Source organism: Pseudomonas sp. GM74, assembly GCF_000282455.1.
GTDB lineage: Bacteria > Pseudomonadota > Gammaproteobacteria > Pseudomonadales > Pseudomonadaceae > Aquipseudomonas.
Genome location: NZ_AKJG01000109.1, coordinates 1 through 82,595 on the forward strand (window position 1 = coordinate 1; position 82,595 = coordinate 82,595).

At 60.4% G+C, this 82,595-nt stretch carries 80 protein-coding genes and 1 pseudogene; 34 read left to right on the forward strand and 47 right to left on the reverse strand.

Annotated elements, in window-relative coordinates:
• From PMI34_RS28390 to PMI34_RS06825, 14 genes are all read right to left on the reverse strand, one after another.
• A partial coding sequence (locus PMI34_RS28390) for a YbgF trimerization domain-containing protein (RefSeq protein ID WP_274517716.1) occupies positions 1-429 on the reverse strand: 429 nt, incomplete at its 3' end.
• A gap of 6 nt (positions 430-435) precedes the next feature.
• Positions 436-933, reverse strand: a complete 498-nt coding sequence (gene pal, locus PMI34_RS06880; protein WP_003178634.1) for a peptidoglycan-associated lipoprotein Pal — start codon at positions 931-933, stop codon at positions 436-438.
• Positions 934-985: 52 nt separating this feature from the next.
• Positions 986-2,266 (reverse strand): Tol-Pal system beta propeller repeat protein TolB, encoded by a 1,281-nt coding sequence (tolB, locus tag PMI34_RS06875; protein ID WP_167362903.1) that lies wholly within the window; start codon positions 2,264-2,266, stop codon positions 986-988.
• Positions 2,267-2,283: 17 nt separating this feature from the next.
• Positions 2,284-3,363, reverse strand: a complete 1,080-nt coding sequence (gene tolA, locus PMI34_RS06870; RefSeq protein ID WP_008052446.1) for a cell envelope integrity protein TolA — start codon at positions 3,361-3,363, stop codon at positions 2,284-2,286.
• Positions 3,363-3,815 carry a protein TolR gene (gene tolR, locus PMI34_RS06865; RefSeq protein WP_162130368.1) on the reverse strand — a complete coding sequence of 151 codons (453 nt, stop codon included), beginning with the start codon at positions 3,813-3,815 and terminating at the stop codon, positions 3,363-3,365. The genes tolA and tolR overlap by 1 nt, the downstream gene beginning before the upstream one ends.
• 23 nt (positions 3,816-3,838) lie before the next feature.
• Positions 3,839-4,534: a protein TolQ gene (tolQ, locus tag PMI34_RS06860; protein WP_008052448.1), complete on the reverse strand. Its 696-nt coding sequence runs from the start codon at positions 4,532-4,534 to the stop codon at positions 3,839-3,841.
• Positions 4,524-4,991, reverse strand: a complete 468-nt coding sequence (gene ybgC / locus PMI34_RS06855) for a tol-pal system-associated acyl-CoA thioesterase (protein WP_008052449.1) — start codon at positions 4,989-4,991, stop codon at positions 4,524-4,526. Before ybgC ends, tolQ begins: the two co-directional genes overlap by 11 nt.
• 127 nt (positions 4,992-5,118) lie before the next feature.
• A complete protein-coding gene (gene ruvB, locus PMI34_RS06850) occupies positions 5,119-6,180 on the reverse strand; it encodes a Holliday junction branch migration DNA helicase RuvB (protein WP_008015800.1) in 1,062 nt (353 codons plus the stop codon).
• The gene (ruvA, locus tag PMI34_RS06845; protein WP_008052450.1) at positions 6,181-6,789 is read right to left on the reverse strand and encodes a Holliday junction branch migration protein RuvA; all 609 of its coding nucleotides are present in this window, start codon (positions 6,787-6,789) and stop codon (positions 6,181-6,183) included. It lies immediately after the preceding gene.
• Positions 6,790-6,902: 113 nt separating this feature from the next.
• Positions 6,903-7,427: a crossover junction endodeoxyribonuclease RuvC gene (gene ruvC, locus PMI34_RS06840; protein WP_008015799.1), complete on the reverse strand. Its 525-nt coding sequence runs from the start codon at positions 7,425-7,427 to the stop codon at positions 6,903-6,905.
• 159 nt (positions 7,428-7,586) lie between these two features.
• Positions 7,587-8,333 (reverse strand): YebC/PmpR family DNA-binding transcriptional regulator, encoded by a 747-nt coding sequence (locus tag PMI34_RS06835; RefSeq protein WP_008052451.1) that lies wholly within the window; start codon positions 8,331-8,333, stop codon positions 7,587-7,589.
• A gap of 128 nt (positions 8,334-8,461) precedes the next feature.
• On the reverse strand, positions 8,462-10,237 hold the full coding sequence (aspS, locus tag PMI34_RS06830) for an aspartate--tRNA ligase (RefSeq protein WP_008052453.1): 1,776 nt from the start codon (positions 10,235-10,237) through the stop codon (positions 8,462-8,464).
• A gap of 120 nt (positions 10,238-10,357) precedes the next feature.
• A complete protein-coding gene (locus PMI34_RS0127445; RefSeq protein WP_032829812.1) occupies positions 10,358-10,579 on the reverse strand; it encodes an FmdB family zinc ribbon protein in 222 nt (73 codons plus the stop codon).
• Between the two features lie 136 nt (positions 10,580-10,715).
• Positions 10,716-11,051: a ribbon-helix-helix domain-containing protein gene (locus PMI34_RS06825; RefSeq protein ID WP_008052454.1), complete on the reverse strand. Its 336-nt coding sequence runs from the start codon at positions 11,049-11,051 to the stop codon at positions 10,716-10,718.
• 598 nt (positions 11,052-11,649) lie between these two features.
• Between PMI34_RS06825 and PMI34_RS29550 the strand changes: the two genes are divergently transcribed.
• Positions 11,650-12,252 carry a cold-shock protein gene (locus PMI34_RS29550; protein ID WP_008052457.1) on the forward strand — a complete coding sequence of 201 codons (603 nt, stop codon included), beginning with the start codon at positions 11,650-11,652 and terminating at the stop codon, positions 12,250-12,252.
• A 72-nt stretch (positions 12,253-12,324) separates the two neighbouring features.
• Here PMI34_RS29550 and PMI34_RS06815 read toward each other — a convergent pair whose 3' ends face one another.
• Together PMI34_RS06815 and PMI34_RS0127450 are read right to left on the reverse strand one after the other, a co-directional pair.
• The gene (locus PMI34_RS06815) at positions 12,325-12,531 is read right to left on the reverse strand and encodes a SlyX family protein (RefSeq protein ID WP_008052459.1); all 207 of its coding nucleotides are present in this window, start codon (positions 12,529-12,531) and stop codon (positions 12,325-12,327) included.
• 3 nt (positions 12,532-12,534) lie between these two features.
• Positions 12,535-12,960, reverse strand: coding sequence for an HIT domain-containing protein (locus PMI34_RS0127450; protein ID WP_032829813.1), 426 nt, complete (start codon positions 12,958-12,960; stop codon positions 12,535-12,537).
• A gap of 912 nt (positions 12,961-13,872) precedes the next feature.
• On the opposite strand from PMI34_RS0127450, the gene PMI34_RS06810 reads away from it, so the two are divergent.
• Complete coding sequence (locus PMI34_RS06810) at positions 13,873-15,201, forward strand: OprD family porin (protein ID WP_008052462.1); 1,329 nt, start codon at positions 13,873-13,875, stop codon at positions 15,199-15,201.
• A gap of 140 nt (positions 15,202-15,341) precedes the next feature.
• On the opposite strand, the gene PMI34_RS06805 is transcribed toward PMI34_RS06810, so the two are convergent.
• Together PMI34_RS06805 and PMI34_RS06800 are read right to left on the reverse strand one after the other, a co-directional pair.
• Complete coding sequence (locus tag PMI34_RS06805; RefSeq protein WP_008052464.1) at positions 15,342-16,184, reverse strand: mechanosensitive ion channel family protein; 843 nt, start codon at positions 16,182-16,184, stop codon at positions 15,342-15,344.
• Between the two features lie 136 nt (positions 16,185-16,320).
• Positions 16,321-16,806: a YajQ family cyclic di-GMP-binding protein gene (locus tag PMI34_RS06800; RefSeq protein ID WP_007977344.1), complete on the reverse strand. Its 486-nt coding sequence runs from the start codon at positions 16,804-16,806 to the stop codon at positions 16,321-16,323.
• A 135-nt stretch (positions 16,807-16,941) separates the two neighbouring features.
• Here PMI34_RS06800 and PMI34_RS06795 point away from each other — a divergent pair, with 135 nt between their 5' ends.
• Genes PMI34_RS06795 through PMI34_RS06785 form a run of 3 tightly spaced genes read left to right on the forward strand, consistent with a single transcriptional unit; the run spans position 16,942 to position 20,525 of the window.
• Complete coding sequence (locus PMI34_RS06795; RefSeq protein WP_008052466.1) at positions 16,942-17,859, forward strand: putative 2-dehydropantoate 2-reductase; 918 nt, start codon at positions 16,942-16,944, stop codon at positions 17,857-17,859.
• 45 nt (positions 17,860-17,904) lie between these two features.
• Entirely contained in the window at positions 17,905-19,941 is a 2,037-nt protein-coding gene (locus tag PMI34_RS06790; RefSeq protein ID WP_032829808.1) for a sensor histidine kinase, read from the forward strand.
• A 2-nt stretch (positions 19,942-19,943) separates the two neighbouring features.
• On the forward strand, positions 19,944-20,525 hold the full coding sequence (locus tag PMI34_RS06785; protein WP_008052470.1) for a cob(I)yrinic acid a,c-diamide adenosyltransferase: 582 nt from the start codon (positions 19,944-19,946) through the stop codon (positions 20,523-20,525).
• 135 nt (positions 20,526-20,660) lie between these two features.
• Here PMI34_RS06785 and PMI34_RS06780 read toward each other — a convergent pair whose 3' ends face one another.
• The 4 genes from PMI34_RS06780 to secA all read right to left on the reverse strand — a co-directional run bounded on the left by PMI34_RS06780 (position 20,661) and on the right by secA (position 26,469).
• Positions 20,661-21,605: a Nudix family hydrolase gene (locus PMI34_RS06780; protein ID WP_008052471.1), complete on the reverse strand. Its 945-nt coding sequence runs from the start codon at positions 21,603-21,605 to the stop codon at positions 20,661-20,663.
• Entirely contained in the window at positions 21,602-22,234 is a 633-nt protein-coding gene (locus PMI34_RS06775) for a glutathione S-transferase family protein (protein ID WP_008052473.1), read from the reverse strand. Before PMI34_RS06775 ends, PMI34_RS06780 begins: the two co-directional genes overlap by 4 nt.
• A 161-nt stretch (positions 22,235-22,395) precedes the next feature.
• Positions 22,396-23,613, reverse strand: a complete 1,218-nt coding sequence (gene argJ / locus PMI34_RS06770) for a bifunctional glutamate N-acetyltransferase/amino-acid acetyltransferase ArgJ (protein WP_008052474.1) — start codon at positions 23,611-23,613, stop codon at positions 22,396-22,398.
• Between the two features lie 120 nt (positions 23,614-23,733).
• The gene (gene secA, locus PMI34_RS06765; RefSeq protein WP_032829809.1) at positions 23,734-26,469 is read right to left on the reverse strand and encodes a preprotein translocase subunit SecA; all 2,736 of its coding nucleotides are present in this window, start codon (positions 26,467-26,469) and stop codon (positions 23,734-23,736) included.
• Between the two features lie 307 nt (positions 26,470-26,776).
• Here secA and PMI34_RS06760 point away from each other — a divergent pair, with 307 nt between their 5' ends.
• Entirely contained in the window at positions 26,777-27,232 is a 456-nt protein-coding gene (locus PMI34_RS06760; protein WP_008052476.1) for a DUF721 domain-containing protein, read from the forward strand.
• 54 nt (positions 27,233-27,286) lie between these two features.
• On the opposite strand, the gene PMI34_RS06755 is transcribed toward PMI34_RS06760, so the two are convergent.
• Positions 27,287-28,765, reverse strand: coding sequence for a helicase HerA-like domain-containing protein (locus PMI34_RS06755; RefSeq protein ID WP_032829814.1), 1,479 nt, complete (start codon positions 28,763-28,765; stop codon positions 27,287-27,289).
• 188 nt (positions 28,766-28,953) lie between these two features.
• On the opposite strand from PMI34_RS06755, the pseudogene PMI34_RS29790 reads away from it, so the two are divergent.
• The 5 genes and pseudogenes from PMI34_RS29790 to PMI34_RS06735 form a co-directional block, all read left to right on the forward strand.
• Positions 28,954-29,985 (forward strand): annotated as a pseudogene (locus tag PMI34_RS29790) (HAMP domain-containing protein); the annotation flags it as partial.
• A gap of 93 nt (positions 29,986-30,078) precedes the next feature.
• Positions 30,079-30,843, forward strand: a complete 765-nt coding sequence (locus tag PMI34_RS29795; protein WP_412072454.1) for a methyl-accepting chemotaxis protein — start codon at positions 30,079-30,081, stop codon at positions 30,841-30,843.
• 227 nt (positions 30,844-31,070) lie between these two features.
• Positions 31,071-32,183, forward strand: a complete 1,113-nt coding sequence (locus tag PMI34_RS06745; RefSeq protein ID WP_008052479.1) for a glycosyltransferase family 4 protein — start codon at positions 31,071-31,073, stop codon at positions 32,181-32,183.
• Positions 32,176-32,952, forward strand: coding sequence for a DUF2334 domain-containing protein (locus tag PMI34_RS06740; protein ID WP_008052480.1), 777 nt, complete (start codon positions 32,176-32,178; stop codon positions 32,950-32,952). Before PMI34_RS06745 ends, PMI34_RS06740 begins: the two co-directional genes overlap by 8 nt.
• The gene (locus PMI34_RS06735; RefSeq protein WP_008052481.1) at positions 32,949-33,944 is read left to right on the forward strand and encodes a lysylphosphatidylglycerol synthase transmembrane domain-containing protein; all 996 of its coding nucleotides are present in this window, start codon (positions 32,949-32,951) and stop codon (positions 33,942-33,944) included. The genes PMI34_RS06740 and PMI34_RS06735 overlap by 4 nt, the downstream gene beginning before the upstream one ends.
• Here PMI34_RS06735 and PMI34_RS29005 read toward each other — a convergent pair.
• A complete protein-coding gene (locus tag PMI34_RS29005; protein WP_008052482.1) occupies positions 33,931-34,107 on the reverse strand; it encodes a hypothetical protein in 177 nt (58 codons plus the stop codon). The two genes, PMI34_RS06735 and PMI34_RS29005, sit on opposite strands and share 14 nt — an antisense overlap.
• Positions 34,108-34,193: 86 nt before the next feature.
• Positions 34,194-35,042 carry a formyltetrahydrofolate deformylase gene (gene purU, locus PMI34_RS06730; protein WP_007993692.1) on the reverse strand — a complete coding sequence of 283 codons (849 nt, stop codon included), beginning with the start codon at positions 35,040-35,042 and terminating at the stop codon, positions 34,194-34,196.
• A 336-nt stretch (positions 35,043-35,378) separates the two neighbouring features.
• Here purU and mvaT point away from each other — a divergent pair, with 336 nt between their 5' ends.
• Positions 35,379-35,756, forward strand: coding sequence for a histone-like nucleoid-structuring protein MvaT (mvaT, locus tag PMI34_RS06725; protein WP_007933316.1), 378 nt, complete (start codon positions 35,379-35,381; stop codon positions 35,754-35,756).
• A gap of 99 nt (positions 35,757-35,855) precedes the next feature.
• Here the strand turns inward: mvaT and sbcB are convergent, their stop codons facing one another.
• Positions 35,856-37,286, reverse strand: coding sequence for an exodeoxyribonuclease I (gene sbcB, locus PMI34_RS06720; RefSeq protein WP_008052483.1), 1,431 nt, complete (start codon positions 37,284-37,286; stop codon positions 35,856-35,858).
• 187 nt (positions 37,287-37,473) lie between these two features.
• Between sbcB and PMI34_RS06715 the strand changes: the two genes are divergently transcribed.
• From PMI34_RS06715 to PMI34_RS06690, 6 genes are read left to right on the forward strand one after another with little or no spacing between them, the layout of a single operon-like run.
• Positions 37,474-38,199 (forward strand): RDD family protein, encoded by a 726-nt coding sequence (locus PMI34_RS06715; protein WP_008052484.1) that lies wholly within the window; start codon positions 37,474-37,476, stop codon positions 38,197-38,199.
• Positions 38,196-39,173 (forward strand): stage II sporulation protein M, encoded by a 978-nt coding sequence (locus PMI34_RS06710; RefSeq protein WP_008052485.1) that lies wholly within the window; start codon positions 38,196-38,198, stop codon positions 39,171-39,173. The genes PMI34_RS06715 and PMI34_RS06710 overlap by 4 nt, the downstream gene beginning before the upstream one ends.
• Positions 39,160-40,704: a DUF4129 domain-containing protein gene (locus PMI34_RS06705; protein ID WP_008052486.1), complete on the forward strand. Its 1,545-nt coding sequence runs from the start codon at positions 39,160-39,162 to the stop codon at positions 40,702-40,704. Before PMI34_RS06710 ends, PMI34_RS06705 begins: the two co-directional genes overlap by 14 nt.
• Positions 40,701-41,864, forward strand: coding sequence for a DUF4350 domain-containing protein (locus tag PMI34_RS06700; protein WP_008052489.1), 1,164 nt, complete (start codon positions 40,701-40,703; stop codon positions 41,862-41,864). Before PMI34_RS06705 ends, PMI34_RS06700 begins: the two co-directional genes overlap by 4 nt.
• Entirely contained in the window at positions 41,861-42,862 is a 1,002-nt protein-coding gene (locus PMI34_RS06695; protein ID WP_008052490.1) for an AAA family ATPase, read from the forward strand. The genes PMI34_RS06700 and PMI34_RS06695 overlap by 4 nt, the downstream gene beginning before the upstream one ends.
• The gene (locus PMI34_RS06690) at positions 42,859-44,187 is read left to right on the forward strand and encodes a DUF58 domain-containing protein (protein ID WP_008052491.1); all 1,329 of its coding nucleotides are present in this window, start codon (positions 42,859-42,861) and stop codon (positions 44,185-44,187) included. Before PMI34_RS06695 ends, PMI34_RS06690 begins: the two co-directional genes overlap by 4 nt.
• Positions 44,188-44,224: 37 nt before the next feature.
• Here the strand turns inward: PMI34_RS06690 and PMI34_RS06685 are convergent, their stop codons facing one another.
• Both PMI34_RS06685 and PMI34_RS06680 read right to left on the reverse strand, forming a co-directional pair.
• Complete coding sequence (locus PMI34_RS06685) at positions 44,225-44,584, reverse strand: PilZ domain-containing protein (RefSeq protein WP_008052492.1); 360 nt, start codon at positions 44,582-44,584, stop codon at positions 44,225-44,227.
• 231 nt (positions 44,585-44,815) lie between these two features.
• Positions 44,816-45,199: a tetratricopeptide repeat protein gene (locus PMI34_RS06680; RefSeq protein WP_008052493.1), complete on the reverse strand. Its 384-nt coding sequence runs from the start codon at positions 45,197-45,199 to the stop codon at positions 44,816-44,818.
• 173 nt (positions 45,200-45,372) lie between these two features.
• Between PMI34_RS06680 and pyk the strand changes: the two genes are divergently transcribed.
• On the forward strand, positions 45,373-46,824 hold the full coding sequence (gene pyk / locus PMI34_RS06675) for a pyruvate kinase (protein WP_008052494.1): 1,452 nt from the start codon (positions 45,373-45,375) through the stop codon (positions 46,822-46,824).
• 207 nt (positions 46,825-47,031) lie between these two features.
• Here the strand turns inward: pyk and PMI34_RS06670 are convergent, their stop codons facing one another.
• The 3 genes from PMI34_RS06670 to PMI34_RS06660 all read right to left on the reverse strand — a co-directional run bounded on the left by PMI34_RS06670 (position 47,032) and on the right by PMI34_RS06660 (position 49,962).
• Complete coding sequence (locus PMI34_RS06670; RefSeq protein ID WP_008052495.1) at positions 47,032-47,781, reverse strand: enoyl-CoA hydratase-related protein; 750 nt, start codon at positions 47,779-47,781, stop codon at positions 47,032-47,034.
• Between the two features lie 146 nt (positions 47,782-47,927).
• The gene (locus PMI34_RS06665; RefSeq protein WP_008052496.1) at positions 47,928-48,863 is read right to left on the reverse strand and encodes an iron-sulfur-binding ferredoxin reductase; all 936 of its coding nucleotides are present in this window, start codon (positions 48,861-48,863) and stop codon (positions 47,928-47,930) included.
• Complete coding sequence (locus PMI34_RS06660) at positions 48,856-49,962, reverse strand: GGDEF domain-containing protein (RefSeq protein WP_008052497.1); 1,107 nt, start codon at positions 49,960-49,962, stop codon at positions 48,856-48,858. The genes PMI34_RS06665 and PMI34_RS06660 overlap by 8 nt, the downstream gene beginning before the upstream one ends.
• Positions 49,963-50,313: 351 nt before the next feature.
• Between PMI34_RS06660 and PMI34_RS06655 the strand changes: the two genes are divergently transcribed.
• The 6 genes from PMI34_RS06655 (at position 50,314) to PMI34_RS06630 (ending at position 58,070) form a co-directional block, all read left to right on the forward strand.
• Positions 50,314-51,837, forward strand: a complete 1,524-nt coding sequence (locus PMI34_RS06655) for a fumarate hydratase (protein WP_008052498.1) — start codon at positions 50,314-50,316, stop codon at positions 51,835-51,837.
• A gap of 144 nt (positions 51,838-51,981) precedes the next feature.
• Complete coding sequence (locus tag PMI34_RS06650) at positions 51,982-53,748, forward strand: sensor histidine kinase (RefSeq protein WP_008052499.1); 1,767 nt, start codon at positions 51,982-51,984, stop codon at positions 53,746-53,748.
• Positions 53,742-55,067 (forward strand): sigma-54-dependent transcriptional regulator, encoded by a 1,326-nt coding sequence (locus PMI34_RS06645; protein ID WP_008052500.1) that lies wholly within the window; start codon positions 53,742-53,744, stop codon positions 55,065-55,067. The genes PMI34_RS06650 and PMI34_RS06645 overlap by 7 nt, the downstream gene beginning before the upstream one ends.
• A 309-nt stretch (positions 55,068-55,376) precedes the next feature.
• Positions 55,377-56,696, forward strand: a complete 1,320-nt coding sequence (locus tag PMI34_RS06640) for an MFS transporter (protein ID WP_008052501.1) — start codon at positions 55,377-55,379, stop codon at positions 56,694-56,696.
• A 224-nt stretch (positions 56,697-56,920) separates the two neighbouring features.
• Positions 56,921-57,154 (forward strand): hypothetical protein, encoded by a 234-nt coding sequence (locus tag PMI34_RS06635; protein ID WP_008052502.1) that lies wholly within the window; start codon positions 56,921-56,923, stop codon positions 57,152-57,154.
• Positions 57,155-57,440: 286 nt separating this feature from the next.
• The gene (locus PMI34_RS06630) at positions 57,441-58,070 is read left to right on the forward strand and encodes a flavin reductase family protein (protein ID WP_008052503.1); all 630 of its coding nucleotides are present in this window, start codon (positions 57,441-57,443) and stop codon (positions 58,068-58,070) included.
• Here PMI34_RS06630 and PMI34_RS06625 read toward each other — a convergent pair whose 3' ends face one another.
• Both PMI34_RS06625 and PMI34_RS06620 read right to left on the reverse strand, forming a co-directional pair.
• Positions 58,071-58,301, reverse strand: a complete 231-nt coding sequence (locus tag PMI34_RS06625; protein ID WP_008052504.1) for a hypothetical protein — start codon at positions 58,299-58,301, stop codon at positions 58,071-58,073.
• Between the two features lie 41 nt (positions 58,302-58,342).
• Complete coding sequence (locus PMI34_RS06620) at positions 58,343-58,696, reverse strand: putative quinol monooxygenase (protein ID WP_008052506.1); 354 nt, start codon at positions 58,694-58,696, stop codon at positions 58,343-58,345.
• 339 nt (positions 58,697-59,035) lie between these two features.
• Between PMI34_RS06620 and PMI34_RS06615 the strand changes: the two genes are divergently transcribed.
• A complete protein-coding gene (locus PMI34_RS06615; protein ID WP_008052507.1) occupies positions 59,036-59,965 on the forward strand; it encodes an AraC family transcriptional regulator in 930 nt (309 codons plus the stop codon).
• Between the two features lie 153 nt (positions 59,966-60,118).
• On the opposite strand, the gene PMI34_RS06610 is transcribed toward PMI34_RS06615, so the two are convergent.
• The 6 genes from PMI34_RS06610 to PMI34_RS06585 form a co-directional block, all read right to left on the reverse strand.
• Positions 60,119-61,174 carry an ABC transporter ATP-binding protein gene (locus tag PMI34_RS06610; RefSeq protein ID WP_008052508.1) on the reverse strand — a complete coding sequence of 352 codons (1,056 nt, stop codon included), beginning with the start codon at positions 61,172-61,174 and terminating at the stop codon, positions 60,119-60,121.
• A gap of 18 nt (positions 61,175-61,192) precedes the next feature.
• The gene (locus PMI34_RS06605) at positions 61,193-62,038 is read right to left on the reverse strand and encodes an ABC transporter permease (protein WP_008052509.1); all 846 of its coding nucleotides are present in this window, start codon (positions 62,036-62,038) and stop codon (positions 61,193-61,195) included.
• Positions 62,035-62,943: an ABC transporter permease gene (locus tag PMI34_RS06600; RefSeq protein WP_008052510.1), complete on the reverse strand. Its 909-nt coding sequence runs from the start codon at positions 62,941-62,943 to the stop codon at positions 62,035-62,037. The genes PMI34_RS06605 and PMI34_RS06600 overlap by 4 nt, the downstream gene beginning before the upstream one ends.
• A 194-nt stretch (positions 62,944-63,137) precedes the next feature.
• Positions 63,138-64,241, reverse strand: a complete 1,104-nt coding sequence (locus PMI34_RS06595) for an extracellular solute-binding protein (RefSeq protein ID WP_007978499.1) — start codon at positions 64,239-64,241, stop codon at positions 63,138-63,140.
• Between the two features lie 297 nt (positions 64,242-64,538).
• Positions 64,539-65,987 carry an aldehyde dehydrogenase family protein gene (locus PMI34_RS06590; RefSeq protein ID WP_008052511.1) on the reverse strand — a complete coding sequence of 483 codons (1,449 nt, stop codon included), beginning with the start codon at positions 65,985-65,987 and terminating at the stop codon, positions 64,539-64,541.
• Entirely contained in the window at positions 65,984-67,621 is a 1,638-nt protein-coding gene (locus PMI34_RS06585; RefSeq protein ID WP_008052512.1) for a 5-guanidino-2-oxopentanoate decarboxylase, read from the reverse strand. The genes PMI34_RS06590 and PMI34_RS06585 overlap by 4 nt, the downstream gene beginning before the upstream one ends.
• A 228-nt stretch (positions 67,622-67,849) precedes the next feature.
• Here PMI34_RS06585 and PMI34_RS06580 point away from each other — a divergent pair, with 228 nt between their 5' ends.
• Positions 67,850-68,731 carry a LysR substrate-binding domain-containing protein gene (locus PMI34_RS06580; protein WP_008052514.1) on the forward strand — a complete coding sequence of 294 codons (882 nt, stop codon included), beginning with the start codon at positions 67,850-67,852 and terminating at the stop codon, positions 68,729-68,731.
• A gap of 107 nt (positions 68,732-68,838) precedes the next feature.
• Here PMI34_RS06580 and PMI34_RS06575 read toward each other — a convergent pair whose 3' ends face one another.
• Both PMI34_RS06575 and PMI34_RS06570 read right to left on the reverse strand, forming a co-directional pair.
• On the reverse strand, positions 68,839-69,453 hold the full coding sequence (locus PMI34_RS06575; RefSeq protein WP_008052515.1) for an NAD(P)-dependent oxidoreductase: 615 nt from the start codon (positions 69,451-69,453) through the stop codon (positions 68,839-68,841).
• A 46-nt stretch (positions 69,454-69,499) separates the two neighbouring features.
• Positions 69,500-70,378, reverse strand: a complete 879-nt coding sequence (locus PMI34_RS06570; protein WP_008052516.1) for an MBL fold metallo-hydrolase — start codon at positions 70,376-70,378, stop codon at positions 69,500-69,502.
• 114 nt (positions 70,379-70,492) lie between these two features.
• Here PMI34_RS06570 and PMI34_RS06565 point away from each other — a divergent pair, with 114 nt between their 5' ends.
• A complete protein-coding gene (locus tag PMI34_RS06565; RefSeq protein ID WP_202949458.1) occupies positions 70,493-71,398 on the forward strand; it encodes a LysR family transcriptional regulator in 906 nt (301 codons plus the stop codon).
• Positions 71,399-71,603: 205 nt separating this feature from the next.
• A complete protein-coding gene (locus tag PMI34_RS29010) occupies positions 71,604-71,780 on the forward strand; it encodes a hypothetical protein (RefSeq protein WP_007978514.1) in 177 nt (58 codons plus the stop codon).
• Positions 71,781-71,789: 9 nt separating this feature from the next.
• Here PMI34_RS29010 and PMI34_RS06560 read toward each other — a convergent pair whose 3' ends face one another.
• Entirely contained in the window at positions 71,790-72,686 is an 897-nt protein-coding gene (locus tag PMI34_RS06560; protein ID WP_008052518.1) for a helix-turn-helix domain-containing protein, read from the reverse strand.
• A 190-nt stretch (positions 72,687-72,876) separates the two neighbouring features.
• On the opposite strand from PMI34_RS06560, the gene pobA reads away from it, so the two are divergent.
• Positions 72,877-74,061 (forward strand): 4-hydroxybenzoate 3-monooxygenase, encoded by a 1,185-nt coding sequence (gene pobA, locus PMI34_RS06555; RefSeq protein WP_443216129.1) that lies wholly within the window; start codon positions 72,877-72,879, stop codon positions 74,059-74,061.
• A 78-nt stretch (positions 74,062-74,139) separates the two neighbouring features.
• Positions 74,140-75,657, forward strand: a complete 1,518-nt coding sequence (locus PMI34_RS06550) for an MDR family MFS transporter (protein ID WP_008052520.1) — start codon at positions 74,140-74,142, stop codon at positions 75,655-75,657.
• Positions 75,658-75,780: 123 nt separating this feature from the next.
• On the opposite strand, the gene PMI34_RS06545 is transcribed toward PMI34_RS06550, so the two are convergent.
• The 4 genes from PMI34_RS06545 to PMI34_RS06530 form a co-directional block, all read right to left on the reverse strand.
• Positions 75,781-76,629 carry a cache domain-containing protein gene (locus tag PMI34_RS06545; RefSeq protein ID WP_008052522.1) on the reverse strand — a complete coding sequence of 283 codons (849 nt, stop codon included), beginning with the start codon at positions 76,627-76,629 and terminating at the stop codon, positions 75,781-75,783.
• 95 nt (positions 76,630-76,724) lie between these two features.
• A complete protein-coding gene (locus tag PMI34_RS06540) occupies positions 76,725-77,597 on the reverse strand; it encodes a hypothetical protein (protein WP_008052524.1) in 873 nt (290 codons plus the stop codon).
• Between the two features lie 116 nt (positions 77,598-77,713).
• Positions 77,714-78,706 (reverse strand): NAD-dependent epimerase/dehydratase family protein, encoded by a 993-nt coding sequence (locus tag PMI34_RS06535; RefSeq protein WP_008052525.1) that lies wholly within the window; start codon positions 78,704-78,706, stop codon positions 77,714-77,716.
• 96 nt (positions 78,707-78,802) lie between these two features.
• A complete protein-coding gene (locus tag PMI34_RS06530; RefSeq protein ID WP_008052527.1) occupies positions 78,803-79,702 on the reverse strand; it encodes a LysR family transcriptional regulator ArgP in 900 nt (299 codons plus the stop codon).
• Positions 79,703-79,798: 96 nt separating this feature from the next.
• Here PMI34_RS06530 and PMI34_RS06525 point away from each other — a divergent pair, with 96 nt between their 5' ends.
• The 3 genes from PMI34_RS06525 (at position 79,799) to PMI34_RS06515 (ending at position 81,570) form a co-directional block, all read left to right on the forward strand.
• The gene (locus PMI34_RS06525; protein ID WP_008052529.1) at positions 79,799-80,200 is read left to right on the forward strand and encodes an ACT domain-containing protein; all 402 of its coding nucleotides are present in this window, start codon (positions 79,799-79,801) and stop codon (positions 80,198-80,200) included.
• Positions 80,201-80,206: 6 nt separating this feature from the next.
• On the forward strand, positions 80,207-80,809 hold the full coding sequence (locus PMI34_RS06520; RefSeq protein ID WP_008052531.1) for a LysE/ArgO family amino acid transporter: 603 nt from the start codon (positions 80,207-80,209) through the stop codon (positions 80,807-80,809).
• A gap of 164 nt (positions 80,810-80,973) precedes the next feature.
• The gene (locus tag PMI34_RS06515) at positions 80,974-81,570 is read left to right on the forward strand and encodes a superoxide dismutase (protein ID WP_008052532.1); all 597 of its coding nucleotides are present in this window, start codon (positions 80,974-80,976) and stop codon (positions 81,568-81,570) included.
• A 147-nt stretch (positions 81,571-81,717) separates the two neighbouring features.
• On the opposite strand, the gene PMI34_RS06510 is transcribed toward PMI34_RS06515, so the two are convergent.
• Positions 81,718-81,981, reverse strand: coding sequence for a DUF6124 family protein (locus tag PMI34_RS06510; RefSeq protein ID WP_008052533.1), 264 nt, complete (start codon positions 81,979-81,981; stop codon positions 81,718-81,720).
• Positions 81,982-82,595 lie beyond the last annotated feature (614 nt).

The following is an 82,595-nucleotide window of genomic DNA, read 5'->3' on the forward strand; positions in this document are numbered from 1 at the left end:
GGCGGCTGCGCCAGCTGCCGCACCTGCGGCTGCACCAGCGGCACTCGAATCACCACCGGTGGAAGAATTTTCAGGAGTTGCGGCTGGTGCAACGCCGGTTCCAATGCGCCGATCAAGATCCTGGTATCGCTCCAGGTTTTCCTGCTTCATGCGCGCTACATCATTTTGCAGAACTTCAATCGCACCTTGCTGGCGCTCGATCTGTTGCTGCATTGATTGCAGTTGGTTGAACAGCTCGCCCTGTGCCGAGACAGGGGCCGAAACCCCTCCCCCGGCATAGGCGCCGTTCGTACCGTAACCTGCAGGCGGATAACTGCTCCCGCTATTGTTATAGCCGGAGTCATTATCGACCACAGGAACCGCAGCCCACACCGCAAGCGGCGCGAGGCTGAGAGCCAGGACAGTTACAGCACGACGGCACGTTCGCATGACGAATTACTTACGCAGTTCGACGCGACGGTTTTGAGCCCAGGACTGCTCGTCGTTGCCGGTAGCAACTGGACGCTCTTCGCCGTAGGAAACCAGTTCCAGCTGAGCTGGGGAAACACCTTGCAGTACCAGGTAGCGCTGAACGGCTTTCGCACGACGCTCGCCCAGTGCCATGTTGTACTCACGAGTACCACGTTCGTCGGTGTTGCCTTCCAGAACAACGCGAGCGCCGTTTGCTTTCAGGTCTTTGGCGTGAACGTCCAGAGCGCGCATGGCTTCTGGCTTCAGGTCCGAGCTGTCGTATTCGAAGTAGAAAGTGGTGATAGCGCGCAGTGCAGCTTCTTCGCTCAGGGAGCCGTCAACTGCACCAGTGTTTGCGCCGTAACCAGCGTTTGGATCTACCGCGCCTTCACCGGCATTGTCGCCGCCTTTGGACGAGCAACCTACAGCTACAGCCATGGCCAGTGCCAGCGCAGCAAATTTACCAAACTTCAGCATTTCCATCGTGAAACTCCTAATGAACCCCAGTGTGTTAAGTAAAACGTATAGCGCCGCGTCAGTTCAGGTAAGGGGACCAGGAAGGTTCTCTGACTTCGCCTTGTGCGGTAGGAAGCGGGAGCCTTACGCGTCCATTGATGGACACGAGCATCAAGACTCCCCGGCCCTGCTGGCGGGTGGCGTAGATTACCATGGTGCCGTTGGGCGCGACAGTAGGCGACTCGTCCAGAGTGCTATCAGTGAGGATTTTTACACTACCGCGCTGCAAATCCTGGGCCGCCACCTTGAAATTGGTGAAGCCATCCTGACGGTGAATCATGACAAGCGTCTTTTCATCAGCCGACAGTTTAGGGTTGGCGTTGTAGTTACCGACGAAAGTCACGCGTTCGGCACCGCCACCACCGGCACTGGTCTTGTAGATCTGCGGTTTGCCGCCACGGTCGGACGTGAAGTAGATGGTCGAGCCATCCTTGCCCCAGAACGGTTCGGTGTTGATGCCTGGACCGTTGGTGACGCGGCTGATCTGACGCGAACCCAGGTTCATCACATAGATGTCCGGGTTGCCGTCTTTGGACAGTACGAACGCCAGGCGATTGCCATCCGGCGACCAGGCTGGCGCACCGTTCAGGCCTTCGAAGTTGGTGATCTGCTCACGGCGACCGGTGTCGATGTTCTGCATGAAGATGCGTGGACGCTTCTGCTCGAAGGAGACATAAGCGATACGCTTGCCATCCGGTGCGAAACGCGGCGACAGGATCGGCTCGCGCGACTGCAGCAGGGTCACGGCGCGAGCACCGTCGTAGTCCGAACGTTGCAGGGTGTAGCGAGTGTTGTTCTCGGAGAAACGCTCGGCCGTTACGTACAGCAGGCGAGTCGAGAAGGCACCCTTGATACCCGTGAGTTTTTCGAACGACTGGTCGGAGATGTAGTGCGCCATGTCGCGCAACTGATCGACGCCGCCCGACACGCTGCCGGTCAGCACTTGCTGCTCCGTTGCCACGTTGAACAGTGCGTATTGCACCTGCAGGCGACCGCCCGCCGGCACAATGCTGCCGACCATGACGTACTGGGCACCCAGCGCCTTGAAGTCACGGAAGATGATTTCGCTGGCCTGGCTCGGCTGGCTGATCATGTTCTGCTTTGGAAGCGGCGAGTAGTAACCCGAGTTGCGCAGGTCGTTACCGATGATTTCCGCCATGTCGTCCGGCAGCACGCTACCGCCCTGGAAGCCGAACGGTACGACGGCGATCGGGGTCGCCCGATCGCTGCCGCTGGTAACCAGAATGTTTTTCTCATCTGCCATCGCCATCCCTGCCATGCAGCAGATAACGACCAGCATTCCTCGTAGAAGGTTTCTCACAAGGCTAGATCCTCAGGTGTGAATGTCATCTTGAATGAACGATACGGAGCGAAATCACTCGGCTTCATTCCCTGCATTTCTGTCAAACGTCCAATATTCTTCACCGCTGCAACAGCCGATGCGTCAAACGGACCGTCGCCACTGGACCTGGACACGCTGACCGAAGTCACCGTACCGTCCGGCAACATGCCGATTTGCAACACGACCGTCATGCCTTTGCGTGCCGAAGGTGGACGAGCCCAGCCTTCCGCTGCACGCGCACGAATCAGGTCATCGAAACTGCCGGCGACTTCGTCGCCCTGCTCATCGGCCAAGGCCTGCTGACGCTGCGGCGTGTCGGAAAGCAAATCTGCCAGGGCCTGGGCCTTTTTGTCTTCGGCGGATTTACGCGCCGCATCCTGCGATTTCTTCTTCGCAGCATCGGCGGCAGCTTTCTTCTTCGCTTCCTCGGCGACTTTCTTCTTCGCCTCTTCAGCTTCAGCTTTCTTCTTGGCGTCTTCCGCGGCTTTCTTCTTCGCGTCTTCGACGATCTTTTTCTTGGCTTCTTCAGCGGCCGCTTTCTTGGCCTCTTCTTCCGCGGCTTTCTTGGCTTCTTCTTCGGCTTTCTTCTTGGCTATATCAGCCAATTGTTTCTCTTCTGCCTTCTTGGCTTCCGCGGTTTTCTTCGCTTCGTCGGCTTTCTTGGCTTCATCAGCCTTTTTCGCCTCGTCCGCTTTCTTCGCCTCGTCGGCCTTCTTGGCTTCTTCGGCCTTTTGAGCCGCCTCTTCTTTCTTTTGTTCCGCAGCCTTCACCGCTTCCTGCTCGACCTTTTTCTGTTCCATCTGCTCGACTTCGGTCTGACGCGCAGCCGATTTCTGCGCTTCACCGGCAATCTTCTGATTGGTCTGGGTGGTCGCCCGACTTTTCGATTTCAGCTGGTACAAGGTCGCCTGGACAATCGGCTTGGCCGGCGGCAATTCCGGTGTGAAGGCAAAACTGACGAACAGCATGCCGAACACCAGCACGTGCAAGCCAATCGCCCAGACACTAGGCCAGAAGTAGCTTTCCGAGGCGGACGGCTCTCGCTGTTGCTGCATCAGGGCGCCTCGGTAATCAAGCCAACATTACCGACCCCGGCTTTCTGCAACCCGCCCATCGCGCCCATGACGGAGCCGTAATCGACGGACTTGTCGCCGCGAATGAAGACCTGGGTACGCTTGCCGCCTTCGTTGCCGACGCGAATGATCTTGGTCACCGCGTCAGTCATCTGCGGCAGGGTCATGGCTCGATCCTGCTGTTTTTCGGTGTCGACTTCGCTGCCAAGGTTCCAGTAGTAGGTCTTGTCGGACTTGATCGAAATGGTCAGGACCTGGGTGTTGTTGTCCTGCGGCAAGGCTTCACTGGAAACCTTGGGCAGGTCAACTTTCACGCCCTGATTGAGCATCGGCGCGGTCACCATGAAAATGACCAGCAGTACCAGCATCACGTCGATGTAAGGCACCACGTTCATCTCGGCAACCGGCTTGCGCTTGTTTCGCGCTCGAGCGATTAAAGCCATTGGTAATTACCTGCTTATTCTTCGCTGGTGTGCACTTTGCGGTGCAGGATCGCCTGGAACTCATCGGCGAAGGTGTAGTAACGGCTGATCAGCGTTTCGCTGCGAGCGGCAAAACGGTTGTAAGCGATCACGGCAGGGATCGCGGCGAACAGACCGATGGCCGTGGCGATCAACGCTTCGGCGATACCCGGGGCCACTGTGGCCAGGGTCGCTTGCTGGGCGGTGGCCAGGCCACGGAAGGAGTTCATGATCCCCCAGACGGTACCGAACAGACCGATGTACGGGCTGACGGAACCAACGGTGGCCAGGAAAGGCAGGCTCTGCTCGAGCTTTTCTTCTTCGCGGGAAATGGCGACGCGCATGGCACGGGCCACGCCTTCCATCACCGCTTCCGGATCAACGCCTGACTGCTGGCGCAGACGGGAGAACTCCTTGAAACCGGCACGGAAGATTTGCTCGACGCCCGAATCAGGGTCCGGGTTGCTGCCGGCCTGACGGTACAGCTTGGACAGGTCGATACCCGACCAGAAGCGCTCTTCAAAGCTCTCCAGGGCACGTCGACCGGCGCGCAGCAGATTACTGCGCTGAAAGATCATGATCCACGAGGTCACCGATGCGGCTACCAGGGTCAGCATTACCAGTTGCACCACGATACTGGCATTGCTGACCAGGCTCCACATGGAGGAATGGTCGACGACGTTAGCTTCCACGCTTTATCTCCTGCTTTGAGTGTGTACCCGCGCCGCTCACGTCGGCAAAGGCCGCTCGTAGAGCTTCGGGAATGGCCCGGGGTTTCAAACTTTCAGTGCGCACACAGGCCACCAGAAACTGCCCTTCGCAGAGCAGCACATTATCCGTTGCCCGCCTGACCTGCTGTTTGAAGCGCAGGCTGGCACGGTTCAATTCGATTACCTCGGCGCTTACCAGCAGTTCGTCATCCAGTCGCGCCGGCGCGTGGTAGCGCGCTTCGCTGGAATGCACGACGAACAACAGGTCCTCACCGGCAAGCGTGGATTGGGCAAAGCCCAGATCTCGTAGCCGCTCGGTTCGAGCCCGTTCCATAAACTTGAGGTAATTAACGTAATACACGATGCCCCCCGCATCGGTGTCCTCGTAATAAACGCGACAGCGATGTGCGAAAGGCTCAAGCCCGTTTTGCGCGCGCATACTCTAGTGCTTACTCCTCAGGTTGCCAATCCGGCATGGCAACTGTTTTTCATTGTTCTGCGGCTTTCACGTGAAAGTACGGTCCTGGGACCCTACATTGCCCGAAAAAATCAGCACGCAATGTTAATTAATCGTCAGCGGCATCGAGAAACTCGTCTACCACGGGCATTTCGCCCAATCGTGACGGAATGTTTAAACCGAAATGCAGGTAGGCATGCCGCGTCACCACCCGCCCCCGAGGCGTGCGCATGATGTAACCCTGCTGGATCAGGTAAGGCTCGAGCACGTCTTCGATGGTGTGACGCTCTTCGCTGATGGCGGCGGCCAGACTGTCGACCCCGACCGGCCCGCCGTCGAACTTCTCGATCATGGTCAACAACAGACGCCGGTCCTGGTGATCGAAGCCACGTTCGTCGACATCCAGCAGGTTCAACGCCAGGTCGGCAATCGGCTTGGTGATATGCCCCTTGGCGCGAACTTCGGCAAAGTCGCGCACCCGGCGCAGCAGCCTGTTGGCGATCCGCGGCGTACCACGGGCACGGCGGGCGATTTCGAAGGCGCCTTCCGGGTCCAGCGGCAAACCGAGGATGCTCGCCGAACGACTGACGATCGTCGACAAGTCGGCGTTATTGTAGAACTCAAGACGCTGAACGATGCCGAAACGGTCACGCAACGGGTTGGTGAGCATCCCCGCCCGCGTCGTTGCGCCGACCAGGGTGAACGGCGGCAGATCCAGCTTGATCGAACGTGCGGCCGGGCCTTCGCCGATCATGATATCGAGCTGGAAATCCTCCATGGCCGGGTACAGCACCTCTTCAACGATGGGCGACAGGCGATGGATTTCGTCGATAAACAGCACATCGTGAGGCTCAAGGTTGGTCAACAGCGCGGCCAGGTCGCCTGGGCGCTCCAGCACCGGCCCCGAGGTGCTCTTTATCGACACGCCCATTTCCTGGGCGATGATGTTGGCGAGAGTGGTCTTGCCCAAGCCGGGCGGCCCGAAGATCAGCGTGTGATCCAGGGATTCATTTCGACCGCGAGCGGCCTGAATGAACAACTCCATCTGTTCGCGAACGGTCGGCTGGCCAATGTATTCGGCCAGGCTGACCGGGCGAATGGCGCGGTCCTGGACTTCTTCGCGCTCACGCGGGCTGTGCGTGGCAGCGATCAGACGATCAGCTTCAATCACTTAGATCATTCCCTTCAAGGCGCGGCGGATCATGTCTTCACTGCTCAAATCTTTCTCTTTGATCGCAGACACCGCCTTGCTTGCTTCCTGGGGCTTGTAGCCCAGGGAAATCAAGGCGCTGACGGCGTCAGTCTCGGCAGTGTTCACCGGAGCCGGTCCATCCGGCTGGTTCGGCACCAGGGCGAACATGGCCGGTACGGTTTCCCAGGCCTTGAAGCGATCCTTGAGCTCCACCAGCAAGCGTTCGGCGGTCTTCTTGCCGACGCCCGGGACCTTGGTCAGCGCCGAAGTGTCCTGGGACTGTACGCAGCGAACCAGCTCGTCGACTTCCAGGCTCGACATCAAGGCCAGGGCCAGTTTCGGCCCGACGCCGTTGAGGCGGATCAATTCGCGAAAAAAGTCGCGCTCACGCTTGCCGACAAAACCATAGAGTAACTGTGCGTCTTCGCGCACGACCAAATGGGTATGCAAGGTTAGCGGCTCACCGACCGACGGCAAGCGGTAAAGGGTCGTCATGGGCACTTCAAGTTCATAGCCCAGGCCATTTACATCCAGAATCAGATGGGGAGGCTGCTTCTCAGCCAGGGTGCCGCGCAAACGTCCAATCACGTTACAAATCCTTGAGCGTTGGCCAGCTCTTGGCCAGCGACTGATAGAGCGAGCAATACCGCCGACAACACAGGCGGAACGCACTCACTCCATGAAAATGATTGCTGATGCTATCAGAGACGCAGGCGCCCGCCACGACTGCGTGCAGCTCCCAGCCCATGGGGCAACAGGCTGGAACGGGTGTGAGCGTGGCAAATGGCAATGGCCAGGGCGTCCGAGGCATCGATCTGCGGCTTGCTGGTGAGCTTGAGCATGTGCATGACCATCATTTGCACCTGCTCCTTGTTGGCCGCACCGGTACCGACGACCGCCTGCTTGACCTGGGTTGCGGTGTATTCGGCAATTTCCAGGCTTTCCTCGGCCCCAGCCACGATCGCTGCGCCTCGTGCCTGCCCCAGTTTCAGGGCGGAATCGGCATTACGGGCCATGAACACCTTTTCGATCCCCATGGTCACCGGATGGTACGTCTGAATGATCTCCCGTACCCCGCGATAGACAATCTGCAGTCGCTCATGCAGCTCGCCGGCACCGGTGCGGATACAACCGGAGGCGACGTACTCACAGCCACGGCCGGTATCACGAACCACACCGTAACCGGTGATGCGCGAACCAGGGTCGATACCAAGAATTAAAGTCATAACGCCTGCGGGTTAAGTAAGAGCACGAAAATTCAATACAACGAATAACAAATGTGGGAGCGGGCTTGCTCGCGAAAGCGGTTTCATATTCAGCAACAACGTTGCCTGCAAATCCGCGTTCGCGAGCAAGCCCGCTCCCACATGGGACATTGTTGCCCTTTAGCCGAGCTGTGCAGCCACCGACTCCGGGATGTCCGCATTGGAGTAGACGTTTTGCACATCATCCAGGTCTTCGAGCATGTCGATCAGCTTGAGGACTTTCTCGGCACCTTCCAGATCGAGCTCGGCGCTGGTGGTCGGCAACATGACGATTTCCGCGTCGTCACCCTTGAAGCCCGCCGCTTCCAGTGCGTTACGCACCGAATAGAACCCGGAAAAAGAGGTGAACACGTCGATCGAACCGTCTTCGTTGGTCACCACGTCATCGGCGTCGGCTTCCATGGCGGCTTCCATCAGTGCGTCTTCGTCAACGCCGGCAGCGAAGGAGATCTGCCCCTTGCGTTCGAACAGATAGGCCACAGAACCGTCAGTCCCCAGGTTGCCGCCGCATTTGCTGAACGCATGACGAACAGCGGCTGCGGTGCGATTACGGTTGTCGGTCATGCATTCGACCATCACCGCCACGCCGCCCGGACCGTAACCTTCGTAGGTCAGCTCGACCACGTCGTCGGTGTCGGCAGCGCCGGTACCGCGGGCGACGGCACGATCGATGATGTCGCGGCTCATGTTCGCACCCAAAGCCTTGTCCAGGGCCAGGCGCAGACGCGGATTGGAGCCTGGATCACCCCCACCCTGACGGGCAGCGACGGTCAGCTCACGAATCCACTTGGTGAAGATCTTGCCCCTCTTGGCATCCTGACGTTCTTTGCGGTGCTTGATGTTCGCCCACTTGGAATGACCAGCCATAACTCGCTCCGAATTCTCTTTGAAACATTGCCCGCCGCACTGTATTGCGCCGGCCGGCAAACAAAAATCTTGAACAGCTCTATCTATAAAGAAAGGGCGCATCCACAGATGCGCCCTTCAGGTCAACCTTACTCGGCCTTAGGCGTTTCGCGCAGACGAATGTGCAGTTCGCGCAATGCCTTGGCATCCACCTGGCCCGGTGCCTGAGTCATGACATCCGCCGCGCTCTGGGTTTTCGGGAAGGCGATCACTTCACGGATCGACTGGGCGCCGGTCATCAGCATCACCAGACGGTCCAGACCGAAGGCCAGGCCACCGTGCGGCGGCGCGCCGTATTTCAGGGCGTCGAGCAGGAAGCCGAATTTCTCTTCCTGCTCCGCTTCGTTGATGCCCAACAGGCGGAAGACCGCTTGCTGCATCTCTTTGCGGTGGATACGGATCGAACCGCCACCCAGCTCGGTACCGTTCAACACCATGTCGTAGGCACGGGACAGAGCGCCGGCCGGGTTGGCTTCCAGCTCCGCCGGGGAGCACTTCGGCGCGGTGAACGGGTGGTGCAAGGCGCTGAAGCTGCCGTCGTCGTTCTCTTCGAACATCGGGAAGTCAACGACCCACATCGGAGCCCATTCGCAGGTCAGCAGGCTCAGGTCGTGACCGAGCTTGATGCGCAATGCGCCCAACGCTTCGCTGACGATCTTGGCCTTGTCGGCGCCGAAGAACACGATATCGCCGTCAACTGCACCAACACGATCCAGGATCACGTTGAGGTTGGCTTCAGGGATGTTCTTCACGATCGGCGATTGCAGACCGTCAACGCCATTGGCGCGCTCGTTGACCTTGATGTACGCCAGGCCCTTGGCACCGTAGATGCCGACGAACTTGGTGTAGTCGTCGATCTGCTTGCGCGGCATGCTCGCGCCGCCAGGCACGCGCAGGGCGGCGATACGGCATTTCGGGTCGTTGGCCGGGCCGCTGAATACCTTGAAGTCGACTTCCTTGAGCTGGTCGGCCACGTCAACCAGTTCCAGCGGGTTACGCAGGTCTGGCTTGTCGGAACCGTAGCGGCGCATGGCTTCTTCGAAGGTCATGTGCGGGAACTCGCCGAATTCCAGGCCCAGCACTTCCTTGAACAGGTTGCGGATCATTTGCTCGGTCAGGCCCATGATCGCTTTTTCATCGAGGAAGCTGGTCTCGATGTCGATCTGGGTGAATTCCGGCTGGCGGTCGGCGCGCAGGTCTTCGTCACGGAAGCACTTGGCGATCTGGTAGTAACGATCGAAGCCGGCCACCATCAGCAGTTGTTTGAACAGCTGCGGCGATTGCGGCAAGGCGAAGAACGAACCGGCATGAGTACGGCTCGGCACCAGGTAATCGCGCGCGCCTTCCGGGGTGGCGCGGGTCAGGATCGGCGTCTCGACGTCAAGGAAGCCGTTCTCGTCCAGGAAGCGACGGATGCTGGTGGTCATGCGCGAACGCAGACGCAGCTTCTCGGCCATTTCCGGGCGACGCAAGTCGAGGAAGCGATAGCGCAGGCGGGTTTCTTCGCCGACGTCGGAGAACTCGTTCAACGGGAACGGCGGAGTTTCCGATTCGTTCAGCACTTCCAGCTCGTAGCCCAGGACTTCGATCATGCCCGACGCCATGTTGGCGTTGGTCGCACCGGCCGGACGCAGGCGAACCTTGCCGGTGATCTTCACGACGTACTCGCTGCGCACGCGATCGGCAGCGGCGAAGGTTTCAGCGCGGTCCGGATCGAACACGACCTGGGCCAGACCATCACGATCACGGATATCGAGGAAAATCACCCCACCGTGGTCACGGCGACGGTGGACCCATCCGCAAAGGGTAATTTCCTGGCCGTCCAGGCTTTCGTTCAGTTGGCCGCAATAATGGCTGCGCATCATGGTCGTGGTTTCACTTCTCGTAATTCGAAATTCGGTTGGAGATCCTACAGCAGCCCCGCCTTTAAAAAAGTCGCCGGGTGATGCAAGAGCTCGCGTGTCGTTCAACTCAGGTTCCAGACCTTAGTCAGCTTTGTCGCCGCCGGCCAGGTTCTTCTTGGAACCGGTCTTGAAATCGGTTTCGTACCAACCCGTGCCGCTGAGGCGGAAGCCCGGCATGGACAGCAACTTCTTAAGCTCTGGCGCCTGACAGGCAGGGCAGTCGACCAGCGGTGCATCGCTGATCTTTTGAATGGCTTCCAACTGATGACCACAGGAAGCACATTGATAATCGTACATCGGCATGGAGGTTGTCTCGGCGATCAGATTGCTACCGCACACGCAGGGTTTTGCGGCAAAGAGCGGGATTATATCCATTAAATGCGGCCTGTGCAGCCGTAAGACTGCACAGACCGACACTCTGCTGCTTTCGCCGCCCCGGCTAGGCCGTGGCGATGCAACCCCCCTCCTTGAGGCTGTGCACGACGCAGACAACCCGCACCAATCCACTGAAGTTCCTTACCCCGCCATGGCGCAAGTGAACTTCGCGGTCCACATGGGACAACAGGTTATTGACAGAGCAACCATTGACCCGGGCCATCTGCGCCAAAATATCCCAATAAACCTGCTCAAGCCGCAAACAAGTGGCGAAGCCATTCAATCGCACGGAGCGTGACAAGGGTTGGGCCAGCCCCATATCGAACTCGCGAACAAACGGATCAACCCTTACATCCATGTGCGAACCGTATCGCCGCTCTTCCAGCCTTTCATAAACCATAACGCTGACACTCCTTTGTCATCCTGGTTTCTTTAAGCGCAACTGCTTGTCGCCTTATAAAAACGCAGGTGCAAAGGTATTTTCCAGCCGACTTTATGACCCTCGACGTAGGATAAGCCAACAACTTTTGGCAGACCCTGGAGAACGTCCTACCCCGGACACTTTCCCACGCAGAGAAGCGATGCCCCCTTCAGAAACACCGTACGGAATGGTGTAGGAAAGAAGAGCGCGAACAACACTTCAAGGTGTCATCCGCGCACGAGTGCGTTACTGGTCCAGCAGAGCGCGGAGCATCCACGCCGTTTTTTTCATGCGCCTGCATACGCCGGATCAGCAAGTCGGCCGCAGTCAGGTACCGCAACCCCGTAACTTGGGGGCGACCTGCGGCAATTTGCCCCCCAAAAGAGCCGCCGGACGCCCTGATTTGAGTAGCCTGCGGCTTTGCTGTTAAATAGACGGTGTGTCGCCAATGCCTATTTTTCCGGGCATGGCGCATAGGCTGATACCGGGTACGTGTCCAACGCCTCTTTATTATCTTGAAGCGAACCGTGCGCCATCAGCTCTTCCTTGTGAGCTGCCTTAACGTGAGTTAATCAAAATGTTGAAAATCGTCCATCTGTTGATAGGCGCAGCGGCCTTGCTGCTGTCCTTCATCCCTAGCCTGCAATCCGAGGCCTTACCTTACCTGCAACAACCCGACGCACTGTACCTGGCCTTTTTCGGCCTGCTCAACCTCACACTTGCACCTGTCATCCCTTACTGGAACAAAGGCCCGCGCCACCAACTGCAAAACCTGGTCAGCGCCCTGCTGGTTCTGAGCGTGGTCCTGCAAACCCTGACGCTGATCGCACCAATGCCCGTCATCGCCGGTCAACCCGCCGTACTGTTCAGCCTGGTCGCAGCCCTGATCGCCGTTGCCCTGCACCTGGGCATCAGCTTCTACAAGTCATCACCAGCCGCCGCCTCGCCAAGCTACGACATGAGCAACCGCGATACTGGCACCGTCAAGTGGTTCAACACATCCAAAGGCTTCGGTTTCATCTCCCGCGACTCCGGCGACGATATCTTCGTCCACTTCCGGGCCATTCGCGGTGAAGGCCACCGTGTCCTGGTCGAAGGCCAGCGCGTGGAGTTCTCCGTCATGAATCGTGACAAGGGCCTGCAAGCCGAAGATGTGATCGCCGCACTGCCGCGCCGCTGATTCAAGGCCCCTCCCAAAAAAAACCGCGCACAGCCCAGGCTGTCCGCGGTTTTTTTCATGCCAGCGACGCGCTCAATAGTGCGGCGGCGGCGCCTCTTCTTCGAATGACTCGAACTGCCCGACCATTTCCTCCTGCCGCTTGAGCAGCGCGGCCATTTGCAGTTGCAGACGCTCGACCACCCGCTGCTGCGCCACCAGCACATCGTTCAATGCCTGGATGGTGTCATCCTGAAACGCCAGACGGCTTTCAAGCTCGGTAACGCGTTCTTCCAGGCTCATGGTTCAGCCCTCCAGAAACGTAAAATCATCGGTCAAAATCAAGCGCAAACGTTCGCGAATCGCGGCGATCTGCTCCGAACCGTAGGGTTTTGCCGGATGCTTACCCCAAACCGGCGCTGGCCAGGCGGCATCTTCGCGCTTGCGCACAATCACATGCATGTGCAACTGACTGACGACATTACCCAGCGCCGCCACATTCAACTTGTCCGCATCGAACGCGTCCTTGAGCACTTGTGACAGCGCAGTGGTTTCCTGCCAAAGCTGTTGCTGGTCTGCGACATCCAACTGAAATATCTCGCTGATAGCCTCGCGACGAGGTACCAGGATGAACCATGGATAGTTCGAATCGTTGGACAGCAGCAACCGGCAGAGCGGAAAGTCCCCGATCGGTAACGTGTCTTGTTGAAGTCTTGAATCTAAAGCGAACACTGCGCGTACTCCCGCCGGGCCATCATTTTTCAGCTTAGCGCCCATCCAGACGGAACAGCGCACCAAGCGACCGGACGGCAGCATACCTTCGAACGGCGTACGCTTCACGGCGAACCTTGCATCGAGGCCTGGAGCGCCAGCGAAAAGCTGACAGCCGCCCCCGGATGGGACAATTATCGCAGCCGCGCACCATTACAGAACCGAGTAGCAGGCAAAAAACGCCGAAATGACTGATCAACAAGGAAAAGTTCGCTTCAGGCAAGCGGCCGACAGAGATGTATTCAACACAGGGTTAAAAATTTTTTGCACCAAAACCGCACAGTGGGTCTACGCTGAACGCTTCGACATCCGCCATTTACCCAGTGGTGGGGTGAACCGGTAACATTTCTGGTTGCCAGGCTGTCGATGAGAAGGGCGCAACATGATGCCAGGCAAGGCGTCAAGTCCAAACCAAAAGCGCTTGCCCCCCCCGGTTTTATGAGGTTTTTACAGCACCTGGCAATCAATTAGAAAAAAAGCGTAACAAAACACGAATTTGTGCACGCTTGTTGCATTCATACTCAACATCGCCCGATGTGGCACCCGCTGGAAGCGGGGATCCTCAGGCAAAAAAAACAGTGGCAAGGTAGCCCGATGGAGATTCAAACGTTTCACCAGGACTCTTTTTACCGACGACAAGGCGCAAAAAACAGCATTAAAGTTGTCCGCCGGGTTGCGTCGGAGCTGGAAATTTGCGACATCTACCTTGCTGTTTGCGACAGGGTCGTAAAGAAGGCGAAAGGTTAGATGCGCAAGTATCGCCAACATTGTCGGCGTGATATAAGTTTGCGCCGACACAAAAAGAAAGAGCCGCCCAGATAATAAAACAGGTGGGACGGCAGTACTCTTCTAAAACCAAAGGAGCAAATCACGATGCGCGTGATGAAGTGGAGCATGATCGCACTGGCAGTTGCAGCAGCAGCCAGTACCCAATTGGCTACGGCCGCCCCTTTCGTAAGTGACCAGGCTGAAGCCAAAGGTATTGTTGAAGACAGCACGCTGAACTTGCTGGTTCGCAACTACTACTTCAACCGTGATAACAAAGATGGCGCTCGCGACCAGAAAGACTGGACCCAAGGTATCTGGGGCAATTTCAGCTCCGGCTATACCCAAGGTTTGATCGGTGTTGGCGTTGACGCTTTCGGTTACCTGGCAATCAAACTGGACGGCGGTGATGGCACCGGCGGCACCGGCAACATGAGCCGCGACGCCGATGGCGAAGTCAACGACAGCCAAGGCAAAGCCGGTGGCGCTGTTAAATTCCGCGTATCCAAAACCGAGCTGAAAGTCGGCGACATGCAGCCAAGCACCGCTCCGGTGTTCGCAGTTGGCGGCTCCCGTATCCTTCCTCAAACTGCCAGCGGCATCCAGCTGCAGAGCAGCGAAGTCAAAGACCTTGACCTCGAAGCCGGTCACTTCTACTCGGCGACCAGCCAGGACCGCAACGCTCGTGATGGCGGCCTGTTTGCAACCTACGCTGGCGTAGAAGCCAACTCCATCGACTACTTCGGTGGCAAATACGGCATCACCGACAACCTGTCGGCATCGCTGTACGGCGCCAAGCTGGAAGACATCTGGAACCAGTACTACGCCAACCTGAACTACACCATTCCGCTGGGTGGCGACGAGTCGCTGAACCTGGACGGTAACATCTACAACACCAAAGATACCGGTGACGCCAAAGCGGGCGAGATCAGCAACACCGCTTACTCCCTGGCAGCCGCTTTCTCGTTCATGAAAGCACACACCATCACCCTCGCCTTCCAGAAGGTTAACGGTGACACTCCGTTCGACTACATCGGCGTGGGCAAAAACAACCGCGGCGGCGACTCGATCTTCCTCGCCAACTCCATCCAGTACTCTGACTTCAACGCCCCAGGCGAGAAGTCTGCCCAGGTTCGTTACGACCTGAAAATGGCTGAGTATGGCGTTCCAGGTCTGAGCTTCATGACCCGTTACGTTAAAGGCTGGGACATCGACGGCACCAACACTCCAGCAGGCAGCGCTTACGAAGGCCTGTATGGTGCAGACGGCAAGCACAACGAGACCAACTTCGAAGCCAAGTACGTTGTTCAGACTGGCCCGGCAAAAGACCTGTCCTTCCGTATTCGTCAAGCATGGCACTTCGCTAACGCTGACGAAGGTGAAGGCGACGTGAAAGAGTTCCGTTTCATCGTCGACTACCCGCTGTCGGTTTTGTAATCGCATCCAGTTAGTTTGCGGTAACAAACAAAAGGCCCATCTTCGGATGGGCCTTTTTTGTTGTCTGTGAATATTGTTCAATTATTGAACAATCGCCATACATGCCTGACCGAAAAGTCAGGCATGTATGACAAGGTCTATCACTGCACTGCGGACTCCTGAACCACACGAATAACCCGCTGTGGAAATGGAATATCGATGCCGGCCTCTCGCAGACGATCACGGGACAGTTCGTTGAACATGAACATCACGTCCCAGTAATCGGCAGTCTTTACCCAGACACGAAGCGAAAGCGTGATCGAGCTGTCACCCAGGGTAGAAACAACTGCCTGTGGTTCCGGATCTGCCAATACTCGCGGATCCTTGGCCAACTCCAGCAATACTTCACGGGCTTTCTGCAAGTCCGCTTCGTAATCAACGCCTACATCAAAAACGACTTTGCGGGTCGGCTGACGATTGGTGTTGGTGATGATGCCATTCGACAGATTGCCGTTAGGCACGATGATGGTCTTGTTGTCACCGGTACGCAGTACGGTATGGAAAATCTGGATGCTGTCGACAGTACCGGCGATACCCTGAGCCTCGATCCAGTCACCGATGCGAAACGGGCGAAACAGCAAAATCAGCACGCCACCGGCGAAGTTCGCCAGACTGCCCTGCAAGGCCAGGCCAATGGCCAGGCCTGCCGCACCAATCGCTGCCACAAACGAAGTGGTTTCCACACCGATCATCGAGGCCACGCTGACGACCAGCAGGATCTTGAGGATGATGTTCGCCAGGCTGCTGATAAAACCTTGCAGCGCCAGGTCGGCATTACGCAATGCAATCAGGCCGCCGAGCTTTTTCGTGACCTTGTTGATCAGCCACCAGCCGATGGCCAGGGTGATGACCGCCAGCAGTACACGGCTGCCGTATTCCATGATCATCGGGATCCAGGTTTGGGATACCTTGACCAGATTGTCTACCTCGGCATTTAAGTCCATCTACTCTCTCCTGTTTTCCGGCTACCCGGCACGCGTAAAAAAGCGGCAGAAAGATCGAACCGCGACGGGCTCAATCGTTTCTGCCGGTGCTTGGATCTGCGACGTCGCAAACGCCAAGAGGTTCCCGCTTTCAGACTCAGTCGCGGAAGTTGTTGAACTGCAGCGGCATACCGAATTCCTTGGCGCGCAGCACTGCAATGGCTTCTTGCAGGTCATCACGTTTTTTGCCGGTAATGCGAACCTGCTCGCCCTGAATGGCCGCCTGGACCTTGAGCTTGGCGTCTTTGACATGGGCGACGATTTTCTTCGCCAGCTCCTTGTCGATGCCTTCCTTGAGGACGGCTTCCTGCTTCATCAGCTTGCCCGATGCGAACGCGTCCTTGACTTCAAGGCACTGCACGTCGATTTTGCGCTTGACCAGCGCCAGCTTGAGGATCTCAATCATCGCTTCGAGCTGGAAATCCGCTTCGGCGGTCAGGTTGACGGTCAGGTCTTTTTCCTTGAACTCGAAGCTGCCTTTGCCTTTCAGGTCATAACGACGATCGAGTTCCTTGACGGCGTTCTCGACCGCGTTGGTGACTTCGTGTTTGTCCAGTTCGGATACCACGTCGAACGACGGCATGTAATCTCTCCAAATTTAAAGGCGCACTGATGGAGCACGCCTGGCTTGCGGTTAAAATCCGCGCTGATTATAACGGGTCTTTCCCATCATTCACTGCGAGCTGCCGATGCACGCCTTAAACAGAGCAAAAAGCTGATGTCCACCACCTGGCATGTACTGGGCGCCGGCAGCCTCGGCACTTTATGGGCGACACGTCTGGCACGGGCCGGAGTGCCGGTCAGGCTGATCCTGCGGGACGCCGCGAGACTGCTGGCCTATGAGACAGCCGGTGGAGTGACACTGGTGGAACACGGCGAGGCGCAACTCTATGCCGTGCCCGCCGAGACAGCCGACAATCCCCAACCGATCCACCGCCTGCTGGTGGCGTGCAAAGCCTACGACACCGAAAGTGCGGTGGCCCGATTGGCGCCACGCCTGGCTCCAGGCGCCGAACTGATCCTGCTGCAAAACGGCCTGGGCAGCCAGGACGCGGTGGCCGCACAGGTTCCTCAGGCACGCTGCATTTATGCCTCGAGCACCGAAGGTGCCTTTCGCGATGGCGATTGGCGCGTGGTGTTTGCCGGGCATGGCTTCACCTGGCTGGGGGATGCGAGCCATCCGGTGGCGCCGATCTGGCTCGATGACCTGAGCGCTGCCGGCATCCCTCACGAGTGGAGCACCGAAATCCTGACCAGGCTGTGGCGCAAACTCGCCCTCAACTGTGCGATCAATCCGCTGACGGTGCTGCACGATTGCCGCAACGGAGGTTTGCAGCAACATCACTGTGAAGTCGCCACCCTGTGCGGCGAACTGGTGGAATTGCTTGAGCGCTGTGGTCAGCCGGCAGCAGCCGAAAACCTGCAGCAGGAAGTCGAACGGGTGATTCACGCCACCGCGGCCAACTACTCCTCGATGCATCAGGACGTCACGAGCCAGCGTCGCACGGAAATCAGCTACCTGCTGGGATACGCCTGCAAAGTGGCCGGACGTCATCAACTGAACCTGCCTCACCTCAATCAACTTGAGGCAAGGCTGATCGCCCGCCTGCAAAGCCTTGGATTGCCCAGCGACTGAGCAGCGGCTACGCTGGCCACTTGTTCCTTTTCTGCGATGAATCCGATGCCATTGCGCCAGCGCCTTGAAAACCTGCCCGTCGGCCAGAAACTGCTGGCTGCCCTGCTGGTACTGATGGTCACCGTCCTGCTGGTTGCCAACCTGACCTTTATCAGCGCCGCCTACTACATCTCCCAGGAAAGCATGGCGCCCCAGGCCCTGCAGACCATCGGCCGGCTGGTATCCAACCCGAGCCTTGCCTCCGAAGCCCTGGCGTCCCCCCAAAGCGCCGAGCGCCTGCTGAATGAACTCGACAGCTATTCGCCGTTGCGCGCGGCAGCCCTCTATGACGGTAAGGGTGAGCGATTGGCGCAATTGCAGCGTGGCGACAACCTGGAGCTGCCGAAGCGTTTCCGGCATATCGAAGACTGGCAGGCCACCGAGTTTCGTACCAACCAAATCATTACCCTGCCCCGCACCGGTGCGGCACCAGGGCACCTACTGTTGGTGGCCACGAGCGAACTGCCAGTGGCGTTCTACACCGGGACCCTGACGGCCAGCCTGGGGATTCTGATCTTCAGCGTGCTGCTGTGGCTGATCATTGCCCGCCAGATCAAGCGCCTGATCACCCGGCCGATCCACCAGCTCGAAGAGTTGTCCCGACAGGTAACCCGCGAAGAAAACTACGCACTGCGTGCTTCACGCGGAAACCACGATGAAATCGGCAGCCTCGCCGAGGCGTTCAATACCATGCTCTCACGGATCGAGGCCCGGGAGCAGCAACTCAAGCGGGCCAGGGACGACTCCCAGGCAGCCTACGACCAGGCTCAGGGTCTGGCGGAAGAAACCCGCCATACCAACCGCAAACTGGAGCTCGAAGTCCAGGTGCGCAGCAAGATCGAGAAAAAGCTCACCGGTTTCCAGAACTACCTCAACAGCATCATCGACTCCATGCCGTCGGCGCTGATCGCCCTCGACGAACAGCTCTACGTGACGCAATGGAACCAGGAGGCCAGCGCCCTGTCCGGCACGCGCCTCGATGAAGCTCTGAACCAGCCAATCTTCCTGGCCTTCGAACCGCTCAAGCCGTTCTTGCCGCAACTCAAGGAAACGGTCGAGCAGCATACGGTGGCCAAGATCGAACGTGTCACCTGGCTCAAGGACGACGAACCCCGCCACTACGCCCTGACGTTCTATCCATTGATGGGCGGTGCCGGGCGTGGCGTGGTGATCCGGATCGACGACATCACCCAGCGCCTGTCCCTGGAGGAGATGATGGTGCAGTCCGAGAAAATGCTGTCGGTGGGTGGCCTGGCCGCCGGCATGGCCCACGAGATCAATAACCCACTGGGCGCGATCCTGCACAACGTGCAAAACATTCGCCGACGCCTGTCGCCCGATTTACCGAAGAACCTCGAAGTGGCCGAACAGGCCGGCATCGAACTGGCGACGGTCAACCAGTACCTGCAAATCCGCGAAGTGCCACAGTTGCTCGACGGCATCCAGCAGGCCGGTGCCCGGGCGGCGAAAATCGTCACCCACATGCTCAGTTTCAGCCGTCGCAGCACCCGCCAGATGGCCCCGTGCGACCTGCCCGCCCTGATCGACCAGGCGGTGGAGATCGCCGGGAATGATTTCGACCTGGCGATCGGCTTCGACTTCAAGGGCCAGGCCATCATTCGCCAGTTCGATCCAGCCCTGGGACCGGTCCCCGGCACCGCCAACGAACTGGAGCAAGTGCTGCTCAACCTGTTGAAAAACGCCGCGCAAGCCATCCACCAGCGCGAAGACGACAGCGAGCCTGGGCGGATCGTTCTGCGCACCAGGCTGAATCCGCCATGGGCGGAAATTCAGGTCGAGGACAACGGCATTGGCATGAGCGAAAATGTGCGCAAACGGACCTTCGAGCCGTTTTTCACGACCAAGGAAATCGGCCAGGGCACCGGGCTTGGACTGTCGGTGTCGTACTTCATCATCACCAATAACCACAAGGGGCAGATGGAAGTGCAATCGACCCTGGGCCAAGGCACCTGCTTCACCTTGCGCCTGCCCCTGGCGAGCACGCCGCCTGTCTCGCAAGAACTCAATCTGCTATCGAGGTAACCATGGGCTTTCGTTTGTCGAAGATTTACACCCGCACTGGCGACAAAGGCGAGACCGGGCTGGGCGATGGTCGTCGCGTCCCCAAGGATCACCCGCGGATCGAGGCCATTGGCGAAGTCGATACGCTGAACAGTCAGGTGGGCGTGTTGCTGGCCGGGTTGGCGGCACAAACGGATACTTTTGCCGGCTTGCAGGAAGTGATCGAGGTTTTGGCGCCTTGCCAGCATCGATTGTTTGATCTGGGCGGTGAGCTGGCAATGCCGGTGTATCAGGCGCTGAATGCGGCGGAAATCGAGCGCCTGGAAGCGGCAATCGATGTGTGGAATGAAGAGTTGGGCCCACTGGAAAACTTCATCTTGCCCGGCGGTTCGGCGCTGATTGCCCAGGCCCATGTCTGCCGTAGCCTGGCGCGCAGTGCCGAGCGGCGGTGTCAGCAATTGAATGCGATTGAGCCGTTGGCCGGGGTTGGTCTGGCGTACATCAATCGGTTGTCGGATTTGTTGTTTGTGGTGGCGCGGCTGATTGCCAAGCGTCAGGGCGTGGCGGAGATTCTTTGGCAGCCGGCGGCGAAGCCTGATAAATAATCGGCGACTGTCAGGCCGCCTTCGCGGGCAAGCCCGCTCCCACAGGGATTGTTGGTGTTCACACAATCTGTGTTTCACCTTGAACACTGTGGGAGCGGGCTTGCTCGCGAAAGGGCCAGCAGGAGCGCTACAAAGTCAGGCCTCAGGCCAGAATGCCCGAATCCCCGCCACACCCTGCGCACCCGCCGCCCAGGCTTTCTCGACCTCCGCCGGGCCAACGCCACCAAGCAGGAACACCGGCTTGCTGAAGCCCTCGATCAAGCTCGACGCCTGCTCCCAACCCAATGGCTCGGCGCCCGGGTGAGTCAGGGTGGGTTGCACCGGCGACAGGGTCACGAAATCCACTCCCATCTGTTCGGCCAGTTCCAACTCTTCAGCGTTATGGCATGACGCCGCCAGCCAGCGCGATGCCGGTAGCGGTCGGCCAGCCGCTGCGTATTTGCGCAACTGCGCCGAGGTAATGTGCCAACCGGCGGACGGGAAATCGCCCAGCCATTCGAACGGCCCCTTGATCATCAATTGCGCCTTGCCGGCACACAGGCCTGCCGCATCCACGGCCAGGTCGCGATATTTGGGATCGTAACCGCTCGGTGCGCGCAACTGGATCAGCTTGATGCCACCGGCAATGGCCTTCTGGATGCCACGCAGCAACGCCGGGGTTTCCAGATCTTCCGGGGTAATCAGGTACTGCGACGGCAATCGGGCCGCTGCGACGATCGGCTGATTGGCCGCCGGAAACTCGTAGCCCGACAGGTCGCGGGGCGACACCCAGGCCAGCGGTTGACCTTCGGCGCCGTGAGGTTCGCCGGTAAACGACGAGACTTCCCAGACATCCAGCAACACCTGCTTGTCCGGGTAATCGTGCCGGATCTTGATCAGCGGGCGCGCCGCGCCGACCACAATTCCCAGTTCCTCATGGAGTTCACGGGCCAGTGCGGTTTCGACCGACTCGTCGGCCTCGACCTTACCGCCTGGAAACTCCCACAGGCCGCCCTGGTGCTGTGAATCGGCACGGCGGGCGATCAGGATCTGGCCACTGCCATCGCGGATGACGGCGGCGGCGACATGGACTCGTCTCACCTTTGCAATTCCTCCAGTCCAGCCTTCTGCCAGGCCTTGAAGGCTGGCCATTGGTAGATGCTTTCAACATAGGCTTCGTCGGCCACGGACAGCTTCACCCGATAGGTGCGCAGGCGCACCGCGATGGGTGCAAAGAACGCGTCGGCCAACGTGATGCGGCCAAACAGGTACGGACCGCTCTCGGTGGTTGCGGCACGACACTCGGCCCACAACGCTGACATGCGCTCGATGTCCGCCTGGACATCGGCCGGGACCGGTGACAGCGCTGCGTCATGGCTCAAGTCGAACGGCATGTTGCCGCGCATGGCGAAAAAGCCACTGTGCATCTGCGCGCACGCCGAACGCGCCTGGGCACGGGCGGCAGTGTCTTTGGGCCACAGGTTCGCGTCGGGAAACTGTTCTGCCAGGTATTCGGCAATCGCCAGGGAGTCGGCGATGGTGCCGTGTTCGGTTTTCAGCAGCGGGACCTTGCCGGTGGGCGAATGCTTGAGCAGACGCTCACGGGTGTCCGGCTGGTTCAGCTTGATCAATTCTTCGGTGTAGGAGGCGCCAGCCAGATCGAGGGCCAGGGCCCCGCGCAGGGACCAGGAGGAATGCAGTTTGTCGCCGATGATCAGGTGCAGGCTCATGTTCGGGACCTTTTGGTGGGGGGACAGGCCAAAATCTCTAGCGTCTGGTCATCCGTCATCGCGGGCAGGCCCGCTCCCACAGTGACCGCGTTGAACACAACCCTTGTGTACGCTGCTGAACCTGTGGGAGCGGGCTTGCCCGCGATCGGGTCGACCCGATCTTAGGTACGGTACTCAGCGTTGATCTTCACGTACTCGTGGGACAGGTCGGTGGTCCAGATGGTTTCGCTGCAATCGCCACGACCCAACTCGATACGGATAGTGATTTCTTCCTGCTGCATCACCGCCGCGCCCTGGACTTCGGTGTAGGTCGCCGCGCGCGCGCCATGGCTGGCAATGCACACGTCGCCGAGGAACACGTCAATCTTGCTCACATCCAGGTTTGGCACACCGGCACGGCCTACGGCCGCCAGGATACGGCCCCAGTTCGGGTCCGAAGCAAACAGCGCGGTCTTGATCAGCGGCGAGTGAGCCACGGTGTAACCGACGTCCAGACACTCCTGGTGATTGCCGCCGCCATTGACTTCAACGGTGACGAATTTGGTTGCGCCTTCACCGTCACGAACGATGGCCTGGGCCACGTCCATGCACACTTCGAACACCGCTTGCTTGAGCTTGGCGAACAGCTCGCCTTCGGCGCGGGTGATTTCCGGCAATGCGGCCTGACCGGTGGCGATCAGCATGCAGCAGTCGTTGGTCGATGTATCACCATCGATGGTGATGCGGTTGAACGACTTGTTGGCGCCGTCCAGTATCAGGTTTTGCAGCACGTCGCGCGAGACTTTGGCGTCGGTGGCGATGTAGCCGAGCATGGTCGCCATGTTCGGGCGAATCATGCCGGCGCCTTTGCTGATGCCGGTAACGGTGATGGTCACACCGTCGTGCTGGAACTGACGGCTCGCGCCTTTGGGCAGGGTGTCTGTGGTCATGATGCCGGTGGCGGCAGCTTCCCAGTTGTGGATCGACAGGTCGTCGAGGGCCGCCTGCAGCGCGCCTTCGATTTTTTCGACCGGCAGTGGCTCGCCGATCACACCGGTGGAGTACGGCAGCACCTGTTTGGCATCGACACCGGTCAACTCGGCCAGTTTCGCGCAAGTGCGCTCGGCGGCGACCAGGCCTGGCTCGCCGGTTCCGGCGTTGGCATTGCCGGTGTTGGTCAGCAGGTAACGCACAGGGCCTTGCACGCGTTGCTTGGCCAGGATAACCGGTGCGGCGCAAAAGGCGTTCAGGGTGAACACGCCGGCAACCGTGGAGCCTTCTACACAGCGCATGACCACAACATCCTTGCGCCCCGGGCGCTTGATGCCGGCCGAGGCGATACCGAGTTCAAAACCGGCAACCGGGTGCAACGTTGGCAAAGGACCAAGACCAACAGCCATGAATGCGCTCCTTTATAAATGATGTCTGCACCGTTTCAGCAGAACGGTGGTTCGAATGGTAAAACGCCGCGACGGCAGAAGCCGGTCGCGGCGCGGGTATTTCAGCGATTGAAACGGGTTTTACTGAATCTGCCCGTGGCAATGCTTGAACTTCTTGCCCGAACCGCAGTAGCACAGCTCATTGCGACCCAGCTTCTGCTCGTTGCGAACCGGCGCGGCAGCGAGGGCAACATCAACCTCTTCGCCCAACACTTCCGGCTGCTCCAGACCTGGGGCTTCTTCATGCAGGAACTGCATGCGAGCGGCCAATGCCTCGGCTTCCTGACGCAGGCGCTGCTCTTCTTCGATCGGGTCTTCGCGGCGAACCTGAACGTGGGACAGCACACGGATCGAATCGCGCTTGATCGAATCCAGCAATTCGGAGAACAGGGTGAACGACTCGCGCTTGTATTCCTGCTTCGGGTTCTTCTGGGCATAACCACGCAAGTGGATACCGTGACGCAGGTGGTCCATGGTCGACAGGTGGTCTTTCCACAGGTCGTCCAGTACGCGCAGAACGATTTGCTTCTCGAAGGTGCGCAGCGCTTCGGCGCCCGCCTGGTCTTCTTTCTCGTTGTACGCCGCGATCAGTTCCTGCATCAGTTTCTCGCGCAGGGTTTCTTCGTACAGGTGATCGTCTTCGTCGAGCCATTGCTGGATCGGCAGCGTCACACCGAAATCGCTCTGCAATGCAGCTTCCAGACCTGCCACGTCCCACTGCTCAGGCAGCGATTGCGGAGGAATGTGCGCGCTGACGGTGGCGTCGAGCACGTCCTGACGGAAGTCGGCGATGGTCTCGCCGATGTTGTCGGCGGCCAGCAACGTGTTACGCATGTGATAGATCACTTTACGCTGTTCGTTGTTGACGTCGTCGAACTCGAGCAGTTGCTTGCGAATGTCGAAGTTGCGGCCTTCAACCTTGCGCTGGGCCTTTTCGATGGCGTTGGTCACCATGCGGTGCTCGATCGCTTCGCCAGGCTGCATGCCCAGAGCCTTCATGAAGTTCTTCACCCGGTCAGAGGCGAAGATGCGCATCAGGCTGTCTTCCAGCGACAGGTAGAAACGGCTGGAACCGGCGTCGCCCTGACGACCGGCACGACCACGCAGCTGGTTGTCGATACGGCGCGATTCATGACGCTCGGAGGCAATCACCTGCAAACCGCCCGATTCGAGCACTTGCTGGTGACGCTTCTGCCAGTCGGCCTTGATCTGGGCAATCTGCTCAGGGGTCGGGTTTTCCAGGGAAGCCACTTCCACTTCCCAGTTACCGCCCAACAGGATGTCGGTACCACGACCGGCCATGTTGGTGGCGATGGTCAGTGCGCCCGGGCGACCGGCCTGGGCAATGATCTCGGCTTCCTTTTCGTGGAACTTGGCGTTCAGGACCTTGTGTTCGATACCTTCCTTCACGAGCAGGCTGGACATGTGCTCGGAGGTTTCGATGGTGGCGGTACCGACCAGAACCGGACGGCCCGCGGCCATGCTTTCCTTGATGTCGGCCACGATTGCCGCGTATTTCTCGTCGGCGGTCAGGAACACCAGGTCGTTGTAGTCCTTACGGGCCAGCGGCTTGTTCGGTGGAATCACCATGACCTGCAGGCCATAGATCTGGTGGAACTCGAACGCTTCGGTGTCGGCCGTACCGGTCATGCCGGACAGCTTGTTGTACAGACGGAAGTAGTTCTGGAAGGTGGTCGACGCCAACGTCTGGCTTTCGGCCTGGATGTTCAGGTTTTCCTTGGCTTCGATGGCCTGGTGCAGGCCTTCGGACAAGCGGCGGCCCGGCATGGTACGGCCGGTGTGCTCGTCGACCAGTATGACCTGACCGTCCTGCACGATGTATTCGACGTTGCGATGGAACAGCTTGTGCGCACGCAGGCCGGCGTAGACGTGAGTCAACAGACTCAGGTTGTGCGCCGAGTACAGGCTCTCGCCTTCAGCCAGCAGGCCGATGCGGGTCAGCGTCTCTTCGACGTACTGGTGACCGGCTTCGTTGAGCTCGACCTGACGGGTCTTTTCGTCGACGGTGTAGTGACCGGCCTGGGTCACTTCGCCTTCGACTTCTTCAACGTGCAGCTTGAGCTGCGGGATCAGCTTGTTGACCTCGATGTACAGCTTGGAGCTGTCCTCGGCCTGACCGGAGATGATCAGCGGCGTACGGGCTTCGTCGATGAGGATGGAGTCGACTTCGTCGATCACGGCAAAATTGAGTTCGCGCTGGAATTTTTCTTCCATGCTGAACGCCATGTTGTCACGCAGGTAATCGAAACCGAATTCGTTGTTGGTGCCGTAGGTGATGTCGGCGGCGTAGGCAGCGCGCTTCTCTTCCGGCGGCTGGAACGGCGTGACAACGCCGACCGTCATGCCGAGGAATTCATACAGCGGGCGCATCCAGTTGGCGTCGCGTCGGGCCAGGTAGTCGTTCACCGTCACAACGTGCACACCGTTGCCGGACAGCGCGTTGAGGTAAACGCCCAGTGTTGCCACCAGGGTCTTGCCTTCACCGGTACGCATTTCCGCGATCATGCCTTCATGCAAGGTCATGCCGCCGATCAGCTGGACATCGAAGTGGCGCATGCCCATGACACGCTTGCCGGCTTCGCGGGCGACCGCAAAGGCTTCTGGCAGCAGTTTGTCGAGGGATTCCCCTTTGGCGATGCGGGCCTTGAACTCGCTTGTCTTGGCACGCAATTGATCGTCCGAAAGGGCCACCATTTGCTCTTCGAAGGCATTGACGAGTTGCACCGTCTTGAGCATGCGTTTGACTTCACGCTCGTTCTTGCTTCCAAAAAGTTTCTTTAACAAAGGCGCAAACATATCGGCAGGATCTTCCACACTAAAGGGATGGAGGGCGGCCCCGTGAGTCGCCCGTGCAGCCCTCATGGCCGCATGCGAACGAGCATTCTACCCGGAAACGATGGAGAGGAAAGTGGCGATATTCCACGATGCTGGCACAGCGCTTTGACGGGGCTCACTTAAAATAAGGGCGTTTTGCTCAACTTCAAGCCATTCAAGACAGAAGTTAGTTGTTGATTTAATGGGCAAAGCACCCACAAAAGCAATGGGCGGGTGCATCCGGCGCTTTCTGCTACCATGGCGCCTCTGTTACTTCAGGTGTCTGATCATGGCATTTCGCCCACTTACGGCCAAAGTACCTGCCGTTCTACTACGCGAAGCCAAGCCGCTGAAAGCCATTCTCGGCCACGCTCAACGCCTGGGTCATCTGCAACGTTTGCTCGAAAGCCAATTGCAACCCGCCGCTCGCGAGCATTGCCACGTGGCTTCCTGGCGCGAAGGCAGTTTGTTGCTGATTGTCACCGACGGTCATTGGGCAACCCGCCTGCGCTACCAGCAGAAACGCCTGCAGCGGCAACTGCAAATGTTCGACGAGTTTGCCAATCTGACCCGGATCCTGTTCAAAGTTCAACCGCCGACCGTTCAGCAAGGTGCGGCCGGGCATACGATGGATTTGTCCAACGACGCGGCAGCGACCATTCAGGCCACTGCCGACGGCATCAGCGACCCGAATTTGCGGGCGGCGCTGGAGCGGTTGGCGGCGCACGCCAAATCCAAAACCTGACACTGGACCAATGTGGGAGCGGGCTTGCTCCCACATTGACTGTGTTCGCTCAAGCTAGCGGCGTTTTTTGCTGCCTAGCAACGAGCCCATCAAGCCGCGCACCAACTGTCGGCCAATCTGGTTCGCCGCCTGTTGCATCGCCGATTTCAGCGCCTTCCCTGCCGCGGTACCGAGGAACTCTCCCGCCTGCTCGGTGAAGCTCGGTTCCTGTTTGCCCTGCTCCGCTTCGGGCTCAGGAGCCAGTCCCTTGCGTCCCATCAGCACCTCATAGGCTGATTCGCGATCGATCGGTTGGTCATAACGCCCTTTGAACGGTGAGCCTGCGATCAATATCGTGCGCTCGGTTTCCGTCAAAGGCCCGATCCGCGATTGCGGCGGTGCCACCAGCACCCGCTGGACCATTTCCGGCGTGCCTTTTTCCTGCAGGGTGCCGACCAGCGCCTCACCGATCCCGAGTTCGGTCAACACCGCTAAGGCATCGAACGCAGGATTCGGCCGGAAACCCTCGGCCACCGCGCGCAGGGACTTCTGCTCCTTGGCGGTGAACGCACGCAGACCGTGCTGGATGCGCAAGCCCAACTGCGCCAGCACATCATCAGGCAGGTCACCCGGCGACTGGGTGACGAAATACACGCCCACGCCTTTCGAACGAATCAGCCTCACGACCTGTTCCAGGCGATCACGCAATGCCTGGGGCGTACCGTTGAACAGCAAGTGGGCCTCGTCGAAGAACAGCGCCAGCAACGGTTTGTCGGCATCGCCACGCTCGGGCAACTGTTCGAACAGCTCGGCCAGCAGCCACAGCAGGAACGTCGCGTAGACTTTCGGCGCCTCATGCACCAGGCGGCTGGCATCGAGCAAATGAATGCGACCACGGCCGTCCGCCGTGGGCTGGAGGATGTCTTCGAGTTGCAGCGCCGGCTCGCCGAACAGGGCTTCGGCGCCCTGTTGCTCCAGGGTCGCCAGACGTCGCAGCAATGCCTGGCTGGAGCCTGTGGTCATCAATGCCGCATCGTCGCCCAGCAACCGGGGGTTGTCCCGCAGGTGATTGAGCAACGCCTTCAGGTCCTTGAGATCGAGCAACAACAGGCCTTCGCGGTCCGCCACCTTGAACGCGGCGTACAGCGCCGACTGCTGACTGTCGGTCAGCTCCAGCAGGCTGCCCAGCAGCAGTGGCCCCATTTCACTCAAGGTTGTGCGTAAAGGATGACCGGACTGACCGTGTATGTCCCACAGCGTCACCGGATAAGCCTGAGGCTTATGGTTGAGCCAGGGCATCCCGGCAATCCGCTCGGCGATCTTGCCCTGAGGGTTGCCGGCGGCGCCAAGGCCGCACAGGTCACCCTTGATGTCGGCGGCGAACACCGCCACGCCGGCATCGCTGAAGGCTTCGGCCAATCGTTGCAAAGTGACGGTTTTGCCGGTACCAGTCGCGCCCGCGATCAATCCGTGGCGGTTCGCCAGGCGCATGGCCTGGGCAATCGGCTGCCCTTTGAGATCGGCGCCGATAACGAGTTGCAATGAGTCAGGCATTTGGTCACCCATGATTAATCTTTGGTCCTGCACGGCCGATAGAGATAACGACAAAGCAGTCAGACACGATCTGGTCGGAAATTTCCCTAAGGAGAGTCGGAAAATTCACTTGCTTTCAACCTTGCCCGTCGTGCGTCCCTTTATAAAAGCACGCGCTGGACATTAAGACCTTAGCGGAACCCCAAGCCATGAACAAAAATCTGCGTTTCAGCCATAAAATCCTGCTTGCCGCCGCCCTCATTGTGATTGCCGCCTTCGCCTCATTCACGCTGTACAACGACTATTTGCAGCGCAATGCCATTCGCGAAAACCTGGAAAATTATCTGCAGGAAATGGGCGGAGTTACCGCTAACAATATCCAGACCTGGTTGAACGGGCGCAGCCTGCTGATTGAAAACCTGTCGCAAACTGTCGCGCTCAACCCCGATGCCGACAACGTTTCCAGCCTGCTTGTACAAAAAGCCGTGACCTCGACCTTCATGGGCGCCTACCTCGGCAGCAAGGATGGCTCGTTCATCATTCGCCCGGACAGCAAGATGCCCGATGGCTATGACCCGCGTGCACGCCCTTGGTACAAGAGCGCACAAGGCAGCAGCGGTTCGGCATTGACCGAGCCGTATATTGATCTGGCCTCCGGCCAACTGGTGATTTCCATTGTCGACAGCGTTATCAAGGACGGCCAGAACATCGGCGTGGTCGGTGGCGACCTGAGTTTTCAGGTGATCGCCGACAGCCTTGGCACGCTGGATTTCGACGGCATGGGCTATGCCTTCCTGGTCAGCTCCGACGGCAAGATCCTGGTACATCCCGACAAAGCGCTGGCGATGAAGATGCTCAAGGATGTCTACCCGCAAGACACGCCGGCCATCAGCAGCGCAATGAGCGAAATCCAGGTCGACGGCAAAACCCGCATCGTGACCTTCACCCCGATCAAAGGCTTGTCGTCGGTCAACTGGTACATCGGTGTATCGGTCGACAAAGAAAAAGCCTACTCGATGCTCAGCAAATTCCGCGCCTCGGCTGTCATTGCGACCGTCATTGCCGTGGCCATCATCATCGCCCTGCTCGGCATGCTGATTCGCATCCTGATCCAGCCGTTGCACGTCATGACCCGCGCCATGGCCGACATCGCCGACGGCGAAGGCGACCTGACCAAGCGCCTGACGATCCAGAACCATGACGAATTCGGCACCCTGGGCACCGCGTTCAACCGGTTCGTCGAGCGCATTCACGGCTCGATCCGCGAAGTCTCCTCGGCCACCGGGCAAGTCAACGAAGTGGCCTTGCGCGTAGTGGCCGCCTCCAACTCGTCGATGTTCAACTCCGACCAGCAAGCCTCGCGCACCAGCAGCGTCGCGGCCGCCATCAACCAACTCGGCGCCGCCGCCCAGGAAATTGCCCGTAACGCCGCTCAGGCTTCGAGCCAGGCCAGCGATGCCCGCAGCCTGGCCGAAGACGGCCAGCAAGTGGTGGACCGCAGCATCGTGGCGATGAATCAACTGTCGAGCATGCTCAGCGCATCGAGTTCCAACATCGAATCGCTGAACAGCAAAACGGTGAACATCGGGCAGATTCTCGAAGTGATCACCAGCATTTCCCAACAAACCAACTTGCTGGCACTCAACGCCGCCATTGAAGCCGCCCGCGCCGGTGAAGCCGGTCGTGGATTTGCCGTGGTGGCGGACGAAGTGCGCAACCTGGCACACCGCACGCAGGAATCGGCGCAACAGGTGCAAACCATGATCGAGGAGCTGCAGGTCGGCGCCCGGGAATCGGTCAGCACCATGAGCGACAGTCAGCGCCACAGCCAGGACAGCGTGGAAATCGCCAACCTCGCGGGTGAACGCCTGAACAGCGTGACGTTGCGCATCGGTGAAATCGACGGCATGAACCAGTCGGTGGCTACCGCAACCGAGGAACAGACCGCCGTGGTGGAGTCGATCAACGTCGATATCACCGAGATCAACACACTGAACCAGGAAGGCGTGGAAAACCTGCAATCGACATTGCGCGCCTGCTCGGATCTTGAGCAGCAGGCGGCGCGGTTGAAGCAGTTGGTGGGCAGTTTCAGGATCTGAGGCGCTCTTGCGGGCCCCTTCGCGGGCAAGCCCGCTCCCACAGGTATTTTGGGTGTTCACACAATTTGTGCTCACCTTGACTCCTGTGGGAGCGGGCTTGCCCGCGAAGGCGGCCTGTCAAACGATGCATCTCCCCCGCTGACCCCCCCACCCGCACAACCCCAACCGAACATCTATCCTTCATATAGGTCAACCAAGGGAGTACCGGGACCGGAGGATCGTTCATCGTGCATATCGCTGACATCACCATGTTCTACGCCCCTGCCAGCGGTGGCGTGCGCACTTACCTGGATGCCAAACACCGTCGTTTGGGGATCAAACCGGGCATTCGCCACAGCTTGCTGATTCCCGGGTCTTCTTTTAGCGAGCAGGATGGCATCTTCACGGTTCCCGCCCCTGCCCTGCCCTTCGGCAAGGGCTATCGCTTTCCTCTGCGCCTCGCACCCTGGTGCAATGTCCTGCAAGACTTGCAGCCCGATCTGATCGAAGTCGGCGACCCCTACCTCACCGCCTGGGCGGCACTGGATGCACGGCGCCAACTCGATGTGCCGGTCATCGGTTTTTATCACTCGGACCTGCCGCTGCTGGTCAGCAACCGCATGGGCAACTGGGTGACCAACAACGTCGAGGCCTATGTCAGCAAGCTCTACGGCAACTTCGACCGGGTCCTGGCGCCCAGCCGGGTCATGGCCGACAAGCTCACCGGGATTGGGGTCAGGAATGTCTACGTACAACCGCTCGGTGTCGACCTGCAAACCTTCAATCCCGATGCCAGAGACCCCGGGCTGCGTGCCGAACTGGACCTGGACGAAAACACCCGCCTCTTGATCTTCGCCGGGCGAGGTTCCAAGGAAAAAAACCTGCCGGTGCTGCTCGACTGCATGAAACGCCTGGGCCGACGCTATCACCTGTTGCTGGTTGGCTCGTCGATGCCCACGGCCGTGCCGTCCAACGTGACGGTGATCGACGAGTTCTGCCCGGCGGCGCAGGTGGCCCGCCTGATGGCCAGCGCCGACGCCTTGCTTCACGCCGGCGATCAGGAAACCTTCGGCCTGGTTATTCTGGAGGCCATGGCCAGCGGTATTCCGGTGGTAGCCGTGGCGGCCGGGGCCTTCGAGGAAATCGTCACCGAGGACTGCGGCCGGCTCTGTACGCCGAACAATCCCGCCGCGATGGCCACCGCTGTTCGAGAACTGTTCTGCTCGGGCAGCGTAGCGCTGGGCCGACAAGCGCGATTGCATGTCGAACGACATTACGCCTGGGACACGGTGGTCAACAGCCTGCTGCGCCATTACCACGCCGTGCTCGGCAGCCAATGGCCGCTGACCGCCAATGGTTGAGCCCATGAACAGGCCCGCTTTACTGCTGGTACTGCACGACTTGGCACCGCCCACCTGGGCCGATTACCAGCCATTCGTCAAAGCCGTCGACGCCTTGGGTGACGTGCCGATCACCTGGCTGGTGGTCCCGGATTTCCACAAACACAACAATCTGGACGCCCATCCGCAATTTTGCCGCCAGCTCGGCGCCAGGGTCGCCCGGGGCGACGAACTGGCATTGCATGGCTATTTCCATTGCGACGACGGGCCGATGACAATCAATCCCCGTGACTGGTTCATGCGTCGGGTCTACACCCACGAAGGCGAGTTTTACCGCTTGTCGCAGGAAGTCGCCCTCACCCGCCTGTGTTCGGGCATCGAGATGTTCCACCGCCATGACTGGCCGCTCGCGGGGTTCGTCGCCCCGGCCTGGCTTATGAGCCAAGGCACTCGCCAGGCACTGCGCCAATTGCCGTTGAGTTACACCAGCGACTCGCAACATTTATACCGGCTACCGGATTTCACTGCGATCGAGGCGCCGGGGCTGGTCTGGAGTGCGCGCAGCGCCTGGCGCCGGGGCGTATCGAAGCTCGTCAGCGACCGGCGTGAACAGCGCTGGCAGCACGCTCCGGTGATTCGCCTGGGCCTGCACCCGGTGGACATGCGCCATGAGTTCTCGCGCCGCTACTGGCTACAAACCCTGGAGCGCCTGCTCGACAATGGAAGAGTTCCGATGACCAAGGCCCGCTGGCTGGCGCTGCAAGACGACCGAATGGGCCGTGTCGCATGAGTCGCGCACTGCTGTTGCTCGTTGGCCTGCTCGCGGCAGTGCTGATTCCATTATTGTTGGGCGGCAGCGAAACCTGGTCTCGGCTGACCGCATTTCCGCTACCGTGGTTGCTGATCATGTTCGGCATGATCCTGCTGTGCTGGGGGATGAACACCCTGCGTTTGCGTCTGTTGCTGGGGGATCAATGCGACAAGGTCGGCCGGTTCAGGAGCCTCGGCGTGGTGATGGCCGCCGAATTCGCCTACTGCGCCACGCCCGGCGGCAGTGGCGGGCCTCTGACGATCATGGCTTTGCTGGCGCGTCGCGGCGTGCGTCCGGCCAGGGGCAGTGCGGTGTTTGCCATGGATCAACTTAGCGACTTGCTGTTTTTCCTCTGTGCCCTGAGCGGGATTCTGATTTACGCCCTGTTCCAGCACCTCAGCCAGCGCATGGAATGGATGCTGATGGTCAGCGCCGTTTCGCTGTTCTGCGGCCTGATCAGTTGCGTCCTGGTGGCCCGTTACCACCGTTTATTGATTCGCCTGAGCGGCCGTTGGCTCGCCCGGATCAATGTCAAACCGGCCACGCGAATGCGTTGGGCGCGCAAGCTCCTGCAGTTTCTGGCGGCGTTTACCGACACGCTGAAGTTGCCCGTGCAGACCTTGATCAAGGTATTCGCCCTGACCTGTGTGCATTGGATCCTGCGCTACAGCGTGCTGTACCTGGCGTTACGAGGGCTTGGCGCGGACTTGCAGTGGGCCTGGAGTTTTCTGATCCAGATGCTGGCCCTGAGCGCCGGGCAATTCAGCCTGCTGCCGGGCGGAGCCGGGGCGGCTGAGCTGACGTCCGCCGCGCTGCTGGCGCCCATGGTCGGGAAGTCCACGGCAGCCGCGGCGATTCTGATTTGGCGGGCGGTGACCTATTACTTCTATTTACTGGTCGGAGGGCCGGTGTTTTTGCTGATGCTGGGTCGGCCGCTGCTGATGAAGTTGATGAGCCTCAGGCAGACTTAGGCTTGTCCTGGAGCTCTTGCTGCAACTGCTCCCACAGCTGCTCGGCATCAGGAAACTCCGTACCGGTTTCTGGCCCCATGTCATCGGGGTCATAGCGGCTCAGGCAACCTTCGCCCAGCGTGGCGGGGGCCTTGGAGGTGGCTTTGTCCAGTGGATCGGCCATGGTCATGTCCTCGGTGCAGAAACGGCGAAGGGCCTGAAGCGATTGAACGCCCAGGCCCTTCGAATTTCAACTGTAACGTACGCCTGTCAGAAGACAACGGTCTTGTTGCCGTGCACCAGCACGCGGTCTTCCAAGTGATAACGCAAGCCACGGGCCAGCACCATTTTCTCGACATCGCGGCCGAAACGCACCATGTCTTCGATGCTGTCGCTATGGCTGACGCGCACCACGTCCTGCTCGATGATCGGGCCGGCATCCAGCTCTTCGGTCACATAGTGGCAAGTCGCACCGATCAGCTTCACGCCGCGCAGGGAGGCCTGGTGGTACGGCTTGGCGCCGACGAACGACGGCAGGAAGCTGTGGTGAATGTTGATGACCTTGTGCGCATACTCGCTGCACAGCTCCGGCGGCAAGATCTGCATGTAGCGGGCAAGCACCACCACTTCGGCGTCGTGCTGTTTGACCAGGCGCGAAACCTCGGCGAAGGCCGGCTGCTTGTCCTGCGGATTGACCGGGACGTGGTAGTACGGGATACCGTGCCACTCCACCATGCTGCGCAAGTCATCATGGTTGGAAATCACACAGGAAATTTCGCAGTCCAGTTCATCGCTGTGCCAGCGGTGCAGCAAATCGGCCAGGCAGTGCGACTCGCGGCTGGCCATCAGGACCACGCGTTTCTTTTGCTCGGTGTCGGTGATGCGCCAGTCCATCGAGAACTCTTCGGCGATCGGGGCAAAGGCTTCACGAAACGCTTCGATACCAAATGGCAGGGAGTCGGCACGGATTTCGTGACGCATGAAGAACCAGCCACTGAGATTGTCCGAGTGATGGCTCGCTTCAGTGATCCAGCCGTTGTGTGATGCCAGAAAGTTACTGACTTTGGCAACGATGCCAACACGGTCCGGGCAAGAAATCACCAGACGAAAAGTGCGCATGAGGGGGAAACTCCAGAACTTCGCAAAGGCCGCCATTCTAGCGATTGCGCAGCAAAACTGCAGTATTGTTGACGTTTCGCCCTGCCGGAAGGTCGATGCTGCGGCGCGGACACCAGCAGTGCCTGCTTGCACAGATGCTCTTGCGGTGCCGGTCAATTGTTAATTTATGTATATCCGACAGACCGGGACCACACTAATTACTGCACTACCAATGCGCGCCAAAACCCCGGCAATTAAATTAAATAAACTTGCCTTAAATGTTTACTTGATGAAACACCGTGACTATTATTGCCGCACTGTCACCTGCCATCCAGCGTACAACATAAGGTAGTCACCATGTCCTTGATCAACGAATATCGCGCCACCGAAGAAGCTATCAAAGAGCTGCAAGCCCGTTTGAAGAACCTGTCCCAAGACGACAAACTGCAAACCGAGCTGGAATTCGAAGGCAAACTGCGCACCCTGATGGGTGAATACTCCAAGTCCCTGCGTGACATCATCGCGCTGCTGGATCCAGAATCCAAAACCAAGGCACCACGCGGCGGTGCAGTGAAAACTACCGGCACCAAGCGTGCTCGCAAAGTTAAACAATACAAAAACCCGCACAACGGCGAAGTCATCGAAACCAAAGGTGGCAACCACAAGACTCTGAAAGAGTGGAAAGCCAAGTGGGGCGGTGACGTGGTGGAAGGCTGGGCTACTCTGCTGGGCTAAGCCTCAGAGCTTGTCGCAGATGGATCCGTGACAAAAAATAACGCCAGCAAATGCTGGCGTTTTTTTATGCGCGACGTTTAATCCCAGGCATGTTCGATTTCAAAGACGCAAACGCTGGCGCAGTCCCTGGACATAATCCTGCCACTCACCGAGCACCCCTTGCTGAAACGCAGTAGCACTAACGCTCAATTGGGCTGCGGCGTCCACAAAACTATCAAGGGTATTTGGCGCACCCCATTCAGGGTCTGACAAACGTTTCTGACAGAATATTCGCCAGCGTTCTTGCTCTTCGGAATTCAACGTGTCGGGAAAGTTGCGTGCGCGATATCGAAACAGCAATTCCGGCAAACGTTCGTCATCGAAAGGCCACTGCTCTTGTGCCAATTGCATCGGGTCAACGGTCCTGACTTGTTCACACAATCGCCGATCCCGGTCACCGATAAATCCATCGTATAACTGTTGCTCCGGATCCTGACTCTGGGAAAAATCTTCGCGGGCATAAATCGCCAGGATTTTATCCAGCCAAACTTTGCGGGTGTCATTGAGCTGCGAAACCCTCTGCTGATAGAGCGCCATATCCAGACCCAGACGTTGCTGATCTTCCTGGCGAAGTACCGACAACGGTGCCACCACCGGGCACTTGTTGATGTGAATCAGCTTCAACGGCACCGGCAACTCGCCTTCGGCCAGTTCGTCGCGTCGGGTATACAAGCGCTGGCGCAAACTTTCGGCATCGAGGCCAAGCAGGCCCTGGGGATCGAGGTGCAAGTCGCAGACAATCAGGGCGTTCTTGTTGCGTGGGTGCCAGGCCAGCGGCAACACCACCCCCACATAGTTGCGCGCGGCCGAAAAACGTCCGGAAACATGTACCAAAGGTTGCATCAGGCGTATCTGGTCCATGACCTTCTGTTTGCTGCGCAGTTGAAACAGCCAGTCGTACAACTTCGGTTGTTTTTCCCGTATCAGGCGCGCCAGGGCGATCGTCGCGCGAACGTCCGACAGTGCTTCGTGGGCATTGCCATGATCGATGCCATTGGCGGCGGTCAGGCGTTCGAGCTTGAGCGTGACCCGCCCCTCGTCATCGGTCGGCCAGACCAGGCCGTCGGGGCGCAAGGCATAGGCCGCGCGCACCACATCGATCAGATCCCAGCGGCTATTGCCGCCCTGCCACTCCCGCGCATAGGGGTCGAAAAAGTTTCGGTACAGGCTGTAGCGGGTCATCTCGTCATCGAAACGCAAGGTGTTATACCCCGCGCCACAAGTACCGGGTGCCGCAAGCTGGGCATGCACCCGGGTCATGAAATCGGCTTCGCTCAAGCCTTGCGCCTGCAGTTGCCCGGGGGTGATCCCCGTGATCGTGCAGGCAGCCGGGTGCGGCAGGATGTCATCACTGGGCTGGCAGTAAAGATTGACTGGCTCGTCGATTTCATTGAGATCGAAGTCAGTGCGCAGGCCGGCCATTTGCAACGGACGGTCGCAACGGGGGTTGATGCCAGTGGTTTCGTAGTCGTACCAGAAGATGGAGGTCACGGGCGATTCCTGAACTGAAGATCGGCAAAGTCTAGGCGTTCACCTCCCGCCCCGGCCAGTAGTCTTGTCATTCAAGCACCTTGCGCGACTCACCATGCAATACATAGTTATGTCGTTTCCCCCCGCATAGGCTGCTAGCATCGAATGGATACAGAATTCCGATCCCGGCCACATCACCAGGTTGCCCATGCTCGAGACCACAGCACTGCCAGGGACTGCGCCGCTGTCACCGCCGCTGGATACGCGGTATCAGGTCGAAACGCCGGAGGGCGTCGACCTGCCACTGCGGCCGGCCGGGCTGATGGTTCGTGCGCTGGCATTCTCCATCGATCTTGGTTTGCGCGGCCTGGTCCTGGGCGTGCTGTTCATTGTGCTGGCGATGCTCGGTAAACTGGGAGCCGGGCTCGTCTCGATCCTGCTGTTCGTGGTGAGCTGGTGGTACATGGTGCTGTTCGAGGTGCTGAACCACGGCCGCTCGCCGGGCAAGCAATGGATGGGCTTGCGGGTGGTGCACGACGATGGCACCCCGGTCGGCTGGTCCGCGTCGCTGCTGCGCAACCTGCTGCGCGTTGTCGACCTTCTGCCGTTCGGTTACTTCCTCGGGGCCATCAGTTGCCTGCAACACCCGCACTTCAAGCGCCTCGGCGATATCGCCGCCGGGACCCTGGTGATCTACCGCGAACGACCGCACACCCGCCCCCTGCTCCCCGAAGCCCGGCCCCGCCGCCCGGCCTTTGTCCTGACACTCACCGAGCAACGGGCCATCCTCGGGTTTGCCGAGCGCCAGGGTGAACTCTCCGAAGCGCGGGTCATCGAACTGGCTTCGATTCTCGCCCACCCCTTGAACGTCCAGCCCCCGCAGGCGGTGACCGAGCTTAACGGCATCGCCCGCGGCTTGTTGGGGCCGACATGAAGCAAAGCCTTTTTGAAAGCCGGCACAAGGCCGAGTGGGAGCATTTCTCCCACCTGCTCGAGCAGTTGGAACGGGACGGTAAGGCCACCGACGCCGGCAGTTTCCCGAAGGACTACAGACGCCTCTGCCAACACCTGGCACTGGCAAGGGAACGTGGCTACAGCAGTTTTCTGATCGACTCCTTGCAGCAACAGGTGCTGCGCGGACACCAACAGCTTTACCGTCATCGCAGCCGTTTGGGGGCCAACGTACTGGCATTCATATTGGCCGACTTCCCGCGACTGGTGCGCGAACAGTGGCGTTTTGTCCTCGCCGCCAGCCTGATGTTCTTTGGCAGCCTGGCCGGTTTCGCGCTGCTGGTGTACCTGTACCCGGAGCTGGTCTACAACCTGATCCCCGCCGAGCAGGTCAGCGAGATGCAAAGCATGTACGACCCCGTTGCCGGTCACCTCGGGCGCACGGCGGAACGGGCTGCCAGTGAGGATTGGGCGATGTTCGGCTACTACATCATGCACAACATCGGCATTGCCTTTCAGACCTTCGCCAGCGGTTTGCTGTTCGGCCTGGGCAGCGTGTTTTTCCTGATTTTCAACGGCCTGATGATCGGTGCGGTGGCCGGGCACCTGACCTACGTCGGCTACGGGCAAACCTTCTGGTCATTCGTGATCGCCCATGGCGCTTTCGAACTCAGCGCCATCGCCCTGGCCGGTGCCGCCGGCCTGAAGCTGGGTTGGGCCTTGGTCGCCCCGGGGCGTCTGCCACGGGCCGAGGCCTTGCGATTGGCTGCGCGCAAGAGCGTGCTGTTGATCTGCGGGGTCATGCTGTTTCTGTTGATCGCTGCGTTTATCGAAGCCTATTGGTCATCGATGACCGGCCCTTCGCACCAGACCAAATACCTGGTCGGCGCGGCGCTCTGGCTGCTGGTAGTGGTTTATCTCGTGTTTGCCGGACGTCGCCGCCATGCGCCTGAGTGACGCCACGGTGGTGATTCGCCCACGTTCGACCTGGGAAGCCATGGACCTCGGGGTGCTTCTGAGCCAGCGCCACCGACGCCTGTTGATGACCAGTTGGGCCTTGGTCACCTTGCCGGTTTTCGCGCTGCTCAGCTGGGGGCTCTGGGATTCGCCCTCTCTCGCCGTGTTCATTTTCTGGTGGCTGAAGCCGGCGTTCGAACGCCTGCCCCTTTACATCCTGTCCCAGGCGATGTTCGGTGAAACGCCCACGCTCAAGCAGGCCCTGCACCAATGGGTACGCCTGCTCAAACCGCAATTGCTGGCCAGCCTGACCTGGCGACGCCTGAGTTTGTCCCGCAGCTTCGTGATGCCGGTGGTGCAACTCGAAGGCCTCGACGGGCGGCAACGGCAACAGCGTCTACAGGTGCTGTTGCAGCGAGACGCCGGTGCCGCACGCTGGCTGACGATCATCGGCGCACACCTGGAAGGCGCATTGTGGATCGGCTTGATGGTGTTGTTCTATCTGCTGCTGCCACAACAGGTCGCGCTCGACTGGAGCTGGCAATCGCTGATCTCGGCGACCACCCAGGACTGGCGCTGGCTGGAACACCTGACCAACGCCTTTTATGCACTGGTGCTGGTAGTCTGGGAACCGATCTATGTCGCCTGCGGTTTCAGCCTGTACCTGAACCGGCGCACCGTGCTGGAGGCCTGGGATATCGAACTGGTGTTCCGCCGAATGCGCCAGCGTCTGGTCAGTGCAAGCGCGGTCCTGTTGATGGCCGTGATTGTGCTGATGCCGACCACCCACAACGTTTGGGCCACAGAACCAGCCCTTTCACCCGACAGCCCGCGCCTGCTGGGCCAGCCCCTGACCAGCCAGGCCTCCAGGGACAGCATCAAGGCGATCCTCGAACAGCCGCCCTTCAAGAACCGGGAATCGGTCACGCGCTACCGCTTTGGCGAAGAGCAACCGAGTGCTGAAACCGCGGACGATGGCAAGACACCGCAATGGTTGAAGGCCCTGCTGAAACTGTTCGAGGGGCAAGGCTTCGGGGCATTGGCGACCCTGATTGAAATCGTGCTGTGGGGCATCGTCATGGGTGCCGTCGGCCTGTTGATCTGGCGCTATCGCGACTGGTTGCAGGCCTTCGTCAGCCGCCGACCGATCCCCGACAAGAAAGCCACGGGACCGTTACCGCAACAGGCATTCGGCATGGACCTCAAGCCCGAATCCCTGCCCACCGACATCGCCGCCCACGCCGAAAGCCTTTGGCAGACTCATCCACGCGAAGCGCTTGGTTTACTTTATCGCGCCCTGCTCAGCCGCCTGCTGCACGACTTCAACATCGCGCTCAAGGCCGCCGACACTGAAGGCCAGGTGCTTAGGCGCGTCGAGTTACTGCAGCAACCGGCCTTGCTGGCCTACAGCCAAAACCTGACCGGGCACTGGCAAAACATGGCCTACGGGCATCGTCTGCCGCCCGCTCAGGTGCAGCAGGAACTGTGTAATGGCTGGCGTGTCCTGTTCGGCCCGGAGGCTGTCCGTTGAGTCGGCGCTGGGGCTCGATAGCCGGGGTATTGATCACCGTGTTGCTGGCTGCGCTGTGCGTTTATCTGTACCTCAAGGCAACTCCCTACCAGACCGAAATCGACCACGGTCCCTCCCCCGAAGCCGATGCCAACCCTTATCTGGCGGCCGAGTTGTTCCTGCGCAAGCAAGGCCTTAACGTCGGCCACGCCAACGGCCTCGATATCCTGCCCAGCCTCGACCCGCATCAACACAGTCTGCTGTTGCTCGGGGAACGCGGCAACATGACCCCACGGCAAATCGACCAGGTGATGAACTGGACCCGGGCCGGCGGGCGACTTCTGTTCGTCGCAGAGTCGCTGTGGAATGAAAAACTCGGCCATAGCGATGACCTGCTGCTCGACCGTGTGCAACTGCACCAGTCCCTGAGCAAAGACCTCAAGGCCCCATCGCCGGGTATCGGTGATGATCCGTACCCGCTACTGACCAAGCTCTATCTGGAAGACGAGGACGCCCCGGCCTATGCCGGTTTCAATACCGCATTCCATCTCGAAGACCCGAAAAACCTCGCCCTGGCCTGGGCCAACAGCGCCAGGGCCACCCACATGATGCAACTCAACCACGGGCTGGGCTCGATCATCGTGGTTACCGATGCCGACCTGTGGAAAACCCCGGCCATCGACCGGTACGACAACGCCTGGCTGCTCTGGTACCTGACCGCCGACACCCGCGTGACCCTGATCTTCAACACCGATCACGACAGCCTGCTGACCTTGCTGCTGCGTTATTTCCCCCAGGCGCTGGTTGCGTTGCTTGCCTTGATCGGCCTGGGTTTCTGGCACTTTGGCGTGCGTCAGGGGCCGCTGCTGGAGCCCGCGCCGAAAGCACGCCGGCAATTGCAGGAGTACCTGCGCGCCAGTGCCGACTTCCTGTTGCGCCGCAACGGTCAGGCCGGCCTGCTGCAAGCCTTGCAGCAAGACATCCTGCGGCGCGTGCGGCGTCGCCACCCCGGTTTTGAACAGCTCGGCATTGCCGAACAATGGCTGGTGCTCGCGCGCCTGACCGGCCAACCCACTCGCGCCATCAGCCAGGCCATGAGCCCGCGACCGAAACAACGGCTTTCCAGCGTTGAATTCAGCCGTCAGGTCGCCCACCTGCAAATCTTGAGGAACGCCCTATGAGTCAACCGATCGAGCCCGACGCACCGAGCCATGCCGCTCAACAGCGTCAACGTGCCAGCCATCTGGCCCAGGCCGTACGCAAAGAACTGCAAAAAGCAGTGATTGGCCAGGACAGCGTGATCGACGACGTCCTGACGGCACTGATCGCCGGCGGCCACGTGTTGCTCGAAGGCGTGCCAGGCTTGGGCAAGACCCTGTTGGTGCGCGCCCTCGCCCGCTGCTTCGGCGGTGAGTTCGCGCGCATCCAGTTCACCCCGGACCTGATGCCCAGCGACGTCACCGGGCATGCCGTGTATGACTTGCAGACCGAGCAATTCAAACTGCGCAAGGGGCCATTGTTCACCAACCTCCTACTGGCCGACGAAATCAACCGTGCCCCTGCGAAAACCCAGGCCGCGCTGCTCGAAGCCATGCAGGAACGGCAAGTCACCCTCGAAGGACGGCCATTGCCGATCGCGCAACCGTTCATGGTGCTCGCCACGCAAAATCCGATCGAACAGGAAGGCACTTACCCCTTGCCGGAGGCTGAACTGGACCGTTTCATGCTCAAGGTACGCATGGATTACCCCGATGCCGGGCAAGAGCTGGACATGGTGCGTCAGGTCAGCCGCTCGACCCGGGCCGACATGCTTGATGTCCAGCCGATGCGCACGTTGTTGCAGGCCAGGGATGTACTGGCCCTGCAACGCATCGCCAGCGACCTGGCCCTGGACGATCAGGTGCTCGATTACGCCGTGCGCCTGGCCCGCTCCACCCGCAACTGGCCCGGCCTGATCCTCGGCGCCGGCCCACGCGCCTCCATCGCGCTGGTGCGATGTGCCCGGGCCCGTGCGCTGCTGCGCGGCGGTGAGTTCGTGATTCCGGATGACATCAAAGGCTGCGCCCTGGCCGTGCTACGCCATCGTGTGCGCATCGCTCCAGAGCTGGACATCGAGGGCCTGGATGTCGATCAGGTGCTCCAGCAGATGCTCGACCAAGTGCCGGCGCCGCGCCTGTGAAACCCTCGCGCCTGATGCTCGCCTGGCTGCTGATCCTGCTTGCCTGCACCATTGTGTCGGGCGCTTTGCGGGCATTGGAGTTCGCGGTTCCTGCGAATCTCATGGCGATCAACTGGGGGTTGCTCCTGGCGCTGCTGGCCCTGGCACTGCTGGATGCGCTGCGCGTGAAGCGCTTGCCGTCGCCCCGACTGAAACGCCAGATACCCGGCAGCCTGGCGCTGGGTCGATGGAGCGAGGTGCAACTGACGCTAGAACACGACTTTGCGCAACCGCTGAAGGTACAAGTCTTCGACCATGTGCCACCGGGTCTGGATTTCGAATACCTGCCCCTGACGGTCGAGCTGCAGCCCGGCCAGCACAGCCTGGCGGGTTATCGCCTGCGCCCGCTCAAGCGCGGCCACTTCAGCTTCGAACGCTGCGAAATCGACCTGCCAAGCCCCTTGGGGCTTTGGTCGGACAGACGCATGCTCGACCTGCCCGACGCCACCCGCGTCTACCCCGACTTCGCCCGCCTCTATGAAGGGCAATTGCTTGCGGTGGACAACTGGCTCAGCCAGCTTGGCGTGCGCCGCAAACAACGACGGGGCCTGGGCCTGGAATTCCATCAATTGCGCGAATTTCGCGAGGGCGACAGCCTCCGACAGATCGACTGGAAAGCCACCGCCCGCCAGCGCACGCCGATTGCCCGGGAGTATCAGGACGAACGCGACCAGCAGATCATCTTCATGCTCGACTGCGGCCGGTACATGCGCAGCCAGGATGATGAACTGTCGCACTTCGATCACGCACTCAACGCCTGCCTGTTGCTCAGCTACGTGGCGCTACGTCAGGGCGACGCGGTGGGCCTGAGTACCTTTGCCAGCGAACAGCCGCGCTACCTCGCGCCGGTAAAAGGCACCAGCCATCTCAACACCCTGCTCAATACCGTCTATGACTTGAACAGCAGCCAACGTAGCGCCGACTATCAAGCCGCGGCCACGCAACTGCTGGCACGGCAAAAACGCCGGGCACTGGTGGTGCTGGTGACCAACCTGCGCGAAGAGGACGACGATGAACTGCTTTCGGCTGTCCACCGTCTGAGCCGGCAGCATCAGGTGCTGGTCGCGAGCCTGCGCGAAGACGTGCTCGACGCCCTGCGTCAGTCACCGGTGCAGACTTTGCCCGAAGCGCTGGCCTATTGCGGGACCGTGGACTACCTCAATGCTCGCGCCGAACTCCACGAGCGCTTGAACGCTCATGGCGTGTTGGTGATGGACGCGCGGCCCGGCGAGTTGGGGGCAGAGCTGGTGACCCGGTACCTGGGCTGGAAAAGAACCGGACTCTGAGCCTTGGCAATCACTCACAGCCGCGTTCCCATTGATCTCAGGCCGAAGCCGGCAACGGCAGAAAACTGAAATACTGCTTCAACGCTTCCACCAGTTGCCCATATTCCGGTGGCGCCCGTTGCAGGCTGAACCCTGCGTCGTAATGATGGGGGGTTGCATCTTCGTGGCACCACAAGCAACAGGCCTGCAGGTCGATGATCCGCTGGCCACCTTCGCTGGCGGGTATTTTCAGGCGCAGGTTGAAGTCCGCGCCGATCATCATTGGCAACAGGCTGATCAACATCAGCCCGTCTTCAGAGACATTGCCCAGGTAGCCAATGGGTTTGCCGGTGATGCCGTTGAACACTTTGAGGAAGTACGGCAGTTGATGCCGCTCGATTCGGCGGTCGGTGAACATGTGCAAATTCGCTATGCAAGGCTCTTAAGCAGAGCCGCACTACTGCTTCGGAACGGGTATGCATAAGTCTTGCCCGCTCTCCCCGCTTCCGGTGCGCCAATCCCGACAGCGCAGAGTCCTGCTTGTGCCGGTCGCAGGTGTTGCCCCGGTTCAGAGGCAAGGCTCTAAAACCGGTTCCCTGGACTATAGCTCACCACCTCCGGTGAGCCAGCGATCAGAGGATTACGGCCGTCAGAACTGCGCCGGTTTTGCCGCTGCGGCACTGCGCGTCGGGTAGTGGCCCAGGCTCTGCAGGGTTTCAATGCGGGCACGGGCGCGGTAGGCATATTCGCTCTGGGGATAGGACGCCATGATGAACTGATAGGTTTGAACCGCATCGATGTACATCTTCTGCCGCTCAAGGCACAGGCCGCGCATCATCGACACTTCCGGCCACACGTAAGGCCGCGCGCGGCTGTCACGTTCGACCTTGGACAGTTCGAGCATCACCTGCTCGCAATTGCCCCGGTCGTAGGCGCTGTAGGCATTGTTCAAGTGATGGTTCATCGACCAACGGGTGCAACCCGTGACACTGAGGGCGCCGATGGCAAGGGCGGCAATGAGAACGAAACGCATGGGGAAATCTCCTGTCTTGAACGCTGTATCGACCCATGGTCGGAAATCTTCAGGCTGCCGGGACGCAAAGTTGCAGGGTTCAATAAAGAAAGAAATAAGTAGTGCAAACGAACAATGACTACAACTTCGGAGCATAGTAGCCTCACTCAGCGCTTGAACTCAGGAGTCTTTGCATGTCCGTCCGTCGTACCAAAATCGTCGCCACCCTTGGCCCGGCCAGTAACTCGCCGGAAGTTCTCGAACAGCTGATTCTGGCTGGTCTGGACGTCGCCCGACTGAACTTCTCCCACGGCACCCCCGACGAGCACAAGGCTCGTGCGAAGCTGGTCCGTGACCTCGCCGCCAAGCACGGCCGCTTCGTCGCCCTGCTGGGTGACCTGCAAGGCCCGAAAATCCGTATCGCGAAATTCGCCAACAAGAAGATCGAGCTGAAGATCGGTGATCAATTCACCTTCTCCACCAGCCATCCTCTGACCGAAGGTAACCAGCAAGTGGTCGGCATCGACTACCCGGACCTGGTCAAGGACTGCGGCGTGGGCGACGAGTTGCTGCTCGACGACGGTCGCGTGGTGATGCGCGTCGATACCGCCACGGCCACCGAACTGAACTGCACCGTGACCATCGGCGGCCCGCTGTCCGATCACAAAGGCATCAACCGTCGCGGTGGCGGCCTGACCGCTCCGGCCCTGACTGAAAAAGACAAGGCCGACATCAAGCTCGCCGCGGAAATGGAAGTCGACTACCTCGCGGTCTCCTTCCCCCGTGACGCCGCCGACATGGAATACGCCCGTCAACTGCGCGACGAAGCCGGCGGCACTGCCTGGCTGGTGGCGAAGATCGAACGCGCTGAAGCCGTGGCCGACGATGAAACCCTCGACGGTCTGATCAAGGCGTCCGACGCGGTGATGGTTGCCCGTGGTGACCTCGGTGTGGAAATCGGCGACGCCGAGCTCGTGGGCATCCAGAAGAAAATCATTCTGCACGCACGCCGCCACAACAAGGCTGTGATCGTCGCGACCCAGATGATGGAGTCGATGATCCAGAACCCGATGCCGACCCGCGCCGAAGTGTCCGACGTGGCAAACGCCGTGCTCGACTACACCGACGCCGTGATGCTCTCGGCCGAAAGTGCTGCCGGTTTGTACCCGCTGGAAGCCGTTCAGGCCATGGCGCGTATCTGCGTCGGCGCCGAAAAGCACCCGACCAGCAAGACCTCCAGCCACCGCATCGGCAAAGAGTTCGAGCGCTGCGACGAGAGCATTGCCCTGGCGACCATGTACACCGCCAACCACTTCCCGGGCGTCAAGGCGATCATCGCCCTGACCGAAAGTGGCTATACCCCGCTGATCATGTCGCGCATCCGCTCCTCGGTGCCAATCTACGCGTTCACCCCGCACCGCGAAGCCCAGGCTCGCGCAGCAATGTTCCGTGGCGTGTACACCATCCCGTTCGACCCGGCGTCCCTGGCGCCGAACGAAGTCAGCCAGAAGGCTATCGACGAGCTGGTCAAGCGCGGCGTAGTACAGAAAGGCGACTGGGTCATCCTGACCAAGGGCGACAGCTACCACACCACCGGCGGCACCAACGGCATGAAGATCCTGCACGTTGGCGACCCGATGGTCTGAGTGACCGGTTGCTGATAAACAAAAGCCCCGCCATGTGAATGGCGGGGCTTTTTGCTTTCTGATCCAACTGGTGTGTTGTCTGATAGGGCCTCATCGCGGGCAAGCCCGCTCCCACAGGGTTTTGTGTTGTTCACAAATCCAATGCCCACCTCCGGAACCTGTGGGAGCGGGCTTGCTCGCGAAGGGGCCAGCCCTGACACCGCAAGTTCAATGCCGCTTGATAAACCCGGTCAACGCCGCCAAGGCTTCCGGCGAGCGCAACCGCTGGGTGAACAGCGCCCCCTCCTCCTCGATCACTTTGCGGATCAGTTCACGGTCCGACGCCTTCATCAACTGCTTGCTGATGCGCACCGCCTCTGCTGGCAGCTCATCGAAACGCAACGCCATCTCCCGCGCCTTGCTCAGTGCCGCTTCGCCGCTGCCCAGCGCCTCGGTGGCGATACCCCACTGCGCCGCCTGCTCACCACTGAACCCCTCACCGAACAGCAACAGCTCAGCCGCCCTGGCCTGCCCGAGCAAGCGCGGCAGGATCATGCTGGAGCCGAACTCAGGGCACAAACCAAGGTTGACGAACGGCATGCGCAAGCGTGCATCGCGACTGACATAGACCAAATCACAATGCAGCAACATCGTCGTGCCAATGCCCACCGCCGCCCCCGCCACGGCAGCGACCACCGGTTTACGGCATTCGAGCAAGTTGAGCATGAAGTGGAACACCGGGCTGTCGAGGCCGCTCGGCGGTTGCTGGATGAAATCGGCGATGTCGTTGCCGGCGGTGAAGCATTCGGCAGAACCGGTGATCAGCACGGCGTTGATCCCGGGGTCGCTGTCGGCCTGTTTCAGCGCCTCGGCCAAGTGACTGTACATAGCGCGGGTCAGGGCGTTTTTCTTGTCCGGGCGATTCAGGCGCAGGGTCAACAGGCCGCGTTCGCGTTCAACTTCGATGGCATCGGTCATGGCAGGTCTCAGCGGTGCGAGGTCAGAAGATTTCATTGTGGCGAGCGAGCTTGCTCGCGCCGGGCTGCGCAGCGGCCCAAAAAACCTGTGAGCGCTGCGCACTCAAGCGCGAGCAAGCTCGCTCGCCACAACAGCGAAGTCAGCGCTCAACCACGGGGCAGGAACACATCGGCCAGCAGTTGATTGCGCGGCAATCCCGCCAGGTACAGGCGCCGGGCAAAGGCGTCGACACTGTCGGGGGCTCCGCAGAGTAAGGCCAGGGTTTGCCGGGAAACAAGCCGCAGTTGCGCCAAAGCCGCAGGCAACTCGGCCGGGGTCCACAGTTCGACACTCAGGTTCGGACGGCTGGCGGCCATGGCTTGCAGAGGCTTGGCCAGGTAGTGCTCATCGGCATCATGGGCCAGGTGGATGACACGGATGGCGCCCTGGTGATCCTGGCGCAGCGCTTCGCGCAACACACCAAACAACGGCCCTAACCCGGTGCCGGCCGCCAGCAACCACAATGGCCGGGCGTGCCAGTCCGGATCGTAATGCAAGGCACCGCCGCGCAATTCACCGAGACGAATCGGATCGCCGATGCGCATTTGCCGGGCGGCATCGCTGAATTCCCCGGGCTTGCGGCAATCGAGATGAAACTCCAGAAAACGGTCTTCCTGCGGCAGGCTGGCGAGAGAATACGGCCGCGCCACACTGCCCGCCCACAACACCAGATGCTGACCGGCGCTGTAGCGCAACGGCCGCTGGGGGATTACCCGCAAGCGCAGCACCGTGGTGCTCAGCCAATCGATCGCCGCGACTTCGGCCGGATGGCCATCGGTTTGCGGGTCAAAGGCATGCACCTGCAAGTCCTCGACCACCTGGCACTGGCACGCCAGCCGCCAGCCTTGTTCGCGCTGCTGTGCACTCAGGGCATCGGGGCGGCTGTCGCTCGGCAGGCCCTGTACACACTGCACCAGGCAAGCATGGCAACTACCGGCGCGGCAACTGTAAGGCACTGGCACGCCGTTCTGGTTCAGCGCGTCGAGCAGATTGCTGCCCGCCGCCACCGACCATTGGCGCTCGCCGACCCGCAGCTCAGGCATCGACGTTCTCCCACGCTGCCGCGCACCGGTTGCGGCCGTCACGCTTGGCGCGATAGAGCGCCTGATCGGCCCGTTGCAGGGCGTCATCGAGATCGTCGCCCAACTCCAGCAGCGTCATGCCGGCGGACAGGCTGAGGCTACGTACATTCAGGCCAATCAGCTCGACATCGGTGAACGCGATGCGCAGCCGTTCGCAGCACGAAGTCAGACTGTCGGCATCGCAACCGGGCAGCAGTACCACGAACTCTTCACCGCCGTAACGGGCCAGAACATCGCCGTCGCGCAGGCTCGCGCTGGCAACGCCGGCAAAGGCTTGCAGCACCTGATCGCCAGCGGCATGGCCGTGCAGGTCGTTGATGCGTTTGAAATGGTCGAGGTCGATCAGCGCCAGGCCATGCACGACACCGGCGTCCATGGCGTTCAATTCGCGCGAAGCCAGGCGCAGGAAATGCCGGCGATTGAACAGGCCCGTGAGCTCGTCGGTGGCCACCAGGTCTTCGAGCTGGCGCATCATCCCGCGCAACGTGTCCTGGTGCGCCTGCAAGGCAAAACGTCGCTGGCGCATACGCTGTCGCGAAGCCTGCACATAGCGGGCATACAGCACTAGCCACACCAGCACGATGAACAGCACACAGACCTGCAACAACGCCATGGCCGGGTCGGGCAGCTGGAAGTGGTAGCCCTCCCACAGCGTGATCGCACTGAAACTGAAAAACACCAGCAGCGCGCATCGTACTAAAGACCGGCGTGACAGATGGAACAGGCCGAACAGCAGGATCAGCACGTAAAACACCAGAAACGCGCCCCGGGCTTCGTCCAGATGGGCGATCAGCCAGGTTTGCCAGCCCAGCCCCAGCAAGACTTGCACCTCGGTCAGACTGGTGTCGGCGAAGCGCAGATTGCAGCCACTGTAGAACACCGAGAACAGGATGACCTGGCTGATCACCACCAGTACGCTGCCGATGACGACACTGGAAAGCGGTGCATCATAGTGGCCGGTAAAAAACGTCAGCCACAGCAACAGCAATGCCAGGGCATAAGTGCCGGCCGCGAGGGCGAAACGTTTGAGCAACAGGCGCTGGATGGCGTTATGGGTCAATCGTTGACTCACCAGATGAAAGGAGACTGACAGAGCGTCCTACTCTACAGACCGCATGTCACTTTAGTGGCGTGACCGATAAATGACCATTCAATTTTCGGGATCGCCCTATGCGACCAACGATTGACTGCCGGCGGGTGTGCCTGTCCGCGAGGCGCGGTATACTGCCGCGCCTTTTTAGCGTCGCGCCAGCTTGCCCGGCGTGCCTTGTGACCTTGAGGGTCAGCTTCAAGCCTCAAGCTTCAAGCGACAAGTTCAGAGCAGTACGCGTATTGCTTCAGCTTGTCGCTTGCCGCTTATGGCTTGCAGCTGCCCTATAGAATGTTCCCGTCTTTTAGAGGAGCGCGACTCATGACCGTGATCAAGCAAGACGACCTGATTCAGAGCGTTGCCGACGCCCTGCAGTTCATTTCCTACTACCACCCCGTGGATTTCATCCAGGCGATGCACGAGGCCTACCTGCGCGAAGAATCGCCAGCGGCCCGCGACTCGATGGCACAGATCCTGATCAACTCGCGCATGTGCGCCACCGGCCATCGTCCGATCTGCCAGGACACCGGCATCGTGACCGTGTTTGTCCGCGTGGGCATGGACGTGCGCTGGGATGGCGCCACCATGAGCCTGGACGACATGATCAACGAGGGCGTACGTCGCGCCTACAACCTGCCGGAAAACGTCCTGCGCGCTTCGATCCTCGCCGACCCGGCGGGCGCTCGCAAGAACACCAAGGACAACACCCCTGCAGTCATCCACTACTCCATCGTTCCGGGTAACACCGTGGAAGTGGACGTGGCGGCCAAGGGCGGCGGTTCCGAGAACAAGTCGAAAATGGCCATGCTCAACCCGTCCGACTCGATCGTCGACTGGGTTCTGAAAACCGTCCCGGAAATGGGCGCCGGCTGGTGCCCACCGGGCATGCTCGGCATCGGCATCGGCGGCACCGCCGAGAAAGCAGCCGTGATGGCCAAGGAAGTGTTGATGGAATCCATCGACATTCACGAGCTGAAGGCCCGTGGCCCACAGAACCGCATTGAAGAAATGCGCCTGGAACTGTTCGAGAAGGTCAACCAGCTGGGCATCGGCGCCCAGGGCCTCGGTGGCCTGACCACCGTGCTCGACGTGAAGATCATGGACTACCCGACCCACGCAGCCTCGCTGCCGGTGTGCATGATCCCGAACTGCGCCGCCACCCGTCACACGCACTTTGTACTCGACGGTTCCGGCCCGGTTGCCCAGGAAGCGCCACCTTTGGACGCCTACCCGGAAATCGTCTGGGAAGCCGGCCCGTCGGCCCGTCGCGTCAACCTCGACACCCTGACCCCGGAAGAAGTACAGAGCTGGAAGCCGGGCGAGACCGTCCTGCTCAACGGCAAGATGCTCACCGGTCGCGACGCTGCGCACAAGCGCATGGTCGAGATGCTGAACAAGGGTGAAACCCTGCCGGTGGACCTCAAGGGTCGCTTCATCTACTACGTCGGCCCGGTCGATCCGGTGCGCGAAGAAGTGGTTGGCCCGGCAGGTCCTACCACCGCCACGCGGATGGACAAGTTCACCCGTCAGATCCTCGAGCAGACCGGCCTGCTGGGCATGATCGGCAAATCCGAGCGCGGCCCTACCGCGATCGAAGCGATCAGGGACCACAAGGCCGTCTACCTGATGGCAGTCGGCGGCGCGGCTTACCTGGTGGCGCAAGCGATCAAGAAATCCCGCGTGGTAGCTTTCGCCGAACTGGGCATGGAAGCGATCTACGAGTTCGACGTAAAAGACATGCCTGTGACCGTTGCGGTCGACAGCAAGGGCGAGTCGGTACACATCACCGGTCCCGCCATCTGGCAGAAAAAAATCAGTGAAAGCCTGGCGGTAGAAGTGCAATAAACGGCACCCGGCTCCGCTGAAAAAACCGGTTTGTCGGCAACGACAGACCGGTTTTTTTTCGGCCGGATAACGGTACTCCGGCGAGAGAAGAGCGCCCTTCGCATGCTATGGTGCCTTCCCCCATTCTGGCCTGTTGTTCACTGCATGTTGACGACCTCCCGCCCCCTGCGCCTGGCGCTCTACACCCTATTGATCATCGCTGGTGCCGCCATCGCCGCCACCCTGGCCATGCGCCACACCGTGCGCCAGTCAATGGTCGAAGACGCGGCTCGCGCCAATCAGCAACTGGCGCTGTATGCCACGTCCCTGCATACCCTGATCGAACGTTACCGCGCCCTGCCCGCCGTGCTGGCGCTGGACCCGGAGTTGCGTTCGGCGCTCAAGGGGGCGGTGAGTCCCGAGCAACAGGATGCGCTGAATCGCAAACTGGAAAAGATCAACGGCGCCGCCCAATCCTCGACCCTGGAGCTGCTCGATCGCACCGGTCTGGCCGTGGCGGCGAGCAACTGGCGTTTGCCCAGCAGTTATGTCGGCCACAACTACGGTTTCCGTCCCTATTTCAACCAGACTCGTACCCAGGGCACCGGGCGCTTTTATGCCGTGGGGGTGACCAGCGGGATTCCCGGCTACTTCCTCTCCAGCGCGGTCAGCGATGACGACGGCCAGTTCCTCGGCGCCATGGTGGTGAAACTGGAATTCCCCGAACTGGAACGCGAGTGGCGTCAGGGCAGCGACACGCTGTTGGTCAGCGACGCACGTGGAATCATCTTCATCGCCAACCAGCCGGGCTGGCGCTATCGACTGCTCAAGCCGCTCGGCGACAGCGATCATGCCGAACTCAAGGCCACCCGCCAGTACGACAAACAGCCCCTGACCCCGCTGGTGTTTGAGTCGTTGCGGCGCTTCGACGACAACAGCGACCTGGCTCGGGTCGATGGGCCGGACGGCAAGGCGGATTACCTGTGGGAATCCCTGCCGCTGAGTGCCGAGGGCTGGACCCTGCACCTGCTGCGGCGCCCGCAGGTCGCCTTCGAAGACAGCCGCAATGCCGCCCTCGCCGCAGCCGGGCTTTGGCTGACCCTGGTGTTCCTGCTGCTGTTTCTCAACCAGCGCTGGCGCCTGGCCAAACTGCGTCAACGCAGTCGCGAAGAACTCGAACAGCTTGTAGAAGAGCGCACCCGCGACCTGCGCACCGCCCAGGAGGGCCTGGTGCAGTCGGCCAAACTCGCAGCGCTGGGGCAGATGTCCGCCGCCCTGGCCCATGAGATCAACCAGCCGCTCACCGCCCAGCGCATGCAGCTTGCTACTCTGAGACTGCTGCTCGACCACGGCCGGGTCGACGACGCCTACAAGGCGCTCAAACCGGTGGATGAAATGCTCACCCGCATGGCCGCCCTCACTGGCCACCTGAAAACCTTCGCCCGCAAGAGCCCCAGCGGTTTACGCGAACGCCTGGACCTGGCGGCAGTGGTGGACCAGTCGCTGCAACTGCTCGACACCCGGCTGCGCGACGAACAGGTCAGCACCGTACTGCACCTGACCCGCCCGGCCTGGGTGCGTGGCGATGCGATTCGCCTGGAACAGGTGCTGATCAACCTGCTGCGCAATGCCCTCGACGCGATGCAGGACAAACCCTGCAAACGCCTGGAAATCCGCCTCGAAGCCGACGAACAATTGTGGCGCCTGAGCGTGATCGACAACGGTGGGGGCATCGCCGAAGAAAACCTGTCCAAGGTCTTCGATCCGTTCTTCACCACCAAGCCGGTGGGTGAAGGCCTGGGTATCGGGCTGGCGGTGTCGTTCGCCATCGTTCACGAGTCCGGCGGGCGCCTGAGTGCCGAAAATCATGACAAAGGGGCGGTGTTCACCGTGACCTTGCCCATCGACCTGGAGGTGCATGAACCATGCTGAACTCAGTGATCGTGGTCGACGACGAAAGCAGCATTCGCAGTGCCGTCGAGCAATGGTTGAGCCTGTCGGGTTTCGAGGTGCAGCTGTTCAGCCGCGCCGATGAATGTCTGGCGCAATTGCCCAGGCATTTTGCCGGGGTGATTCTCAGCGACGTGCGCATGCCCGGCATGACCGGCCTGGAACTGCTCGCCGAAGTACAACGCCGGGATGCCGATTTGCCGGTGATCCTGCTGACCGGCCACGGCGATGTGCCGATGGCCGTCGAGGCCATGCGCGACGGTGCCTACGATTTCCTCGAAAAACCCTTCAGCCCGGAAACCCTGCTCGGCAGCCTGCGTCGCGCCCTCGACAAACGACGGCTGGTGCTGGAAAACCGCGCGCTGCACGAGCAGGCGGACAACCGCGCCAAACTGGATGCCACGCTGCTCGGCGTGTCCCGGGGGTTGCAGACCCTGCGTCGGCAGGTGCTGGACCTGGCAGCACTGCCGGTCAACGTGCTGATTCGCGGCGAAACCGGTAGCGGCAAGGAACTGGTCGCGCGTTGCCTGCACGACTTCGGGCCGCGGGCCGACAAGCCCTTTGTCGCACTCAACTGCGCTGCCATTCCCGAGCAATTGTTCGAGGCCGAGCTGTTCGGCCACGAGAGTGGCGCGTTCACCGGGGCGTCCGGCAAGCGCATCGGCAAGCTGGAGTACGCCGACGGCGGCACGCTGTTTCTCGATGAAATCGAAAGCATGCCGTTGGCCCAGCAGGTGAAATTGCTGCGGGTGTTGCAGGAGCAAAAGCTTGAACGACTGGGCTCGAACCAGAGCATCCGCGTGGATTTGCGCATCATTGCCGCGACCAAGCCGGACCTGCTCGACGAAGCGCGGGCCGGGCGCTTTCGCGAAGACCTGGCCTATCGCTTGAACGTTGCCGAGTTGCGCTTGCCGCCGCTGCGCGAACGCCGTGAAGACATACCCCTGCTGTTCGAATCCTTTGCCCAAAACGCCGCCGAACGCCTGGGACGCAAGTTTCCACCGTTGAGCGGCGCGCAGTTGAGTCACCTGCTGAGCCACGACTGGCCGGGCAACGTGCGCGAACTGGCGAACGTCGCCGAGCGTCAGGTATTGGGGCTCGGTGAGCCGGAGCCCTTGGGCATCGAGCCCGGCCAGTCACTGGCGGCGCAGCAGGAAGCGTTCGAGGCGCAATGCCTGCGTGCGGCACTGACCCGGCACAAGGGCGATGTAAAAGCGGTGCTCGAAGAACTGCAACTGCCACGCCGGACCTTCAATGAAAAGATGCAGCGGCATGGGTTGAGTAGAGAGATGTTCCTGTAGCGTCTGAACTGGCCTCTTCGCGGGCAAGCCCGCTCCCACAGGTTCTGTGTCGTGCTCACAATCTGCGTTCAACTCGGTCATTGTGGGAGCGGGCTTGCCCGCGAAGAGGCCAGTGCAGGCATCGCAAATCCACGATTCGAATCAGCAATTTTCCGCTCACCGCCCAACTTCTATAGGCGGATTTCCGCTCATCAAAACATCACCACCCCTCTAAACCGGCCCTCTCCCCGTTGGCACAGCTCCTGCTATAGCCCCTGCAGGCTGCGTTTAATCGCGCTCCACAAAAACAATTAAATGAAGGATCCTTCAATGGATAACTCCAACTCCCTGCCGCTCGGGTCGGCTGCCGTGCCGGCCAAAGAAAGAAGCACTTCCAGCCGCATCAAATCGATCTTCAGCGGTTCGGTCGGCAACATGGTCGAGTGGTACGACTGGTACGTCTATGCCGCCTTCTCCCTGTACTTCGCCAAGACCTTCTTCCCCAAAGGCGACACCACCGCCCAACTGCTCAACACCGCCGCGATCTTCGCCGTGGGCTTCCTGATGCGTCCGATCGGTGGCTGGCTGATGGGTCTGTATGCCGACAAGGTCGGGCGCAAAAAGGCCCTGATGGCTTCGGTGTACCTGATGTGCTTCGGCTCGCTGCTGATCGCCCTGAGCCCGAGCTATGAAGTCATCGGCATCGGCGCACCGATCCTGCTGGTGTTCGCGCGCTTGCTGCAAGGCCTGTCGGTGGGTGGCGAATACGGCACCTCCGCCACTTACCTCAGCGAGATGGCGACCAAGGAACGTCGCGGCTTCTACTCCAGCTTCCAGTACGTGACCCTGATCTCCGGCCAGCTCATCGCCCTGGCGGTGCTGATCGTGCTGCAACAACTGCTGACCACCGAAGAGCTCTACGCCTGGGGCTGGCGCATTCCGTTCGCCATCGGCGCGCTGTGTGCCGTGGTTGCGTTGTACCTGCGTCGCGGCATGGAAGAAACCGAGTCCTTCACCAAGAAAGAAAAAGCCAAGGAAAGCGCCATGCGCACCTTGATGCGTCACCCCAAGGAACTGATGACCGTGGTCGGCCTGACCATGGGCGGTACCCTGGCGTTCTACACCTACACCACCTACATGCAGAAATACCTGGTGAACACCGTCGGCATGAGCATTTCCGACTCCACCACCATTTCCGCCGCCACGCTGTTCCTGTTCATGTGCCTGCAACCGATCATCGGCGGGCTGTCGGATAAAATCGGTCGCCGGCCGATCCTGATTGCCTTCGGCATTCTGGGTACGCTGTTCACCGTGCCGATCCTGACTACCCTGCACACCATCACGACCTGGTGGGGCGCGTTCTTCCTGATCATGGCGGCGCTGATCATCGTCAGCGGCTACACCTCGATCAACGCGGTGGTCAAAGCCGAACTGTTCCCGACCGAAATCCGCGCCCTGGGCGTAGGCCTGCCGTATGCACTGACCGTCTCGATCTTCGGCGGCACCGCTGAATACATCGCGCTGTGGTTCAAGAGCATCGGCATGGAGACGGGCTACTACTGGTACGTTACCGCGTGCATTGCCGTGTCATTGCTGGTTTACGTCACCATGAAAGACACCCGCAAGCATTCGCGAATCGTCACTGACTGATCGCCAACCGACGCTCACTGCAACGGTGAGCGCCAAGGCCCTTCGCGAACGAGTTCGCGAAGGGCACCATTCGTCTCCCCCTCCGCCAGGATAATCATCGGTTAATGCACCGGCAGCAGCCTGCTGCTGAGTGCATCCATATCTACAGGACGCACGTATATCCGTTACAGGCCTCGAAGGAGTGTCTGAACGTACCCATAGCGAACGTACCTGGAGCACCTGTCATGAAAACCCGATTGATCCTTGCCCTGACCCTTTCCGTGCTGGCTGCCAATGCCTTTGCAGCCGACGGCTACGACAAAACCGGCTCGGCCTCCTACGGCACCGGTACCAGCGCTGCCATCGAACACGCCCATTCGGGCACCTATGCCTCCGATGGCTTCGATAAAACCGGCAGCGCCGACGCTATCGCTGCCGACGGCTTCGACAAAACCGGCAGCGCAGAAGCTATCGGCTGAATGTGGAGGGAAATTCACAGCCCGGCTTCGGCCGGGCTTAGTCAATTTTGGGGGTAATACAGTTTTTCCGGCAGACCACAAAACCTGTGGGAGCGGGCTTGCTCGCGAAAGCGGTGTGCCAGTCACATTGATATTGGATGTGCCGCCGTCTTCGCGAGCAAGTCGAATCGTCGCACCGCCGCTCCCACATTGGACCTCATCATTTCAAGTACCGAATCCGACTGGAAATCTGCCGCACGTGCTTGCACCATGCACGTCTCCCCGCAAGCTCTGGAAATCCCACCCCATGTCCGACGACATCCACTTCTACGAACCCGCCAACGGCCACGGCCTGCCCCACGATCCGTTCAACGCCATCGTCGGCCCGCGTCCCATCGGCTGGATCTCTTCGCAGGATACCGAGGGCCGCTTGAACCTGGCGCCCTACAGTTTCTTCAACGCCTTCAACTACATCCCGCCGATCATTGGTTTTTCCAGCGTCGGGCGCAAAGACAGCCTGAACAACATCGAGCAAACCGGCGAGTTCGCCTGGAACCTGGCCACCCGGCCGCTGGCCGAGCAGATGAACCAGAGCAGCGCCATGGTCAAGCCTGAGGTCAACGAGTTCGAACTGGCCGGGCTGACAACCGCAGCCTCGAAGGTCATTCAAGTGCCACGGGTGGCCGAGAGCCCGGTGTCATTCGAATGCAAGGTCACGCAGATCATCCAGTTGCAACGGGCGGACGGCAATGTGGTGCCGAGCTGGCTGATCCTCGGCGAAGTGGTCGCCGTGCATATCGCCAAATGGCTGTTGAAGGATGGGGTATACGACACCGCCGCGGCAGAACCGATTCTGCGCGGCGGCGGGCCGGCGGATTATTTCCAGCTGGGGCCTGAGGCATTGTTCAAGATGTACCGCCCGGGGGCGGTGAAGTGATCACCAGAGCAGGTCGGTGTTTTCCTTGACGTCCTTGAGGCGGGTCAGCTCCTTGGCGGCCGCATCATCGGCCTCGTGAGCGGTCTTGAAGGTCTGGCCTTCCAGCACTTTGTGAAAACGCGGGGCGTCGGAACCACCCAGCGCCTTGACAGCGATAGCGGCGTGGTAACCACCCTCGCCCGGTACTACAGCGGAAACAGCTTCGAAGTGTTCAAAGGCTTTACGTGCCATGTCGCGCATCCTGGCTGGTTGAGAATGCCGTCATTAAACCCTCAACCGGCCAGTTTGTGTACCGCCACCGTGGACTGCCCCAGGGCCTGCGCCGCCGAGACATCCTTGAAGGTGTGGAAATCCAGGCTGTTGACCACCAGTTCCTGCACCAGCTCGGCAAAAACCTCCATCGCCGGCGTGCTGAAGTACGCGGTCATTGCTTGTTGATTGCTCCAGAAACCGGACACCAGCCACAGCTGCGGATCGCATTGCGAATGCTGCAAGGCAAAGCTCAGGCAGCCTGGCGCTGCACGGGATGGTTCGATCAGGGCGCTGAGGCGCACACCGAGTTCCTCCGAACGCCCGGCGCGCGCTCGAACGAAGGCCATATGACTGACGGGGATCTGCGTGGACATGTTCAACCCTCCCGGGGAGTCGCGTGGCAGCCGGGGGACGGGCTGCGACAGGATCAAAGGTTAAGGGCCGCGACGCCTGTCTCGTTAGTCGATTCCTGCCGGTGCGTTGCACAATCCTGCGAAACTGCATGACAAGCCTGTAACAAGCGGTAAAACCCTGTCACGGTTCTGCCATACGAGTTTCAAGCAAGTTCTTGCGGCACAAGGCTCTAGTGGCTACACCGCCGGTCGCCACCATGCAGAATCAGGCAAGCATCCGGCAGGATGTGTCTACCGCTGCCGCTTGCACAAACTTATGCTCTGCTCCATTCCTTCCATGCCTTGCCGAGGATGCCTCGCATGTCGTCGCTCGATCACTTTCAAGCCCCGCTGGACACCGACATGGAAAAGCAGCGCGCGGAACTGGCGGCCATCATTCGCCGCAATACCGCCGAAGATGGCAGTTATGCCACGGCCATCGGCTCGCTGTTCATGTCCCGCCACAGCCAGTCCCACGAGTTCGCTCCGGTGCTCGCGCAACCGGCGCTGTGCATCATGGCCCAAGGGCGCAAGGAAGTTCAGCTGGCCAACGAGTACTTCAACTACGACCCGCTGAACTACCTGGTGGTCTCGGTCTCGATGCCGCTCAGTGGACGGGTGGTGGATGTCTCGCCGGAGGAACCGATCCTGGCCTTGCGCCTGGACATCGACCCGGCGGAAATCACCGCACTGATCGCCGACGCAGGCCCCCTCGGCGTGCCTACCCGGCCGACCGGGCGCGGGCTGTATGTCGAAAAACTCGACACCGCCATGCTTGATGCGGTGCTGCGTCTGGCACGGTTGCTGGACACGCCAAAAGACATCGCCATGCTCGCGCCGCTGATTCGCCGGGAGATTCTCTATCGACTGTTGCGCAGCAAACAGGGGCATCGGCTGTACGAAATCGCCATCGCCAACAGTCAGAGCCATCGCATCAGCCAGGCGATCAAATGGCTCAACGGCAATTTCGAACAACCGTTGCGCATTGATGATCTTGCGAAGGAAGTGAACCTGAGCGTATCGACGCTGCATCACCGCTTCAAGGCGATGACGGCGATGAGTCCGTTGCAGTATCAGAAGCAGTTGCGCCTGCAGGAAGCACGGCGGTTGATGCTGGCCGAAGGGTTGGAGGCTTCGGCGGCGGGGTATCGCGTCGGGTATGAAAGTCCGTCGCAGTTCAGCCGTGAATACAGCCGGTTGTTCGGGGCGCCGCCGTTGCGGGATCTGGCGCGGTTGCGGTTGACGGTTTGATCCGGATCCAGTGGTGCGGCCGCTGACGCCTTCGCGGGCAAGCCCGCTCCCACAGGGATCGTCGGTGTTCACACATTTAGGTGACCACCAAAAATCTCCTGTGGGAGCGGGCTTGCCCGCGAAGAGGCCAGTTCAGGCAATACAAGTCCTGGATCAGGCCCCAAGTACCCGGCAAGCCTCCACCGGCAAGGTCACCGACACAGGGTGACCAACGCTCAGGCCAAAGCCCTGGCAAGGCGTGCTCAGCGCGGTAAACGATACCCCGGAACACTCCACCGTGGTCTCGATGGTCGCGCCGATATCACGCACGAACGTCACCTTGCCCAAAAGACGGTTGCCCGCGGTCGCCTGGGGTGCGGACAGTTGCAGGTCTTCCGGGCGAATCAGCATCTTCACCTTCTCACCGACCACAATGCTGCTGCAGATCGGTACTTGCAGCGCGTCCCCGCCCGGCAGGCTGACCTTGCCGTTGCCCAGCGCCGTGGCCGGGAAGATGTTGCCCGAACCGATGAAGTCCGCGACGAACTCGTTGGCCGGGTGCCGGTAGATCTCGATCGGCGTGCCCACCTGCTGCACCTTGTGTTCACCCAATACGACCACGATATCGGCCATGGTCATGGCCTCGCGCTGGTCGTGGGTCACCATGATGGTGGTGATGTTCAGGCGTTGTTGCAGTTGACGGATTTCCACCTGCATCGACTCGCGCAGCTTGGCGTCCAGTGCCGACAACGGTTCGTCCAGCAGGAGGATTTTCGGGTGCGAGGCAATCGCACGAGCAATCGCCACGCGCTGGCGTTGGCCGCCGGACAGCTTGGCAACCGGGCGATTGATCATCTGTTGCAGCTGGATCAGCTCCAGCAACTCCACCACCCGCGCCTGCTGATCGGCCTTGCTGACCCCGCGCAGTTTCAGCGGATAGGCGATGTTCTCCCCGACCGTCATATGCGGGAACAACGCCAGGGACTGGAACACCATGCCGAAGTTGCGCAGGTGCGCCGGGGTGTTGCCGATGTCTTCGCCGTCCAGGCGGATCTCGCCACCGGTCAGGGTTTCAAGGCCAGCGATCATGCGCAGCAAAGTGGTTTTGCCGCAGCCCGAAGGGCCGAGGAAACACACCAGTTTGCCCTCGGGCAAATGCAGGTTCACATCGGTTACCGCGCAGGCCGAGCCGTAATGTTTCTCGACGTTTTCCAGAATCAGACCAGACATAAGAAGCACCTCAAGAAATCAGAACGAAACGCCACCTTCACCAACCAGCTTCTCCAGCGCCCAGATCAGGACGAAGTCGATCAGCACGATCAGCACGGCAAACGAAAATACGGTTGGGTCGAGCGAAGACACGGTGCGGCTGTACATCCAGATCGGCACGGTCATCACGTCGATGGTGTAGAGGAAATAGGTCACGGTGAATTCGTTGAACGAGACGATGAACGCCAGCAGCATGCCCGCCAGGATTCCCGACTTCATCAACGGCACCACCACATCGACAATCGCCCGCATCGGCGAAGCACCGAGCATTTGCGCGGCTTCTTCAACTTCAGTGCCGATGGAAAGCATCGCCGCCGTGCAGTTTTTCACCACGAACGGCAAGGCGAGAATCACATGGGCAATCACCAGGCGCGAGGTGGTCATGTGGAACGGCAGGCTGTCGAACACCAGCAACAACGCCAGACCCAACACCACCATCGGGAACACCAGTGGCAACGACATCAGTTGCAGCGCCACAGCCTTGCCGCGGAACTCGCAGCGGGTTAGCGCGTAGGCCGCCGGCACCGCGATGATCGTGGCGAAAATCATGGTCAGGCACGACACCAGCAAGCTGGTGGACATGGCTTGGCCAAGGCTCAGCACATCACTGGCGTCCGGCGACACGAAGGTGTGCCAGGCGGCCTTGTACCATTGCAGGCTGTAGCTGCTCGGCGGGAAGTCGAGGTTCGACGCGCCGCTGAACGACATCACGATCATGGTCAGGATCGGCAACACCGCCAACAGCAGGATGAAGCCCGAAAGGATGCCGGCAAACTTGCCGGTATCACCGGGCAACAACTGGCGCTTCTTGATCAGGGTACTCATTGCGAAGCCTCCAGCATGCGCCGACGACGGCCAGTGATGTATTCGGACAGGGTCATGATCGCGAGGGTGGTGACGATCAGCACCACACCGGCAGCGGACGCTGCGGGCCAGTTCATCAGCGGGGCGATCTGGTCATGCACCATCACCGCCAGCATCGGCACGCGCCGGCCACCGAGCAGCAAGGGCACCACGAAACTGCTGGCGTTGTAGGCGAACACCAGGGTCGCACCGGTAATGATCCCCGGCAGACTCATCGGCAATACCACCTGGCGGAACACCTGGAAGCGACTGGCGCCCAGGGTGGCGGCAGCTTCTTCGTAGCTGCGAGCGACGCCGCGCATGGCGCTGGCAATCGGCAACACGGCCAGCGGGAAGGCGGTTTGCACCAGGCCCATCAACACGCCGTTCTGGTTGTACAACAGCATGATCGGGCGCTTGATCAGGCCCAGGCCCATCAGGGCCTGGTTGAGCATGCCGCCAGGGCCGAGGATCACCAGCCAGCCGTAGCTTTGCAGCAGCAGGTTGACCAGCAATGGCAGCAACACCGCCGCAAGGAAAATCCGTCGCACGAACGGCGAGGTCAGGCGCGACATGGTGTAGGCCACCGGGATCGCCAGGATCACTGCGATCACCGCGCTGATCAGCGCCAGGCGCAGGGTCAGCATCAGCGACTTGAGGTAATAGGGTTCCAGCAACTGGGCGTAACTGGCCAGGCTGAAGCCGGACCATTCCGCGCCCTTGGTGCCCACGCTCATGCGCAGTACCAGCTGGCTCGCGGCGATCAGCACGCCGAGAAACAGCATCGACGGCGTGAGGAAAAGCCAGGCGCGCGCGGTCGGCGAAACACCCCGACTCGGGCGCGACTCAGCGGCGCTGACCGAATGGGTCAAAGGTTGGTGTTCCATAGCAAAGGGTCTCGTCAATGGAAAGCAGCTGACAAACACAAGACTCAAGGTCACTTTGCCCCCTGTGGGAGCGAGCTTGCTCGCGATGACTGCTTGTCAGTCGCCAATGATGTCGACTGACACTCCGCTATCGCGAGCAAGCTCGCTCCCACAGGGGATCTTCAGTGCTTGAAGATCCTGTGTGCGTCACTCGATCAGGAAGAAAAGATTTCCGTGTAACGACGAATCCATTGGTCATGCACAGTCGCCAGGAAGGCGTTGTCGTGCATGATCGCCTTCTCGGCGATCTGCTCCGGCGTGAGGATGTACGGGCTCTTGCGTGCTTCGGCGGAGATGATCGCCTTAGCGTTGACCGGGCCGTTGTAGATGTCTTCAGCCATCTTGCCCTGCACCAGCGGGTCCAGAGAGTGGTTGATGAAGGCGTAGGCCATGTCGGTATCGCCCGGACGGTTCTTCGGCATCACCGACAGCATCAGGTCGGTGTAGAAACCTTCCTTCATGCCGAACGTGGCGCCCAGGCCGTAGTTCGGATCACGGATCTGTTTCGGGAAGAAGGCCGGTGCGTACAGGCCGCCCATGTCCAGGGAACCGGTGCGGAACAGTTCGGCGATCTGGTTCGGGTTTTCGCCCAGGGTCACCACGCGATCTTTCAGCTCGGCGAGTTTCTTGAAGCCAGGTTCAATGTTGTGCTCGTCACCACCGGCCAGTTTGGCGGCGATGATGATCAGGTCCATGGCCTCGGTCCAGTTCGGCGGCGGCAGGAAGATGTTCGGTGCCGCGTCGGCATCCCACAGGGAGGCGTAGCTGGTCGGGGCTTCTTTCTGGGTGCGGGTGCTGTAGACCAGGCTGTTGCACCACAGCAGGTAACCGATACCGTGGCCATTGGCGCCGGTGCGGTATTTCTCCGGTACATCGACGAGGTTGGGAATACGGTTGAGGTCGGGTTTCTCCAGCAGGTTGGCGGCGGCCAGACCTTCGGCGCCGACGCCTGCCAGGGTGATGATGTCGTACTGCGGACGATCACCGCCGGCCTTGAGCTTGGCGACCATTTCCGAGGTACTGCCGGTGCGGTCGGCGATGACCTTGCAGCCGTACTTGTCTTCGAACGTCGCGGCGATGTTGCGCAGTGCAGCCAGGCCGGTGTCGTCGGACCAGGTCAGCAAACGCAGGGTCTTGCCGGCAAAACGTGTGTCGCTGGCATTGGCCTTGATGAACGGCATGCTCATGGCTGCCGCTGCAACCGAGGCTACGCCCACGGTCTTGATAAATTGACGTCTGTTCAGATCATGCTCGCCCATTACGGACTCCCTTTGTTTTTGTAGGTATGAGGCAGGTCGAAACTGTTGCATCCGCGCGACTGGATCAGCGTTGGCCCCTCTATTTTCGGGGGGTTGGCTGAGCCAGCGAGTTCATCCTGAGGTCGTGTAAAACACCTGACTATCGATAAAAACTCATTGAAGCCATGACGCCAGCGCATGCCTCATGTAGGAGCGAGCTTGCTCGCGATGGGTGCAAGGGCGCCGCGCACATACAGGCGCCCCACGTCATCGTTGACGTCCATCGCGAGCAGGCTCGCTCCTACACAGGGATGGGCGTCAGACGGCCCGGATCACGTGTTTGATTTCCTGGAAAGCCTGCAAGCCCCACGGCCCCAATTCGCGGCCGATGCTGCTCTGCTTGTAGCCACCCCAGGCGGTCTGCGGGAAAATCACCTGCGGCGCGTTGATCCACACAAGCCCCGCCTGCAAAGCGTTGGCGACGCGGTCGGCGGTCTGTGCATTGCGCGTCACCACACTGGCGACCAGGCCGAACTGGCTGTCGTTGGCCAGGGCAATCGCTTCGGCTTCAGAGGCAAAACTGCGCACGCAGATCACCGGGCCGAAAATCTCTTCACACCACAACGCACTGTCGAGGGGCACTTCGGTGAAAACCGTCGGCTGCAAAAAATATCCGCGTGGCAGGTCGGCCGGGCGATTGCCACCGCAAACCAGCCTGGCGCCAGCGCTCAAACCGCGATCGATGTGACCGAGCACGCGCTGGTATTGCGCCTGATTGACCAGAGCGCCCATCTCCACGTTCGGGTCGAACGGGTCGGCCACCCGAATGGCTTCGGCACGAGCCTTCACACGGCTCAGGAATTCGTCGGCCAGCTCATCGGCAACCAGCACGCGACTGGTGGCGGAACACATCTGCCCGGCGTTGAAGAAACCACCGCCGCAGGCCACTTCCACCGCCAGGTCGAGATCGGCATCGGCCAGCACCAGCAGCGATGATTTGCCGCCCAGCTCCAGGCTCACGCCTTTGACGGTTTCCGCCGCCCGCTGCATGACCTGCACGCCGACCGCGTTGCTGCCGGTGAAGGAAATTTTCGCGATCCGCGGATCCGCCGACAACGGCGCGCCAACGGCCAGGCCGGTGCCGCACACCAGATTGAACACACCCGCCGGCAAACCGGCTTCAGCAATGATCGTTGCCAGTTCCAGCTCCGGCAGCGGCGTCACTTCCGAAGGCTTGAGTACCACACAGCAACCGGCGGCCAGGGCCGGGGCAAGTTTCCACGCGGTGGTGACCATCGGGAAGTTCCACGGCACGATCAAGCCGACTACACCGCAAGGTTCACGGCGCAGGCGAGCGCTGAAGTCGTCAGTCGGCAGCTCAATGGCGCTGTCCTGTTTCGCATCCAGCCCTTCGGCCAGACCGGCGTAGTACTCGAACGTGGCAATCACGTCATCGACGTCGATCGCTGCTTCGAATTGCGGCTTGCCGTTGTTGCTCGATTGCAAGTGCATCAATTTTTCACGATTGGCCTGCACACCCGCGGCGATTTTGCGCAGGATCGCACCGCGTTCGGCACCCGTGGTTTTCGACCAATCGACGAAAGCCTGGGTCGCCGCGCCCACGGCTTGAGCAACAGCGCGCTCATCGCCACCATTCACCGTGGTCAACAGGGCTTCGGTCGCCGGGTTGATCACGCGCAGGTGTTCGTTACCGGCCGACCATTGGCCGTTGATGTACAGGCCATCCAGAGTCGTAGGAAGCGTCATTTCGACACCGCCTGCATCCACTTGGCCTGGTCGATTTCAATCAGGGTCGGGCCCTGGCGATCGGTGGCCATACGCAATGCACCACGCAGATGCTCGACACTGCTGACCGCTTCGGCCGCACAACCCAAGGCCTTGGCCACACCGATGAAGTCCGGGGTGTAGATGTCCACGCCGACCGGCTCGATGGCGCGGTTGACCATGTACTTCTTGATCTCTTCGTAGCCCTGGTTATTCCACAGCAGAACGATCACCGGGGTACGCGCTTCGACGGCGCTGGCCAGTTCCGGCAGGGTGAATTGCAGGCCACCGTCGCCGATCAGGCACACCACCGGCGGGCGGGCACCGTTTTCAGCACTGCCGCCGAGCCAGGCGCCAATCGCGGCCGGCAAGGCGTAACCGAGGGTGCCGTAACCGGTGGACGAGTTGAACCAGCGACGCGGGCGCTCCGGGTTGAACGTCAGGTTGCCGGTGTACACCGGCTGGGTCGAATCGCCGACGAACACCGCGTCCGGCAGTTCGTGCAGCACGGTTTCGAGGAAACGGGTCTGGGCCAGGGTCGGTGCGTCCCAGGTCGCGGCCAGGTCTTCACGCAGACGAGCGGCACGTACCTGGCCCCAATCGTTGCAGCGCTCGGCCAGGGATTTGTGCGACAGGGCGCTGAGCAAAGCCTGGGCGGCGTTGCGCGAGTCGGCCACCAATGCCACGTGCGGCGGGTAGTTGCGCACGGTCTGGTCCGGGTCGATGTCAACGCGTAGCAGTTGGCCTGGAATCTCAAAGCCGCCAGCGAAGGTCACGTCGTAATCGGTCTCGGCCAGTTCGGTGCCGATGGCCAGTACCACGTCAGCCTCGGCGACCAATGCACGGGTGGCGACCAGGCTCTGGGTCGAACCGATCAGCAGCGGGTGGCCGGAGGTGAGCATGCCCTTGGCATTGATGGTCAGGGCGACCGGCGCGTCCAGCAGTTCGGCCAGTTCCGTCAGCTCGGACGCTGCGTCGATGGCACCGCCACCGGCGAGAATCAGCGGACGCTTGGCGCCGGCCAGCAATTCAGTCATGCGCGACACGGCGCTCGGCGAAGCACCGGCGCGGTCAATGTTGACCGGCAGGCTGCTGAGCAGGTCGTCGGCGTCTTCAACCAGGACATCCAGCGGAATTTCAATGTGCACCGGACGCGGACGGCCAGCCTGGAACAGCGCGAAGGCGCGAGCCAGCACGCCCGGCAATTCCGACGCCGACATCAGGGTGTGGGAGAACGCCGCCACACCGGCGCACAGTGCGCCCTGGTTCGGCAGCTCATGCAGCTTGCCGCGACCGCCGCCCAACTGGCTGCGCGATTGCACGCTGGAGATCACCAGCATCGGGATCGAATCGGCGTAGGCCTGGCCCATGGCGGTGGTGATGTTGGTCATGCCAGGGCCGGTGATGATGAAGCACACACCCGGTTTGCCGCTGGTGCGGGCGTAGCCGTCGGCCATGAAGCCGGCGCCCTGTTCGTGACGCGGGGTGACGTGGTTGATGCTCGAACGGGCCAGCCCGCGATACAGCTCCACGGTGTGAACCCCCGGAATGCCGAACACCTGCTCGACTCCGTAGTTTTCGAGTAACTTGACCAATACTTCGCCGCACGTCGCCATGTCTTTGCCCTTTTTGTTCGTTTGAGACACAAGGTCCCTTGTGGGAGCGGGCTTGCTCGCGAAAGCGGTGTATCAACCGACATCAATGTTGAATGTAAGACCGCTTTCGCGAGCAAGCCCGCTCCCACAGGGTCCGTGGAATGGCCTCATTGGAACGGGCGACAGGTAGCCGCAACAATGGATAAAAAGTCATACTAGCCATGTCCTCACGTCATACCTTGGATCCCAATGAAACGACTGCCTCCCCTGCCGGCGCTGCACACCTTTCTGATTACCGCGCAGTGCTGCAATTTCACCCGGGCCGCCGAACAGCTGCACATCACCCAGGGCGCGGTGAGTCGGCAGATCGCCGGGCTGGAAGATCATCTGGGTTATGAGTTGTTCATCCGCCTGGCCCGAGGCCTGGACCTGACAGCCGAGGGACGGGAATGGCTGCCCCGGGTCCAGCAGATTTTCGGCCTGATCGACGAGGCCGTTGAGCAGATCGGCGAGAAGCGTGAAACCCTGCAGCTCAAGGCACCAACCTGCGTCATGCGCTGGTTGCTGCCGCGTCTGTTGCAATGGCAAAGGGAACGCCCGGACGTGCCGGTGGAACTGACCACCACGGTCAAGCATGGGGTGGATTTTCATCGCGAGCAATTCGATGCGGCGGTGATGTACGGCGCACCGCCGGACCATTCATTGATGTCGCAAAAACTCTTCGACGAACAACTCACGCCGGTGTGTTCCAGACCGATGCTCGAAGGCCCCATGCCCCTGCAGACTCCGTCCGATCTGCAACAGCACCTGTTGCTGCATCCGACCCGCGACGAGCGGGACTGGAAGGCCTGGTTGAAAGCCGCGGATGTGCATTTGACCAATGTCGGCAAGGGCCAGCATTTCGAAACACTGGACCTGGCGATGTCGATGGCGTCCCAGGGAACGGGTGTGGCGATTGGCGACTGGTCGCTGATCGGCGATGACCTGAACGCCGGGCGGCTGGTCATGCCATTCGAATTGAAGGTGACGACAGGACTGGCGTATTACCTGGTGTTCCCCGAAAAACCCGGACCTTCGCCGAAATTGCGCGAATTGATGGGCTGGTTGGTGGAGCAGGCGCAGTCGCGCTGAACCGCCACCTGTAGGAGCTGCCGAAGGCTGCGATCTTTTGATCTTGTTTTTAAAAAAGCAAAATCAAAAGATCGCAGCCTTCGGCAGTTCCTACATGGATTGCGGTGTCAATACCCGACTGTAAAGCGCTGCCGCGAATGCTTCGGCGCTTCCACTTCGTCGAGCATCGCAATCGCATAATCGGCGAATGTGATCCAGCTACGCCCTTCGCTGCTCACCAGCAAATTATCCTGGCCGATGCGGAATTTTCCGCTGCGTTCGCCCTCGACAAATTCCGCCGATGGCGACAGGAAGGTCCAGTCCAGATCCTTTTCCTGTTGCAGGTTCCCCAGGAACTCGGCACCGGCGCTGGCTTCGGCTTTGTACGCGTCCGGAAAACCTTTGCTGTCGATCACCCGCGTTCCGTCAGGCAACAACAGCGAACCGGCCCCGCCCACTACCAGCAAGCGTTTTACCTCGGCTCCTTTCACCGGCCCGACGACCGCGCTGGCCGGTAGCGTGGCGAAATGCGCCGCGCTGATTACCACGTCATGCCCCTTGACGGCAGCTTGCAGTGCATCGGCGTCGAGGGCGTCGACGTTCTTGCTGACCACACCGGCACGCTGGCCGATTTTCGCCGTGTCGCGGGCAATGGCGGTAACGCTGTGACCACGACGCAGGGCTTCTTCCAGCAGTTGGCTACCGGCACGACCGGTGGCACCGATGATTGCGATTTTGCTCATGACGTTCTCCAGTGGGTTGAGCTACTTGGATTTCAGTTGAGACGGGCTACCACTTCATCTCGCCCTTAGCGACCTTGGCGCTCAGTTCCAGGGTGCTTTCATCACCCAGGGTCGGGAAGCGCTTTTTCATCGCCGCGATCAGCTCGGCAGAATCCTTGGCCTTGGCGGTTTCTTCGTCGAAGGCCTTGATGTAAGCGGCGGTGAACTGCACGGCAGCCAGGGAGCGATCGCTCTCGCCGAGGTAATGACCCGGCACCACGGTCTGCGGCTTCAGGGTTTCAATGGAATGCAGCGTAGCCAACCAATCGGCATGGGACTGTGGCGTTTGCGTGTCCGCCATCCACAGGTGGATGTTTTGCGCCACCACGACACCACCGACCACGGCCTTGATCGACGGGATCCACACAAAGCTGCGATCCGGCTGCGGGCCCTCAAGACCAACCACCTGTAACTTCTGCCCTTCGAGGATCAGGCTGTCGCCCTTGAGCACACCCGGCACGATGGTTTTGGCCGGCACGTCGGCGCCCATTTTCGGGCCCCAGAACGCCAGTTTGCCGTCGACGGTTCGCTTGATGTGGTCGACGGTCGGCTGCGAGGCGAGGACCTTGGCCTTGGGGAACGCAGCCGTCAGGGTATCGAGGCCGAAGTAGTAGTCCGGGTCACCGTGGCTGATGTAGATGGTGGTCAGTTGCTTGCCGCTGGCGCGGATTTTTTCCACCACCTGTTCGGCCTGGGACTTGCCGAATTGCGCATCCACCAGGATCGCTTCCTTTTCGCCGCTGACCAGCACCGAGGTCACCGGGAAGATGGCTTTTTCGCCAGGGTTGTAGACATCCAGCGTCAAGGTCGAGGCGGTTGCATGGGCGGCGAAACCGAGGGCGGCGCCTGCCAGTAATACGCGCTTGAGGGTGGTGAAACCGATCATCTGTTGCTCCGTTGTCCGAATGCCTTGTTTGGCGATGGAACAGAGCTTAGTTGCCTGACTCAGTACAAAAAATGCGATGCTTGAACATAGTTTGTTTCTGAAAGCGGGCAAATCATGGATCGACTTCAAGCAATGCGGGTGTTCGTCACGGTGGTCGACCTCGGCAGCCAGTCGGCCGCCGCCGATCATCTGGAGCTGTCACGGCCAGTGGTGTCGCGGTATCTGGCGGAACTGGAAGACTGGGTCGGCGCGCGCCTGATGCATCGTACCACTCGCAAATTAAGCCTGACCGCCGCCGGTAACGAGATCCTGCCGCGATGCCGGCAAATGCTCGACCTGTCCAGCGACATGCAAGCCGCCGTCAGCGAGCCGGATGACGCACCGCGCGGCCTGCTGCGGATCAGCGTCAGCACCTCGTTCGGCCAGGCGCAACTGGCCGATGCCATGGCCGCTTATGTCAAACGTTACCCTGGCGTCAGCATCGACATGCAAATGCTCGACCGCACCGTGAATCTGGTGGATGAGCGCATCGACCTGGCGATCCGCACCAGCAACGACCTGGACCCGAACCTGATCGCCCGCCGCCTGACGGTTTGCCGCTCGGTGATCTGCGCGTCCCCCGCTTACTTGCGCGAGCACCCGGCGCCGCAACGGGTCGAGGACCTGAGCCTGCACAATTGCCTGACCCACTCGTACTTCGGCAAAAGCCTCTGGCATTTCGAGCAGGACGGCGAGCAGGTTTCAGTACCGGTGCAAGGCAACATCAGCGCCAACGAGGCCAGCACGCTGTTGCGCGCAACGATCGCCGGCGCCGGGGTGGCGATGCTGCCCACGTACCAGGCCGGGGTACACATCCACAGCGGCGAATTGATTCACCTGCTGCCGGCGGCCGAACCCCGGCAAATGAACGTGTACGCGGTGTATGCCTCGCGCAAGCACATGCCGGCCGCATTGCGCAGCCTGCTGGATTTTCTGGTGGAGAGATTTCCGCAAGAACCGGCGTGGGATATCGGCCTGTAACCCGATCAAAATGTGGGAGCGGGCTTGCTCGCGAAGAGGTCGGTACATCCGACGCAAATTTTGCGCATGAAATACCGCTTTCGCGGGCAAGCCCGCTCCCACAGGGGGCATCAGTGTTCTGAATACCGCGCTATTGCTGGTAACCCACCGGCGCTGACCTATGCTCAATGTAATACCGAAAGGTATTCGTTCAGAGGTCAACGCCATGAACATCAGAACAAGAAGATACCTCGCGATCTTCATCACCTGTGCGGTCACGCTCGGGCTGTATGGCGCTGCGGCCTGGCGCGTCGAGCAACTGCGCAACCTGCCCCGCGAAGCCGCTAGCTGCAATTTCGAGCGCTGCATTCCTCACAACGCAACCCTCAACGCCCTCCGATAACGAAGGTGATCAGGTTTCGTTGCCCTGATCGGCCTTCAAGCGGTCGCGGAACGCCTTTGGTGAAATCCCCACTCGACGTCGGAACAGGCGCGTGAAGTTGGTCGGATCGGAAAACCCCAACACGTCGGACATTTCATAAATGGTCATGCTGGTGTAGGTCAGCAAACGCTTGGCCTCCAGCAATTGCCGTTCGTGCATGATCTGCAACGCCGGTTGCCCCGCCAGCTCACGACAGGTGCCGTTGAGGTGGGACACGGAAATCCCCAGCCGGTGCGCCAGATCCTCGACCTTGACATGCTGGCGATAGGTCTCTTCCACCAGCTGGATAAACCCGTTGAGGTATTCCCGGGCCCGCTGCGGTCGCGCCATGGCGGTACGACGCTGGATCACCTGGCGACTGACCCACACCACAATCACACTGACCAGCGAATGCATGAGCATTTCCCGCGCCGGTTGATGGCTGGTGTATTCGTTCTGCAAGGCACTGAACAGGCTGTTGAGGTACTCGGCGTCTTTGCCTGCCGGGTAGCTTTCGGACTGGGCCAGGGCATTGACCGATTGCCCCAACTGCATCTGCAGGTGGGCGATCAGCGGCGCGGCCAGGGTCACGACAAACCCTTCCACATCCTCGGAAAAGCGAAAGCCGTGCACCGACAGCGGTGGCAGGATCTGGATGGCCGGTTCCACCAGTTGCGTGCGCTTGCCTTCGATTTCAAGCTCTGCCTGACCCTTGAATACGAAGAGCAACTGGCACAAATCAGCGTGGCGGTGAGGTTTGATTTCCCAATGATGTTCGCGACTGCGTTTGGAAATGGTTTCACAGTGCAGCAAGTCCGGGGTCGGCCAATCCAGGCTTTCACCGTAGAGCTTGAACACCGGAATCGAAGGCAGGTCAGGCTTGTTCATCACTTCAATCCAGGCCTCGGAGTAGATGACGGGCGATAATCGCACCGATTGGCAGAATGTACAGCTATCGGCTCAGTTTTCACCTTCAATTGACAGACCCGCAAGGGAAAAATGCAAGCACTCGATCCATAAAAATCATTCACCGGCCCTGGCCGCGTGAAGCTTGCGAGTCATAAAAACAATGAAAACGCTGAAAACTCAAGTTGCCATCATTGGTGCGGGCCCTTCTGGCTTGTTGCTCGGCCAACTGCTGCACAACGCCGGCATCGACACCCTCATTCTCGAACGTCAGACCCCGGACTATGTACTCGGTCGAATCCGCGCCGGCGTGCTTGAACAAGGTATGGTAGAGCTGTTGCGTCAGGCTGGCGTGAGCCAGCGCATGGACGCCGAGGGACTGGTCCATGGCGGTTTCGAACTGGCTCTCGACGGGCGCCGGGTAAACATCGATCTGCACGCCCTGACGGGGGGCAAAACGGTGATGATCTACGGCCAGACCGAGGTCACCCGCGACCTGATGGCCGCTCGTCGGGAGGCTGGAGCGCAGACGATTTATCAGGCCGACAACGTCGTCCCCCACGGTATGAAAACCGACGAAGCGTTTGTCACTTTTGAGAAAGACGGCGAACTGTATCGTCTCGATTGTGACTACATCGCCGGTTGCGACGGCTTCCATGGAGTGGCGCGGCAATCGATTCCCGCCGACAGCCTGAAAGTCTTCGAACGGATCTATCCTTTCGGCTGGCTCGGGATCCTGGCCGATACCCCGCCGGTCCATGAAGAACTGGTCTACGCCCGCCATGAGCGCGGTTTTGCGTTGTGCAGCATGCGCTCGCCGACACGCACCCGTTATTACCTGCAAGTGCCCACCAGCGATCATGTCGACAACTGGTCGGATCAACGCTTCTGGGACGAACTCAAGTCGCGATTGCCGCGGGCGCTGGCGGACAAACTGGTCACCGGCCCGTCCATCGAAAAAAGCATCGCGCCGCTACGCAGCTTCGTGGTCGAACCCATGCAGTACGGCCGTCTGTTCCTGGTCGGCGATGCCGCGCACATCGTCCCGCCCACCGGCGCCAAAGGCCTGAACCTGGCGGCCAGTGATGTGAGTACGCTGTTCAACATCCTGCTCAGGGTTTACCGCGAAGATCGCCTTGATTTACTCGAAAAATACTCGGAAATCTGCCTGCGCCGGGTGTGGAAGGCCGAGCGATTTTCCTGGTGGATGACCTCGATGCTGCACCGTTTCGAGGAGTACGATGCGTTCAGCCAGCGCATTGCCGAATCGGAGCTGGAGTATTTCATCGACTCCGAAGCGGGTCGCAAAACCATTGCAGAAAATTACGTCGGGCTTCCTTATGAGGCTATCGAATAGCTTCCTACCGACTTACACTGGCGAGCACTACCGCTCGCCTTGCTGCTTGCGGGTCAATTACTGCCCACAGGTTTTCCCGTGACCAATCTCCACCAGCCTGAAACGCCCAAACCGGCCATTCGCAGCGTGCTGATCGCCCTGATGCTGGCAATCTTTCTCGGGGCACTGGACCAGACCATCGTCGCCGTTTCGATGCCGGCCATTTCCGCGCAATTCAAGGACGTCAGCCTGCTGGCCTGGGTGATTTCCGGCTACATGGTGGCCATGACCGTGGCGGTGCCGATCTACGGCAAACTGGGTGACCTGTACGGGCGGCGCAAGCTGATGCTGTTCGGCATGGGCCTGTTCACCCTGGCCTCTGTGTTCTGCGGCATGGCCCAGAGCATGGAGCAGCTGGTGCTGGCGCGGATCTTCCAGGGCATTGGCGCCGGCGGGATGATTTCGGTGAGCCAGGCGATCATCGGTGACATCGTGCCGCCACGGGAGCGCGGTCGTTACCAGGGCTATTTCAGCAGCATGTATGCCGTGGCCAGCGTGGCCGGCCCGGTGCTCGGCGGCTACATGACCGAATACCTGTCCTGGCGCTGGGTGTTCCTGATCAACCTGCCCCTGGGCCTGGGTGCCTGGCTGGTGGCCCATCGCACACTGGTGGGGCTGCCGATTCCGCAACGCAAACCGGTCATCGATTACCTGGGCACCGTGCTGATGATCATCGGGCTCACGGCATTGTTGCTGGGCATCACCCAGGTCGGCCAGGGCCATTCGTGGCGCAGCGCGGAGGTGCTGGCGTTGCTGGCATGTGCGGTGTTGGTACTGGGGCTGTTCGTCGTGCACGAGCGGCGGGCGCGGGAGCCGTTGTTGCCCATGCACCTGTTCGCCAACCGCAACGCGATCCTGTGCTGGTGCACGATTTTCTTCACCAGTTTCCAGGCCATCTCGCTGATCGTATTGATGCCGCTGCGCTTTCAGAGCGTCACCGGTGCCGGTGCCGACAGCGCCGCCCTGCACCTGCTCCCCCTGGCCATGGGCTTGCCGATCGGCGCGTATTTCGCCGGCCGCCGCACCTCGGTGACCGGGCGCTACAAACCGATGATCCTTGCCGGTGCGGCGCTGATGCCCGTCTCGATTATCGGTATGGCGTTCAGTCCACCGCAGGCATTCATCGTGAGCAGCCTGTTCATGCTGCTCTGCGGGATTGCCTCCGGCATGCAGTTCCCGACCTCATTGGTCGGCACGCAGAACTCGGTGGAGCAGCGGGACATCGGCGTCGCCACCAGCACCACCAATCTGTTCCGTTCGCTGGGTGGCGCGGTCGGCGTGGCGTTGATGTCGGCGCTGCTGTTGGCGTTGTTGCAGGATTCGAGTTTCGCGCACCTGGCCGGTTCGTCGCTGATTACCGAAGGCAGTTCGGGGAATGTGTTGCTGGACGGCTTGAATGCCGCGCCGGGTGACGCGCAGAACGCCTTGCGTGCCGAGTTGTTGTTGACGTTCCGGCACTTGCTGACGGTCAGTGCGGTGGTGTCGTTGCTGGGACTGGCGGCGGCGATTGCCATGCCGAACATGTTGTTGCGCGGGCGCGAGGACAAGGTTCGATAGGTAGACCGCGTTGCCTGTATTCGCGAGCAAGCCCGCTCCCACATTAAACCGAGTTCTTTATCAGCACGCGGTCAACTGTGGGGGCGGGCTTGCTCGCGAAGGCGATCTGACGGTCACTACCATTCAAGGGCTGTAATACCCGACCGCCACCAGAAAATGCCCGACCTTTTTCAGGTAGGCATGCTTGTTCTCGACCTTGCCGGTCACCGGGTTTTTCCAGCGATATTCGTATTCGCCGTTATCCTGCCGGGCCATCAACGCCAGAATCGGCTCGCCCACCGGCTTGCCTTCCGGGTCCACGATCTTGCTGAAGTCGGTATTGATCAACCGCAGGTTGGTGCCGTGGGCCACGTAACGTTGGGTGTCCAGGTCGACGACAAATACGTACAGGTCATCCTGCAGGTAGCCGCCCTTGAGAGAGTTGATCGCCGTCAGGGTGCCCTTTTCGTCCCTGGCCAGATCGGTTGCCGCTTTGTTCAGCAAGGCCATGGCCTGTTCGGCGGAGGCCCGTGGCAGGTAATAACCGACCGCCAGAATCCGCTGGCCGACGCGCTGGTAGTAGACATGCTTGCGCTCGACCTTGCCGTCATTCCAGTTCTGCCAGCGATATTCCGCCTGCTGAATGCCATTGCCTTCCGGCACTTTCAGGGCGTCCTTGAAGGTTTTCTGCAGGTCCGGCCCGAGCACTTCCGATACGTCCCGGCCAATCAGCGCCGACGACGGCCCGCCACTGGCGAGCATCACGCCCTTGGTGTCGAGCACGAAGACATAACGGTCCTTGTCGACAAACTCACCCTGGCGACTGAACGCCGCCAGGGCCTTGTCGCCATTCTGGTGGTAGTAGGCCAGGGCTTTTTCCAGCAGGGCGATGGCCGCCTTGCTGTCGTCCTTTTCCGCCCCGGCGGCTTGCGTCTGGCCCAGGCACAGCAAAAACATGCCGCACAGCAAGGTGAACCTGTACACAACCCCCATTGCGCATCCCTCGTTCCTGATGGTGTTTCAAGAGCGTAGACGGCAATGGGAGATGTATGGATCTCAGGCCCCCCGGATTTTCCTGAAGCAGTCGGTTACTGCCGGGCACGCAGTTGCTGCTGAAGGTTCTGGATCTGCGCCTGAAGAGTATTGATGTTGCGGGTGACCTGGCTGCGGAAGGCATCGAACTCGGCCGTGTTGGTCGAGCCCTGTGTGACCGCCGGGCGATTGTCCTGTTCGCTTTTGAGCACGATCATGTCTTGCTCAAGACGTTCGATGGCTGCGCTCGGGTTGCCTTGTTTCTTCAGTGCGGCAACATCGGCACCCAGACTTTTCAGCTGTGCATCGAGTTTTTCCGAGTCCGACGGGGCGCTTTTCAGAGCGGCCAGTTCAGTGCTCAAGGCTTTGACCTGGGCCTGCAACTGAGTATTGGCCGTTTGATGTTCGGTGTCCTGGGCAGTCAACTGCGCCAGGCGCTTGTCCAGTTCGGTGGTTTGCGCAGTCATTTGTGCCAGTCGCTTGTCCAGGTCCGAGGCCTGGCCGGCAACACCTTGCTGTTTGGCGTTCTGGTCCTGGAGCTTGCTTTCCAACTGGCGGATTTGCAGCTTCAAGGCCTCGCTGTCGGTGTTGACACTGGTCTGACTGGCAACAACCTTTCCGGAAATATCCTGCAGGCGCCCTGCCGCTTCTTCACTGATTCGCGCGAAGCTTTCCTGGGTCGCCACCAGTTGCTGTTCCATCAGGGAGATCTGCTGAAAACTCCACCAGGCCAGGCCCGCGAAGGCAAAGAACAACGCCCCGACCAACGCCCACAGGGGGCCGGTGCTTGCCGCCTTGACCTTCACCACCGGCGCCGTGCGCGAATGCACGACCGTGCGGGCGGTGGGCGCATAGTCGTCATCGAGAACGTCTGCACGCAGGCTCGGTACATCATCGAAGTCGTCGTTGGCATCGTTTCGCATGGACATTGAATCAACCTTAGTGAATCACATAATGGCTTTATGCCGCGCAGTATAAACCCCACAGCCGCAACCATTGACCCCCAAGCCCGAATCCGGTTCAGTCAGGGGGCGTTGTTCGAACGTCAGCCAATAGCCTGGGCCTTCCACCAGCCACAGAACTCATCGAGCGCCGTCCAGAGGCTGACCTTGGGATCGTAATCCAGATAATGCCGGGCGCGGCTGATGTCCAGGGTGAAATTTTTGTTCATGACCTGCATGCCCAGGCGCGACAGCGTAGGTTCGGGACGCCCCGGCCACAACTTGCACACGCCCTCGTTGAGCGCCGCCACGCTGTAGGCCAGGCCGTAGGAACGGTAGCGGGTGACCTGTGGGACGTCCATGTTGCGCATGACGTAATTGACCACGTCCCACAGGGGAATCGGCGTGCCGTTGCTGATGTTGTAAGCCTTGCCCAACGCAGAACCGCTGGCCAGCAAACTGCTGAGCAACGCCTCGTTGAGGTTTTGCACGCTGGTGAAGTCAACTTTGTTCAGGCCGTTGCCGATGATTGCCAGGCGTCCCTTGCGCTGCATGTTCAACAGGCGCGGGAAGATGCTCATGTCGCCGGCCCCGGTGACGAAACGCGGGCGCAGGGCCAGGGTTTCGAGGCCGAACTCCTGGGCACCGAAGACTTTTTGCTCGGCCAGGTATTTGGTGGCGGCGTAAGGGTGTTTGAAGCGCTTGGGCACCTGTTCTTCGGTCAGGCCCAGGTGATCGCGACCATCGAAGTAGATCGACGGCGACGACAAATGCACCAGTCGCCGGACCCGTTGTTTCAGGCAGGCTTCGACCACGTTCTCGGTGACCTGGACGTTGCCCTGATGGAAGTCCTGATAACGTCCCCACAAACCGACGGCACCGGCGCAATGCACCACGGACTCGACGTCCGAGCACAACTCGCGCGCCAGTTCCGGGTCGCTCAAGTCACCCTGGATGAACTCCGCTCCGCGGCGTACCAGATGCTCCACACTCTCGGCCCGGCGACCGTTGACCCGCACGTCCAGGCCCTGCTCCAGGGCAAAACGCGCAAAGCGCCCGCCGATGAAGCCGCTTGCGCCGGTAACCAGAATCTTCATGAATTGCTCCAACAAATACAGCCACGAGCTTCAAGCGGCAAGCTGCAAGTTAAAATCGGACCGCAAGCGCTTCACTTGCAGCTTGCAGCTTGACGCTTAAGGCTGCTTCCAAGGCACCAGCCATTGCTTCGATGAGCTGACCAATTGATCGGTGAGCAGCCCCAGCAACTGACCGCCATTACGCCAATGATGCCAGTACAGCGGCACATCGATCGGCTTATCTGGCAACAGCTCCTGCAATACGCCCCTTTCCAGTTGCTCGCGCACCTGCAGCTCCGGGACCAGTCCCCAGCCCAGCCCGGCTTCCGTCAGACGAATGAAACCTTCGGAGGACGGGCACAAATGGTGTTCGAAACCGCCCTCGACGCCGAGGGACGCAAGGTAGCGATGCTGCAGGAAATCGTCCGGGCCAAACACCAGCGCAGGGGTTCGGGCCAACTGATCGGCGCGTACACCCTGGGGAAAATGCCGGGCAATGAAGGCGGGGCTGGCCAGTGCCCGGTAACGCATGGCCCCCAGCAACACGCTGCGCGCCCCCGCCACCGGACGCTCGCTGGCGCAGACGCAAGCCGCCACTTCACCGGCGCGCATGCGCTTGAGGCCCACGGTCTGGTCTTCGACCACCAGGTCCATCAACAGATGCTGTTGCGCGCAAAACTCGCCCACCGCCTGTGCCCACCAGGTGGCCAGGCTGTCGGCGTTCAGGGCGATCCGCAGGCGCTCCGGCAGGCCCTCTTCATCCAGCGCCGGCACCAGGCTTTGCAGATCCCGTTCAAGCAATCGCACCTGCTGCACATGGTTGAGCAACCGCCGGCCGATTTCCGTCGGCGTTGGCGGCGTTGCCCGCACCAGCACCGGCTGGCCAACCCGCGCTTCCAGCAGCTTGATACGCTGGGAAATCGCCGATTGCGACAAGCCCAGCACCTGGGCCGCCCGTTCAAAGCCGGCCTGTTCGACCACGGCGGCCAGGGCAGAAAGCAATTTATAGTCGAACATCAGTTTTCCTAATGAGCGATCAGCAAGATTGGTTTTTCTTATACAGCCTTCACAAGGACAATGACCAGCAAGAACTCTTGAACAAGGATCACCCACATGGCTGGCGAAACTTCATTGGCAACGCTGCTGCGCAGCATGAGCCCGCAACTCAATGCCGGCGAATACGTGTTCTGCACCCTGCGCGACGGCAGATTGCCCAAGGATCTGGAGATTGTCGGCAGCTTCCGCGAGCAGGAAGGCCTGACCGTGATTCTCGAACGTTCCCACGCTGAAAAAGCCGGATTCAGCTTCGACTACATCGCCGCCTGGATCACCCTGAACGTGCATTCGGCCCTCGAAGCGGTCGGCTTGACCGCCGCGTTCGCCACGGCATTGGGCAAGGCCGGGATCAGTTGCAACGTGATTGCCGGCTACTACCACGACCATCTGTTTGTCGGCCAGGCCGACGCCGACCGTGCCCTGCAAGTGCTGCGGGATCTGGCAGCCAACGCGGAGTAGAAAATCATGTGGCAAAGTTATGTGAACGGGCTGCTAGTGGCCTTCGGCCTGATCATGGCGATCGGCACCCAGAATGCGTTTGTCCTGGCGCAAAGCCTGCGGCGCGAACATCACCTGCCGGTGGCGGCGCTCTGCGTGGCCTGCGATGCCCTTTTGGTGGCCGCCGGTGTATTCGGTCTGGCGACGGTACTGGCGCAGAACCCGACGCTGCTGGCCATCGCCCGCTGGGGTGGCGCAGCGTTCCTGTTGTGGTACGGCAGCCAGGCGCTACGCCGGGCCTTTTCGAAACAGAGCCTTGAGCAGGGCGTAGGCCAGACCGTACGCTCGCTGCGGGCGGTGATGCTCAGCGCGCTGGCGGTGACCTTGCTCAATCCGCACGTCTATCTGGACACCGTTTTGCTGATCGGCTCCCTGGGCGCTCAACAAACCGAGCCCGGCGCTTATGTCGTCGGTGCGGCCAGCGCCTCGCTGTTGTGGTTTTTCACTCTGGCCCTCGGTGCGGCATGGCTGGCACCGTGGCTCGCCCGACCCGGCACCTGGCGAATTCTCGATCTGTTGGTGGCGGTGATGATGTTTGCCGTAGCGCTGCAGTTAATCGTAGCCATCTGATTGGCGGAACCTCTATTCCACACAGTTGTTGCGTGGTTATGCCGCCCCCCCGGTGCTATGATCCGACTCCCTGCGCCGCAAAGAGTACAAACTCCCCGGCGCTTGTCTGGCCGCCCGTGATCGGCCTTGCGCTCACCGCAACTGACCTGATTAGGAGAATCATCATGGCTTTCGAATTGCCGCCACTGCCGTACGCACACGATGCCCTGCAGCCGCACATCTCCAAGGAAACCCTGGAGTTCCACCACGACAAGCACCACAACACCTACGTCGTGAACCTGAACAACCTGGTGCCAGGCACCGAGTTCGAAGGCAAGACCCTGGAAGAAATCGTCAAGACTTCCTCGGGCGGTATCTTCAACAACGCCGCTCAGGTCTGGAACCACACTTTCTACTGGAACTGCCTGGCGCCAAACGCCGGCGGTCAACCAACCGGCGCTCTGGCTGAAGCCATCAACGCGGCTTTCGGTTCGTTCGACAAGTTCAAGGAAGAGTTCAGCAAGACGTCCATCGGCACCTTCGGTTCCGGTTGGGGCTGGCTGGTGAAGAAAGCTGACGGCTCCCTGGGCCTGGCCAGCACCATCGGCGCCGGCAACCCGCTGACCAACGGCGACACCCCGCTGCTGACCTGCGACGTCTGGGAACACGCTTACTACATCGACTACCGCAACCTGCGTCCAAAGTATGTCGAAGCGTTCTGGAACCTGGTCAACTGGAAGTTCGTGGCTGAGCAGTTCGAAGGCAAAACCTTCACCGCTTAAGCTCGACGCCAGTCAAAAAACCCGGCTTATGCCGGGTTTTTTTATGCGTTCGGGAAGTGGCCACATCAATGAAAAATGTGTCGATTATCCGGCCGTCTTCGCGAGCAAGTCGGATCGCGAAGAACGATGACGCGGTTAGTCTGCCAACTACCGCGGATCGAGGTTATCCAACGCGCGACTCACCGCCAGCTCCGCCAACATGACAATCTGCGAAATGGCCAACGCTGTGTTGCGCTGGGGGCCATTCAGGTAGGTGGCGAAATCACTCGCCAGGACATTGGCTGAAGCCAGTGACTCACAGGCGTGGGCAAGAAGGGTTTCAGTGTCCATGTCGGGAACGATCATGAACATGGTGCGGGGGCTGTAGGGTTTGGTGCTCTTGCTGGGGGGATCGGGGATTAACTTATCCACTGAAATATTCCTATGCGGTGGGTGCCACCCATTGCCGTTCTCACACAGCAAAGAGGTGGCAGCTATGTGCGAGGTGAGAAAACCGGTCATAGGCACCCGGCCAGACAAAAGTCTGCCCGCACACAGCCGCCATAACGCACTTACAGACAGCGGATAAGCTGGCGGCAATTATGCGGATACTGGCACTGGATGACTATGACTTGCCGGGTTCTCACACCCGATCGCTGAATTTTCAGCGACAGTCAGAGGCTATTGAGTCCACTTCCGACGCACAACCTGAAAACTGCGTGGGAAACTTCTGGCGCTTTCCTACACCGCACCATCTCGCAGAAACGTAACGCGGAGCGTCCCTGGCAGTACTCCCACGCGGGAGCGTGAGAGATTGGTCGGCTGACAGGCCGTCATCGCTGGCAAGCCAGCTCCCACAGGGTCAAAGTACATCCGCCAGATTCAGGTCGGCTGTCAGGCCGCCTTCGCGAGCAAGTCGGATCGCCGCACCGCCGCTCCCACAGAAGAGCAAAGGCAGAGCGGCGTACACCTTCGCTCTTCACCACTCATCAGGCCGAGCGTTAGCTCGCCTGCCGCTCTTGATCTTGATCCACCCGCCCCCTCGG

What these genes read in the sequence shown, in the direction of transcription:
- ruvC (WP_008015799.1), bottom strand. Translation starts at nt 7,427, where the DNA reads ATGACTTTAATTCTTGGTATCGACCCTGGTTCGCGCATCACCGGTTAC.
- PMI34_RS06795 (WP_008052466.1), top strand. Translation starts at nt 16,942, where the DNA reads ATGTCCACCACCTGGCATGTACTGGGCGCCGGCAGCCTCGGCACTTTA.
- PMI34_RS29005 (WP_008052482.1), bottom strand. Translation starts at nt 34,107, where the DNA reads ATGGCCGATCCACTGGACAAAGCCACCTCCAAGGCCCCCGCCACGCTG.
- PMI34_RS06625 (WP_008052504.1), bottom strand. Translation starts at nt 58,301, where the DNA reads ATGGCACGTAAAGCCTTTGAACACTTCGAAGCTGTTTCCGCTGTAGTA.
- PMI34_RS06610 (WP_008052508.1), bottom strand. Translation starts at nt 61,174, where the DNA reads ATGTCTGGTCTGATTCTGGAAAACGTCGAGAAACATTACGGCTCGGCC.
- PMI34_RS06585 (WP_008052512.1), bottom strand. Translation starts at nt 67,621, where the DNA reads ATGGCGACGTGCGGCGAAGTATTGGTCAAGTTACTCGAAAACTACGGA.
- PMI34_RS06760 (WP_008052476.1), top strand. Translation starts at nt 26,777, where the DNA reads ATGGCATTTCGCCCACTTACGGCCAAAGTACCTGCCGTTCTACTACGC.
- PMI34_RS06740 (WP_008052480.1), top strand. Translation starts at nt 32,176, where the DNA reads ATGGTTGAGCCCATGAACAGGCCCGCTTTACTGCTGGTACTGCACGAC.
- PMI34_RS06605 (WP_008052509.1), bottom strand. Translation starts at nt 62,038, where the DNA reads ATGAGTACCCTGATCAAGAAGCGCCAGTTGTTGCCCGGTGATACCGGC.
- PMI34_RS06710 (WP_008052485.1), top strand. Translation starts at nt 38,196, where the DNA reads ATGAAGCAAAGCCTTTTTGAAAGCCGGCACAAGGCCGAGTGGGAGCAT.
- PMI34_RS06630 (WP_008052503.1), top strand. Translation starts at nt 57,441, where the DNA reads ATGTCCGACGACATCCACTTCTACGAACCCGCCAACGGCCACGGCCTG.
- secA (WP_032829809.1), bottom strand. Translation starts at nt 26,469, where the DNA reads ATGTTTGCGCCTTTGTTAAAGAAACTTTTTGGAAGCAAGAACGAGCGT.
- PMI34_RS06695 (WP_008052490.1), top strand. Translation starts at nt 41,861, where the DNA reads ATGAGTCAACCGATCGAGCCCGACGCACCGAGCCATGCCGCTCAACAG.
- pyk (WP_008052494.1), top strand. Translation starts at nt 45,373, where the DNA reads ATGTCCGTCCGTCGTACCAAAATCGTCGCCACCCTTGGCCCGGCCAGT.
- PMI34_RS06515 (WP_008052532.1), top strand. Translation starts at nt 80,974, where the DNA reads ATGGCTTTCGAATTGCCGCCACTGCCGTACGCACACGATGCCCTGCAG.
- PMI34_RS06785 (WP_008052470.1), top strand. Translation starts at nt 19,944, where the DNA reads ATGGGCTTTCGTTTGTCGAAGATTTACACCCGCACTGGCGACAAAGGC.
- PMI34_RS06645 (WP_008052500.1), top strand. Translation starts at nt 53,742, where the DNA reads ATGCTGAACTCAGTGATCGTGGTCGACGACGAAAGCAGCATTCGCAGT.
- PMI34_RS06595 (WP_007978499.1), bottom strand. Translation starts at nt 64,241, where the DNA reads ATGGGCGAGCATGATCTGAACAGACGTCAATTTATCAAGACCGTGGGC.
- PMI34_RS06775 (WP_008052473.1), bottom strand. Translation starts at nt 22,234, where the DNA reads ATGAGCCTGCACCTGATCATCGGCGACAAACTGCATTCCTCCTGGTCC.
- PMI34_RS06530 (WP_008052527.1), bottom strand. Translation starts at nt 79,702, where the DNA reads ATGTTCGACTATAAATTGCTTTCTGCCCTGGCCGCCGTGGTCGAACAG.
- PMI34_RS06590 (WP_008052511.1), bottom strand. Translation starts at nt 65,987, where the DNA reads ATGACGCTTCCTACGACTCTGGATGGCCTGTACATCAACGGCCAATGG.
- PMI34_RS06800 (WP_007977344.1), bottom strand. Translation starts at nt 16,806, where the DNA reads ATGCCGTCGTTCGACGTGGTATCCGAACTGGACAAACACGAAGTCACC.
- PMI34_RS0127445 (WP_032829812.1), bottom strand. Translation starts at nt 10,579, where the DNA reads ATGCCGATGTACGATTATCAATGTGCTTCCTGTGGTCATCAGTTGGAA.
- tolB (WP_167362903.1), bottom strand. Translation starts at nt 2,266, where the DNA reads ATGCTGGTCGTTATCTGCTGCATGGCAGGGATGGCGATGGCAGATGAG.
- PMI34_RS06520 (WP_008052531.1), top strand. Translation starts at nt 80,207, where the DNA reads ATGTGGCAAAGTTATGTGAACGGGCTGCTAGTGGCCTTCGGCCTGATC.
- ybgC (WP_008052449.1), bottom strand. Translation starts at nt 4,991, where the DNA reads ATGCGCGCGCAAAACGGGCTTGAGCCTTTCGCACATCGCTGTCGCGTT.
- PMI34_RS06635 (WP_008052502.1), top strand. Translation starts at nt 56,921, where the DNA reads ATGAAAACCCGATTGATCCTTGCCCTGACCCTTTCCGTGCTGGCTGCC.
- PMI34_RS06680 (WP_008052493.1), bottom strand. Translation starts at nt 45,199, where the DNA reads ATGCGTTTCGTTCTCATTGCCGCCCTTGCCATCGGCGCCCTCAGTGTC.
- PMI34_RS06640 (WP_008052501.1), top strand. Translation starts at nt 55,377, where the DNA reads ATGGATAACTCCAACTCCCTGCCGCTCGGGTCGGCTGCCGTGCCGGCC.
- tolA (WP_008052446.1), bottom strand. Translation starts at nt 3,363, where the DNA reads ATGCAGCAACAGCGAGAGCCGTCCGCCTCGGAAAGCTACTTCTGGCCT.
- PMI34_RS06705 (WP_008052486.1), top strand. Translation starts at nt 39,160, where the DNA reads ATGCGCCTGAGTGACGCCACGGTGGTGATTCGCCCACGTTCGACCTGG.
- argJ (WP_008052474.1), bottom strand. Translation starts at nt 23,613, where the DNA reads ATGGCTGTTGGTCTTGGTCCTTTGCCAACGTTGCACCCGGTTGCCGGT.
- PMI34_RS06525 (WP_008052529.1), top strand. Translation starts at nt 79,799, where the DNA reads ATGGCTGGCGAAACTTCATTGGCAACGCTGCTGCGCAGCATGAGCCCG.
- PMI34_RS06620 (WP_008052506.1), bottom strand. Translation starts at nt 58,696, where the DNA reads ATGTCCACGCAGATCCCCGTCAGTCATATGGCCTTCGTTCGAGCGCGC.
- PMI34_RS29010 (WP_007978514.1), top strand. Translation starts at nt 71,604, where the DNA reads ATGAACATCAGAACAAGAAGATACCTCGCGATCTTCATCACCTGTGCG.
- pal (WP_003178634.1), bottom strand. Translation starts at nt 933, where the DNA reads ATGGAAATGCTGAAGTTTGGTAAATTTGCTGCGCTGGCACTGGCCATG.
- PMI34_RS29795 (WP_412072454.1), top strand. Translation starts at nt 30,079, where the DNA reads ATGTTCAACTCCGACCAGCAAGCCTCGCGCACCAGCAGCGTCGCGGCC.
- PMI34_RS06575 (WP_008052515.1), bottom strand. Translation starts at nt 69,453, where the DNA reads ATGAGCAAAATCGCAATCATCGGTGCCACCGGTCGTGCCGGTAGCCAA.
- PMI34_RS06755 (WP_032829814.1), bottom strand. Translation starts at nt 28,765, where the DNA reads ATGCCTGACTCATTGCAACTCGTTATCGGCGCCGATCTCAAAGGGCAG.
- PMI34_RS06580 (WP_008052514.1), top strand. Translation starts at nt 67,850, where the DNA reads ATGAAACGACTGCCTCCCCTGCCGGCGCTGCACACCTTTCTGATTACC.
- PMI34_RS06545 (WP_008052522.1), bottom strand. Translation starts at nt 76,629, where the DNA reads ATGGGGGTTGTGTACAGGTTCACCTTGCTGTGCGGCATGTTTTTGCTG.
- PMI34_RS06570 (WP_008052516.1), bottom strand. Translation starts at nt 70,378, where the DNA reads ATGATCGGTTTCACCACCCTCAAGCGCGTATTACTGGCAGGCGCCGCC.
- purU (WP_007993692.1), bottom strand. Translation starts at nt 35,042, where the DNA reads ATGCGCACTTTTCGTCTGGTGATTTCTTGCCCGGACCGTGTTGGCATC.
- PMI34_RS06615 (WP_008052507.1), top strand. Translation starts at nt 59,036, where the DNA reads ATGTCGTCGCTCGATCACTTTCAAGCCCCGCTGGACACCGACATGGAA.
- PMI34_RS06535 (WP_008052525.1), bottom strand. Translation starts at nt 78,706, where the DNA reads ATGAAGATTCTGGTTACCGGCGCAAGCGGCTTCATCGGCGGGCGCTTT.
- PMI34_RS06655 (WP_008052498.1), top strand. Translation starts at nt 50,314, where the DNA reads ATGACCGTGATCAAGCAAGACGACCTGATTCAGAGCGTTGCCGACGCC.
- PMI34_RS06735 (WP_008052481.1), top strand. Translation starts at nt 32,949, where the DNA reads ATGAGTCGCGCACTGCTGTTGCTCGTTGGCCTGCTCGCGGCAGTGCTG.
- PMI34_RS06815 (WP_008052459.1), bottom strand. Translation starts at nt 12,531, where the DNA reads ATGAGCCTGGAAGAACGCGTTACCGAGCTTGAAAGCCGTCTGGCGTTT.
- PMI34_RS06805 (WP_008052464.1), bottom strand. Translation starts at nt 16,184, where the DNA reads ATGGACTTAAATGCCGAGGTAGACAATCTGGTCAAGGTATCCCAAACC.
- PMI34_RS06540 (WP_008052524.1), bottom strand. Translation starts at nt 77,597, where the DNA reads ATGTCCATGCGAAACGATGCCAACGACGACTTCGATGATGTACCGAGC.
- PMI34_RS06565 (WP_202949458.1), top strand. Translation starts at nt 70,493, where the DNA reads ATGGATCGACTTCAAGCAATGCGGGTGTTCGTCACGGTGGTCGACCTC.
- PMI34_RS06650 (WP_008052499.1), top strand. Translation starts at nt 51,982, where the DNA reads ATGTTGACGACCTCCCGCCCCCTGCGCCTGGCGCTCTACACCCTATTG.
- PMI34_RS06825 (WP_008052454.1), bottom strand. Translation starts at nt 11,051, where the DNA reads ATGGTTTATGAAAGGCTGGAAGAGCGGCGATACGGTTCGCACATGGAT.
- PMI34_RS29550 (WP_008052457.1), top strand. Translation starts at nt 11,650, where the DNA reads ATGTTGAAAATCGTCCATCTGTTGATAGGCGCAGCGGCCTTGCTGCTG.
- PMI34_RS06810 (WP_008052462.1), top strand. Translation starts at nt 13,873, where the DNA reads ATGCGCGTGATGAAGTGGAGCATGATCGCACTGGCAGTTGCAGCAGCA.
- PMI34_RS06685 (WP_008052492.1), bottom strand. Translation starts at nt 44,584, where the DNA reads ATGTTCACCGACCGCCGAATCGAGCGGCATCAACTGCCGTACTTCCTC.
- PMI34_RS06790 (WP_032829808.1), top strand. Translation starts at nt 17,905, where the DNA reads ATGCCATTGCGCCAGCGCCTTGAAAACCTGCCCGTCGGCCAGAAACTG.
- aspS (WP_008052453.1), bottom strand. Translation starts at nt 10,237, where the DNA reads ATGATGCGCAGCCATTATTGCGGCCAACTGAACGAAAGCCTGGACGGC.
- PMI34_RS06715 (WP_008052484.1), top strand. Translation starts at nt 37,474, where the DNA reads ATGCTCGAGACCACAGCACTGCCAGGGACTGCGCCGCTGTCACCGCCG.
- mvaT (WP_007933316.1), top strand. Translation starts at nt 35,379, where the DNA reads ATGTCCTTGATCAACGAATATCGCGCCACCGAAGAAGCTATCAAAGAG.
- PMI34_RS06835 (WP_008052451.1), bottom strand. Translation starts at nt 8,333, where the DNA reads ATGGCTGGTCATTCCAAGTGGGCGAACATCAAGCACCGCAAAGAACGT.
- PMI34_RS06665 (WP_008052496.1), bottom strand. Translation starts at nt 48,863, where the DNA reads ATGCCTGAGCTGCGGGTCGGCGAGCGCCAATGGTCGGTGGCGGCGGGC.
- PMI34_RS06560 (WP_008052518.1), bottom strand. Translation starts at nt 72,686, where the DNA reads ATGAACAAGCCTGACCTGCCTTCGATTCCGGTGTTCAAGCTCTACGGT.
- PMI34_RS06600 (WP_008052510.1), bottom strand. Translation starts at nt 62,943, where the DNA reads ATGGAACACCAACCTTTGACCCATTCGGTCAGCGCCGCTGAGTCGCGC.
- PMI34_RS06670 (WP_008052495.1), bottom strand. Translation starts at nt 47,781, where the DNA reads ATGACCGATGCCATCGAAGTTGAACGCGAACGCGGCCTGTTGACCCTG.